At 70.0% G+C, this 115,343-nt stretch carries 94 protein-coding genes, 1 tRNA gene and 6 pseudogenes (1 of these 101 running past the window's edge); 49 read left to right on the top strand and 52 right to left on the bottom strand.

Annotated features, from left to right (window positions below; genetic code table 11):
* A partial coding sequence (locus RB614_RS15370; protein WP_308713169.1) for a helix-turn-helix domain-containing protein occupies positions 1-277 on the bottom strand: 277 nt, incomplete at its 3' end.
* Positions 278-654: 377 nt separating this feature from the next.
* Here RB614_RS15370 and metF point away from each other — a divergent pair.
* Both metF and RB614_RS15380 read left to right on the top strand, forming a co-directional pair.
* Positions 655-1,575: a methylenetetrahydrofolate reductase [NAD(P)H] gene (gene metF, locus RB614_RS15375; protein ID WP_308713170.1), complete on the top strand. Its 921-nt coding sequence runs from the start codon at positions 655-657 to the stop codon at positions 1,573-1,575.
* Positions 1,576-1,602: 27 nt separating this feature from the next.
* On the top strand, positions 1,603-2,271 hold the full coding sequence (locus RB614_RS15380) for a CDP-alcohol phosphatidyltransferase family protein (protein ID WP_308713171.1): 669 nt from the start codon (positions 1,603-1,605) through the stop codon (positions 2,269-2,271).
* 38 nt (positions 2,272-2,309) lie between these two features.
* Here the strand turns inward: RB614_RS15380 and RB614_RS15385 are convergent, their stop codons facing one another.
* The 7 genes from RB614_RS15385 to RB614_RS15415 all read right to left on the bottom strand — a co-directional run bounded on the left by RB614_RS15385 (position 2,310) and on the right by RB614_RS15415 (position 8,403).
* Positions 2,310-3,737, bottom strand: coding sequence for a phytoene desaturase family protein (locus tag RB614_RS15385; protein ID WP_308713172.1), 1,428 nt, complete (start codon positions 3,735-3,737; stop codon positions 2,310-2,312).
* A 67-nt stretch (positions 3,738-3,804) separates the two neighbouring features.
* A complete protein-coding gene (locus RB614_RS15390) occupies positions 3,805-4,863 on the bottom strand; it encodes a glycosyltransferase family 2 protein (protein ID WP_308713173.1) in 1,059 nt (352 codons plus the stop codon).
* Positions 4,860-5,582: a carotenoid biosynthesis protein gene (locus tag RB614_RS15395; RefSeq protein WP_308713342.1), complete on the bottom strand. Its 723-nt coding sequence runs from the start codon at positions 5,580-5,582 to the stop codon at positions 4,860-4,862. Before RB614_RS15395 ends, RB614_RS15390 begins: the two co-directional genes overlap by 4 nt.
* A gap of 77 nt (positions 5,583-5,659) precedes the next feature.
* The gene (locus RB614_RS15400) at positions 5,660-6,202 is read right to left on the bottom strand and encodes a GNAT family N-acetyltransferase (RefSeq protein ID WP_308713174.1); all 543 of its coding nucleotides are present in this window, start codon (positions 6,200-6,202) and stop codon (positions 5,660-5,662) included.
* Positions 6,199-6,903 carry a monooxygenase gene (locus RB614_RS15405; protein ID WP_308713175.1) on the bottom strand — a complete coding sequence of 235 codons (705 nt, stop codon included), beginning with the start codon at positions 6,901-6,903 and terminating at the stop codon, positions 6,199-6,201. Before RB614_RS15405 ends, RB614_RS15400 begins: the two co-directional genes overlap by 4 nt.
* Positions 6,904-6,907: 4 nt before the next feature.
* A complete protein-coding gene (locus RB614_RS15410; RefSeq protein WP_428983013.1) occupies positions 6,908-7,417 on the bottom strand; it encodes a YbaK/EbsC family protein in 510 nt (169 codons plus the stop codon).
* A gap of 17 nt (positions 7,418-7,434) precedes the next feature.
* The gene (locus tag RB614_RS15415) at positions 7,435-8,403 is read right to left on the bottom strand and encodes an EamA family transporter (protein ID WP_308713176.1); all 969 of its coding nucleotides are present in this window, start codon (positions 8,401-8,403) and stop codon (positions 7,435-7,437) included.
* Positions 8,404-8,759: 356 nt separating this feature from the next.
* On the opposite strand from RB614_RS15415, the gene RB614_RS15420 reads away from it, so the two are divergent.
* Together RB614_RS15420 and RB614_RS15425 are read left to right on the top strand one after the other, a co-directional pair.
* Complete coding sequence (locus RB614_RS15420; protein WP_308713177.1) at positions 8,760-9,212, top strand: SAV_6107 family HEPN domain-containing protein; 453 nt, start codon at positions 8,760-8,762, stop codon at positions 9,210-9,212.
* A 54-nt stretch (positions 9,213-9,266) separates the two neighbouring features.
* On the top strand, positions 9,267-10,016 hold the full coding sequence (locus RB614_RS15425; RefSeq protein ID WP_308713178.1) for a hypothetical protein: 750 nt from the start codon (positions 9,267-9,269) through the stop codon (positions 10,014-10,016).
* 137 nt (positions 10,017-10,153) lie between these two features.
* Here the strand turns inward: RB614_RS15425 and RB614_RS15430 are convergent, their stop codons facing one another.
* Positions 10,154-10,678, bottom strand: coding sequence for a DUF3800 domain-containing protein (locus tag RB614_RS15430; protein WP_308713179.1), 525 nt, complete (start codon positions 10,676-10,678; stop codon positions 10,154-10,156).
* Positions 10,679-10,809: 131 nt separating this feature from the next.
* Between RB614_RS15430 and RB614_RS15435 the strand changes: the two genes are divergently transcribed.
* The 3 genes from RB614_RS15435 to RB614_RS15445 all read left to right on the top strand — a co-directional run bounded on the left by RB614_RS15435 (position 10,810) and on the right by RB614_RS15445 (position 16,542).
* Complete coding sequence (locus RB614_RS15435) at positions 10,810-12,354, top strand: DNA polymerase Y family protein (RefSeq protein WP_308713180.1); 1,545 nt, start codon at positions 10,810-10,812, stop codon at positions 12,352-12,354.
* 107 nt (positions 12,355-12,461) lie between these two features.
* Positions 12,462-15,791, top strand: coding sequence for an error-prone DNA polymerase (locus tag RB614_RS15440; RefSeq protein ID WP_308713181.1), 3,330 nt, complete (start codon positions 12,462-12,464; stop codon positions 15,789-15,791).
* A 70-nt stretch (positions 15,792-15,861) separates the two neighbouring features.
* Positions 15,862-16,542, top strand: a complete 681-nt coding sequence (locus tag RB614_RS15445; RefSeq protein WP_308713182.1) for a hypothetical protein — start codon at positions 15,862-15,864, stop codon at positions 16,540-16,542.
* A gap of 16 nt (positions 16,543-16,558) precedes the next feature.
* Here the strand turns inward: RB614_RS15445 and RB614_RS15450 are convergent, their stop codons facing one another.
* Positions 16,559-18,679: an MMPL family transporter gene (locus tag RB614_RS15450; RefSeq protein WP_308713183.1), complete on the bottom strand. Its 2,121-nt coding sequence runs from the start codon at positions 18,677-18,679 to the stop codon at positions 16,559-16,561.
* 153 nt (positions 18,680-18,832) lie between these two features.
* Positions 18,833-19,255 (bottom strand): hypothetical protein, encoded by a 423-nt coding sequence (locus tag RB614_RS15455; protein WP_308713184.1) that lies wholly within the window; start codon positions 19,253-19,255, stop codon positions 18,833-18,835.
* Positions 19,256-19,298: 43 nt separating this feature from the next.
* Here RB614_RS15455 and RB614_RS15460 point away from each other — a divergent pair, with 43 nt between their 5' ends.
* The 5 genes from RB614_RS15460 (at position 19,299) to RB614_RS15480 (ending at position 24,731) form a co-directional block, all read left to right on the top strand.
* The gene (locus RB614_RS15460) at positions 19,299-20,486 is read left to right on the top strand and encodes a hypothetical protein (RefSeq protein ID WP_308713185.1); all 1,188 of its coding nucleotides are present in this window, start codon (positions 19,299-19,301) and stop codon (positions 20,484-20,486) included.
* Between the two features lie 353 nt (positions 20,487-20,839).
* A complete protein-coding gene (locus RB614_RS15465) occupies positions 20,840-21,580 on the top strand; it encodes a methyltransferase domain-containing protein (RefSeq protein WP_308713186.1) in 741 nt (246 codons plus the stop codon).
* On the top strand, positions 21,577-22,725 hold the full coding sequence (locus RB614_RS15470) for an alkaline phosphatase family protein (protein ID WP_308713187.1): 1,149 nt from the start codon (positions 21,577-21,579) through the stop codon (positions 22,723-22,725). The genes RB614_RS15465 and RB614_RS15470 overlap by 4 nt, the downstream gene beginning before the upstream one ends.
* A gap of 9 nt (positions 22,726-22,734) precedes the next feature.
* Positions 22,735-24,153 carry a DNA polymerase IV gene (dinB, locus tag RB614_RS15475; RefSeq protein ID WP_308713188.1) on the top strand — a complete coding sequence of 473 codons (1,419 nt, stop codon included), beginning with the start codon at positions 22,735-22,737 and terminating at the stop codon, positions 24,151-24,153.
* Positions 24,154-24,347: 194 nt separating this feature from the next.
* The gene (locus RB614_RS15480; RefSeq protein WP_308713189.1) at positions 24,348-24,731 is read left to right on the top strand and encodes a DUF3040 domain-containing protein; all 384 of its coding nucleotides are present in this window, start codon (positions 24,348-24,350) and stop codon (positions 24,729-24,731) included.
* A gap of 629 nt (positions 24,732-25,360) precedes the next feature.
* Here the strand turns inward: RB614_RS15480 and RB614_RS15485 are convergent.
* From RB614_RS15485 to RB614_RS15495, 3 genes are read right to left on the bottom strand one after another with little or no spacing between them, the layout of a single operon-like run.
* Positions 25,361-27,820, bottom strand: coding sequence for a transglutaminase TgpA family protein (locus RB614_RS15485; protein WP_308713190.1), 2,460 nt, complete (start codon positions 27,818-27,820; stop codon positions 25,361-25,363).
* A gap of 2 nt (positions 27,821-27,822) precedes the next feature.
* The gene (locus RB614_RS15490; RefSeq protein ID WP_308713191.1) at positions 27,823-29,160 is read right to left on the bottom strand and encodes a DUF58 domain-containing protein; all 1,338 of its coding nucleotides are present in this window, start codon (positions 29,158-29,160) and stop codon (positions 27,823-27,825) included.
* A gap of 3 nt (positions 29,161-29,163) precedes the next feature.
* The gene (locus RB614_RS15495; protein WP_308713192.1) at positions 29,164-30,216 is read right to left on the bottom strand and encodes an AAA family ATPase; all 1,053 of its coding nucleotides are present in this window, start codon (positions 30,214-30,216) and stop codon (positions 29,164-29,166) included.
* Between the two features lie 314 nt (positions 30,217-30,530).
* On the opposite strand from RB614_RS15495, the gene leuS reads away from it, so the two are divergent.
* Complete coding sequence (gene leuS / locus RB614_RS15500) at positions 30,531-33,362, top strand: leucine--tRNA ligase (RefSeq protein WP_308713193.1); 2,832 nt, start codon at positions 30,531-30,533, stop codon at positions 33,360-33,362.
* A 112-nt stretch (positions 33,363-33,474) separates the two neighbouring features.
* Positions 33,475-33,681 carry a heavy-metal-associated domain-containing protein gene (locus tag RB614_RS15505; RefSeq protein ID WP_308713194.1) on the top strand — a complete coding sequence of 69 codons (207 nt, stop codon included), beginning with the start codon at positions 33,475-33,477 and terminating at the stop codon, positions 33,679-33,681.
* 82 nt (positions 33,682-33,763) lie between these two features.
* On the opposite strand, the gene RB614_RS15510 is transcribed toward RB614_RS15505, so the two are convergent.
* Positions 33,764-35,314, bottom strand: coding sequence for an MFS transporter (locus RB614_RS15510; protein WP_308713195.1), 1,551 nt, complete (start codon positions 35,312-35,314; stop codon positions 33,764-33,766).
* 104 nt (positions 35,315-35,418) lie between these two features.
* Between RB614_RS15510 and dinB (RB614_RS15515) the strand changes: the two genes are divergently transcribed.
* Positions 35,419-36,612 (top strand): DNA polymerase IV, encoded by a 1,194-nt coding sequence (gene dinB, locus RB614_RS15515; protein WP_308713196.1) that lies wholly within the window; start codon positions 35,419-35,421, stop codon positions 36,610-36,612.
* 6 nt (positions 36,613-36,618) lie between these two features.
* On the opposite strand, the gene RB614_RS15520 is transcribed toward dinB (RB614_RS15515), so the two are convergent.
* Complete coding sequence (locus tag RB614_RS15520) at positions 36,619-37,566, bottom strand: zinc-binding dehydrogenase (protein ID WP_308713197.1); 948 nt, start codon at positions 37,564-37,566, stop codon at positions 36,619-36,621.
* Positions 37,567-37,627: 61 nt separating this feature from the next.
* On the opposite strand from RB614_RS15520, the pseudogene RB614_RS44300 reads away from it, so the two are divergent.
* From RB614_RS44300 to RB614_RS15535, 4 genes and pseudogenes are all read left to right on the top strand, one after another.
* Positions 37,628-37,954 (top strand): annotated as a pseudogene (locus tag RB614_RS44300) (hypothetical protein); the annotation flags it as partial.
* A 47-nt stretch (positions 37,955-38,001) separates the two neighbouring features.
* On the top strand, positions 38,002-38,931 hold the full coding sequence (locus RB614_RS15525; RefSeq protein WP_308713198.1) for an AfsR/SARP family transcriptional regulator: 930 nt from the start codon (positions 38,002-38,004) through the stop codon (positions 38,929-38,931).
* 389 nt (positions 38,932-39,320) lie between these two features.
* On the top strand, positions 39,321-39,698 hold the full coding sequence (locus RB614_RS15530) for a hypothetical protein (protein ID WP_308713199.1): 378 nt from the start codon (positions 39,321-39,323) through the stop codon (positions 39,696-39,698).
* The gene (locus RB614_RS15535; RefSeq protein ID WP_308713200.1) at positions 39,695-40,588 is read left to right on the top strand and encodes a DUF2637 domain-containing protein; all 894 of its coding nucleotides are present in this window, start codon (positions 39,695-39,697) and stop codon (positions 40,586-40,588) included. The genes RB614_RS15530 and RB614_RS15535 overlap by 4 nt, the downstream gene beginning before the upstream one ends.
* 534 nt (positions 40,589-41,122) lie before the next feature.
* Here RB614_RS15535 and RB614_RS15540 read toward each other — a convergent pair.
* From RB614_RS15540 to RB614_RS15570, 7 genes and pseudogenes are all read right to left on the bottom strand, one after another.
* Positions 41,123-42,559 carry a tetratricopeptide repeat protein gene (locus tag RB614_RS15540; RefSeq protein ID WP_308713201.1) on the bottom strand — a complete coding sequence of 479 codons (1,437 nt, stop codon included), beginning with the start codon at positions 42,557-42,559 and terminating at the stop codon, positions 41,123-41,125.
* Positions 42,560-42,701: 142 nt separating this feature from the next.
* Positions 42,702-42,902, bottom strand: a pseudogene (locus tag RB614_RS15545) (tetratricopeptide repeat protein); the annotation flags it as partial.
* Positions 42,903-43,139: 237 nt separating this feature from the next.
* On the bottom strand, positions 43,140-43,538 hold the full coding sequence (locus RB614_RS15550) for a hypothetical protein (protein WP_308713202.1): 399 nt from the start codon (positions 43,536-43,538) through the stop codon (positions 43,140-43,142).
* A 153-nt stretch (positions 43,539-43,691) separates the two neighbouring features.
* Positions 43,692-45,092: a recombinase family protein gene (locus RB614_RS15555; RefSeq protein WP_308713203.1), complete on the bottom strand. Its 1,401-nt coding sequence runs from the start codon at positions 45,090-45,092 to the stop codon at positions 43,692-43,694.
* Between the two features lie 2 nt (positions 45,093-45,094).
* The gene (locus tag RB614_RS15560) at positions 45,095-46,081 is read right to left on the bottom strand and encodes a recombinase family protein (RefSeq protein ID WP_308713204.1); all 987 of its coding nucleotides are present in this window, start codon (positions 46,079-46,081) and stop codon (positions 45,095-45,097) included.
* 665 nt (positions 46,082-46,746) lie between these two features.
* A complete protein-coding gene (locus tag RB614_RS15565; protein ID WP_308713205.1) occupies positions 46,747-47,463 on the bottom strand; it encodes a hypothetical protein in 717 nt (238 codons plus the stop codon).
* A 37-nt stretch (positions 47,464-47,500) separates the two neighbouring features.
* A pseudogene (locus RB614_RS15570) lies at positions 47,501-47,959 on the bottom strand (transposase); the annotation flags it as partial.
* 155 nt (positions 47,960-48,114) lie between these two features.
* Here RB614_RS15570 and RB614_RS15575 point away from each other — a divergent pair.
* The 4 genes and pseudogenes from RB614_RS15575 (at position 48,115) to RB614_RS15590 (ending at position 51,306) form a co-directional block, all read left to right on the top strand.
* Positions 48,115-49,341 carry a tyrosine-type recombinase/integrase gene (locus RB614_RS15575; protein ID WP_308713206.1) on the top strand — a complete coding sequence of 409 codons (1,227 nt, stop codon included), beginning with the start codon at positions 48,115-48,117 and terminating at the stop codon, positions 49,339-49,341.
* Positions 49,325-50,251 (top strand): tyrosine-type recombinase/integrase, encoded by a 927-nt coding sequence (locus RB614_RS15580; RefSeq protein ID WP_308713207.1) that lies wholly within the window; start codon positions 49,325-49,327, stop codon positions 50,249-50,251. Before RB614_RS15575 ends, RB614_RS15580 begins: the two co-directional genes overlap by 17 nt.
* 113 nt (positions 50,252-50,364) lie before the next feature.
* Positions 50,365-50,589: pseudogene (locus RB614_RS15585) on the top strand (site-specific integrase); the annotation flags it as partial.
* Positions 50,590-50,628: 39 nt separating this feature from the next.
* On the top strand, positions 50,629-51,306 hold the full coding sequence (locus RB614_RS15590; protein WP_346434201.1) for a tyrosine-type recombinase/integrase: 678 nt from the start codon (positions 50,629-50,631) through the stop codon (positions 51,304-51,306).
* 84 nt (positions 51,307-51,390) lie between these two features.
* On the opposite strand, the pseudogene RB614_RS15595 reads toward RB614_RS15590, so the two are convergent.
* A pseudogene (locus RB614_RS15595) lies at positions 51,391-51,771 on the bottom strand (IS5 family transposase); the annotation flags it as partial.
* A 114-nt stretch (positions 51,772-51,885) separates the two neighbouring features.
* On the opposite strand from RB614_RS15595, the pseudogene RB614_RS15600 reads away from it, so the two are divergent.
* A pseudogene (locus RB614_RS15600) lies at positions 51,886-53,079 on the top strand (IS3 family transposase).
* 88 nt (positions 53,080-53,167) lie between these two features.
* Here RB614_RS15600 and RB614_RS15605 read toward each other — a convergent pair.
* The 16 genes from RB614_RS15605 to RB614_RS15680 all read right to left on the bottom strand — a co-directional run bounded on the left by RB614_RS15605 (position 53,168) and on the right by RB614_RS15680 (position 74,967).
* Positions 53,168-54,745 (bottom strand): recombinase family protein, encoded by a 1,578-nt coding sequence (locus RB614_RS15605; protein ID WP_308713208.1) that lies wholly within the window; start codon positions 54,743-54,745, stop codon positions 53,168-53,170.
* Positions 54,746-56,004: 1,259 nt separating this feature from the next.
* Complete coding sequence (locus RB614_RS15610) at positions 56,005-57,837, bottom strand: carbamoyltransferase family protein (protein ID WP_308713209.1); 1,833 nt, start codon at positions 57,835-57,837, stop codon at positions 56,005-56,007.
* A 168-nt stretch (positions 57,838-58,005) separates the two neighbouring features.
* Positions 58,006-59,034 (bottom strand): SGNH/GDSL hydrolase family protein, encoded by a 1,029-nt coding sequence (locus RB614_RS15615; RefSeq protein ID WP_308713210.1) that lies wholly within the window; start codon positions 59,032-59,034, stop codon positions 58,006-58,008.
* A gap of 136 nt (positions 59,035-59,170) precedes the next feature.
* Entirely contained in the window at positions 59,171-60,043 is an 873-nt protein-coding gene (locus tag RB614_RS15620) for a glycosyltransferase domain-containing protein (RefSeq protein ID WP_308713211.1), read from the bottom strand.
* Positions 60,040-60,696 (bottom strand): class I SAM-dependent methyltransferase, encoded by a 657-nt coding sequence (locus RB614_RS15625; protein ID WP_308713212.1) that lies wholly within the window; start codon positions 60,694-60,696, stop codon positions 60,040-60,042. The genes RB614_RS15620 and RB614_RS15625 overlap by 4 nt, the downstream gene beginning before the upstream one ends.
* Before the next feature lie 25 nt (positions 60,697-60,721).
* Complete coding sequence (gene fabG / locus RB614_RS15630) at positions 60,722-61,426, bottom strand: 3-oxoacyl-ACP reductase FabG (RefSeq protein WP_308713345.1); 705 nt, start codon at positions 61,424-61,426, stop codon at positions 60,722-60,724.
* Positions 61,427-61,452: 26 nt separating this feature from the next.
* Positions 61,453-62,697, bottom strand: coding sequence for a cytochrome P450 (locus RB614_RS15635; protein WP_308713346.1), 1,245 nt, complete (start codon positions 62,695-62,697; stop codon positions 61,453-61,455).
* Between the two features lie 54 nt (positions 62,698-62,751).
* Positions 62,752-64,737, bottom strand: coding sequence for a carbamoyltransferase family protein (locus RB614_RS15640; RefSeq protein ID WP_308713213.1), 1,986 nt, complete (start codon positions 64,735-64,737; stop codon positions 62,752-62,754).
* 28 nt (positions 64,738-64,765) lie between these two features.
* Complete coding sequence (locus RB614_RS15645; RefSeq protein WP_308713214.1) at positions 64,766-65,830, bottom strand: LLM class F420-dependent oxidoreductase; 1,065 nt, start codon at positions 65,828-65,830, stop codon at positions 64,766-64,768.
* Positions 65,827-67,215, bottom strand: a complete 1,389-nt coding sequence (locus tag RB614_RS15650) for a condensation domain-containing protein (RefSeq protein WP_308713215.1) — start codon at positions 67,213-67,215, stop codon at positions 65,827-65,829. Before RB614_RS15650 ends, RB614_RS15645 begins: the two co-directional genes overlap by 4 nt.
* Positions 67,212-68,435 carry a cytochrome P450 gene (locus RB614_RS15655; protein WP_308713216.1) on the bottom strand — a complete coding sequence of 408 codons (1,224 nt, stop codon included), beginning with the start codon at positions 68,433-68,435 and terminating at the stop codon, positions 67,212-67,214. Before RB614_RS15655 ends, RB614_RS15650 begins: the two co-directional genes overlap by 4 nt.
* The gene (locus tag RB614_RS15660; RefSeq protein WP_308713217.1) at positions 68,435-68,710 is read right to left on the bottom strand and encodes an acyl carrier protein; all 276 of its coding nucleotides are present in this window, start codon (positions 68,708-68,710) and stop codon (positions 68,435-68,437) included. Before RB614_RS15660 ends, RB614_RS15655 begins: the two co-directional genes overlap by 1 nt.
* Positions 68,641-70,452, bottom strand: a complete 1,812-nt coding sequence (locus RB614_RS15665; protein WP_308713218.1) for an acyl-CoA dehydrogenase family protein — start codon at positions 70,450-70,452, stop codon at positions 68,641-68,643. Before RB614_RS15665 ends, RB614_RS15660 begins: the two co-directional genes overlap by 70 nt.
* Entirely contained in the window at positions 70,449-72,137 is a 1,689-nt protein-coding gene (locus RB614_RS15670; RefSeq protein WP_308713219.1) for an acyl-CoA dehydrogenase family protein, read from the bottom strand. The genes RB614_RS15665 and RB614_RS15670 overlap by 4 nt, the downstream gene beginning before the upstream one ends.
* Entirely contained in the window at positions 72,137-73,906 is a 1,770-nt protein-coding gene (locus RB614_RS15675; RefSeq protein ID WP_308713220.1) for a fatty acyl-AMP ligase, read from the bottom strand. The genes RB614_RS15670 and RB614_RS15675 overlap by 1 nt, the downstream gene beginning before the upstream one ends.
* Positions 73,907-73,923: 17 nt before the next feature.
* The gene (locus RB614_RS15680; protein WP_308713221.1) at positions 73,924-74,967 is read right to left on the bottom strand and encodes a glycosyltransferase family 2 protein; all 1,044 of its coding nucleotides are present in this window, start codon (positions 74,965-74,967) and stop codon (positions 73,924-73,926) included.
* A gap of 647 nt (positions 74,968-75,614) precedes the next feature.
* On the opposite strand from RB614_RS15680, the gene RB614_RS15685 reads away from it, so the two are divergent.
* On the top strand, positions 75,615-76,922 hold the full coding sequence (locus tag RB614_RS15685; RefSeq protein ID WP_308713222.1) for an MFS transporter: 1,308 nt from the start codon (positions 75,615-75,617) through the stop codon (positions 76,920-76,922).
* A 602-nt stretch (positions 76,923-77,524) separates the two neighbouring features.
* Here RB614_RS15685 and RB614_RS15690 read toward each other — a convergent pair.
* Entirely contained in the window at positions 77,525-78,301 is a 777-nt protein-coding gene (locus RB614_RS15690; protein WP_308713223.1) for an SDR family oxidoreductase, read from the bottom strand.
* 271 nt (positions 78,302-78,572) lie between these two features.
* Here RB614_RS15690 and RB614_RS15695 point away from each other — a divergent pair, with 271 nt between their 5' ends.
* A complete protein-coding gene (locus RB614_RS15695) occupies positions 78,573-78,953 on the top strand; it encodes an NUDIX domain-containing protein (protein WP_308713224.1) in 381 nt (126 codons plus the stop codon).
* A 762-nt stretch (positions 78,954-79,715) separates the two neighbouring features.
* On the opposite strand, the gene ybiA is transcribed toward RB614_RS15695, so the two are convergent.
* Both ybiA and RB614_RS15705 read right to left on the bottom strand, forming a co-directional pair.
* The gene (ybiA, locus tag RB614_RS15700; protein ID WP_308713225.1) at positions 79,716-80,141 is read right to left on the bottom strand and encodes a riboflavin biosynthesis intermediates N-glycosidase; all 426 of its coding nucleotides are present in this window, start codon (positions 80,139-80,141) and stop codon (positions 79,716-79,718) included.
* 3 nt (positions 80,142-80,144) lie between these two features.
* Positions 80,145-81,650, bottom strand: a complete 1,506-nt coding sequence (locus RB614_RS15705; RefSeq protein ID WP_308713226.1) for a helix-turn-helix domain-containing protein — start codon at positions 81,648-81,650, stop codon at positions 80,145-80,147.
* A 201-nt stretch (positions 81,651-81,851) separates the two neighbouring features.
* Between RB614_RS15705 and RB614_RS15710 the strand changes: the two genes are divergently transcribed.
* From RB614_RS15710 to RB614_RS15790, 17 genes are all read left to right on the top strand, one after another.
* A complete protein-coding gene (locus RB614_RS15710; RefSeq protein WP_308713227.1) occupies positions 81,852-82,658 on the top strand; it encodes an SAM-dependent methyltransferase in 807 nt (268 codons plus the stop codon).
* A gap of 1,010 nt (positions 82,659-83,668) precedes the next feature.
* Entirely contained in the window at positions 83,669-84,742 is a 1,074-nt protein-coding gene (locus tag RB614_RS15715; RefSeq protein WP_308713228.1) for an ABC transporter substrate-binding protein, read from the top strand.
* Positions 84,739-85,518, top strand: a complete 780-nt coding sequence (locus RB614_RS15720; protein WP_308713229.1) for an ABC transporter permease — start codon at positions 84,739-84,741, stop codon at positions 85,516-85,518. Before RB614_RS15715 ends, RB614_RS15720 begins: the two co-directional genes overlap by 4 nt.
* Positions 85,519-85,562: 44 nt before the next feature.
* On the top strand, positions 85,563-86,366 hold the full coding sequence (locus RB614_RS15725; RefSeq protein ID WP_308713230.1) for a class I SAM-dependent methyltransferase: 804 nt from the start codon (positions 85,563-85,565) through the stop codon (positions 86,364-86,366).
* A gap of 102 nt (positions 86,367-86,468) precedes the next feature.
* Positions 86,469-87,224: a hypothetical protein gene (locus RB614_RS15730; protein ID WP_308713231.1), complete on the top strand. Its 756-nt coding sequence runs from the start codon at positions 86,469-86,471 to the stop codon at positions 87,222-87,224.
* Between the two features lie 59 nt (positions 87,225-87,283).
* Positions 87,284-87,625, top strand: a complete 342-nt coding sequence (locus RB614_RS15735) for a hypothetical protein (protein WP_308713232.1) — start codon at positions 87,284-87,286, stop codon at positions 87,623-87,625.
* Between the two features lie 201 nt (positions 87,626-87,826).
* Positions 87,827-88,675 (top strand): GNAT family N-acetyltransferase, encoded by an 849-nt coding sequence (locus RB614_RS15740; protein WP_308713233.1) that lies wholly within the window; start codon positions 87,827-87,829, stop codon positions 88,673-88,675.
* Positions 88,676-88,755: 80 nt separating this feature from the next.
* Complete coding sequence (locus RB614_RS15745; RefSeq protein WP_308713234.1) at positions 88,756-89,712, top strand: helix-turn-helix domain-containing protein; 957 nt, start codon at positions 88,756-88,758, stop codon at positions 89,710-89,712.
* Between the two features lie 107 nt (positions 89,713-89,819).
* Positions 89,820-89,987 carry a hypothetical protein gene (locus tag RB614_RS15750; protein WP_308713235.1) on the top strand — a complete coding sequence of 56 codons (168 nt, stop codon included), beginning with the start codon at positions 89,820-89,822 and terminating at the stop codon, positions 89,985-89,987.
* A 37-nt stretch (positions 89,988-90,024) separates the two neighbouring features.
* On the top strand, positions 90,025-90,195 hold the full coding sequence (locus RB614_RS15755) for a hypothetical protein (RefSeq protein ID WP_308713236.1): 171 nt from the start codon (positions 90,025-90,027) through the stop codon (positions 90,193-90,195).
* 19 nt (positions 90,196-90,214) lie between these two features.
* Positions 90,215-90,307, top strand: a tRNA-OTHER gene (locus tag RB614_RS15760).
* Between the two features lie 761 nt (positions 90,308-91,068).
* A complete protein-coding gene (locus RB614_RS15765) occupies positions 91,069-92,076 on the top strand; it encodes a radical SAM protein (RefSeq protein ID WP_308713237.1) in 1,008 nt (335 codons plus the stop codon).
* Entirely contained in the window at positions 92,069-92,827 is a 759-nt protein-coding gene (locus RB614_RS15770) for a hypothetical protein (protein ID WP_308713238.1), read from the top strand. Before RB614_RS15765 ends, RB614_RS15770 begins: the two co-directional genes overlap by 8 nt.
* A gap of 89 nt (positions 92,828-92,916) precedes the next feature.
* Positions 92,917-93,705, top strand: coding sequence for a hypothetical protein (locus RB614_RS15775; protein ID WP_308713239.1), 789 nt, complete (start codon positions 92,917-92,919; stop codon positions 93,703-93,705).
* Positions 93,702-94,313 carry an AAA family ATPase gene (locus RB614_RS15780; RefSeq protein ID WP_308713240.1) on the top strand — a complete coding sequence of 204 codons (612 nt, stop codon included), beginning with the start codon at positions 93,702-93,704 and terminating at the stop codon, positions 94,311-94,313. Before RB614_RS15775 ends, RB614_RS15780 begins: the two co-directional genes overlap by 4 nt.
* A gap of 9 nt (positions 94,314-94,322) precedes the next feature.
* Positions 94,323-94,772, top strand: coding sequence for an NUDIX hydrolase (locus tag RB614_RS15785; RefSeq protein WP_308713241.1), 450 nt, complete (start codon positions 94,323-94,325; stop codon positions 94,770-94,772).
* A gap of 198 nt (positions 94,773-94,970) precedes the next feature.
* A complete protein-coding gene (locus RB614_RS15790) occupies positions 94,971-95,552 on the top strand; it encodes a hypothetical protein (protein WP_308713242.1) in 582 nt (193 codons plus the stop codon).
* Here RB614_RS15790 and RB614_RS15795 read toward each other — a convergent pair.
* Complete coding sequence (locus tag RB614_RS15795) at positions 95,549-96,475, bottom strand: hypothetical protein (RefSeq protein ID WP_308713243.1); 927 nt, start codon at positions 96,473-96,475, stop codon at positions 95,549-95,551. The genes RB614_RS15790 and RB614_RS15795 overlap by 4 nt on opposite strands.
* A gap of 626 nt (positions 96,476-97,101) precedes the next feature.
* On the opposite strand from RB614_RS15795, the gene RB614_RS15800 reads away from it, so the two are divergent.
* From RB614_RS15800 to RB614_RS15810, 3 genes are all read left to right on the top strand, one after another.
* Complete coding sequence (locus RB614_RS15800; RefSeq protein WP_308713244.1) at positions 97,102-98,490, top strand: hypothetical protein; 1,389 nt, start codon at positions 97,102-97,104, stop codon at positions 98,488-98,490.
* Complete coding sequence (locus tag RB614_RS15805) at positions 98,487-100,076, top strand: type IV secretory system conjugative DNA transfer family protein (RefSeq protein WP_308713245.1); 1,590 nt, start codon at positions 98,487-98,489, stop codon at positions 100,074-100,076. The genes RB614_RS15800 and RB614_RS15805 overlap by 4 nt, the downstream gene beginning before the upstream one ends.
* A gap of 303 nt (positions 100,077-100,379) precedes the next feature.
* Positions 100,380-101,219 (top strand): replication-relaxation family protein, encoded by an 840-nt coding sequence (locus RB614_RS15810; RefSeq protein WP_308713246.1) that lies wholly within the window; start codon positions 100,380-100,382, stop codon positions 101,217-101,219.
* A gap of 211 nt (positions 101,220-101,430) precedes the next feature.
* On the opposite strand, the gene RB614_RS15815 is transcribed toward RB614_RS15810, so the two are convergent.
* The 3 genes from RB614_RS15815 to RB614_RS15825 all read right to left on the bottom strand — a co-directional run bounded on the left by RB614_RS15815 (position 101,431) and on the right by RB614_RS15825 (position 104,504).
* On the bottom strand, positions 101,431-102,906 hold the full coding sequence (locus RB614_RS15815; RefSeq protein ID WP_308713247.1) for a relaxase/mobilization nuclease domain-containing protein: 1,476 nt from the start codon (positions 102,904-102,906) through the stop codon (positions 101,431-101,433).
* Between the two features lie 43 nt (positions 102,907-102,949).
* A complete protein-coding gene (locus RB614_RS15820; protein WP_308713248.1) occupies positions 102,950-103,429 on the bottom strand; it encodes a hypothetical protein in 480 nt (159 codons plus the stop codon).
* Between the two features lie 157 nt (positions 103,430-103,586).
* Positions 103,587-104,504: a hypothetical protein gene (locus tag RB614_RS15825; protein WP_308713249.1), complete on the bottom strand. Its 918-nt coding sequence runs from the start codon at positions 104,502-104,504 to the stop codon at positions 103,587-103,589.
* Positions 104,505-105,282: 778 nt separating this feature from the next.
* Here RB614_RS15825 and RB614_RS15830 point away from each other — a divergent pair.
* Positions 105,283-105,528 (top strand): hypothetical protein, encoded by a 246-nt coding sequence (locus RB614_RS15830; protein WP_308713250.1) that lies wholly within the window; start codon positions 105,283-105,285, stop codon positions 105,526-105,528.
* A gap of 111 nt (positions 105,529-105,639) precedes the next feature.
* Here RB614_RS15830 and RB614_RS15835 read toward each other — a convergent pair whose 3' ends face one another.
* The 4 genes from RB614_RS15835 to RB614_RS15850 form a co-directional block, all read right to left on the bottom strand.
* The gene (locus RB614_RS15835) at positions 105,640-106,563 is read right to left on the bottom strand and encodes a DUF3825 domain-containing protein (RefSeq protein WP_308713251.1); all 924 of its coding nucleotides are present in this window, start codon (positions 106,561-106,563) and stop codon (positions 105,640-105,642) included.
* 199 nt (positions 106,564-106,762) lie between these two features.
* A complete protein-coding gene (locus RB614_RS15840; RefSeq protein WP_308713252.1) occupies positions 106,763-108,028 on the bottom strand; it encodes a DNA sulfur modification protein DndB in 1,266 nt (421 codons plus the stop codon).
* 391 nt (positions 108,029-108,419) lie between these two features.
* Positions 108,420-108,794: a hypothetical protein gene (locus RB614_RS15845; protein WP_308713253.1), complete on the bottom strand. Its 375-nt coding sequence runs from the start codon at positions 108,792-108,794 to the stop codon at positions 108,420-108,422.
* A 97-nt stretch (positions 108,795-108,891) separates the two neighbouring features.
* Positions 108,892-110,529, bottom strand: a complete 1,638-nt coding sequence (locus RB614_RS15850) for a recombinase family protein (RefSeq protein WP_308713254.1) — start codon at positions 110,527-110,529, stop codon at positions 108,892-108,894.
* A gap of 54 nt (positions 110,530-110,583) precedes the next feature.
* Here RB614_RS15850 and RB614_RS15855 point away from each other — a divergent pair, with 54 nt between their 5' ends.
* Positions 110,584-112,635 carry an ATP-binding protein gene (locus RB614_RS15855; protein WP_308713255.1) on the top strand — a complete coding sequence of 684 codons (2,052 nt, stop codon included), beginning with the start codon at positions 110,584-110,586 and terminating at the stop codon, positions 112,633-112,635.
* An 81-nt stretch (positions 112,636-112,716) separates the two neighbouring features.
* On the opposite strand, the gene RB614_RS15860 is transcribed toward RB614_RS15855, so the two are convergent.
* Positions 112,717-113,376: a hypothetical protein gene (locus RB614_RS15860; protein WP_308713256.1), complete on the bottom strand. Its 660-nt coding sequence runs from the start codon at positions 113,374-113,376 to the stop codon at positions 112,717-112,719.
* Between the two features lie 891 nt (positions 113,377-114,267).
* Here RB614_RS15860 and RB614_RS15865 point away from each other — a divergent pair.
* Positions 114,268-115,343, top strand: partial view of a helix-turn-helix transcriptional regulator gene (locus RB614_RS15865; protein ID WP_308713257.1) — the start only. It continues 1,750 nt past the right edge of the window; 1,076 of the gene's 2,826 nt are visible here — the first part of the coding sequence; it begins with the start codon at positions 114,268-114,270; its stop codon lies beyond the right edge, outside the window.

Below are 115,343 nucleotides of genomic sequence, written 5' to 3' on the forward strand. Positions count from 1 at the left end.
GGCGCAGCAGGTCGGCCTGGCCCTCGACGGATGCCGGTGCGGGTGCGGCCCGGCGGCCGGGGCGCCGGCGGGCGGCCTCGGCGGCCACCGACAGCTCGCCGCCCGGCACGTCGAGCACGACCGCGAGCCAGCTCAGCCAGAAGTCGCCGGGGACCCGCTCGCCGCGCTCCCAGCGGCTGACCTCGTGCCGGCTCACGGTGTGCAGGCCGGCGGCCGCGGTGAGCTGCTCGGCCACGCGCAGCTGCGACCAGCCACGCCCCAGCCGGAGCGCGGCCAACAGGGCGCCCAGTGAAGCGGGCGCGGTGGATGACGATGGCGTTCCGCCCGGATCCTGGGCGGTGCGTCCCTCAGACACGGCGTATCTGAGCCCCCTCGAGTGTCACGACCTCCTAAACGAACCGTGCCGACCCCTCGGCCGTCCGGCAGCACCCGACCCCCGGGCGCCGCCGGACGCCCCCGTTACCCCCTCGGGCGCCGCTCCCGGCCAATGACTCTCGCGAGGCGGGAGCGGCCACCCGTCCCAAGCGACCCCCTTTCTACCGCCCACGTACGACGTTTTCCGCCCGCAAGATCCACGTCCCGTCCCGCCGCAGGTCACCGCCACGCTCTGAGACGGCCCGACTGCGGACCGGCCGATACCGATACAGTCACTGGGTGGCACTCGGTCTCCCCTCCGTCCTTCCCGGTGGCTCCCAGCCGTCGGTCGGTGACCTTGTCGCCGGCCCCACGCCGACGTTCTCGTTCGAGTTCTTCCCGCCCAAGACGGCCGAGGGGCAGCCGCTGCTCTGGCAGGCCATCCGCGAGCTGGAGCCGCTGCGGCCCTCGTTCGTCTCGATCACCTACGGGGCGGGCGGCACCACCCGCGACACCACCGTCGCCGTGACCGAGCGGGTCGCCACCGAGACCACGCTGCTGCCCATGGCCCACCTCACCGCGGTCAACCACTCGGTCGCCGAGCTGCGCCACGTGATCGGCCGGCTGGCCGGCGCCGGCGTGCGTAACGTGCTGGCCGTCCGCGGCGACCCGCCGGGCGACCCGATGGGCGAGTGGGTGCGGCACCCCGACGGCGTCATGTACGCGGCCGACCTGGTCCGGCTCGTCAAGGAGTCCGGCGACTTCTGCGTGGGCGTGGCCGCGTTCCCCTACAAGCACCCCCGCTCGTCCGACATCGCCGCCGACACCGCCCGGTTCGTGGAAAAGTGCCGGGCCGGCGCCGACTTCGCGATCACCCAGATGTTCTTCGACGCCGACGACTACCTGCGCCTGCGCGACCGGGTGGCCGCCGCCGGCTGCGACACCCCGATCGTGCCCGGCGTCATGCCGGTCACCCGGATGGCCACGATCGAGCGGTCCGAGCAGCTCTCCGGCGCGCCTTTCCCGCCCGCGCTGCTGGAGCGCTTCGAGCGGATCGCCGGCGACGCCGAGGCGGTGCGGCGGCTCGGCGTCGAGCAGTGCAGCGAGATGTGCGCGCGGCTGCTCGACGAGGGCGTGCCGGGCATCCACTTCATCACGCTCAACCGCTCGACCGCGACCCGCGAGGTCTGGCAAAACCTTCCGGTCGGCGCCCGCGTCTGATCGGCCCGCGGGGCGGTTGATCCGAAGGTGGGACAGGGCCGGCTGGGCTGGGACGAGTACGCGACCGGGTGGGCCCGGCTGCACGGCGGCTTCGACCCGCGCAAGGCCGGCCGGCTGGTGCGCGGGTGGCTGCGCGTGTCGTACGTGATCGGCCGCGGCCTGGCCCGGGTCCGCATCCCGCCGGCCGCCGTCACGTTCGCCGGCCTGCTGCTGTGTGTCTCGGTGCCGCTGCTGGCCGACCGCCCCGCCCTGGCCGCCGTGTTCGTGCTGCTCGCCGCGATGGCCGACAGCGCCGACGGCGCCACCGCCGTGGTCTCCGGCCGGGCCACCCGGCTCGGCTACCTCTACGACTCGCTCGCCGACCGCCTGGGCGAGGCGGCCTGGCTGGTCGCGTTCTGGCTGGTGGGGGCGCCGGGCATGCTGGTGGTGGCGGCCGCCGGCCTGTCCTGGCTGCACGAGTACGTCCGCGCCCGGGTGGTCGCCGCCGGCATGCGCGACATCGGCGCGGTCACGGTCGGTGAGCGCCCCACGCGGGTCGCGGTGGCCTTCCTGGGCCTGCTGCTGGCCGGCGCGGCCGAGGCGGTACAGACCGACCTGCCCGCCGGCACGATCACGGTGGTGGCGGCGGTCTGGGTGCTGCTGGCCCTGGTCGGCCTCCTCCAACTGCTGGCCGCCGTCCACCGCGTGCTCCGCTGACCGGAGCGGTCCCCGTACGCGGCCCCCGCGGGCACGGGTCAACCGCGCGAGAGGAGCGCCGAAGCGACGATCTCGGCGCCGAGCGCGACCAGCGGGAGGCCGCCGCCCGGGTGGACCGAGCCGCCGACCAGGTACATGCCCTCGACCGGCCCGCGGTTGGCCGGGCGCCGCAGCGAGCCGGCCGTACCGTAGATCGGGTCGCCGGGGAGCAGCACCTCGCGAAACACCAGCCGGTCGCGGACCGGTACGCCCCGGCTCTCCAGCACGTCCAGGATCCGGTCCGCGTACGCCTCGGCGAGCCCCGGCCGGCGCCAGTCCACCGCGTCCGGGGCGGTGCCCTGGCGGGCGGCGTTGACCAGCACGAACCACGCCTCGTGCCCGGCCGGCCGGACCAGCGGGTCGGCGGCCACCGTCACGTACACGGTCGGGTCGGGGGCCGGGCGGGCCCGCACACCCCGGCCCGGATCGCCGAAGACGGCGTCGAACTCGGCGTCGTAGTCCTCGGGGAAGTACACGTTGTGGTGCGCGAGACCCGAATCCCCGCGTACCCCCAGCAGCAGCACGAAGCCGGCGAGGCTGCGGTCAGCCAGCCGGGCCAGGCGGCGTGGCGTCGGGAGCAGGTCGCGGTAGACGTCGCCGGCGTCGATGTCGGTCACGACCGCGTCGGCGGGGATCCGCTCGCGCCCGGCCCGTACCCCGTGGACCCGCCCGCCCGCCGCGTCGACGGCGGTGACCGCGGTGCCGAACTGGACCACCACGCCCAGGTCCAGGCAGCGGGAGAGCAGCGCGCCGGCGAGCGTGGCGAGGCCGCCGGGCAGGTACCAGCCGCCGAAGGCCAGCTCCGCGTACGCCGCGGCGAGCAGCGCCGCGGGCGCCCGGCGGGGGTCGGCGCCGGCGTACGTCGCGTACCGTTCCACGAACATCCGCAGCCGCGGGTCGCGCACCCCCACGCCGCGCAGCGACTGGCCGGGGCGGATCGCCCAGAGGTCGCGCAGCCGCCAGGCCTGCCGCGCCGGCGAGAGCGGGGTGCGCAGCACGTGCCGCCACGAGGTGTCCCAGATCCGCCCGGCGCGCCGCCACAGCACCGCCCACTCCGCGGCCGCGGCCGGGCCGAGCGCCGCGCCGACCCGGGCGGCGAATGCGTCCGGATCGCGGCCGGAGTCGAGCACCGTGCCGTCCGCGAAGCGGTGCCGCACGATCGGATCCAGCGGCACCGGCTCGACCGTCTTCCAGCCCTTCTCGCCGGGTCGCGAGCGGAAGGGGCCAAGTAGCAGGTCGCCGAATACCTCCGGCAGCGTCAGCAGGCTGGGGCCGGTGTCGAAGACGAAGCCGTCCCGCGCGTACCGGCCCAGCTTGCCGCCCACCGCCTCGGACCGCTCCAGCACCGTCACCGCGTGCCCGGCGGCGGCCAGCCGCGCCGCGACCGCGAGCCCGCCGACGCCCGCGCCCACCACGACCACGTTCACGGCCGTCCTCGCTTCGCCGCGGGCGGCCGCGAGACGCCGCGTTCGACGGTTCGCTCGCAACGCTCGCTCACGGCACCCTCCGGCCGCGCCAGACCAGCCGGCCCCTGCGCCGCTCGCGGTGCGACCGCAGCACCAGCCAGGCGAACACCACGATCGAAACCGGGTGGGCCGCCGCGTCCGGCCAGGCCCGACCCCCGGTCGCCCGGGCCGCCACCACCCGACCCGAAACCCCCATCAGGTACGCGCACAGACCGGCCGCCGGCATGACCGTGACCAGCAGCGGGGGCAGCGTGTACAGGGCGAGCAGGAGCAGCGCGACCGGCCAGCCGACGGCGGCCCACAGCGACTTCGTGTAGCCGTCCGCCAGCTCCCGCCACCCCGTGTACATCCGGCAGGTGGCCAGCGCGGACCCGTCGGCGAGCGCGATCCGCCCGCCGGACCGCTTGACCGCGCGGGCCAGCGCCACGTCCTCCAGCACCTGGTCGCGCACGGCCGCGTGGCCGCCCGCCCGTTCGTACCCGGCCCGGTCCGCGACCAGGAACTGCCCGCCCGCCGCAGCCAGCGCGGGGCGCGGCGAGCGTTCCATCGCGCGCAGCGGCAGGAACGTGAGCCACGACCACTGCAGCAGCGGCTGCACCAGCCGCTCGCCGGCCGTGGCGGCCACGATCCTCGGGTACGGGGTGAGCAGGTCCACCCGGGCGGCCCGGAGCTCGCCGACGGCGGCGGCCACGGCGTGCGGGGCGAGCACCACGTCGGCGTCCACGAAGACGAGCGCGGTGGCCCGCGGCGCGAGCGCGGCGAGCTGGTGGCAGGCGTACGGCTTGCCGAGCCAGCCCGGCGGCAGGGGAGCGCCCGGCTCGACCCGGAGGCCGTGCGCGCGTACCAGGTCGGCGGTGCCGTCCGTGGAGCCGTCGTCCAGCACGATCACCTCCAGCCGCGGCACGCCCTGCTGTGCCTTCAGCGCCCGCAGGCACGGCTCGACCCGGGCGGCCTCGTCCCGTACCGGCAGCAGGACGGCGACATGTTCGTCCACTGTGGATACCATCGCGGGTCGGCGCAGCAGCCGCGCGTTGACCACGGTGTGAACGGTGAGTGCGGCCACGACCGCGACCAGGAGCCAGGTCATCGGCGCCATGCCACCGCCAGCGGGACGGCCAGCACGCCCATGCCCAGCGCGCCCCACAGCGCCGAGCCGGGCAGGTCCAGGAAGACCGCGTGGGCCAGGACGCTGGCGGCGTACGTCCACAGGTAGAGCGCGTACATCGGCGCGTCGTCCGGCCCCGGACCGGCGGCGGTGGACCGGACGAGGACGGCCATCACCAGCGCCACCGCGAGCCAGCCGAGGTAGTTGCCGGCCGGTACGCCGGGGACGCCGGGCAGGGCGGGGTGCGGGTCGTCCCAGGTCCAGTACCCCGCGGCGACCATCTGCGGGTCGAGGAAGAGGTCCCAGGCGGCGAGCCCGAGCCCGGCGAGCGCCACCCGGCCCGGCCCGGAGCGGGTGACCCGTACCGCGGCGAGCCAGGCCGGCCAGGCCATCCAGGTCCAGGCCAGCGGCACGACCCAGGGCACGCCGGCCACGCGGGGGCCGAGGTCGCCGGAGTAGGCGTACGCGCCGAACGGGAACCCGGTCGCCACGCCGAGCGCCTCGACCGCGAAGCCGCCGCCGGTGGTCACCACCACGAGCCGGGCGGCCGCCCGGGGTCCGCGGGTGAGCAGCGCGTGCCCGACCGAGGCGGCGTACCCGAGCAGCACCGCCGCCACGGTGACGGCGGCCCGGGCGGTGCCGCCGGTGAGCGGGTAGCCGACCTGTACGAGGACGAGCCCGCCCAGCGGCACCCAGGGCAGATGCCTACCTAGGGCCTCGTCGTCGAACCGCCGCTCCGCTTCGCTACGCCGGCGGTCCGACGCGCGATCACACCGTCTCACGAGGGGAGGGGGAGCTGCCGTCCTAGCACCGCGAACGCCCGCTCGTCGCCGGGGAAGCGGAAGTCGCGCAGCACGTCGACGAACTCGAAGCGCCGGTACAGCCGCCAGGCCCGGGACGCCGACTCGTCGGCCTCGGGGGTGGACAGCAGCGTGGTGGCGCCGGTGGCCATGCGCAGCAGCGCGCGCAGCTGGCGGGCACCCACGCCGTGCCCCTGCGCCGGCGGGCGGACGTGCAGCTCGACCACCTCGAAGCAGTCGGTCAGCCAGCTCTTGCGCGCCTCCTCGGTCAGCGCGCCGCGCACCTGGTCGTGCCACCACTGCCCGCTGGCGGACGTGTACCCGTACCCGAAGCCGACCAGGTGGCCGTCGCGGGTGAGCGTGGCGACCGCCCGGAAGCCGGGCCGCCGCGCGTGGGTGGCGATGTATCCGCGCCGCGCCTCCAGCAGCTCGGCGCGGTAGCCCATCGCCTCGCCGTACACCGCGACGACGTCGTCCAGCCGCCTGGTGAGGTCGTCCGGCATCCACGGCACCAACCTCATGCGCGCCCGCGCTCCCCTCCGTCGTTCCAGCCCACGACCCTACGGTCGCCCATGACGTCCAGTACGGCGAACCGGGCGAACAGGTCCTCCGCATACCACCCTTCGGCCGGTGTGCGGAGGATCGCCGCCCGGTGCTCCGGGTGACGGTACGCGAACTCGCGGAGGTCTGCGGTGTTCCGCCACACGCTGACCGTGCCCTGCCAGCCGATCGGCGCCTCGCCGATGCCGAAGCGGGCGAGCAGCCCGGGCGCGGTGGCCACCGCGGCGGCGACCGGCGGTACCGCGCGCCAGAACGTGACCGCCCGGCGCGGCCGGAGCCGGGCGCGGGTGAGCGCGAGCACGGTCCCCTCGGCGGTGCCCCGGGGCGTGCCGAACGGCTCCGCCGCCGACCACCGTCCCCGGCTGGCGAGCGGGCGCAGGTCGATCCGCACCTGGCCGGTGGCGAGGCGGGCCCAGGCGCGGGCCACCGGCGAGCCGGCGAAACCGCCGGCCGAGCCGGCGTCGGCCCACACCACCAGAGCGGCGTATCGGGTCAGGTCGGCGTCCGTGGGGCCGAAACCCTCGCCGGTACCGGTGCCGAGGAGCTTGGCGAAGCGGACGCCGGGCAGGGCGCGGAGCCGGCGGCGGTCGAGGGCGATGCGGGCCAGCGCGCGCGGCACCACACGGCGGGGGACCCGCCACGCGTGCAGCGTCACGAACACCGCTCTACTCGACCTCGGCCGGGCTCCCCGCGGTGATCCGGACCAGCTCGGCGTACGTGGTGGGGAAGACCGCCTGGGGTACGCCGCCGGCGGCCCAGATCTCCCCGTACCGCTCCAGGGCGGTGTCGACGAGCGTGCGCAGCGGCTTGGGGTGGCCGAGCGGCGCGACCCCGCCGATGACCTGGCCGGTGTGCGTACGGACGAAGTCGGGCGTGGCCCGCTTGAGCTTGCCCACGCCGAGGTCGGCGGCGACCTTGGCGGTGTCCACCCGGTGCGCGCCGGAGGTGAGTACCAGCAGCGGCTCGCCGTCGGCGTCGAAGACCAGCGAGTTGGCGATCTGGCCCACCTCGATGCCGAGCGCGGCCGCGGCCGCCGCAGCGGTGTGTACGGCCTCGGGCAGCAACCGGACCTCGCTGGGTCGGCCGGAGCCGTCGCGGGCGTCGGCGCCGAGCAGGGCGTCTTGTACAGCCTGCACGTTGGGGTGTACAGGCCGCACATTCGGGTGTGTGGACATGCCGACCATCTTGCTGCCTACCCGGCCGGAACGGCGACGGCTTTCTCCCCGGCGGCGGCCGTCTCGGGTGCTCGCGGCGTGACCCGGGCGGTCTCGGCCAGGGCCACGCCGGCCAGGACGAGCGCGCCGCCGGCGAGCTGCGCCGCGCTGAGCGCCTCGCTGCCACCGAGCGTGATCCATGCCACAGCCGAGGCGAACACCGGCTCGACCATGCCGATGATGCCGACGCTGGTCGCCGGCAGGTGCCGGAGCGCGGCGGCAATCAGCATGTACGGCACGATCGAGCCGAGCACCACCACGTACCCGAGCAGGAGCGCGACCGGAACCCCGCCGGAGGTGGCCTCCGCGAGCGGCGCCCAGCCACCGTTCGCCGGTGCGACGGCCTGCGTGAGCAGGCCGGCGACGGCCGCGGAGCCGAACGCCCAGGTGGTGAGCGACAGCGTGTCCCGGCGCGCCACACCACGCGCGCCGAGCAGGTAGTAGAGCGCGAGGAGCACGGCCGCGCCGAGGCCGGCGAGCACGCCCAGCCCGTCGAGGCGAAGGTCGCCCCACACCTCGGCGACGCAGGCGAGCCCGGCGAGGCTGAGCGCGAACCCGCCCCACAGCCGCGGCCGCACGGGCTGGCGCTGGCCGAAGCGCACCCAGAGCGCGACGAAGAGCGGCGCGGTGAACTCGAACAGCAGTCCGATGCCCACCGGCAGCCGGGAGATCGCCACGAAGTAGAGCATCGGGACGAGGAAGAAGCCGGCCAGCCCGTACCCGACCAGGAGCGGCAGGTCGTGACGGGTGACCGCGAGGCGGCGGCCGTGGCCGAGCAGCAGCGTGATCGCCAGCAGCCCGAGGAAGGCGCCGGCGGCCCGGAGAAAGGCCAGCTGGGCAGGCTCGATGCCGGCGCGCAGCACCAGCTTGGAGACGGTCCCGTTGATCGCGAACAGCGTGCCGGAGGCGACCACCAGGGCCACTCCCAGCGCGGGCTTCCTCGTCACCCGTGTCAGGGTACTGGGCGCCATCGGTCGTTACATCGCGATACCGCCCGGCGGCGCGCCCGCCGAGCGTTGCGTTTTTGTCGTAGCCGAGGTGTACTGTCTTGGTAGTTCGAACGATTGTTCGAACGACTCGGGTGGAGCGGTTCGCGACGCGCCATCCGAGGGCGGTTCGCGGAGACCGCGTGCGGGTCCCGGACATTCGCGGGTCCGGGCCCTCAGGCAGGACCGTCGTTCGCCACCCCCGACCCCCGGGCGGCGAGCGACGGCCTCGCCGGCCGAGCCGGTCGGGTGTGAGGAGGGGAAGCGTTCACGCCCGGCCGGCGCCGTCGACAGGACATTGCCGAGGAGAGACTCCCATGCCGACCAGTACCGCTCCGGCACCCACCGTGCCCGCCGGCGTGCTGCCGCACCGCACTCCCGCCGAGCTGCTCGTTCTCGCCCGGCGCGGGCTGGAGGAGGCGGCGCAGACCCGCCCCGACGGCCTGCGATACGCGGCCGCCCACCTGTCCGCCCTGCGCGCCGCGGCCGCCATGCTCGCCGCCCGCGCGCAGCCGGCGCCCACCCGGCGCAACCGGGTCACCAGCGTCTGGACGCTCCTGCTGATGGTGGCGCCCGAGCTGCGCGAGTGGGCCACCTACTTCGCCGCCGGCGCCAGCAAGCGCGCCGCGGCACAGGCCGGCATCCCGCGCGTGGTCACCAGCCGCGAGGCCGACGACCTGCTGCGCGCCGCCGAGCAGTTCGTGGCGGTGGTCGAGGTCGCGCTCGGCCTGGCCCACCAGCCCGCCCTGGACGGGCTGGCCGCGGCCTGACCGTCCGTCGCACACCGTTCGTCTCGTCAGCGCACCAGGAAAGCGAGTCAGGCCATGGCGGGCCAGGCGACTCTCCGGTCCGCCACCGTGGCCGGGCTGGTCCGGCCGGCCAGCGACCCGGACGTCACGGGGCGGCACCGCGTACTGCCGGTGGTGCCCCCGCTCGGCGTGCTCCTGCCCGGCGGCGGCCTGCGCCGGGGCACCACCGTCGCGGCCGGCGCCCTCCCCGAGGGCGGGCAGCCGGCCGGCGTCCCGCTCGGCGGCACCTCCGCCCTGGTGCTCGCGCTGATCGCGGAGGCCTCCCGGACCGGTTCGTGGTGCGCGCTGGTCGGCATCCCCACGTTCGGCGCGGTCGCCGCCGCCGACGCCGGCATCGCGCTCGACCGCCTGGCCCTGGTGCCCAACCCGGGTCCGGAGTGGGCCGCGGTGGTCGCCGCCCTGATCGACGGCATCGACGTGGTGGTCACCGCCGTGCCCGGTGGCGTGTCCGCCACCATCACCAGCCGCCTGGCCGCCCGCGCGCGGCAGCGGGGCAGCGTCCTGGTGCCGTACGGCCGGTGGGACGGCGCCGACGTGACACTCCAGGTGGTCCGCAGCGACTGGGAAGGCCTGGGCGAGGGACGCGGCCGCCTCCGCCAGCGCCGCGTGACGATCCTCGCCCGCGGCCGCGGCGCGGCCGCCCGTCCCAAGGAGATCACCGTCTGGATGCCCGGCACCGGCGGCCGCCCGGTGGTAGCCGTAGTCGACGTGGAGCCGGCGACAGCCACCACCGGCCGCCGCGCCACCCTCACCCTGATCCGCTGACGGCTTTCTGGCCACTGGAATCGACACAAGGGGTGGAGTACTCTGAGAGAGGCTCCCGGCAATAGCTGGGGGAAGTGGACCCGGCTCCCGACCGGACGATCGGTGGGCCGGGTTACGCGTATCCAGACCTTGTCGGTCTAGGGCTCGACTCGCTGGACACCGTCGACGACCGGTGAGATGCGCCGGCGCCAGTCACCACCCGCCCCGTATGCCCAGGCGATGATGTCGGCGATCTGGAGCCCCGGGTGCTCCCATGACGGGGCGTGCAGATAGCGCACATCCGACTTGGTAAGTGTCGCCTGAAGCGTGGTCCGGTCCCGCCGGTTCTGATTCTCCTCGCCACGGTCCAGGACCAGCCGTCCCACACCCATCCGTAAGGCGTCGTCGGCCAGTGTGGACAGGCAGGTGGGGCGGGCTCGGGACACCGGCCTCGGGGCGGTGTAGACAAGTCCTCGGACGACGCTCAGGCCGACGATCGTGCTGATCACCTCCCGGCGGCGCGAGTCGCGTTCGTCGACCATGTGAATCCGGCGCTGGCGGGGCAGCCGGAGCGAGCGGACGGTGCGATCGACATCCGCCCTCGCCTGGCTGGGGATGAGTGCCAAGGCGAGGATGAAGGAGGCGCCGCGGATGGACTCGTCGGCGTACCCGTCGATCGTCAACCGTCCCTCCGCGATGTCGTTTGACGGTGGGTGACCGGCGAGACGCTACCGGTTGATCTGAGTTGGTGAGGTCCCGCCAGTCGGGTTGCCGATTACGATGAGTTGTTCGAACATTTGTTCTATGATCGGGCGTGCGCACGTTGCTGGTCTGGTGTCCCGACTGGCCGGTGGTCGCCCTGGACCTCGTGGAGGGGATCCCGGCGACCGGGCCGGTCGCCGTGGTCCGGGCCAACCGTGTGATCGCCTGCTCCGAGGCGGCCCGGGCGGAGGGAGTGAAGCGCGGCCTGCGCAAGCGGGAGGCGCAGGGGCGCTGCCCGCGGCTGACCGTGGTCGAGCACGATCCGGATCGGGACGCGCGGGCGTTCGAGCCGGTGGTGGCGGCGGTCGAGGAGCTGGTGGTCGGGGTCGAGGTGGTGCGGCCGGGGTCGTGCGCGATGGCGGCCAAGGGGCCGGCGCGTTACTTCGGCGGCGAGGAGCGTACCGCCGAGGCGATCGTCGAGCGGATCGCCGAGGCGTGCGGGGTGGAGAGCCAGGTGGGGATCGCGGACGGGGTGTTCGCGGCGGGGCTGGCGGCGCGCACCGGGCGGATCGTGCCGCGGGGGGAGACCCGGGAGTTCCTGGCCGGGCTCCCCGTCGAGGCGCTCGACCGTCCACAGTTGACGGACCTGCTGCGGCGGCTCGGCGCGCGTACCCTCGGTGATTTCGCGGCCCTGCCCGCCGCGGACGTCCTGTCCCGGTTCGGGTTCGACGCGGCGCTGGCGCACCGGCTGGCGGCGGGGCGTGACCACCGGCCGCTCGCGGTCCGCCGCGTGCCGCCCGACCTCGACGTCACCGACCGGTACGACGACGAGCCGCTCGACCGGGTCGACGTGGCGGCGTTCGCGGCGCGGTCGCTGGCCGAGCGGCTGCACGAAAGGCTCGCCGGCCACGGGCTGGCCTGTACCCGGGTGGCGATCGAAGCGGTGACCGTCGACGGCCAGGAGCTGCACCGGGTGTGGCGGCACGACGGTCTGCTCACCGCGGCGGCCATCGCCGACCGGGTGCGGTGGCAGCTCGACGGGTGGATCTCCGGGCGCCGGGAGCGGCCGGTGTCCGGGATCGTACGGCTGCGGCTGGTCCCCGAAGGGGTGCTCACCCACGTGGGGCTCCAGCCGGGGCTGTGGGGCGAGACCGGCGAGGAGCGCGACCGGGCGCACCGGGCGCTGCACCGGGTGCAGGGCATCCTCGGGCCGGAGGCGGTGCTCACGGCGGTGCTCGGCGGCGGGCGTTCGCCGGACGACCAGGTGCGGTGGGTCCCGTGGGGCGACGAGCGGACGCCGGCCCGCCCCGGGCAGCCGCCCTGGCCGGGGCGCATCCCGGCCCCCGCGCCGGCGCAGGTGCTGGCGGCGCCGGCGCGGGTGATGGTGTACGACGCGGCCGGCGCACCGGTCGAGGTGAGTGGCCGGCTGGAGGTCAGCGGGCCGCCGGCCCGCGTCGTGTTCGGCCCGGAACGGCGGGGGCGGGAGCGGGCGGTCGAGGTGATCGGCTGGGTCGGGCCGTGGCCGGTGGACGAGCGCTGGTGGGCGGCGGAGGAGTCGCGGCGCCGGGCCCGCTTCCAGGTCGCCCTCCCCGGCGGTTGGGGGCTGCTGCTCTCCCTCGCCGGCGGCGTCTGGTCCGTGGAGGCGATCTATGACTGAGCCGCGATGCCGCCTGGCGCCCGGCGCGGCCGTCACCGTGCGGTGCCGCTCGGCGCGGGGCGCGGCCACCGAGCCGCGGTGCCGCCGGTGGCGGGAGGGAGGCGACCATGGGGTTCAGTAACCCGCCCCGCCCCTGGGCGGAGATGGAGCGGGTGCTCTCCGGAAGGCACGTCGTGGATCCGCTGGCGGTGGACGCCGACGGCGGCGACTCGCCGGCCTGGAGCCGCAAGCGGCCGCCGTACGAGGGGCCCGCGCTGGTCCGCGCCGAGGGGGCCGTGCCGTACGCGGAGCTGCACTGCCACACCAACTTCAGCTTCCTCGACGGGGCGAGCCACCCCGAGGAGCTGGCCCGGGAGGCGGCCCGGCTGGGGCTGACCGCGCTCGCGGTGACCGACCACGACGGCTTCTACGGCGTGGTGCGCTTCGCCGAGGCGGCCCGCGCGCACCAGTTGCCCACGATCTTCGGCGCGGAGCTCTCGCTCGGCCTGCCCGGCCCGCAAAACGGCGAACCCGACCCGGTCGGGCGGCACCTGGTGGTGCTGGCCCGGGGCCCCGCCGGGTACGCGCAGATCGCCCGCACCGTCAGCCAGGCGCAGCTGGCCGGCAAGGAGAAGGGCCGCCCGGTCTATCCCGCGATCGAGGAGCTGGGAAAGGCATTGAAAGACGTCGTCGTGCTGACCGGGTGCCGCAAGGGCACCGTACCGGCGGCGTTGCGGATCGGCGGGATGGCCGCGGCGGCCGCGGAGCTGGACCGGCTGGTGGCCGCGTTCGACCCCGGGCGCGTGCTGGTGGAGCTGACCGACCACGGTGACCCGGCCGACGGCGACCGCAACGACGCCCTCGCCGAGCTGGCCGCCGCGGCGGGACTGTCCACTGTGGCTACCAACAACGTGCACTACGCCACGCCCAAGCGGCGGCGGCTGGCCACCGCCCTCGCGGCGGTACGGGCCCGGCGCAGCCTCGACGAGATCGACGGCTGGCTGCCCGCCGCGGCCACCGCCCACCTGCGCGGCGGCGAGGAGATGGCGGCCCGGTTCGCGGGCTACCCGGGCGCGGTGGCCCGGGCCGCGGAGCTGGGCCGCGAGCTCGCCTTCGACCTCCAGCTCGTCGCCCCCAACCTGCCCGCCTGGGAGGTGCCGGAGGGCCACGACGAGATGACCTGGCTGCGCCACCTGACCATGGCGGGGGCGCTGCGCCGGTACGGCCCGAGGGAGGCGAACCCGGAGGCGTACGCGCAGCTGGAGCGGGAGCTGGGGACGATCGAGGAGCTGGGCTTCCCCGGCTATTTCCTGATCGTCCACGACATCGTGACGTTCTGCATCGACAACAGGATCTTCTGCCAGGGGCGGGGATCGGCGGCCAACTCGGCGGTCTGCTACGCGCTGGGCATCACCAACGTCGACGCGGTACAGCACGGGCTGCTCTTCGAGCGTTTCCTCGCCCGCGAGCGGGACGGGCCGCCCGACATCGACGTCGACATCGAGTCCGACGAGCGCGAAAAGGTCATCCAGTACGTCTACGACAAGTACGGCCGCACGCACACCGCCCAGGTCGCCAACGTGATCTCGTACCGGCCGCGGTCGGCGGTGCGTGACATCGCCAAGGCGTTCGGCTTCTCGCCCGGCCAGCAGGACGCGTGGAGCAAGCAGATCGACCGGTGGGGGAGCATCGCCAAGGTCGACGTGGACGACATCCCGGGAGATGTCGTCGACTTCGCCAACGAGCTGCAGACGTTTCCACGGCACCTGGGCATCCACTCCGGCGGCATGGTGATCTGCGACCGGCCGGTGATCGACGTGTGCCCGGTGGAGTGGGCCCGGATGGAAAACCGCACCGTCCTGCAGTGGGACAAGGACGACTGCGCGATCGCCGGGCTCGTCAAGTTCGACCTGCTGGGGCTCGGCATGCTGTCGGCGCTCCGGTACGCGCACGACATGATCCAGGACGACCTCGACCTGAGCGCGATGGACCTCACCGATCCCGAAATTTACGACATGTTGTGCCGCGCAGACTCAGTTGGCGTCTTCCAGGTCGAGTCCCGGGCGCAGATGGCTACCCTGCCACGGCTCCAGCCGCGCAAGTTCTATGACCTGGTCGTGGAGGTGGCACTGATCCGCCCCGGGCCGATCCAGGGCGGGTCGGTACATCCTTATATTCGTCGCAAAAAGGGCATCGAGGAAGCCGTGCCTCCACATCCAAAAATGGCCAACGCGCTCGCCAAGACCCTCGGCGTGCCGCTCTTCCAGGAGCAGCTCATGCAGCTCGCCATCGACGTGGCCGGCTTCGACGGCACCGAGGCCGACCAGCTGCGCCGGGCCATGGGCTCGAAGCGCTCGGACGAACGGATGGCCGCGCTCCGGGAGCGGCTCTACACCGGCATGGCCGAGCGGGGCATCACCGGCCCGGTGGCCGACGACGTGTACCTGAAGCTCTCCTCGTTCGCCAGCTTCGGCTTTCCGGAGAGCCACGCGATCAGCTTCGCCTACCTCGTGTACGCCAGCTCGTGGCTCAAGCGCTACCACCCGGGACCGTTTCTGGCCGCGCTGCTCAACGCCCAGCCGATGGGCTTCTACTCGCCGCAGACGCTGGTCGACGACGCGCGGCGGCACGGCGTCGAGGTGCGCCGGCCGGACATCAACCTGAGCGGGGCGAAGGCCAAGCTCGAGTACACATCGGACACCCGGTGGCGGAGCGAGCCGCTCGAACCGCCGCACCAGTGGGGGATGGGCGGTCCGGCCGTCCGGCTGGGCCTGTCCTACGTACGCACGATCGGCGACGACCTGGCGAAGCGGATCGAGGAGGAGCGGGAGGGCGCCGGGCCGTACCGGGACATGGCCGACCTGGCCCGCCGGGTCGGCCTGAGCACCGCGCACATGGAGGCGCTGGCCACCGCGGACGCGTTCGCCGGCTTCGGGCTGGCCCGCCGCGAGGCGCTGTGGGCGGCCGGCGCCGCGGCCCAGGAACGGCCGGACCGTCTCCCCGGCACCGGCAACAGCCCCAACCCGCCACCCACGCTGCCCGGCATGGACGCGGTCGAGCGCCTCGTCGCGGACGTGTGGGCCACCGGCCTGTCGGCGGAGAGCCACCCGGCCCGCTTCATCCGCGCCCAGCTCGACGAGGCCGGCGCGGTGCCGATCGCGCGGCTCGGCCTGATCGACGGCGGCACCCGGGTGCGCGTCGGCGGCCTCGTCACCCACCGGCAGCGGCCGGCGACCGCGGGCGGCATCACGTTCATAAACCTCGAAGACGAGACCGGCATGCTCAACGTCACCTGCTCGCCGGGGCTGTGGCAGCGGTACCGGAAGGTGGCCCGCACCAGTGCCGCGCTGATCGTGCGGGGGCGGCTGGAAAAGCACGACGGTGTGATCAATCTGACCGCCGACCGGCTCGACCCGATCACGCCACCGGTGAGTCCGGCGTCACGCGATTTCCGGTGATACACATCGGACGGTATTCCGACAATGGTTGCCGGCGCGCCACTTCGCTGTGCCAACCTGGCACCGGCCCGTGGCGAAGGCGGATTGCGAGATCACAGAAATTCCGGTGGCGATGCGTGACAGGACCCTTCTCCTGGTCGGTGCCAAGTTCCTCTTCTGGCTGTTTTTCCTTATCGTTTACCTGCCCCGCTTCGCGGCCGGACACGCGCGCATCACGTTCGGCGTGACCAGCGCGGACGCCGACTACACCCGGGCGCAGTGCGAGGCGCTCTCGTCCTGCGGCGACAACCACGACGCGTTCGAGTGGGCGCAGATGACGCTGATGAGGACGGTGGCCGGCGAGATCTGGGTCACCACGATCGCGCTGCTCCTGCTCGAATCGATATTTCTCGTCATGATGGTCATCCACCTCATGGGCCGCGGTACGACGGCGCGCACCGCCATGCGGTGGTGGCGCCTCCAGTTGGTCGTCGTCGTACTGTCGCTCGCCGTTTACCTTTCACTGCTCGGCATCGGCGCCGTGGCATTGCACCGCATTCCGGAAAACGCGCGTCTCGGGCCATATCAGGCCGCGTTCTCGTCGCCGTTCACCGATGTCGCGATGCTCTATTACGCCAGCGTCTTCATCGCCGTCAACACCCTCTCACTGGTCCACAACCGCGCACTGGCCCGCCGCGCCGGACCCTCCAGCCGTGTTGATCAGGGAGCTGGTGGGCGTGTCGACCGGCGCGTCACTCCACCAAGTCCCTGATCAACGGCAAAGGGGGTCACGGGGCTGAGCGCACCGCGGGCTCGGGCGCCGGCGCCGCGGTGGCCGGGAGCGCGTCGGGCACCTTCGCCAGCTTGCTCGGGTGCCACATGTGCCGGCCGAGGTCGAGGTTGAGCGCGGTCACCAGCACTGCCCGCACCACGATCGTGTCGAGCAGGACGCCGAACGCCACCGCAAACCCGATCTCCGCGAACGCCGTCAACGGCAGCGTGGCCAGCACCGCGAACGTGCCGGCGAGCACCACGCCCGCCGACGTGATCACGCCGCCGGTGGCCGCCAGGCCGATCAGCGCGGCCCTCCTCGTGCCGTGGCGCGCGGCCTCCTCGCGTACCCGGGTCATCAGGAAGATGTTGTAGTCGATGCCGAGCGCGACCAGGAACACGAAGACGAACAGCGGCAGCGAGCTGTCGGCGCCGCCGAACCCGAACACGTGCCGGAAGACCAGCGCGCTCACGCCCAGCGCCGCGCCGAACGAGAGCACCACGGTCGCGACCAGCACCAGCGGCGCGACGATCGCCCGCAGCAGCAGGCCCAGGATCACCAGCACCACGAGCAGCACGATCGGGATGATCAGGTTGCGGTCGTGCCGGGCCGCGCGCTGGAGGTCGAGGTTGATCGCGGTCTGGCCGCCGACCTGGGCGTTCGCGCCGGGCAGCGCGTGCACGCGGTCGCGTACCCGATCGACCGTGTCGTACGCCGCCGGGCTGTCCGGGGGCGCGGTGAGCGTGCCCTCCAGGTAGGCCACCCCGCCGCGGACCACGGGCTCGCGGACGGACGACGGCTCGATGCCCGGGGTACCGGCGAAGGCGGTGCGCACCTCGCCGGCCCGCGCCGCGTCGCTGACCACCGCGACCGGGCTGCCCACGCCGGCCGGGAAGTGCCGGGCCAGCACCTCCTCGCCCACGATCGAGTCCGGGTTGCCGCGGAACGACTCCTTGTTGGTCAGGCCGGTCGCGTTCAGCTGGACCAGGCCGATCGCCATGACGGCGAGCACCACGCTGGTGCCGACCCACGTGGTGCGGGGGCGGTGGGCGATCCGGGCGCCGACCTTGGCCCAGAGGCCGTTCGTGCTCGGCTCGGCCGTGCCCTCCTTCGGGCGTACCGGCCAGAAGATCCACCGGCCGACCGTGACCAGCAGCGCCGGGAGCAGCGTGAGCATGGCCGCGAGGCCGACCACGATGCCGATCGCGGCGACCGGGCCGAGGCCGCGGGTGGAGTTGGTCTCGGCGAAGAGCAGGCAGATCATGCCGATCGCCACGGTGGCCGCGCTCGCGATGATCGCCGGGCCGGCCCGGTGCAGGGCGACCGCCATCGCCTCGTGCCGGTCGTGGTGGCGGCGCAGCTCCTCCCGATATCGGGCGACCAGCAGCAGCGCGTAGTCGGTGCCCGCGCCGAACACCAGCACCGTCAGGATGCCCGCGCTCTGCGCGTTGACGGTGAGGCCGGCGTGCTTGGCGAGCAGGTAGATCACGGCCTGGGAGGCGGTCAGCGCCACGCCGGCGGAGATGACCGGGAGCAGCCAGAGCACCGGACTCCGGTACGTGAACAGCAGGATCACGATGACCACCGAGGCCGCCGCGTACAGCAGCGTGCTGTCGATGCCCTCGAACGCCTCGGCCGAGTCGGCGGCGCTGCCGGCGGGGCCGGTGATGTGCACGTCGAGCCCGTTGGCGCCCTCCTCCGCGGTCGCCTTCATCGAGTCGACGATCGAGCCGGCCCGGTCCCAGCCCTCGGGGCCGAGGTTGAGCGGCACGTAGATCTGGGCCGCCTTCTGGTCCTGCGCGAACGCCGGGCCCTGCACCGGGCCGTCGAGGTCGCCGAGCTGCCCGAACCGCTGGGCGTCGCCGGCCACCTTCGTCTTGTCGGCGTCGGTCAGCCCGGACTGGCGCTCGTAGACGACCACGGCCGGGAGCATGTCCGGCGAGGAGAAGGCGGCCTGCTTGTCGAGCACCTGGGTCGACTCGGCACTGCCCGGCAGCCAGGACCGCGCCTGGTTGTCCTGCACGCTGGTCAGCTTGCCGGCGAGCGGCCCGGCCAGCGCGACCACGGCCAGCCAGAACACGATGATGAGATATTTCGTCCGCCGGCCGGTGAGCAGCCCGGCGAAGTTTCTGGTCATGAGTCCCCCCGTGGACACGCGCCTACGATCCGGCTACATGTTGCGCCGGTTCGCGCCGGTCGCACATCGTCGATACGCACCGGCTTCCGCGCCTGATACCCCTAGGGGACGCCGGACGTACATGTCCGTTTCCGAAAACGCCCCGGACACCTTCTATTCGCTGCTCAGGACCCGTTCGAGGAGGGTGGCGAGGGGGACCGACTCGCCGTCCTTGCCGCCCCGGCCGACCACGAGCGGCGGGTCGTCACCCGGGAGGGTGATCCCGGTCAGCCGCGCGCGCAGGCTGGCCGGCACGGTGAGCAGGTGGAAGGTGCCGTCCTCGGCGACGGCCATCGACCGGTCGGCTTTCAGGTACCAGCCGCGCAGGCCGGTCCGGTACCGCCCTCGGCCGCTGTACGCGCGCGCCACCAACGGCTGCGTCGGCAGATCACGCGCCCGGGCCCGGCGCACGAAGTCGGCCACCAGCGCCCGGGCCTGCGAGATCTCCACCGCTCTCCGGCGCTCCTCCGCGGCGGCGTGTACGGTGACCGCGTGGCGCCGACGCCTGTGCCAACCGGCTTGGTCGTCGGTGGTCATGACCCGACCCTACGATTCCCCCGTCGAGGAAGGGAGCGGCACCGTGCAAGAGGGACGCTGCCATGGCGGCCCACTGGACGGTCAACTGCGGACCATCCGCAACCCCGGCGGTTTCCTCCTGGGTGACAAGCCCTCCGGGCGGGCGTGGTTCTACGACCGGCGCGACGACGCCTTCCACGTCCGCGACCCGCAGGCACAGCCGCTCGCCGACGACCTGGCGGTGAGCCTCGCCCTGGGTGAGGAGTACGACGTGCTCGCCCTGCCCGAGCCGGCCGTCGTCGCGGCGGCCGCCGCCGAGGCCGATGTGGACACCGACGAGTACACGATCCTGGCCAGCAACCCCAATCCGGCTCGCATCTCCGCCGCGATCTGGCGACTGTGGACGGACTTCGACCGCATCGAGCCGTCCGCCCTGCTCGGCGGCGTGTACGCGGCGAAGCCCGGGTACCACAACTATCGCAACGCGCTGTCGTCGTCCGACTACTCGGTGGGTGACGTCACCGCCGACCGCCGGGGTTCCGGAGTGATGGCGTCGGCGATCGACCTGAGCCTGTCGGACGCCGCGATGCGCCGGTACACGGGGCGGCTGGACAGCGCCGCACGGTCCCGCGACCCGCGCCTGTACAGCCCGCGCGGGCCGGTGCTGCGCGAGTTCATCGGCACGAAGGACAACCACGGCGTCTACTGCTACGTGCTCACCGGCGGGCGGCCGCTCGGGGTGGGCGCCGACGCGGGACCCGACCCGGGTCGCGACGAGAGCCACCTGTGGCACATCCACCTTTCGATCATCAGGCAGTTCTGTGAGGACTGGTCCGCACTCGACGGCGTCCTGTCCGTGCTGCGCGGGGAGTCCCTCGCGGCCTGGCAGGCCAGATCGGAGTACAACGAGATGACCCCCCAGCAGGCGCAGCAGCTCCGCGACGCGCACTACACCACGTCGGTGGCGATCCCCAACCCCACCGGCGAGGGTCGGGTGCCGCTGCACGTCTGGGCCAACTGGATGACCGGCGCGGTCAAGGCCCTCGCCACCGCGGTCGGCAGCGTCGACGAGGCCACCAAGGCGCAGCTCCAGCAGGATCTGACCAGCCTGCAGGCCAGCATCGACGCGGTGCCCGACCAGGTCGCGCAGCCCTTCGGTTCGACCGACGACCCCGAGGACATCGCGCTGCGGCTGCGCGCCATGCTGGGCGACAAGGCCACCGCGGTCGGCCAGATCCTCGCCCGCGGCTGACGCTCGCTCCCCGCGCCCGACCTGTGCTCCGCCGTTCGGTCGTGCGGCAAACGCGTTCACCGCGATTACAGTTGACAGCCTGGTGGCGGAGGCCGTGGGGCTCCGCCACCTGTGGTGCGGACCCCTGGCATAGGCTGCGGCCATGACCGGGAGTGCGGGCCCCGGCGGAAACGCGGAGCGGCGCGAAGCGCAGGGCAGCGTTTTCGTTGGGTGCGGTTGCGAGGCTTCGGACCTCGACCACGGCGGTGGACGCGCGCCGAGCGACGGAGCGGGGTAGGCATGAGCGGGAGTCGCGAGGCTTCGGACCTCGACCACGGCGGTGGACGCGCGCCGAGCGACGGAGCGGGGTAGGCATGGAGTTGACTCGCGCACAGCGCGGCGGACCACGCACCGCCGTCGTCTGGGCGGCGCTGCGCCGCGAGATCGAGCGGCAGGGCGGTCGCCCGCTCACCGTGCTCGACGTCGGCGGCGGCACCGGCGGCTTCGCCGTGCCGCTCGCGGAGGACGGCCACCGGGTCACGGTGGTCGACGCCAGCCCGGACGCGCTCGCCGCGCTGACCCGCCGGGCCGCGGAGGCCGGGGTCGCCGATCGGGTCCGCGCGGTGCAGGGCGACGGTGACGCGCTCGCCGGCCTCGTCGAGCCGGGCGCCGCCGACCTGGTGCTGTGCCACGCCGTGCTGGAGGTCGTCGACGACCCGGCGGGCGTGGTGGGTGCGGTCACCGCGGCGCTGCGGCCGGGCGGGGCGGCCAGCGTGCTCGTCGCCGGCAAGGCCGCCGCGGTGCTCAGCCGGGCGGTCAACGGCCATCTCGCCGGCGCCGCCGCGCTCCTCGCCGACCGGCACGGATGCGCCGGGCCCAAGGACACGCTGCGGCGGCGCTACGACGCGGAGACCGCCGCCGCGCTGCTGCGCGCCGCCGGGCTTGAGGTTTCCGAGATCCACGGGGTACGGGTCCTCGCCGACCTCCTGCCCGCGGCGGTTGCCGACGCCGACCCGCAGGCGGTGGTCGAGCTGGAGATGGCGGCTGCCGCCTACCCGCCGTACCGGGACATCGCCGCCCAGCTCCACCTCTTCGCCCGCCGCCCGTCGTCATGACCCAGCCGCTGGAGTTCGTACGGCCGGCCTACGGGCGGGCCAGCCTCGCCGAGCTGCTGCCCAGCGTGCTCGCCGTCCTCGGGGTCCCGGAGGCGCCGGATCCGCTCGGCCTCACCGCCCGGCTCGACGGCGTGCGGCGGATCGCCCTGCTCGTCGTCGACGGCCTCGGGTCGTACCAGATCCCGCTGGCGACCCCCCACGCGCCGACGCTGGCCGACGTGGCGCCCGCCGCCACGGAGCTGACCTCGGTCTTTCCCTCGACGACGCCGGCGGGTCTCGCGTCGATCGGCGCGGGAGCCGTGCCCGGCGCGCACGGGTTGCTGGCCTTCACCGTCAACGTGCCCGGCACCGACAGGGTGCTCAACCACACCCAGTGGTGGAACGACCCCGACCCGTCCGCGTGGCAGCCGGTGCCGAGCCGGCTCGCGGTGGCCCGGGCGGCCGGCGTCGCGGTGACCATGGTGAGCCGCCCCGAGTACGCGGGCAGCGGCCTCACCCTCGCCGCCTGGCGGGGCGGTGACTACCGCGCGGCGCCCGACCCGGACACGCTGGTCACCGGCATGCTCGACGGGCTCGCGGTGGGCGGGCGGTCGCTGGTCGTGGGCTACCACCCGACGGTCGACTCGGCGGGACACCGGTTCGGCGTCGACTCGCCGGAGTGGCGGGCCGCGGTCGCCGAGCTCGACGGGGTGCTCGCCCGCCTGGTCGAAGGGCTGCCGGCCGACGCGGCGCTGCTGGTCACGGCCGACCACGGCCAGCTCGACGTGCCCGACGAGGGGCGGTACGACCTCGACGCCGACCCGCGCCTCAGCGCCGGCCTCCGCCTGGTCGCCGGCGAGCCGCGGGTGCGGTACCTCCACACGCTCCCCGGCGCCCGCGACGACGTGGTGGCCGCGTGGCGCGAGGTGCTCGGCGAGGACGCCTGGGTGGCACCCCGCGAGGAGGTGGTCGAGGCGGGCCTGTTCGGGCCGGTGCCCAGCGCGCACCTCGGCCGCATCGGTGACGTCGTGGTGGCCAGCCACGGGCTCTGCGCGGTGCTCGCGACCGCCCACGAGCCGGAGACGGTGGCAAAGCTGGTCGCCTACCACGGCTCGTACACGGCGGCCGAGATGATGGTCCCGCTGATTGTCGTACGGGCGGTCTAGCCTGCGCGTATGGGTCGTAGCCAGGCGGTGCCGCGCGGCGATTCGCGGTTCGGGCCGGAGGGTGACGACACCGGCAGCCCCATCCTCCACGTCGACATGGACGCGTTCTACGCGTCGGTCGAGGTGCACCGCGACCCCACGCTGAAGGGCAGGCCCGTCGTGGTCGGCGGGATCGGCCCGCGCGGCGTGGTCAGCTCCGCCAGCTACGAGGCCCGGGAGTACGGGGTACGCAGCGCGATGCCCACGTCCCGCGCCCGGGCCCTGTGCCCCCGAGCGGTGTTCATCCCGCCCGACTTCACCGCCTACACGGCCGCCTCCCGCGCGGTGATGGGCATCTTCCGCGACGTCACCCCGCTGGTCGAGCCGCTGTCGCTGGACGAGGCGTTCCTCGACGTGGCCGGCGCGCGGCGGCTGCTCGGCCCGCCCGCCGGCATCGCCCGCCTCATCCGCTCGCGGGTCCGGGGTGAGCTGGGGCTGACCTGCTCGGTGGGGGTGGCGCCGACCAAGTTCGTGGCCAAGCTCGGCTCGACCCGGGCCAAGCCCGACGGGCTGATCGTGGTGCCGGCCGACCAGGTGCTGGAGTTCCTCCACCCGCTGCCGGTGGCCGCGCTGTGGGGCGTGGGGGAGCGGGCCGCCGAGACGCTGGGCCGCCTTGGCCTGCGCACCGTCGGCGATGTCGCCCGCGCACCGGTCGGCATGCTGCGCAGCGCGCTCGGCGAGGCGGCCTCCGCCCACCTGCACGAGCTGTCCTGGGGGCGCGACCCGCGCCGGGTGACGCCGGATCAGGTCGACAAGTCGATCGGGGCGGAAGTGACGTTCGACACAGATGTGGCCGATCCCGCCGTGATCCGCCGCGCGCTGCTCTCCCTGGCCGAAAAGACCGGCGCCCGGCTGCGCCGCTCCGGCCAGGTGGGGCGCACGGTCTCGATCAAGGTGCGGATGGCCGACTTCCGCACGATCAGCCGTTCCCGCACGCTGCCCGGCCCGACCGACGTGGCCCGCGAGGTCTTCGACACGGCCTGGGCGCTGTGGGAGGCGCTTCAGTCGGAGGCCGGCAGCCGCCGGCCGTCCGGTGCTGGTGCTCGTCCGGCGTCGGGTGGTGGCGCTCGTCCGGCGTCGGGTGCCGGCGAGGCCCGCCGGGGTTCCGGCGCGGGCGGAGCGGGTCCGGCGTCGGGCGCCGCTGCGCGTGGCGTCGACCCGATCCGCCTGATCGGGGTGCGGGTCGAAGGGCTGGCCGGGGCCGGTGCCACCCCGAGGCAGCCCGCACTGGGCGAGCCCGAGCACGGCTGGCGCGACGCCGAGGCCGCCGCCGACGCGGCCGCGGCCAAGTTCGGCCGAGCGGTGATCCGCCCGGCGAGCCTCCTCCGCCCGGCTTGTCCGCTTTCCGACTCTCCCCGCGCCGATCCTGGTAATTCAGACGGCCGGTGACCGGCTTTCTGCGTGTCGGTGACCTGCGCTCTGCGCCCCGGTGACCTGCGGTGGACCGAAAATCACTCAGGCCGTGGGTCGTCCCGCTTTCCGAGCCGCGAAGCCCCTCGTAGACTGGCGGGTAAGCAGTCGGTTGTGGCTGCCACGGTCTGTCGGTCCGCCCGGGCCGGCCTACGTGACCGGGGAGGAGTGCCGTGCCGCTCTCTGAGCATGAGCAGCGGCTGTTCGAGCAGATCGAGCAGTCGCTGGCCGAGGATCCGAAGTTTGCCTCGGCCGTGCGCGCCAGTGACCCGCGCTTCCATGCGCGCCGTCGTCTGCTGCTCGCTGTCGGCGTGATCGCGGTCGGTCTCGCGTTGGTTGTCTACGGCACGGTTACAGAGCTGACCCTGCTCGGCGTGGCGGGGTTCGTGGTCATGCTCGGCGCCGCGGCGTTCGCGATGCGTTCGCACCGCAAGGCACAGTCGCCCGACCTTCGCGTCGTGGGAGGCAGCACATCCCGCCGCACCCGCGGCCGCCGGATGTCGTTCGTCGACCGGCTGGAGGAGAGGTGGCGTCAGCGGCCGGAAGGCCATCGCTGACCTCCTCCCGCGAGACGGTCCACCGCCGCTGAATCCTGCCCCGGTTTCCGATCTTCCTCCGCGCCCTCGCCGTGCCCTCCTTGGCACCGGCGAGGCATCTGCCTTTTCCACGGCCTGAGGTCCGCCTCCTGACGCGCTTCCCGGCAGGCCGGCCCACGCCGCCCTCCCGCAGGCGGCAGCGGCCGCCGGCCGGCGCGAGCAGTGGCGGGGAATCGCCGGCTGAACCGATCCCGCGGGGCCATGGCGGCCCCAGCGCGAGCGTCGGCCGGGGCGCCGCGGCCGCAGCCGGCGTCACGGTGCCAGCTACGACATCAGATCGTGGTACGTCGGTGCCCCTCCAGAGGCAGCTACGTACCACGATCTACCCCCTCCGGGCCCGCCGCACTCGCGCGGCTGGCCCGAAGGGTCCGGGGACGCGGAGGGTGCGGCCGCGGGAACGCACCCCAAGAAAACGCTCCGCTGCGCTCCACGTTCCCCGGGGCCCCGCGCAACGGTCCGGACGACCGCAGACGTCGCGGGTAGCCCGGAATCGCTAGTGCGCTGGCCACTAACCTTTGCCGGCTTCGCCGGCCCGGGTGACCAGCGGCCGAAGGCCGCCGGTCACCCGGTGAACGTTGGTGGCCAGCGCACTAGCGGGACGGGCGGGTCAGCAGGCGGCGCGGGCTCCACCGCAGCAGCCCGTCGCGCATGCGACCGGAGGTCAGGACGGTACGGATCGAACTCTCCACGATCGCCTGCCGCCACCGCAGCAGTACCGACGGCGGCAGCAGCCGCGCGGCCAGGCGGGTGCGGCGGTTGGCCCGGCTGGCCAGCGCCTTTCGCACCGCCCGCAGGCCCTCACCCAGCCGTCCGGCCTGCAACGGGTCGCGGGCGTACCGGGCGCGCTCCTCGGCCCGCCCCAGCAGCCGCGCCGCCTCGGCCGACGAGCCGTCCACCAGCCCGCCCCGGACCAGGCGGTCGGCGGTGGCGCGGGGAGTCTCGGTCAGGTCGATCGGCACCCGGTAGTCGACCATCGTGTCGAGCAGCTCGGCCCAGGCTGCGTGCGCGTCCTCCCGGGCGCGCCCGGCCGCCGCCACGTCGGTGACCACGATGCGCGGCCCGTCACCCGGGCCGCCGCCCGCACCCGCCGCGGCCGCGGGCGCACCGCCGCCGGCGGACTGGCGCTGCCGGCGTAGCAGGCTGCGCCGCAAGGCCGGTACGGCCAGGAGGGCGAGCAGCAGGATCACCGCGCCGATCGTGAACCACGGCCACCTGGGCGTGGTCGGCGTGGTCGAGCCGACGCCGGCGCCGAGGTCGGCCGAGTCGTTGGTGTCGTCCTGCGGGCCGACGGTGCCGCCGGGCACGTTCGGCGCCGGTCCCGCGCTCGTGCTGGTGCTCGGCTCGACCTCCGGGGTGGCGTCGACGTCCGGCGCGTAGTCGGAGCGGATCGAGCCCGCGACGGACGCGGCGGGCGTGGCGTCGAAGGGCACCCAGCCGAACCTCGGGCCGAAGTACACCTCGGTCCAGGCGTGCAGGTTCTTGTTGGTCAGCGTGAACGAGTCGCCGTCGCGGCGGTTGCTGCCGCTGCTGAAGCCGAACGCCACCCGCGCCGGGATGCCGGCCGCCCGTACCATCCAGGCCATCGCGGCCGCGTACTGCTGGCAGAAGCCCCGCCGGTTGGTCAGGAAGTCGACGATCGCGTTGCCGCCGGTACCGCCCTCGGTCTGCAGGCTGTACGAGAAGCCGTTCTTCACCGAGAAGAAGTCGTATATCGCCCGCACCCGCTCGTACGGCGTGCTCTTGCCCTGGACCAGCTCGTCGACCCGCTCCTGTACCTGCTGGTTCCTCGGCATCGCGGTGTACTGCTCGACCATCGGGTCCTGCTGCGGCACCGGGTCGGCCTGCCGGAGCGCGCTCGCGGTGTACGACGCCCGGATGTACTCCACTGTGTACTTCTGCTTCCGGGCCGACGACCGGCTGGCGAAGACGACCTGCTGGTTGGGGTCGTAGAACCAGGTGCCCTTGAAGTTTTCGATCGCGACCGGCGTGGCGTAGATGGGGAGCAGCCCCATGTCGAAGTCCTCGGTGACCTCGAGCGTCGCCCGGAACCGGCCGGTGTTCACACCCGCGCCCGGGTCCTGGAACGGCGGCAGGCCGTCCTTGAGCGGGCTGCTGGCGGCGCGCCGGCCGCTGCGGAAGCCGTCGTTGGTCAGCTCGTCGGCGACGCCGAAGCGGATGTACTGGGGCCGGTCGTCGTTGGTGGTGACCTTGACCATCTCGCGGTCGTCGGTCTGCTTCAGCTCGCCGCTCAGGTTGGCGAAGAGGTCGACCCGCCCGCCGGTGCCGCGCCCGTTGCCGCCCGGGCCCGAGCCGCCCGCGCCGAAGTTGGCGAGCAGGCCGCTGGTCATGCCGGGGACCGCGAGGGGCAGCAGCACGGCGAGCGCGACGCCCACCACCGCCAGCCGGCGGCCGGCCGCGGCCAGTGGCGACGGCTCCCACACGTCGACGTCGCGCCCGTCGCCGGTGAACCGCCGGCCGAAGCGCCGTACCCGGTCGACGTTGTCGGCGACCAGCAGCCACAGGAAGCCGACCGCGCCGATGACGAAGGGGAGCGGGTGGACGCTGTCGGTGTACACGGCGACCGGCACCGAGTAGATCGCCAGCATCGGCAGGCCGGCCAGCGCGGGGCGGCGCAGGGCGACGGTGAGCAGGTCGACCAGGATGGCCACCGAGCCGACCCCGAGCACGGTGAGGAACTGCAGGCCGACCCGGTCGGGTACGGGCACGCCGTACGAGCGCATGTCGTCGACCGCGAAGTTCATCAGCTGGCCGAAGTGGGCGAACGTACCGGGCATGGGGATGATCGCCAGCAGCTCCTCGCCGCTGGAGAACATCAGCGTCAGCACCAGGGTCAGCGTCGCCACCATGCCGAGCAGCTGGGCCCAGAGCGGCGCGCGCAGCGAGCGGGCCAGCGTGGCGGCGCCGGCGACGAGCGCCACCGCCACCGCGCACTGGATCAGCCAGGTCCACCGCTCGAAGATCGTCGACAGTGGAGCCGCCGCGAGCAGTGTGGCCGCCGCGGCGACGAAGCCCAAATGCCGATCACGCACAGCTACCTAACCCTCCCGGGCCCGCGGGCTCCGTTCGTGCCGTGGCCCCCGGGGCCGATACCCACTGTCTCCGCCATCGCCGCGCGCCACGCGAAGCCCTGCGACCCGCGGGCCGCCTGCGGCCAGAGCGCGGGCAGCTTCGCGCCGTGGGACACGCCCACCACGCGCCACCCGCTCCGCATCAGGCCGAGCGCGGCCGCGCCGTGTGCCCGGCTCGCCTCGGCGCGGCTCTCCGGCGGCAGGCTGAGCCACGTGGACGAGTCGATCAGGAACGCCAGGCAGGTCGCGTTGTTGCTCCGCAGTCCCGCCAGCAGCTCGGCCTCTGCGCTGGTCAGCGCCCCGAGCAGCGCGATCACCAGGCCGCCGTCGGAGCGCCTCCGCACCGCCTCGACGAGCTGGGCCACGTCACCGCGCTTCTCCAGCCGTACGTCGGCGAGGTGGTCCAGCAGGATCCCCTCGCCCTCCTCGGCCGCCTCGGCGTCGATGCCGGTGTCGGTGACCAGGCGCAGCTTGTATCCGGCCTGCCGCAGGTGGACCGCGACGCTGGCCGCCGCCGACACCGCCCACTCGAAGCTGGCCGTGGGCCCCTCGCCCCGATGGGCGTACTGCCGGGTGTCGAGCACGACCGTGGCCCGGCTCTCCCAGGGCTGCTCCTCCCGGCGGACCATGAGCTCGCCGGTGCGGGCGGTCGACTTCCAGTGCACGCGCCGCAGGTCGTCGCCGCGCCGGTACTCCCGGGTCGCCGCGTCGTCTTCGCCGTGCACGGCCACCGAACGGGCCCGGCTGTCCCCGGCGCCCGCGTACTCGCCGGCGAGCCGGACGGTGGGCAGCGCGTGCACCTGCGGGATCACGGTGAGCCGGTCGACGCTCGGGAACGAGCGGCTCAGCTCGCAGAGCCCGAACGGGTCGGTCAGCCGCACCACCAGGGGACCGACCTCGTACTTGCCGCGCACGTCGGCCCGCACCGTGTACGCCACGGAGCTGGCCTGGCGGGCGCCGAGCCGTTCGAGGACGACCCGCGGGCGGCTGCCCAGCGCGTACGGCAGGCGGTCCTCCAGCAGCAGCGTGCCGGTGGGCAGGCGGGACATGTTTTGTAGGCGAAGGACCACGCGGGCGCTGGCGCCGACCGGCGCGCGGTGCGGCTCCAGCGAGCGGCTGCAGGCGAGCCGGTAGCGGCTGCGCCCGACGTACGCGGCGGCCAGCAGCGGCAGGATCGCCAGCAGGATCGCGACCCGCAGCAGGTCCTTCTCCCCGAGGATGATCGCCGAGACTGCGGCGGCCGCGGCGGCCGCCAGGAACGACCGGCCGCGCGTCGTCAGCCCGCGCAGTGCCTCACGCACTGGTCAGCCCCTCCGGGGGTCGTACTGGGCCCGCCCGTCGCCCGCCGGCGGCCGGTTGTCGTAGGGCGAGCGCTGGCGCTCGTGGGGGAGCGGGAGCCGGTGCACGATGTCCGCGATGATCGCGTCGGTGGTGCGCCGGGCCAGCTGCGCGTCCGCGGTGGGGATGATGCGGTGCGCCATCACCGGCACGGCCAGCGTCTGCAGGTCGTCGGGGAGCACGTAGTCGCGCCCTTCGAGCGCGGCGACCGCGCGGGCGGTGCGCAGCAGCTGGAGCGTGGACCGGGGGGACGCGCCGAGCCGGAGGTCGGGGGCCTCGCGGGTGGCGGTCACCAGGTTCACCGCGTACTGCTTGACGGCGTCGGCGACGTGCACCTCACGTACGGTCGCGATGAGCCGACGGACGGTAGAGGCGTCGGAGACCGGCTTGAGCGCCACGATCGGGTCGCTGGTGCCGTGCACGTCGAGCATCGCGAGCTCGGCACCCGGGTCGGGGTAGCCCATCGCGATCCGCGCGGTGAACCGGTCGCGCTGCGCCTCGGGGAGGGGATAGGTGCCCTCCATCTCGATCGGGTTTTGCGTCGCGATCACCATGAACGGCGTCTGCAGTTCGTACGTCGTGCCGTCGACGGTGACCTGCCGCTCCTCCATGCTCTCCAGGAGCGCGGACTGCGTCTTCGGCGAGGCCCGGTTGATCTCGTCGCCGACTACCAGGTTGGCGAACACCGCACCCGGCTTGAATTCGAAGTCGTGGGTTTCCTGGTTGTAGACACTGACGCCGGTCACGTCGCTGGGCAGCAGGTCGGGGGTGAACTGGATCCGCCGCACCGAACAGTCGATCGACCGGGCCATCGCCTTGGCGAGCTTCGTCTTGCCGACGCCGGGGACATCCTCGATCAGGAGGTGACCCTCGGCCAGCAGGACGGCCAACGCGAGGCGCACCGTAGCGGTCTTGCCCTCGATGACCTGCTCGATGTTGGCCACGATGGCGTCACTGGCGGCACGGAACTCCGTGCCGGACAGGGGGCCGCCAAGCTGGTCCCAGGATGGTTGTGTCACGGGCCTCCTCCTCGTTTACCACGGCTTCCCATATAGATACGCAAGGGTGGCCGTATGGTTCGCGGGAGTGCAGGCCGGGTTGTGACGGACCACCCGCATGTGCACAGGCTAGCCCTGTCGGTGGAATTCGCCGAGTCGGTCTTGACGGCCGCGTAGTACACTGCCGTCATGGCCAGGGCCTTCCTGCTTCTTACCTAGCCGCGCCATCGACGCCCCCGTCGACAGCGCGGCAGCCCCTCCTGTGTGAGGGGCTTTTTCATGCCCCTGCGCAGGTTCGGCTTTGCCCTGACGAGAATGGCCCTGGAGGTAGAAAAATGAGCGAAGAGGCTGCGGCGGACATCCCGCCCTACCGATACACGGCCGCCCTGGCCGGCGAGATAGAGACGCGCTGGCAGGACTATTGGGAGGCGCACGGCACGTTCGACGCGCCCAACCCGACCGGCGGCCTGGCCGACCCCGGCCACCCGCGCGCCGGCGCGCCGAAGCTGCACGTGCAGGACATGTTCCCGTACCCGTCCGGCGCCGGCCTGCACGTCGGCCACCCGCTGGGCTACATCGGCACCGACTCGTACACCCGGTACAAGCGGATGGCCGGCTACAACGTGCTGCACCCGATGGGGTTCGACGCGTTCGGCCTGCCCGCCGAGCAGTACGCGGTGCAGACCGGCACGCACCCGCGGATCACCACCGAGGCGAACGTCGAGCGGTACCGCGCGCAGCTGCGCCGGCTGGGCCTGGGGTACGACAGCCGGCGCTGGGTGGCGACGACCGACGTCGAGTACTACCGGTGGACGCAGTGGATCTTCCTGCAGATCTTCAACTCCTGGTACGACACGGACCAGCGCAGGGCCCGCCCGATCGCCGATCTGATCTCCGCGTTCGAGGCCGGCGAGCGCCCCACGCCGGACGGCCGCCCCTGGGGTGAGCTGTCCCCGGTCGAGCGCCGCGAGGTCGTCGACGGCTACCGCCTGGCCTATATATCGGAGGCGCCGGTCAACTGGTGCCCCGGCCTGGGCACCGTGCTGGCCAACGAGGAGGTCACGCCGGACGGGCGCAGCGAGCGCGGCAACTTCCCGGTCTTCCAGCGCAGCCTGAAGCAGTGGATGATGCGGATCACCGCGTACGGTGACCGCTTGGTCGACGACCTGGACACGCTGGACTGGCCGGAGCCGGTCAAGCTGATGCAGCGCAACTGGATCGGCCGCTCCACCGGCGCGCACATCGAGTTCCCGACGGGCGTCGCCCCGATCCGGGTCTTCACCACCCGGCCCGACACGGTCTTCGGCGCGACGTACATGGTGCTGGCGCCGGAGCACGGGCTGGTCGACCGGCTGGTCCCGGAGTCGTGGCCGGCCGGCACCAAGGCGGCCTGGACCGGTGGGCACGCGACCCCGGCCGAGGCGGTGGCCGCCTACCGGGCCGCCATCGCGGGGGAGACGGAGGCGGAGCGGACCGCGGAGAGCCGCAAGAAGACCGGCGTCTTCACCGGGGCGTACGCGACGAACCCGGTCAACGAGGAGCGGATCCCGGTCTTCATCGCCGACTACGTGCTGGCCGGGTACGGCACCGGCGCGATCATGGCGGTGCCCGGGCAGGACGAGCGCGACTGGGAGTTCGCCGAGGTCTTCGAGCTGCCGATCATCCGCACGGTGCGGCCGCCGGCCGACTTCGACGGCAAGGCGTACACCGGGGAAGGCCCCGCGACAAACAGTGGCTTCCTGGACGGCCTGGGCATCGCGGACGCCAAGGCCCGGATCGTCGAGTGGCTGGAGGAGCGCGGCGTCGGCCAGGGCGCGGTGACGTACCGGCTGCGCGACTGGCTGTTCAGCCGCCAGCGCTACTGGGGCGAGCCGTTCCCGATCGTGTACGACGAGACCGGCCTGCCGATCGCGCTGCCCGACTCGATGCTGCCGGTCGAACTGCCCGAAGTGGACAACTTCTCGCCGCGCACCTTCGACCCGGACGACGCCGGCAGCGAGCCGGAGACGCCGCTGTCCCGGGCCAAGGAGTGGGTCGAGGTCGAGCTGGACCTGGGCGACGGGCCGAAGCAGTACATCCGGGAGACCAACACGATGCCGCAGTGGGCCGGCTCGTGCTGGTACGAGCTGCGCTACCTGGACCCGTGCAACGACAAGGCGCTGGTCGACCCGGAGATCGAGCGGTACTGGCTGGGCCCTGAAAACACCGGAGACCGCGACAAACCCGATTGTGGGGGAGTCGACCTGTACATCGGCGGGATGGAGCACGCGGTGCTGCACCTGCTGTACGCGCGCTTCTGGCACAAGGTGCTGTTCGACCTGGGGCACGTCTCGTCGTTCGAGCCGTTCCGGCGGCTGTTCAACCAGGGCTACATCCAGGCGTACGCGTACCGTGACGCCCGGGGTGTCGTGGTGCCGGCCGAAGAGGTCGAGGAGCGCGACGGCAAGTACTTCTACGAGGGCCTGGAGGTCTTCCGCGAGTACGGCAAGATGGGCAAGTCGCTGAAGAACGTGGTGACCCCGGACGAGATGTGCGAGGCGTACGGGGCCGACACGTTCCGGGTGTACGAGATGGCGATGGGCCCGCTGGACGTCTCCCGCCCGTGGGAGACGCGGGCGGTGGTCGGCTCGCAGCGGTTCCTGCAGCGGGTGTGGCGGCTGGTGGTCGACGAGCAGAGCGGCGCGACGCGGGTGGTCGACGAGCCCGCTTCCGCGCAGACCCGCCGGGTGCTGCACAAGGTGATCGACGGCGTGCGCAACGACATGGACGAGCTGCGCTTCAACACTGCGATCGCCAAGCTGATCGAGCTGACCAACGCGGTGACCCCGCTGCCCGCCACGCCGCGCGAGGTGGCCGAGCCGCTGGTGCTGATGCTGTCGCCGTTCGCCCCGCACATCGCCGAGGAGCTGTGGCAGCGGCTGGGCCACTCGGGCTCGCTGGCGTACGCCGACTTCCCGGTCGCCGACCCGGCGCTGCTGGTGGCCGACTCGGTCACGTACCCGGTGCAGGTCAACGGCAAGGTGCGCGGCCGGGTGGAGGTCGCCGCGGGCGCCGAGGAGGCGTCGGTGCGGGAGGCCGCGCTGGCCGCGGTCGGTGACCACCTGGCCGGCCGCGACCCGCGCAAGGTGATCGTGGTCCCCGGCCGGATGGTCAGCATCGTGCTGTAACCCGTGATCGAAGCTCCCTTCACGTCGCTAGAACGGCATGGAGGGAGCTTCGATCACAGTGTGAGCGGCGTCGCTCTTTGTACCCCCTGGGGGTAGGGGTATGGTGTCCGGTATGGAGACCAAGACCTACTCCGTCAGCGGCATGACCTGTGCTCACTGCGTCGGTTCGGTGAGCAGCGAGGTCGGCCAGATCCCCGGCGTCACCGGCGTGGCGGTCGACCTCGCCAGCGGCGCCGTGACCGTGACCAGCGACCGCCCGGTCGACGACGCGGCGGTCCGCGCGGCGGTCGACGAGGCGGGCTACGAGCTGGTCAGCTAGCGCGTGATCAAGGCTCCCCTCAAGCCGCTGGAACGACTTGAGGGGAGCTTCGATCACAGCCGTGGGGAAGGCGGAGCTTCGATCACGCGGCCGGCACGGCCTCCTTGGCCGGGGCGGCGACGGCCGGTGAGCCCACCGTCGGCACGTGGCGCAAGAGCACCAGCGCCGCCACCGCCACGCCGACCACCAGCACCGCACTCACCGCGGCCACCGCGTGCAGCCCGCTGGTGAAGCCGGCCCGCGCCGACGCCAGCACCGCCTCGCCGAGCGGTCCGGGCAGCTGCGGCACCGCGGCGGCGGCACCGGCGAGCGTGTCCCGGGCGGCGGCCGGCGCGCCGGCGGGCAGGGTGCCCGCGACGTCCGACCGGTAGACGGCGGCGGCCAGGCTGCCCATCGTCGCGATCCCCAGCGCGAAGCCGAACTCGTTGCTCACCTGCGAGATCGACGCCGCCGACCCGGCCTTCTCCGGCGGCACGGCGCCGATGACGATGTTGGTGCCGAGCGTGATCAGCGGCCCGGTGCCAAAGTTGATCAGCGCGAACCCGGCGACCAGCCCCACCGCCGTACCCGACTGCGTGACCACCACGAGCCCGGTGGCCGCGACCGCCATGCCGGCCGCGATCAGGTGCGCCGGACGGATCCTCCGGGCCAGCAGGGGCGCCACCTGCACGCTGACGATTCCGGCGAGCGCGGCGGGCACCAGCGCGAGCCCCGCGTCCAGCGGCGAGAGCCCCTCGACCAGCTGCAGGAACTGGGTGAGCAGCACCATCGTGGCCCCGGGCAGCATCGTGTTGACGAGCATGCTCACCAGTGCCGTCGTGAACGCCCGGCTGGCGAACAGCCGCAGGTCCAGCAGCGGGTCGGCCAGCCGCCGCTGCCGCCGGACGAAGACCACGCCCATCGCCACGCCGAACCCGAGCGCGGCCAGCGGCACGACCTCCCAGCCGTTGCGGGCCAGCTCCTTGAGGCCGTAGATCCCGGGCAGGATCGCCGCGAGCGAGATGCCGACGCTGGCCAGGTCGAGGCGCCCGCCGTGCCGCCCGTCGCCGCCGCCCGGCGGCAGCAGGATCGGGCCGAGCACGAGCAGCAGCACCATCGCCGGTACGCCGAGCAGGAAGACCGAGCCCCACCAGAAGTGCTCCAGCATCACGCCGCCGACCACCGGCCCGAGCGCGATGCCGCCCATCATGCAGACCATCCAGACGCCGATGGCGGTGGTCCGCTGGCGCGGGTCCTGAAACATGGCGCCGATCAGTCCCAGCATCGTCGGCCCCAGCGCCGCGCCGGCGATGCCGAGCAGCGCGCGGGCGGCGACGAGCATCTCGGGGCTGGTCGAGTAGGCGGCGAGCACCGACGCGGCCACGAACCCGACCGCCCCGATCAGCATCAGCCGCCGCTTTCCGATCCGGTCGCCGAGCGTACCCATCGTGATCATGAAGCCGGCCAGCAGGAAGCCGTACACGTCGAGGATCCAGAGCTGCTCGTTGTTGGTCGGCGCGAGGTCCGCGCTGAGGTGGGGGAGCGCGAGCAGCAGCACGAAGAGGTCGATCGCGACGAGCAGGCTCGGCAGCGCGAGCACCGCCAGGCCGATCCACTCCCGGGTGCCGGCCTTCGGCGGGGTCGTCTCGTTCATCGGAGGTCCTTCGGTCGCGGCGCCCTCCTGGCGCCTCTCGACAGGTGGTCGGCGCCGCGCCGGCGTTCTCGACACGCTTCTGGAATTAGAACGTGTGTGCGAACATGGTCCGCGTGGGCGCCAGCATCCTGCACGCCGACCTCGACGCCTTCTACGCCTCGGTCGAGCAGCGGGACGACCCGAGGCTCCGCGGCCGCCCGGTCATCGTGGGTGGCGGCGTCGTGCTGGCCTGCAGCTACGAGGCGAAGGCGCGCGGTGTGCGCACGGCCATGGGGGGACGCCAGGCCCGCCGGCTCTGTCCCGACGCCGTCGTGGTCCAGCCCCGGATGGCCGCCTACAGCGCGGCCAGCAAGGCCGTCTTCCGGGTCTTCCGTGACACGACCCCATCGGTCGAAGGGATCTCCATCGACGAGGCCTTCCTCGACGTGGGCGGCCTCCGCAAGATTTCTGGTACGCCCAGCGAGATCGCCCTCCGCCTCCGTGAGCGGGTCCGGCGCGAGGTCGGCCTGCCGATCACCGTCGGGGTGGCGAAGACCAAGTTCCTGGCCAAGGTGGCCAGCGGCGTGGCCAAGCCCGACGGTCTGCTGGTCGTGCCGGTCGGCGGCGAGCTCGCGTTCCTGCACCCGCTGCCGGTGGAGCGGCTGTGGGGCGTCGGCCCGGTGACCTCGGCCAAGCTGCGCGACCGCGGCCTGCGCACCGTCGGCGCCGTCGCCCGGATCGGCGAGGCGGCGCTGGTCTCGATGCTCGGCGTCGCGGCCGGCCGCCACCTGCACGCGCTGGCGCACAACCACGACCCCCGTACCATCCAGACCGGCCGCCGGAGGGGCTCGATCGGCGCGCAGCGCGCGTTGGGGCGCAGCCCGCGCACCCCGCGCGACCTCGACGCCGTGCTCTGCGGCCTGGTCGACCGGGTGGCCCGGCGGATGCGCGCGGCCGGCCGGGTGGGCCGCACCGTGATGCTGCGCCTGCGCTTCGACGACTTCTCCCGCGCGGCCCGCTCGCACACCCTGCCCCGGGCGACGTCCAATACGGGCACGATCCTCGAAGCCCTCCGCGGCCTGCTCTCGGCGGCCATGCCGATGATCGACGAGCGCGGCGTGACGCTGGTCGGCGTCGCGGTGGGCAACCTCGACGACGGCAAGGCCGTCCAGCTGATGCTCCCCTTCGACCCGGGCAGCGGTGCCGAGCTCGACGTCGCCGTCGACGCGGTCCGCGACCGTTTCGGCTCGTCCGCGGTCACCCGGGCGGTGCTGCTCGGCCGCGACCCCGGCCTGGCCATGCCCATGCTCCCCGACTGAGCCGGGTCAGGGGCGCACCTCCAGCAGGGTCTTGCCGACCGTGGCGCGGGACTCGATCGCGGCGTGCGCGTCCGCCGCGCGTTCCAGGGGAAAGCGCTGCCCGATCACCGGCCGCAGCCGGCCGGCGGCGCCCTCGGCGAGCGCGCTCTCCACGTAGCCGCGCAGCTCCGGCGGGGTCGGGCGGGGGCGGATCAGGGTGACGCCGCGGGCTTCCGCGGCCTCCGGCGGGATCGCCGCCCACTCGCCGCTGGCCAGGCCGTAGCTCAGCATGCGGCCACCCGGGCCGAGCAGCTCGAAGGCCGCCCGGGCCACGTCGCCGCCCACGCCGTCCAGCACGACGTCGACGGCGCCGACGCCACCGGCCCAGCCGGACTGGCGGTAGTCCACAGTGGTGTCCGCGCCCAGCTCGCGCGCGAGGGCCAGCTTGCGTTCGCCGCCGGCGGCCGCCACGACCTCGGCGCCGGCCGCCTTGGCCAGCTGGACCGCCAGGCCGCCCACACCGCCGGCGGCGGCCTCGACCAGCACGCGTTCGCCCGGGGCGAGGGCGGCCGCGCGGACGAGCATCGTCGCCGTACGGCCGTCGGCCAGCAGCGCCACCGCGTCGTCCAGGGCCAGCCCTTCCGGCACCTCGAACGGGGCTACAGCGTCGACCGCCACCCGCGAGGCGTACCCGCCGGTGCCGGTGAGGCTGGTGACCACGCGGCGCCCCACCAGGCCGGCGTCCGCCCCGGGGCCGACCGCGGCGACCACGCCACCCACGCCGTTGCCGGGGATGAACGGCGGCCGGGCGTTGAACGGGCCGTCGCCGGTCGCCCGGAACTGGGTCTCGACGAACGTGATGTTCGCGTACGCCACGTCGATCAGCACCTGCCCCGGGCCGGGCACCGGATCCGGGGCGTCGCCGGGGACCAGCACCGAAGGGTCACCAAACCTGGTCAGCCACACCGCTCGCACAGCTGCGAGTCTGCAACCTCAACCGGGCTTGAGGTCAAGACCTCGTCACGTCGGGGTAACCGGCGTGGCGGACGTGCTCTTCGGCAAGCGCCCGTTCACCGGCCGCCTGCCGATGACCTGGCCGGCCAGCGAGGCGCAGGTGCCGATCGACGTCGGTGACGCCGACTGGCGTCCCCCGCTGACCGTCGCCGGACAACGATCAGGGCGCCCCGATCCCCGGGGCGCCCTGACTCGGTCTGCCGGCACGGGGTTCCCGCGGTCCCCCAGCTTCGCGTCGCCTACCTGCTCCAGCCCCGGGTCGCACTCCCCCGAGGTACGTGACCGAGGGTGGGCAGGGGCACGCGCGCGGGAACCCCGTGGGCGCTTTCTAGCCTCGCAGGGGCCGTGATACAAACGCACATACACGTGGCACACACAGCTCATACACAGTTCACGGTGCTGGGACCGGTCACCGTGGCAGTCCGTGGCAGCCGACACCGGATACCCCGCGCGCAGACCCGTGGCCTGCTCGCGCTCATGCTCATCAACCTCGGCCGGCGGATCTCCCGCGAGGCCGTGATCGAGGCGATGTGGGGCGGTACGCCGCCGTCCACCGCCCGTTCCCAGGTGCACAACGCGGTCACCGTGATCCGTGCCCACCTCGCCGAGGTCGGCGCGCCGGAGGTGCTCGACAGCGGCCCCTCCGGGTACGAGCTGCTGGTCGAGCCGGACCAGGTCGACGCCGCCCGCTTCGACGACGGGGTGCGGCTGGCCCGGGACGCGGCCGCGCGGGGCAACCACCAGGAGGCCGTACGGCTGGTGCGCGCCGCCCTCGACCGGTGGACCGGCGAGCCGCTCTCCGACGCCACCGGCGCGTTCGTCGAGGCGGCCCGGGCCCGGCTGGCCGAACGCCGGCTGACCGCCGTCGAAGACCTCGCCGACCTGGAGCTCGAGCTCGGCCGCGCCGAGGTGGTCGCCGCCGAGATCGCCCCGCTGGTCGACGCGCACCCGATGCGGGAGCGGCTGCGGGTGCGGCAGATGACCGCGCTGTACCGCACCGGGCGGCAGGTCGAGGCGCTGCAGAGCTACCGGACGTACCGCAACCTGCTCGCCGAGTACGAGGGGCTCGACCCGGGGCGGGAGATCGCCGAGCTGGAGCGGATGATCCTGCGCGCCGACCCGGTACCCGCGGCTCTGTCCTCCACCGCCGAGCCGGCGCCGGCCGTGCCGGCGCTCCTGCCCCCGGACATCCCGGATTTCACCGGCCGGGACGGGCCGGTCGGCGAGCTGCGCCACCTGCTGACGGAGGGGCGCCCGTCGAGCGCGCTCGCCGTCGCCGGCGTCGCGGGGATGGGTGGCGTGGGCAAGCCGAACCCGGAAAACTAACCCACAAACTTCCGCTCGGATCGAACCAGTTTGATCCGATAAGCGGCACCCGGTCGACCCGCACGGCGGGCACCGACACCTACTTCGCCCGGTCCGTTGGCGCGTATCCAGCGTACGGCACCGGGGCCGATCGACACCCGCGCATTGGCGACCGACCAGGCCGCGCCGTGACCCCAACCGGCGCCCCGGGCGGTCCGCGCGCACCCCACACCGGCGCGGCGCCATCGACCGCTCGCCGGTCTTCTCGCCCCCTTGACCTTTCCTGGCCCGCCGTGCGGGCCGGGCCGATGGGGCATGCCTCACGCCGCCAAGCGCCCCAACCCCCAATGCGGCGCCCGGCGCCCCGGTGGGCGACCTCTGAACCCCTTGCCAGCAAAGGACTTCACGTCATGACAGGCACCCACGCACACACCGACCCTCAACCACAACCGACCCGAACCGCTCGCGCCGACCGGCACCCGCCGTGGTGCGACCGGTCCCGGTGCACCGCTGATGCGGCCAGCCAAGCAAACGGCTACCGGTCCGGCGGGGGCGAGCACCGGTCCGCCCCGGTCCCGCTGAACCTGGCCACGGGACAGTGGCTGCCCGTCCAGGACGGGACCGCATGGCTCACGGAGGCGTGCGCCCCGTGGCTGTGTGAGCCCTACCTGCGGGTGCGGGTGGGCGACATGCACCTGTCCATGCCCGCCGACAACGCCCGGCGGGTGCTCGATGCCCTGTCGGCGCTGCTCGCGTCGGCCATGAGCGCCTCGGAGGTGATCCCATGACCAAGACTCGAACCGACAAGACCTTGTTGGTCGTTACCGCGGTGTTCGTCGCCGGGTTGGCCGTCGTCGCGGGCGCGATCAGTTTCTCCCACATGCGCGAGCTGGCGCACGATCATGACCAGTTGGGTTGGAAGTCGCTGGCGTTCCCGATCAGCGTGGACGGGCTGGAAATCGTGGCCAGCCTCTACCTGGTGGCGCAGCGCCGCGCCGGGCGCCCCACCGGGTGGATTCCGTGGGTGGCGCTCATCGTCGGCACCGCCGCGAGCCTCGCCGCGAACGTCGCGGTGGGCGGCGCCGACCCGATCGGCAAGGCCCTGGCCGGCTGGCCAGCGGTGTCCATGCTGATCTCGATCAAGCTGCTGTTCTCCATGATCGACCACACCAACGTTGATCAGCGGACGACCGTCCGGGACGATCAGCGGACGTCCGCGACCGTCCCGGACGTCCCCGGGACCGTCCAGCGGACCGGACGGGACGATGGGGCACCGTCCGGGACCGTCCACGCCGAGCAGACGGTCCACGCCGGCCCGTCCGCGACCGGCCCGTCCGATCCGTCCGGACACGCGGCGGGCACCCGGGGCGGCGTGGCCCGCCCCGCGCTAGGGCGTACCGGCAACCCGGGCCACCGGAGCGCGCCGGTCGACATCCGCGCCGTGGCCCACCTGATTCCGGCGGCGCGGGCTGGCCGCGCCGTGCTACACCGCGACGGCCGCTCTCTGTCGCGGGACGCGTTGGCCATCGCGATGCGGGACGATGGGTACGGCGTGTCTAATGCTCGTGCGGGCGTCCTGGTGAGAGTCCTTCGAGCGGAAGAGGGTGTGACACCAATGGCCCCGTCGTCAGTCGCAGTGGCTAGTGAGCCGGACGATCGACCGCCCTTGGCCGCGTAGGCTAAGCCGGTTACTGGCCAGGAGGAATCAAGATCTCCGATGGCCGGAGCGCTGGCATCGAGGCGACCGTTGACCTCCCGAAGCCTGCCTATGGCGTACGGGCAAGCGGCCCGTAGACGGGGAAAGGCTCCGACCGAACCCCGGTCCCCAGGTGGGGACCGGGGTTCTTCACGTTAGCCACGCCGCCCTGTCAGCGTTTGACTCCGAGTCCAGGTGGCGCCAGAACTGAGCGACGGCCCGCAAGATTTCCCTGCTCTATCTCGTCACGCTGCTGCGAGAGCATGGCCAGGTCCTCAAGGGCGGCCTGTCTGCGCTGATCAGAACACTGGTTAGGCCTACGGGCCCACGGCGGCCCAAAGCGCCCGATCCTCTCGGGAGGCCCAGCGCAAGGCGGACCATCGCCTCCGGAGTGCTCGGCTCTGTCGTCGCTGCCACACGGCTCTGACCAGCAAGAACAGCCTACCATTTAGGTAGGGACGATGGAGCTTCGGTACGTATTCGGCACTGCGATCTGTGGGAGACCGCGGGTCTGCTTCAGGTCGCCTCGGTTCCTCGTGCTTCTGAGTCAACTTGCCCCCGCCAGTAGGCGAGGTTGTGGCGGGTGGTCAGCGTGTTCGGGTGGTCCGGGCCGAGCACCCGCAGCCGGTCGGGGAGCAGCTCCTCGAACGCCTGGGCGGCACCGGTTGCGTCCCCGGCCTGCCCCCGCCAGGAGGCGAGGTTGTGGCGGGTGGTCAGCGTGTTCGGGTGGTCCGGGCCGAGCCCCCGCAGGACGTCGGGGAGCAGCTCCTCGAACGCCTGGGCGGCACCGGTTGCGTCCCCGGCCTGCCCCCGCCAGGAGGCGAGGTTGTGGCGGGTGGTCAGCGTGTTCGGGTGGTCCGGGCCGAGCCCCCGCAGGACGTCGGGGAGCAGCTCCTCGAACGCCTGGGCGGCACCGGTTGCGTCCCCGGCCTGCCCCCGCCAGGAGGCGAGGTTGTGGCGGGTGGTCAGCGTGTTCGGGTGGTCCGGGCCGAGCCCCCGCAGGACGTCGGCGAGCAGCTCCTCGAACGCCCGGGCGGCACCGGCCGCGTCCCCAGCCTGCCCCCGCCAGGAGGCGAGGTTGTGGCGGGTGGTCAACGTGTCGGGGTGGTCTGGGCCGAGGGTCTGTAGGGCGGTGGCGAGCAGGCGTTGGAAGTGGTCGCGGGCGGCGGCGACCAGCCCGATCTCACCCAGACTCCGGCCCGCGAGAAAGAGCAGCGGGTGGGCGTCGGGTTCACCGTCGCGGGTGTGCCAGAGGTGCTCGCCCGCGGCGGCGGTCAAGGTGGTGGTGTTGGTGCGTAGCAGTTGCCCGAGCCGGGCGGCGTGGCTGTCGCGTTCGATGTAGGGCCACAGCTGTATCAGTGCGTCGGCGGCGGTGTGAGCCAGGCCGCGCTGCTGCCCGTGGGGGGTGGCTTCGGCGACGACGCGTTGGACCAGTGCATGTACTCGTACGAGAGTCAGGTCAGTGTCGGGATCGCTGACGGTGTCTGCCAGACCGAGCCGGTAGAGGGCTCGGGTGGCGTCGGCGGCGTCGTCGCTGTCGACGTCCCGGTCGAGGGTCTGCCGGTAGTGGGTGAGGGCGGCGGTGGTGGTGAACAGGTCGGCGGGGATGCCGTTGGCGTCCAGCAGCGCGGCCAGCCGCAGCACCTGGGTGGCCAGCTGGTCAGTGTCGGCGTCGGCTTGGGTGATGGACAGTGCCCAGGTTTCGGTGACGGCTTGTTGTTGTTCGTCGGGCAGGGTGTCGGGGTGGAGCCGGTCCAGGCGGCGTTGGTGGAGTCGGGTGCGGTAGGTGGCGCAGGTCAGGTTCCGGTCCAGGATGTAGGTGGCGGCCTGCGCCAAAGCGATTGGTAGGTGGCCGAGGTCGGCGGCCAGTTCGGCGGCTTGGTCGAGACGCTGTGCGGTGTCGCCGAGTTTCCCGGCCAGGTAGGCGTGCGCTTCCTCGGGGGGTGAACACACCCACGTCGATCGGCTGGCGACCAGCTAGCAGGGCGGTGTCGCGGCGGCGGGTGGTGGCGGTGTCCGGCGGCCACAGCCCGGCCAGATCCTTCGGGTGGGTGATGTCGTCCAGTACGATCAGCCACCGCCGGTCGGTGGTGGCCAGCCAGGCCAGGAACCGTTCGGCGGCGTGCTGCGGGTCCATGCCGTCAACACCGGTCAGATCGACGGCGGCCCGCAAGTAGGTGTCAAGGACGGTGGCGCGGCTGCTGGCCGAGACCCACACCAACAGGTCGAGCTGCCCGGTCGCCCACAACTGGGCGGCCAGGTTCGCGGCCAACTGGGTTTTGCCAACCCCACCCATACCGGCCAACACCTGACACACCACCGTCGTGCCCCCACCACCGACCGCCGCGGCCAACAGTCCATCGGCGGGACGTGGCTGCCGGCCGGGGTAGCGCCCCAACCCGGTGCGGCAATGCCACCCCTGTCCGGCCACTGCCACCGACGTTGACGTTGACGGGTGCGTGGAAATTGCCGACTGGCCCTGTCACTTGGCCGAGTTCCGGCCAGGGGTTGGGGGTTCCGGCAGCCGTGACCGCTAGTCGGCTGCCGGCGGCGTCGGGGGGAGCGGCGCCTGGGTGCGTTGGTCGAACGAGACCGGCGCATAAAACTCGCCGACCGCGCCGTGCACCGTGCCGCTGATGTTGAACGTCGCCGCCGCCTTCGGGTTAGCCAACGCCAGCAACTCGCGGGCAACGGTCAGGATCTGCTCATCCTCGGCCGCGCCGCTGGTACGCAGGTCGTCACCAATCCGGGTCTGCCACACCCCCGGCTCGGTCTCCTCCGCCTCCAACGCCTCCCGCGCCGTGTCCCGCCCAGCGAACCGGCGCTTGATCAACTGTTTGAGCAGCCCATACGTGTCAGTGATCGCCTGCGTCGCGGCACCGGACACTCCGGTGGTAGCGCCGGCCGCCAACGCCGCCACGATCAACTCCACACCCATCCTGCCGCCCTTCCCGACCGCCAAAGTTGATCACTGTCCAGGGTGGACGTACCACGCAGGGTAGCAGCGACCGGTCGCCGGCGGCTGCCCACGTCGCCCCGGGCAGGTCACCCATTCGGGGTACGACGGCGGGTGGGTAGCCGCTGGTCAGCCGGCTGGGCCATGGGGCGAGGGTCGGATTGATGACAAAGGGTGCCGAAGGCTTCCCGTCGCGCGGGCTTTGCCCAATCGGGCCGGGTACCGGGTGGCAAACACGCTCCTCGGACACGAACCTTCGTACATGATCGCCGGTGGCTTCGCCTCGGCGATCAATTTGTTTTGGCCGGGCTGGTAGGTCAGTCGGAGCCCTACCTCGCTGTAGATCTTGGCTTTGTCGGCTGGGTCGGCGTGGCGGAGGACGTCGAGGATCGAGCCGAGTGCCGTGACGAGGGTACGGATCTCGTCTGGGGTTATGCGTGCGGGTTTGCCGCCGGTGGCGGTGCGGAGTTGGGCTTGGGCGGCGACGCGGGTGGTGTTGACGTCGGCGGTCCAGCGGGTGATGAGGGCAGGGTCCGTGCCGGCTTCGAGGGCCGCGCGGTAGCGGGCCAGGCGCTGGTCGCAGTCAGCGATGATCCGCTTGGCCTCGGTGACACGCGCGAGTGCATCCTCGTCGTGATCTTCGTTCTGGGCGTCGGCGAGGGCCTGGATGGTGTCAGGGAGTGCGGCTGGGGAGAAGGCGCGCAGCAGCCAGCGGTCGAGCGTCGGCACGATGAGTTCCTCGCGCACGTACACGCTGCGCGGGTGTTCGGTGTGGTTGGCCAGCCCGTACTCAGTGGGATAGACGCAGCGGTAGTGGGGTTTGTCGTTGTTCCAGCTGCCTTGCATGCGGCGGTGGCAGAGGCCGCAGAACAGCAGCCCGCGCAGTTGGTAGGGGTGGCGAGTGCGCTTGATGGTCGTGACCGCAGCCTGCCGGTGGCGCCTGCCAGCGAGTTGCGCCTGCACCTTGCGGAAGTCGTCGTCGCTGACCAAGGGCTCGTGCACGACCTGCGCGGACCAGATCCAGGACTCGGGATTGTTCCAGCGCATTTTGGTCTCGTGGCCGAGGGCCACGTCGTCGACGTCGATGAGGACCTCGTCCTTGCGCTGCCTGTTCCAGACCTGCCGCCCCGTGTAGCGGGGGTTGGTCAGGATGACTCGGACGGCGGTCTTGGACCAAGCGATGGTGGTGCGGTGCGGGTTGCGGGCGCGGTCCTGGGCGGATGGGCTGAGGATGCCGTCGGCGGTGAGGGCCTCGGCGATGGCGAACAGGCCGCGGCCGGCCAAGTAGTCGCGGTAGATCCGCTTGACCACGAGCGAGGTGACGGGGTCGGGTTCGAGCTTGTGCAGCCGCCGGCCGTCGAGGGCCTTGGTCGGGTTAGGGTGCGGCCCAGCGTCGGCAAGTCGGTAACCGTATGGTGGCCGGCCGCCGAGGTAGCGCCCATCGGTGGCGGCTTGGGCGGCCATCGCCGAGCGGACGCGGATCTTGATGCGGTTGCGTTCGCCCTTGCTCATGCCGCCGTACAACGCCATGACTAGGTCATGGGCGTCGCTGCCGGGGTCGATGGCGCCACCGACCTCCGGCGCCCAAAGTGCGACGCCGTAGTGCTCGAAAGCGGGAACGTGAGCCCGAACTGGTTGCCGTAGAAAGCGCGCTGCGGTTCGCCGATCACGACGGCCTCAAAGCCCCGGTTCGGGTCACGCAGCGCGGCTAGGAGGCGGGCAGCCTGGGGTCGGCGTTTCCAGGGCAGCGAGCGGGACAGGCCGATGTCGAAGAACTCGGCGACAATCTGGCCGCCGGCCGGTTCGATCAAGGCCCGGGATCGGGATAGCTGCCAGGCCCGTGACGCTTCCGGGTCTTGCTGGTCCTCGGTCGATACACGACCGTAGAAGGCGAACTTCATATTTCGTCCTCGATGTCTGGCCGATGCGGAGGCGGGAGTTCGGCCGCGGGAGGATACGGCGACTCGCCGTCTTCGCACAGCCCTTGCCGGACCCGCCCGTCCGGCTCGTGGAAACGGCTGCTCGTGCAGGATGTGCACGTCGTCGATCCAGGACGACAGCTCGGCGGTCCTCGCCGCGGCCACGGCGGTCTCGGCTGCGGGCCCGAGTAGCGGTGGAGGAACCGTCCGCCAGAACAGCTCCATCATGATCCTGTCGTGTCCGGCGTTGTTTGAGGCGACGGGTCCGTCGATCTCCGGCAACCACAGCTGGACGCCGTGCCGGGTGCACAGCGACAGGACCAGGTCGTACTGATAGGGACTGAACGCGCTTCGCGTGTCGCTGACGACGACGGCGTCGAAGCCGCGCCCCGGGTCCGTGAATGCGGCCAACAGTCGCGCCGCCTGCCGGCGGTGCCGCCACGCCCGATGACGATCGGGGTAGATGTCGAAGAACTCGCGGACGATGTGTCCGCCGAGGGACGCGACGCGCGCGGTGGCGTCCGCGACTTGCCGGGCCTGGATGGTGCGAGCCTGCTGGCGGTCCGTGGTGACTGCTTGTCCGTAGAAGGCGAAGTTCATTGCTGTTCCTCCGATGGAGTTGGTGATGTGGTGTCGCTGAGTACTCCAAGGCCGCGAGAGCGTGCAGCGGCGAGCAAGATCCGCAGAAGGGCTGCGGCTGCCACAGGCGTGATGGCCGGCGGGTCGGTCGGCGCGACGACCGTCACCGCGCCGTGGACATCGGCGATGGGGTCCGCGCCACCGGACCCCGGCCGATCGTCGTCACGCCCAGGGCCGACGTCAGCGTCATGACCGGGTGGGGGCGTCGAGGCGATGTGCGGCTCGCCGCCCATGTTGGGTGTGTCCACGCCAACCCATGGCCCACTGACTGGGCCTATGTAGCGCTTCGGGCCGCGCGGCGACCCAACTGGCACCCAACTGGGGATGAAAGCCCAGATCAGACGGCTGCCTGCCCGACAGGCCAACCGACCCAACGGACCCAACTGGCAGCGACGCACCACCTACCTGAGGCGGCCCCGCCCACCCAACTGGCAGCCACCACGGGCGCCTTGTGAGCCGCCCTGGATCTTCCGGAGAGAGAACCAACTAAGAACGTGTTTGAGAAGTGGGTGGGCAAGCGGTGCTCGATCGAGAGGCGCCGCGTGGAGTGTGCAATTTGTATGTCTGTGGCCTGTATGGATGAGGTTCTTCCTGACGCTCGTCCAGCGGTTTGGTGTCCGGGGGCCTCACCGTTTGCGCCGGGCGGGGCGTCCGGGTCCGAGCAGGTCGGAGATGTCTACGGGCGAGTGCGGGACAATCTGTTCGGCCCAGTATCCGACTGCTTGGGGGAAGGTACCGCCGAAGCCAATGACGATGTGGTCGCGTTCGCGCTCAGGCTTGTCGTAGGCGAGGGCTTCGAGTTCCGTGTCGCCGGTGACCCGTGCAAGGATCAGCGCCTGTACCAGGCCGGCTGGAGCGCCGGACCACGGGCTGGCCGTAATGCCGTTGTTCTCCCACGTACCCGAGTTGCCGTTGCCGGCCAGCAAGAGTCTGCCCAGTTCCTGTCGGTCTTTGAGGAACCACAGCATGGAAGCGGCGAAACGACGGACGTCGTCGATCAGTCGCTGATCCACGGGGCCGTCGCCGATGGGCCAGTCGTATCCGCTGTCGTAGCGCTGGGTGAGGCGGCCATCTCGGATCACCGGTTCTCGGGGAAGGGTGTAGCGGGTAGCGAAGTCGGCTGTTCCGGGCCGACCCAGGTCCGGGACCTTGACGTCGACCTGCCACCTGAGCAGTCCTGGTTGCCGGTCTGGATAGACCAACAGTTGTCTGTGCAGCCCCGAATCGGTGTAGACCAGCGCGGTCTGCTTGTTGGACTTGTGGATGGTTCCGGAGGACGGTAGATCGCACCGGGACACAAGCTCGGCGAGAGTCCGTTCTTTCGTCCACCGTCGGGGCGCCATCATCGACTCCTGATACGAAAACGCGTTGAGAACAACCCTACGATGACCATTCGAAGGTGCGGCGGGCTTGGCGGGTGGCAGGACGACCGCGGGCCAGCCGCCGGACCATGCCGTTGATGGCCGCCCAGCGGATCATGGCCTCGGAGTAGGCCGGGTCACGTTCGTAGTCACGGGCCAGCCGGCGGTGCGCAGTCAGCCAAGCCAAGGTGCGTTCCACCGCCCACCGTCGAGGGATGACCGCGAAGCCCTTCTGCTCTTTGGGTTTGCGCACGATCTCGATTGTGGTGGCCAGGATCCGGGTGGCCCAGCCGACGAGCTGGCCGGCGAAGCCGCCGTCGGCGAACACGAACCGCACCGGGCCGGCGAAGTACATCCCGAGCAGGGCTCGCTTGGCTCCGTCACGGTCCTGCACGCTGGCCGCGCACACCATCACCACGATCAGCAGCCCCAACGTGTCGGTGACGATGAACCGCTTACGGCCGTTCACCTTCTTGCCGTTATGACGGCGCCGTCATAACGGCAATTATCCGGGGCTGGATGTTATGGCGGGCGGGGCGAATCTGGGCTGGTCTTCGGTGACACGGTTGGGTGATCTGGCGGCATAACTGCCGGCATGTGGCATCTCCTTCGCGAAGTCGTTGAGGAGGTGGTGTGGTGGTGGACGCTCGATATCCGCTGCGGCCGTCGGGGCCGTTGGCGGAATTGGTGCATCCGTTCCGGGAAGAGTTGATCCGTCAGGGTTTCACGGCGCGGACGGCGCAGGACCACGCCTATGTGCTGGCGCATCTGAGTGGCTGGCTGGGGCGGGAGGGCCTGGGTCCGGCGGAGTTGGGCGGCAAGAAGATCGCGGCGTTCGCCGCGGCGCGTCGGGCTCGCGGGTATCGGCGGTGGCGGACCGCCGGTTCGCTGAGGCCGATGCTGGAGTACCTGCGTGGGGTCGGGGTCATCCCGGCCGAGGCGCGGCGTCCTGCGGGTCCGGTTGATGCGGTGCTGGGGCGGTATCGTCGCTGGCTCCAGCGCGAGCGGCGGCTCGCCGAGCAGACGGTGGAGATGCGCCTGCACTGGGCTGCCCGGTTCCTCATTGCTCAGGTCGGCGGCGGGCGGCTGGAGTTGGACCGGATCGGCCCGGAGGCGGTCACGGCGTTCGTGTTGGACATGTCGTCGCTATACGCGGTCAGCTCGATGAAGAGGCTGACGTCGGGCCTGCGGTCGCTGCTGCGGTTCCTGTTCGTCTGCGGCGACCTCGACCGTGACCTGTCGCCGATGGTGCCGTCGGTGGCCGGCTGGCAGTTGAGCGGGATCCCGCGCGGCGTGGACGATGAGGCGGCGACCGCGCTGCTGGGCTCCTGCGATCGCAGCACTGCGGTCGGGCGGCGAGACTTCGCGGTCCTGCTGCTGATGGCCCGGCTGGGAATGCGGGCGGTGGAAATCGCGCGGCTGCGCCTGGAAGACATCGACTGGCGTGCTGGGCAGCTGACGGTCCGGGGCAAGGGCGGACGCATCGACCGGATGCCGCTTCCCTGCGACGTCGGCGCGGCGCTGGCCGACTGGCTGCGACATGGCCGCAGGGCCTCGGCGTTGCGGGAGGTGTTCGTGCGCACAATCGGCCCGGACGCGCCTATGAAACGGCAGTCGATCGTGATGGTGCCGCGTTGCGCCTCAGCGCGGGCGGGCATCCCTGTCGTCGGGGCGCACCGGCTGCGGCACCGGGTCGCCTGCCGGGTACTGTCCGGCGGCGGATCGCTGGCCGAGGTCGCCGAACTGCTGCGGCACAACGACCACGCGAGCTCGGCGATCTATGCGAAGGTCGACCTGCCGGCGCTGGCGACGGTGGTGCAGCCCTGGCCGATGGGGGCCGGCGATGACCGCGTTGCGTGAGGCCGCCGACCGCTACCTGGCAGTCCGACGCGGCCTGGGCTACAAACTGACAATCGAAGGCCGGATGCTCGGCCAGTTCGTCGCCTTCTGCGACGCCCTCGGACGCGATCACATCACGGTCGCCATGGCGGTCGAGTGGGCTACGGCTCCGGCCGGGGCGGATACCTCCTGGTGGGCGGCACGGCTGACGGTGGTCCGCCAGTTCGCCCGGTTCCAGGCCGCGTTCGATGAGCGCACCGAGATCCCGCCGACGGACCTGCTACCACGCACCGCGGACCGCATCCAGCCTTATCTGTATTCGCCCGAGCAGATCACCGCACTGCTGCAGGCGGCCCGGTGCTTCGCGAACCCGCTGCGCGCCGCCACCACCGAGGCGTTCATCGGCTTGATGGCCGCCACCGGCATCCGCACCGGGGAGGCGATGGGCCTGGACCGCGACGACGTGGACTTGGGCCGCGCCGTCCTGTTGATCCGGGACAGCAAGTTCGGCAAGTCCCGCATGGTCCCGCTGCACACCACCACGGTTGAACACCTCACGGCCTACCAGACGCGGCGCGACCGGCTGTTTCCGTGCCCGTCCACGCCAGCGTTCTTCGTCTCCAGCTACGGCACCCGCCTGAACCACACCAGCGCCAGCAAGGCCTTCGCCCGCGTGGTGAAGACCGCGGCGATCACCGTCCCGGCCCAGGCCGCCTCGCCACGGCTCTACGACCTGCGACATACCTTCGCGGTGACCACCATGGCGGCTTGGTACGCCGCCGGCGCCGACGTCGCGCACCTGCTGCCAACCCTGTCCACCTATCTCGGCCACATCAGCCCAGCCACGACCTACTGGTATCTGCACGCCTGCCCACAGCTGATGACCGAGGCAGCACGGCGTCTGGAAGCGTCCTGGCAGGAGCCGAAGTGACCAGCCTGGCCCCGATCATGCAACAGTTCTTCACTGTCGTCGCTCACGGAATTACGTGAGCGTCAGACCGCTACAGGTGGGGAATTACGTGAGCGCCGACATTCACCGACCGGCTCACCGACCGCCGCGCCAGCCAACACACCGTCGCCGCCTACCGGGACACGTTCCGCCTGCTACTGCACCACGCCCAAGCCGAACTCGGCCGACGGCCCGCCGCCCTGGACCTGGCCGACATCGACGCCGACTTCGTCGGCGGGTTCTTGGACCACCTGGAGACCAACCGCAGCAACAGCATCGCCACCCGCAACGCCCGACTGGCCGCGATCCACTCCCTGTTCAACTACGCCGCGCTGCGTTGCCCCGAGCACGCCCTGCTCATCCAGCGCGTCCTGGCCATTCCGTCCAAACGCCGCGACGTCACCGACGTATGCTTCCTGACCCGCACCGAGACCGACGCGCTGCTGGCCGCACCAGACCAGTCCACCCCGCTGGGCCGTCGCGACCACCTGCTGCTGCTTGTCGCCACGCAGACCGGGCTCCGGGTCTCCGAACTGACCTCGCTGACCTGCGCCGACGCCGAGCTCGGAACCGGAGCCCACCTACGCTGCACCGGCAAAGGCCGCAAACAGCGCGCCACCCCACTCACCCGGCCCACCGCCCGCCTGCTCCAACGCTGGATCACCGACCGCCACGCCACCCCGGCCGACCCACTGTTCCCCAGCCGCGCCGGCGGACATCTCAGCCGCGACGCTGTCGCCGACCTGCTGGACAAACACCTTTCCATCGCCGTCCGCAGCTGCCCGACCCTGGCGTCCAAGAACGTCACCCCACACACGCTCCGACACACCGCCGCGATGGCGCTGCTGCACGCCGGCGTCGACACCTCCACCATCGCGCTCTGGCTCGGCCACACCAGCACCAAGGCCACCGACGTCTACATGCACGCCGACCTAGCCACCAAAGAGAAAGCCCTGGCCCGCACCGCACCCCCAAACGTCGGCGCCCACCGCTACCGTCCCCGCGACGCCCTGCTCACCTTCCTGGAGAACCTGTAACTATCCCCGGCTACCAGGCCATCCGACCATCGCTGACCAGCCCAAATCCGCCCGGCCCGCCATAACATCCAGCCCCGGATAATTCCCGGCGTCATAGCCACGCGTTTGGCGGCCGACCGTGTCGGCACCCTTGACCGACTGGGAGTCGATAATCCCCGCCGACGGCTGCTCGCCGCGACCCTGCGCCGCACGCACCTGTTTGCGCAGCTGGTCCATGATCTGGTCGGTGACCCGCTGCTCCTCCCAGCGCACGAAATACCAGTACACGGTCTGCCACGGCGGAAAGTCCACCGGCAACTGCCGCCACGAGCAGCCCGTGCGCACCACATACAAGATCGCGTCCACAATGGCCCGACGCGGATGCTTCTCCGGCCGCCCACCCCGCCTCGGCGCCGGTAACAGCGGCTCGATCAACACCCACTGCGCGTCGGTCAGGTCCGATGGGTAGCGGCGGTTACGAGACACCGCCACACCATCACGCCAGCGACCGCAGCGATCACGCCGCCACGCCGGCCACCGACCAACTTCTCAAACACGTTCTAAGATCGTTTTCTCTTCTGGAGGTAAAGGGGAATGGTGATGGCGAGGCAGCGTAGGTCGTTCACGCCGGAGTACAAGGAACAGATTGCCCGGATGGTGGTCGAGGAGTCTCGGGCGATTCCGTCGACGGCGCGGGAGATCGGTGTGAACGAGCAGACGTTGCGTAACTGGGTGAATGCGTACCGGCAGGCGCACGCCGGTGAGGAGCCGCCGTTGACGATTTCCGAGCGGGCCCGGCTGCGGGAGTTGGAGAAGGAGAACCGGGAGCTCAAGCTTGAGCGTGAGTTCCTGGGAAAAGCCGCGGCGTTCTTCGCCAGCGAGTATCGGTAGAAGCTCGGTACGAGCTGATCGACGCGGAGAAACGCATCGTTGGGCCGGGCGGCCGGCCCAGGTACACCGTCGTGCAAATGTGTAAGTGGTTGGGGGTTTCCAGTTCTGGATACTACGAGTGGCGGCGTCGGCCGCAATCGGCGACTGCGGCACGCCGGGAGAAACTGAAACAGCTGATCGTGGAGGTTTTCGAGCTGTCGGACGAGACGTACGGCTACCGGCGGATCCACGCCGCGCTGCTGCGATCCGCTCACCCCTGCTCCCTGGAGCTGGTCCGTGCCCTGGTGGGCGAGCTGGGCCTGGTGCCGTGCCAGCCGCGGCCCTGGCGGCACAGCCTGACCGACCAGGACCCAGCGGCCGGGCCGATCCCGGATCTGCTGCACCGGGACTTCACCGCCTCCGCGCCCGGCGAGAGGATGGTCGGTGATATCACGTACATTCCGACCTGGGAGGCTGGGTATTCCTCGCCACCGTCATCGACTGCTACACGAAAGCGGTGATCGGCTGGGCGATGTCCGACAACTACAGAACTCCGCTGATCAGCGCCGCGATCTGCATGGCCGTCCGTAATCACGAGATCAAGGAAGGCGCGATATTCCACTCCGACCGCGGTAGCAACTACACGTCCGCCGAATTCGGAAAGGTCCTCCGCAGGCACGGGATCCGGCAATCCGTCGGGCGCACCGGAACCTGCTACGACAACGCGATGGCCGAGTCGTTCTTCGCGGCGCTCAAGAACGAGCGGGTGAACCGCACGCAGTACCGACCCGGAAACGCGCCATGGAAGATGTTGCACGATACATAGAAGTCCGATACAATTCCCAACGTCTCCACTCGGGTCTCGGCTACAAGACTCCCAACGAGGTCTACAACGAGTACCTGAACGGGCAGCTTGCGGCGTAATTTCGACCACTAAACGTTTGTCCGGAATTTTCGGGGCGGATCATTGATCTTGGTTCGCGGCCATCGGTTCGAGTCCCCGGCGGCCCACCTATTTTCCACTTGTGAACGCCTGTTGAGCTGCGGCTACTCGGCTTGGCGGAAGGCAGCGAACGTGTCGCCGATGGCTGCGGTGTTCGCTCGGAAGACGGGGGTGGGCCGTACGGGCGGAGACATTCAGTCGGAGTTGGTGGATCGCTGCTTCGCACAGGGATCTGCGTGCGGCGGTGGTGCCGCTGGCGATGACCTCGTCGATGCCGTTGCGCAGTGCCTCGAGATCGAGGTCGGCGAGATTCTGCGACTCGTCGTCGAGTCGCAGACGCAGCTCGTCGCGATGACGGGAAAGGTCCCGCAGTTCACGCCCGAGCTTCTCGAGACGGGATTCAAGGACGGTTTTGTCGATCTTGCCGGCTTCGTAGTCGGCGAAGTGCCGGTCGACCGCGATCTCCTTCTGGGCTATCGAGCTGCTGACGGCGCGAAGTTCGGCCTCAACCGCGTGCCTGGTCGCGCGGTATGCGTCCCGCCCCGAGGCGATCGCGTCGGTGATGAGGTCTGTTCGCGTCCGGTAGAAGTCGCACAGGGCTGCCAGGACGTGGTCGTCGAAAGAGTCGGCGTCGATCCGGGGCGCGTCGCACTGCGCGCTGCCGAACCGGTTACGTGTGTGGCAGGTGTAGTAGCGGTAGGCCCGGTTGCGTCCGGTGGCCGCGGTACCCAGGTAAGCCTGTCTGCACCGCGGGCAGATGATCTTTCCGGTGAGATGGTAGTCAGAGGCGAGGCTGGCGGCCTTGGCGCGGTTGGCGCCGCGTTCGGTGAGGAGCGTGCCGGCCCGCGCGAACGTCTTGGGGTCGATGATCGCCGGGTGGGCATCGTCGACCCGCACGTCGCGGAAGGCGACGGTTCCGATGTAGGCGGGGTTGCGCAGGGTGTCGGTGACGGTCTTGAAGCTCCAGCGCCGGCCGCTGCGACGGCGGTAGCCGCGCTGGGTGAGTTCGTTCGCGACGGCCCGGGTGCCCATCCCGCGCCCGGTGTACAGCTCGAAGATCACACTCATCACGGGGCTTTCCTCCGGAACCGGGCGCAGGTGCCCCGTGGCGGGATCGACCGCGTAGCCGTAGGGCGGGATACCGAGCGTCCATTGACCTTTGGACGCTTTCTTCTCCATGCCGCTGACCACCCGGTCGATGATCACGTCGCGTTCGAACTCGGCGAACACCCCCAGCATGTGCACGAGCATCCGCCCGACGGGCGCGGCAGTGTCGAACGGCTCGGTGGCCGAGCGGAACACCACCCCGCTGGCGTCGAGCTCGTCAAGCAGCATGACCAAGTCGCAGATGCGTCGGCTGAACCTGTCGACCCGGTACACCAGCAGGACGTCGAACTCGCCGGCGCGTGCCGCAGCCAGGGCCAAGCCGAGACCACGACGGTCGATCTTCGCGCCGGAGACGTCGTCGGAGTATCGCGCGACGATCGCCCAGCCGTCCTGCGACGCGACATACGAGTCGAGCTTCGACTCCTGCACCTTGACGGTGAACGGCTGGTTCTCCTCGTCCGTTGACCGGCGAGTGTAGATCGCGACCCGAACGTGGCCTCTACTCGCAGTGCGCTTGGCAAAACCTGATGTGGTTGGCATGGTCGATCACCCTTCGGGTGATCGGGGCCAACCCGGCCCACCGCCCCTGCGGCTTCGGCTCAGCGACGGCGGGCTGGTAGCTCCGTCGACTGCCACGAGTCACTCACCAGGCAGGAGCGTTCTCGCCTGCCCTGTGCGCTGCCTCCCCGAGCGCAGCGTGCGACGGTGGCTAGATATCGACGTCCCGGCCGCACACGCAGTGCCCGAGAGTCCCGAACGCGCGTTATACGACTTGTGGGAGTGGAGCAGAACTGGCGTCAACCGACGGCAGCGACACCCGGCAAGCCGGAAGCCGACGGGCGAACGTCAGCGGTTCGGCGCGCGCCGAGCCGTCGTGCGTTACGGCCGGCGTTGACCGAGCCGGAGGTGGTACCCATGACGCCGGAGCAGCACGAGCAAGCGGTCGCCGCGCTAGCGACGATGATTAGTGACTGGATGCGGGCCCGGCCTGCGGCCCGCCGTGCCGGTCTACGAGGCGGTTAGCGGCGCAAGCCGATCCGGCTCGGGTGGAAACTATTCGGACACGAATGAATGGTCAGCGGCTGGCCGCCCATTCCGGATACGGCGGTCCTACGCTGTGCAGCAGGTAGTGGCGCAGCCAATCAAGGACATCCTGCGGCAGGGTAGCCGGATCGGTGAGCAGGCGCCATCGGTCCGACCCCATGCCTGAAAGACCTGGAAAGATCGGAAAACGGCAGCGATCAACCCCAGCGGCGACACGCCGCAGGCGGTCCCATCACTGGCAACCGGGTGGTTCCATGCTCGTGGCAGGCGACACCCATGACGCCGCGCAGTCGCAGACCCGACTGACGTTAAACGATCCCGCTCGCATCGCGCGATGGTACGCCTGTCGGCAAGCGAGTTCGCCGAGGCAGGGGAGAGGGGCATCGACCGATGCTCGCCGCGCGCATTTGCGAGCGGACATGCAGCGCGGCCGGCAACGCTCCACGAGTTCCCATAGGCCGCGAGCACATCAGCGACGATCACGTGGGCGTCGGTGCAGCCGCGCTGCTGGGCTCAGGGTGTGGTGCGAGCAGCCTCTCCCAAGTCCCGACTGGGCGTTGAGCCTTGGCGCTCCGATGGGTCGGCGAGGTAGATCATGTACGTTGACGCGCGCGGATTCCAGCCACGCCGAAGCGGGTCGTGGACGATCCGGCTCACCAGGCCCACCGGTGTGACCAAGAGGTAGTACGCCAGGGCGAGTAGCGCGGTACGCATGAGGCGCCTTCCGGTGTGGTCGGGTGGCCGGCCAACGGCCGCTAGTCCATTGGGATCCGCGCGCGCCAGGCGTCGTCCTGCCACGGAGGTTGCGACGTCTTCTCCAGCAGATGGTTACCGAGCGCGAGCAGGTCAATCTTGGTACGCATGAAGCAGGTATACGCGTCGTCAGGGGTGCAGACGATGGGTTCGCCACGGACATTGAACGATGTGTTCACCAGGACCGAGCACCCGGTCGCAGCCTTGAATGCGGTCAACAGCCGGTGATACAAGGGGTTGTCCTCGGCGTGGACGGTTTGGACTCGGGCGGAGAAGTCCACATGGGTCACCGCGGGGATGGTGGAACGCGGGATCCGAAGCAGCTCAAGTCCGGTGGCGCGGTTCGTGGACTCTGTGTACAACCGCCGTGCTGCGGATACCTTCGCGACCAGGAGCATGTATCGGCTGTCCTGAGTCAGGTCGAAGTTGTCCTTGGCGTCCTCGGCGAGCACCGATGGTGCGAAAGGCCGGAACGACTCGCGGAACTTGATCTTAAGGTTCATCGTGGACTGCATGGTCGGATCTCGCGGGTCGCCGAGGATCGAGCGTGCGCCGAGCGCGCGCGGTCCGAACTCCATCCGCCCCTGGAACCATCCCACCACTTTGCCCGCGGCGAGCGCGGCGACAACTTCGTCGATCAGTGTCGCCTGGTCCAGTGTCTGGTACACAGCCCCCCGGCGGTCGAGGCTGGCCCGGATCTCCGCGTCGTCATAGGCCGGTCCCAGCAGCGCCCCGGACATCGCATCCCTGCCGGTGCCGACCTGTGCCCGGCGTGCGCCACGGGCCATGGCGACGGTGAGGGCCGCGCCCAAGGAGCCGCCGGCGTCACCGGCCGCAGGTTGGATCCAGGCTTCGTCGAGGTTACCCTCCTCGACCAACCTGCCGTTCGCCACGCAGTTAAGGGCGACCCCGCCGGCCAGGCACAGCCGGCGCTCACCGGTCAGCCGACGCGCGGTGCGCGCCAGCCGAAGCACCACCTGCTCTGTGACCTGTTGCACCGATGCGGCCAGGTCGAACTCGCGCTCGGTGAGTGGCGCTTCGGGGGTGCGGCGCGCTCCGCCGAAGAGCTGCTCGAAGCCGCGACCGGTCATCACCTGACCACGCAGGAACTCGAACCAGCGCAGGTTGAGCCGGAATGATCCGTCCGGCTTTATGTCGATCAGTCTCTCCCGGATGAGACTCGCATACCTTGGCGTGCCGTACGGCGCCAGCCCCATCAGCTTGTACTCGCCCGAGTCGACCTTGAACCCACAGAAGTAGGTGAACGCCGAGTACAGCAGGCCCAGCGAGTGCGGGAAACGCAGCTCGGCGAGCTGGCTGAGCCGATTGCCCACGCCGTGCCACACCGTCGTCGTGGCCCACTCGCCGACGCCGTCGATCGACAGCACTGCGGCGGACTCGTACGGGCTCGGAAAGAACGCCGAAGCGGCATGCGATTCGTGGTGCCGGCGGGTGACGATCTGCGGAGGATCGCCCAAACGCAGCCCGGCGAGGCGGCGGCGGATATCTCGGGACATGGCGAGCTTCCAGGACAGCCAGGGCGGCAGCGTATCGCGGAATACCCGGAAGGCCCGGGGTGCCGCACCCACGTAGGTGGCCAGCACTCGCCGGAACTTCAGCGCCGAGTCCTCGTAGAAGGCCACAGTGGAGACATCTGACAGCGTCGCTCCCGCCTCGCCGAGACAGTAGCGGATGGCGTGGGCCGGGAAAGCCGGGTCATGCCGGCGTCGGCTGAAGCGCTCCTCCTGGGCCGCGGCGATCGGGACGCCGTCAGCCAGCAGAGTCGCCGCGCTGTCGTGGTAGTAGGCGGACAGCCCGAGGACGAGATCAGACATTGCGGCCTCGCCGAGGAATCCGTTCAGAACATCGGGTAAATGGATTGGTCATCGTCCGGGCGACGCCTGCCGCGTTTGCGTTTGCGCCTAAACAGCCAGTCGAGGAGGTACCGTAGACGAGCCAAGGCATCGCCCTTCCTCTCTGTTGGGCCTGGGGTTTAGCACCCGTTAACGCAGATCGAGCTGGCGGGCGATCAGGGAGGCGACGGCGTCGTATCCCCGATCCGTCATATGGGCGCGGTCGACGAAGATCCAGTCGTCAGGCGCGACGGTCTCTGCGAGGAGGGGACTGAGCTCCACGAAGGGTACGCCTAGCTTTTCGCACCCGGCTCGCAACGCAGTCGCGTAGTTTCGGCCCACCTCCGGCGGGGTTATGTCGCCATACGCCTGACTGAAGCTGAACAACTCGTCCAGCTCGGCGAACAGGAGCTGTTCTGTCGGGGCTGGGCGATCCCGGACCCAGGTGGCAAGTGGTTGTAGTGCGAATGACAGGGTCGCGCCCAGCGAGTCGGCGAGCAGGCGCCAGCCGCCAAGGTGCCGGAGGGTCAGATGGGCTGCGATCTCGACCTGCTCGGCGGCGGGAGGCGGCGGCGGCAAATCGTTTCTCGTCGCGGGTCCGCTTCGCTCCCGGCGTAGGAGTTGCGACAGTGCGTACGGTCGAGGCGGCCGGTTTACTTCGTACATGATGTCATTGAACTCGGAGCAGTTGTAGAAGGCGCCATGCTCGCCGCGGATCTGCGCTGGCAGCCGCGCTAGGCTAAGATTGTTGAGACCGGAGAAGAGCACGATGTGCCGGATCTCGGGCAACAGATGCCGGTGCAACAGAAAGTTGATCAGCTCCTGGGCCGAATTGTGGGCGCGCCCGCCGAAGTTGACCCATGCATGTGCCGTGGCGTATGTGGACCACAGGTGGGAGGAGACTGTCCCGGCGTCCGTCGTGGCGCCGACACCGAACGTTGCGGAGCCGCCGACGAGCACATTCACGGGATCGCCCTGCCATGGGCCGGCGACCGAGGCCTGATCGGAGCCATTGCGGGAGACACGGAAGCCCAGCCGGTCGGTGTTGGCAACCGTGGAGCGGTGGTGTGCCGGATGGAAATACATCACGTACGGCAGCCAGCGCAATTTACCATTCTCATACAACTGCTCTGTGTAGTGGAGCATCTGCGGTGTAAGCGTGGCGATGTGCGATGTCATCCCAGGATACTCCTCGATGGTCAATAACAAACCGACCCGCAAAAATCGCTGGGCCGCATCAGCGATTCGGTGTCGTCGTCACATGGTTATCGACAACGACGATCGTACATGTGTTGCCCAAGCGCGTCAACACTCATCAGAAGTCGATCCGCTCCACATGGGAATGTGCGTCGCCGACTCCCGCGCGTTCGCCGAATTTGCCCAGCCAGGCGGGAAGCATGCCTTCGTCGAGCAGGTCCAGGGCCACTTCCTTGGTGATCGGGCTGGCGAAGTGGACCTGGGCGGCCGTGCTTGGAGAGTGCAGCCGCTGGAGCAGCCTCGCCCGCTCTTGCCCATAGCTGGGCGAGTCTCGGCCGCGATCGCGGAAGTCGGCCATTCTGAGCACCTTCTGAGGATTCCACACGTCGACATACTGTGGCCCGAGGTACTCGAAGAGGGTGGCGCAGTAGTCGACTCCGATCGTCTCGGCTTCAAGGAGGCGGACCAGCGTCCAGTAGTACTGATCACTGGGGCCGAACAGCTCGTCCGGCTCGTAATCGTGTTGGCGCAGTTGCGCCAAGAGCGGGAATTGGTCGCTCGGGGGGGTGGGATACTTCGCGCAGAGCGCGAGGAGCTCGGATGGGGGTCCGATGAAGCCACCGCTGTTGAGGTAGGGATACGGACGGGTAGGCGGACTCTGTTGTAGGAGGAAGCCTATCGCGCCGAGCGGCCAGCTGTTCAGTTCACCGCTGAACACCACGCTGTGCGGAAAAGCCGCGTACGCCTCGCGGATATACGGTTCTCCACGAAGGAAAAGGGTGTCGTATGCGTCGGTGAACAGCACCAGGTCATCACGGACGGCGGGCCGGGCGAGGTATTCCGTCAGGATCATCCGCTTGTCGCAAAGCCGAAACCCGGGTTTGCTCGGGTGCAGAATGACCAGGTCGAGCCCAACGGTCGCGCAGGACGGAATAAGCATCCGCCTCAGGAAGGGGTGGTCGAGATCGGTTGCAATCGTGATGACCTTCATTGTCGGGCTCCTTCATTTTGATTCTTCCGCGCCCAGCCCCACCAGCCATCATCCCGAAAATCCGTGTAGGACGGGTGCCGGCGGACCAGTAGCTCGTACACCTTTCCTATCTGTGGCGTTTCACGCTCCTCAGCGGGCATGGCGCGCACCATTTCGGTTTGACTGAGAACTTGGCTCCGGCCGAAGGTCCAGGCGAGATCGTCAAAGAGCACCCAGCCACCCGGTTTGAGCAACCGATCGACGAGGAAAAACGCGAAGCCGTCACGCAACCAACTGTGCGCGCCATCGATGAACGCGAAGTCGAACGCCCACTGACCGACCGGCGTCCGCTCGATCATGCGCTTGAGTTCCCAGGTGTAACAGATCGGCGTGTAGATCGGCCGCACCCAGCCCTGCAAATCGGTCACCTTGAGCATCGTCTCGATGTTCGGGTCCAGCTCCCGTGCGGCATCCCGATCTATCGTCGTGAGCGCGCCCGCGCCGTTGGCCTTCAGCGCGGCGCCGATATAGCACGAAGACACCCCGTGCGCGAAGCCGAGCTCCAGGACGGACGTGCACTTCGTCTCACGGACGAATTCATAGATCTCTCGCCCTCTTTCCGGGTTCATATAATGGACGCCTGCTACGAGGGACGTCACCTGATCAAAATCCATCAGTCCATCCTCAAGGTTGGTTAAATCAGTGGCCCATGCCCAAGCCCCCGTCAATGGGGACCACGGCGCCGGTGACATAGGCGGCGTCCGGTCCAGCGAGGAAGGCCACCACCCCCGCGACCTCATCAGCGTCCGCGATCCTGCCGAGCGGCACCGCCCCGAGTATCGCGGCCTTACGCTCCTCCGAAAGCCCGGCGGCCATATCGGTGTCGACCAGCCCCGGTGCGACCACGTTGGAGGTGATCCCCATCGGGCCGAGCTCACGCGCGAGCGACCTGGCGAGCCCTACTAGCCCCGCCTTCGACGCGGCGTAGTTGGCCTGACCCGCCCACCCATACAGTCCCACGATCGACGAAATGAAGATAATCTTTCCCCGACGCAATTTCATCATGCCCCGGACGGCGCGCTTCGCAACCCGATATGCGCCCGTCAGGTTCGTATCGACCACGTCCGTGAACGCCTCCTCCTTCAGGAGGGCGATTAGCTGATCCGACGTGATTCCGGCATTGGCAACCAGCACCTCGACCGGTCCCTGCTCACTTTCCACGGCCTTGAACGCGGCCTCCACCGAGGCCGTGTCCCGCACGTCGCACTGCGCCACGGACAGACCCTTGACTGGTTCACCCGACCGGGAGGTTACGGTGACGCTGTCGCCGCCGTCGGCAAGCCGCCGCGCTATCGCCAGCCCTATCCCCCGATTGCCTCCCGTAATCAATACAGAACGCCCCACGTTCCGATCCTCCTTTTCGACTCTCATCAGTAGGCGAGCAGACCATGTGGCGTGCGTGCGCGAGCGGTGATAGGCAGAGCCGCCCACCCGGATATCGTGTGCGAGTGCAGCCGCACCCCTGGACCGGCCGGGGCGAGATCGGTAAAACGGCTGAACAGCTCGGCAAAGAACAGTTTCAGGGTTTCCCGGACGATGTTGTGCCCTACGCAGTAGTGCGGTCCGATGCCGAAGGCCAGGTGCTTGTTCGGCGACCGCCGGACATCGAAGGTGGCCGGTTCCGAGAAAACATCCTCGTCCCGATTGGCGGAAGCAAGCCATACGACAACCGCGTCGCCGGCGTTGACGCACTGGCCCCCTAGTTCCACGTCCTGGACGGCGTACCGCATGAAGTGCGTGTTAGGGGTGGCCCATCGCAGGGCCTCCTCCACGCCACCGGCCAGCAGCGACGGGTCGGCAGCCCATCGATCGAGCGTCGTCGTTCCCATTAGCTCGGCCAGTGTGGTCGCGGGGACCTGAGACATCGTCACGCTTCCGCCGAGCAGCAGGCTGTAGCAGTTCGACACCACCTCGGCCTGGTTCAGCAGTCGACCATCCCATCTGGTGCCGATGAGCAGGCTGACAAGGTCGCTACCAGGGTGCGCGCGCCGGAGACGCACGACATCGTGAAAGTAGGTCAAGAGTTCGCGGTGGTTGTCCTCAAGCACGGATTGACCCGCACCCGGCCGCCCGAAAACCGGATCCTCGGGCGCAACAGAGGCGATGCTGAGGTCGGCTAGGCGGGGCCAGTCCTGGGCAGGAAGGTCCAGAAGGGTACCCATCACCGCCACGGCCAGGTGCCGCAAGCGTTCGGCCAGGTCGCACAAGGCGCCGTCGGCGAGTGGTGCGAGCGTGTCGCAGACGGGTTCGCGAAGACGCTCGCGCATTGCCGCCACGGGCTTAGCCGCGAGCACCCGCTGGATTGGCGTGCGCAGCACGGTGTGCCGTGGTGGATCGGTCGCCACCAATTGTCTGCCGGCCGCTGGGTCGTCTCGGCCGAGCAGATACAGCAGGGTTCCGCGCTCTGATGTGAAGGTCGTGGTGTCACGGAGCACCTCGCTGGCGCCACGGTACGAGGTCACGGACCAAAACGCGCGTCCGTCGGGCAGGACCTGCCGCAGCACGGGTGCGTCACGGCGCAGATCGGCCCAGATGGCGTGCGGTGTGCCTTGACCGTAAAGAGCGTGGTCAACGAGCGTGGCGGCGACGGGGCACCGCGCGCGGAGTGCGTCCATGTCGCCCAACGATGTCTCCCTGAGGTCTCGGTGTGTTGAGGGGGCTGTCCCGCATCACGCAGGCCGAAGCGTGATGAAGCGCAGCTGCCAAAGGGTGTACAGCTCGTGCCTGGTGGCCTGGCTGATGCCGCCGGAGCCAGCGAAAGAGCTCAGCGGCCGCACCCCGTCAGCGGGTTCCAGAAGGTCGAAAAGGTCGGTGGATATCTCCATGGTCGAACCTTTCGCGTGGTCCAGGGATATCTCGCAGCGGACCTCGCGGCGGTCCGCCGCAGTGTGCCTCACTCGCTTGACGAGTCGGGTAACGGGCCGAAATCGGGGTACCAGATTGTCGAGTGCAAACAAGTCGCCCGCGTTCCTGCGGACCACAAAATCATCGATTACGAGGAAGTCGAGCCCGGTGGTGAGGAAGCAGGTGACGGCATCCTGTGTCGTCTGCACGATGGGCTCGACGTTGTTGTTGAACGATGTGTTGAGCAATACCGGCGTGCCGGTTAGCTCGCCGAACCTCCGGACAAGATCGTAGAATCGCTTATTCGAGGCCGGGTCCACTATCTGAATTCGGGCACTGCCGTCAACGTGCGTGACGGCTCCCAGCTCGGGCCGCCGATCCTCGCACACCTTCACCACAAACGACATGAAGTCGTAGTTGGCCCGGGTATCCGGCATGTCGAAATAATCACCGGCCGCCTCGGGCGTCACGACCGGAGCGAACGGTCGATAAGCTTCGCGCTTCTTGATCATCGCGTTGATGCGGTGCTTGTTGTCGCCGGGCCGGGCATCGGCGAGAATGCTGCGGTTGCCGAGTGCACGCGGTCCGTACTCGGACCGGCCCTGCGCCCAGCCGAGAACCGCGCCGCCGGCCAGCAGTTGCGCGGCGGCTTCCACGACGTCGGGTGGCTGCTCGAATTCGATGAGGTCGCCCCACGAGGCGAGTTCCTTCCCGACCTCGGCCGTGCTGCCGAGGGCGGGCCCCACGCTCGCGCTACGCATGCGGGGCTGACCGAAGATTGGTACCCCCAGATGAAGGGCCGCGGTCAAGGCGGCGCCCTCGGCGGCGCCGGCGTCATGCGAGACGGGGTGGACGAACACTTCCCGGAATTTCCCGGACTCGATAATCCGGCCGTTCAGGGTGCTGTTGTGCGCAACGCCGCCCACGAAGCATAGGTCCTTCAGACCTGTCTTGTCGGACCAGTGGCACAGGACGTGCATGGCTATGTTCTCCAGGGCCTCCTGAAGGGCTGCGGCGAAATCCTTGTGCGCCTGAGTGAACTCCTCACCCGTGCGGCGGGGCGGGCGGATATCGGGAGCGAACCCCCGAAGCGTGAACTCGCCGTCGTCCCTCAGCTCGTACAGGGAGCCGAACGCCTCGCGGTAGGCCTCGGCGTTTCCGTAGGGCGCGAGGCCCATGACCTTGTACTCATCGCCGATTCCGTACCCCAGCAAGCGGGTGTTGGCCAGGTAGAGGCCACCGAGCGACTTCCCGAGACCATAGGTGGCGAGGCTCTCCAAATTCCCGTTCGTTCCGTGGAAGATGGTTATCGAGTGTTTCTCGCCGCGCCCATCCATGACTACTATCAGCGCGTCCCGCATCCCCGAGCGGATGTATGAGGACATGCCATGGGCGACGTGGTGCTGGGTGAACAGTAGCCTTTCATCTGGCACCTCCACCCCGAGCGCCTCCCGCAGATGGCCCGTCACCAGCTCGCGTGAACTGCGGACGGGAAGTTGCGGCTGGCTCGAGTAGATCACGTTGAGCGATTGATCAAGCAGGTCCTCCGTGAAGAAGTGCCCGACGGCCGCGATTTGGGACGGTGACACGCCGGCGGTGTCAAGGCAGGCGCGGACCGCATTGATGGGGAACTTCGTCGTCTTTTTTATCCGGTTGAATCGCTCTTCCTCCACAGCGGCCAAGAGTTCGCCGTCCCTGATCAGGCAGGCGGCCGCGTCATGGAAGGCATCCTGGAAGAGTCCCCCGCCCACATCCGGCGCCAAGTCCTCGTCTTCGCTCGAGAAGTGTCCGCTCAGGCCAAGCACGAGCATGCCGCAACCTCGCTTCTCATAGTCGATATCAAGCGCACACATCCCGGAGCCCGGCCAGATCCCTCGCCTGCATGGCGGAATCGAGCATCGCCATGCGTTCAGTGATGCTTCCGCCAAAGGGAGAAACCGTGAGTGTCGTTACGCCCGCAGCAGCGAAGTCGCGCATTCGGGACGCAATCCGTGAGACTGGCCCCAGCAGGGAGGTAGCATCTATGTACTCGATTGGCACGGCGGCCGCCGCTCCGCCAAGATCTCGGGCTAGATAGCGTTCCTGCACTTCAGCGCACTGCTTGGCGTAACCCATCCGGCAAGCGAGCTGGTTGTAGTAGTTGTTGTCCTTGCCTCCCATACCCCCCAGGTACAGCGCCGTGTACCAGCGCACGGCGTCGGCGCAGGCATGGACGTCGTCCCCGACCGCAATGGGGGTCATCGACACCACGTCGAAGCCGCTGAGGGTCCTATCCCCGGCGGTCGAGGATCGGCCGGTCCGGATGTCGCCGAACAGCTCGGGCGCGAACTCGGGGGCGAAGAACGAAGCCAACCAGCCGTCCGCGATCTCGCCGGTCAGCCGCAGATTTTTGGGTCCAATCGCGGCCAGGTAGATCGGAATCCTGGGCTGAACGGGTCGGATGCTGAGCACCAGAGGTCGCCCCGGACCGTCCGGCATCGGCAGCGTCCAGTGCACACCGGCGTGGGTGAGCGGTTCCTGCCGCAGTGCCTTGCGCACGATCTCCACGTACTCCCGGGTGCGGCCCAGCGGATCGGCGAACCTGACGCCGTGCCAGCCTTCGGATACCTGCGGCCCGGAAACGCCCAGGCCTAGCCGGAACCGCCCAGCGGACAGGGTGTCGAGGGTGGCCGCCGTCATCGCGGTCATCGCGGGGGTCCGGGCAGGAATCTGGAAGACCGAGGATCCCACGGCGATCCGCCGAGTGCGGGAGGCGACCCAGGAGATGACGGTCGCCGCGTCAGAGCCGAACGCCTCCGCGACCCAGCACACGTCGTAGCCCAAGCGGTCCGCCTCGCAGGCCAGTTCCAGGCCGTTCGCGGCGTAGCCCGCGCCCATGTAGCCGATATTCACGCCGAGCCTCATGGTCGCTCCGCTTCGGCGGCCGGGGCTGTGTTGGCTGCCGCTAGAACGTCCTGCATGCGCCCCATGAGCAGGAAGATGCCGTCCCTGTCCAGGATGTTCGTCTCGATCACAAACGCCGACGCCCGCGAGCCCGCGAGGAGCTCGACGCTGAACTTGAGCATCGGCTCGTCGGCGTGCGACTCAAAGGGCTGGTTCTCGATGATGACCGGCTTGTCTGGGTCGGCAGCCGTTGCTTCGATACCCGCGGACAGGGCTGGGTCGGCCGGCCCGGTCACGGGTACGACCGATCGCTTGTCGTTGAACTGGATGAAGGGTGCTTCGTCCGGTGACATGCCAAGTCGCGCCAGGAACTGCAGCCCAGGTGACTGGGCATGGCGATACGCCGTGAGTGAGCCGCGGAAGCCCGCACGCATCGCAGACTGGACGTCAGCGCCACCGGGCGAGTAGGCGTAGATCACCATGCTCTTGAGCCGCGAAATCGAGGCGCGGCGCTCCAGGTCGGCTCTGTTGGAGCAGTGCAGGTAGCACCCGATGGCGTCCAGGCCGAGAGTCTTCGTGGTGGCCAGCAGGAAGGCGGTGAGGACGACTCCCGACGAGCTGGTCGCCGATCTCCGCGCGATTTCGTCGGCGGCGGTCACGACCGATTCGGCGGACCACAAGACGGACCGCATAGTCCCTCCATCGACAACTGCGGGTCGGGGCAGTGCCCGGATCACGTTCAGCTGTTCTCGCCAGTAGTCCAACGCTTCCCGCTCGGCGCGAAGCCCGTCCGCCGAGGCCTCCCAATCGACCTGGTCGAGTTGCTGGAAGACCGATACCGGCTGCGCCGCGACGCCGCTCGCGACCGCTGCGAGCTCCGCCGCAAACGACAGGATGACGTTGTCACCCCCGCCCGCATCCGCGATGATCCGCGAGACGGCGAAGGCCGCGTGTGTCACCACGCCGGCTGTCGCTACGAATCCCGCGCGAAACGGAGAACCGTGTTCGACGTCGAGCATCTCGCCACCGACCCGGTCGCGCAGGAGTTCGTCCGTCGGCATGTGGCCGGCGCGAGCCCGGTATCGGGTTACGTCCACATTGCCACTCCCGACAGTCCATTGGCGCACGAGCCGGCCGTCCACGCATTCGAATCGCGTGCGGAGCGCCTCGTGACGGCGCACCATGCGAGCGATGGCCGTGAGGAAGTCGGTGACTGTCGTGCCTGCGGGCACGCTCACGCTGAAGCAAAGGTCGTAGTTCGGGTTGCGGCCTTCGGTCACTCCTCTGCTGATCCAGCTCCATGCCTCCTCCTGCGCCCAGCCGATGCCTCCGGAGCGCTGTGAGCAGCCTTGGAACGGGACCGGGCAGGGCTCGGCCGTGAACGCCACGGAAAGCTCGTCGGTCATCGCAGGGTGACCGGTAGTGCGTCTAGGCCGAAGGTCAGGGAGCCGGTGCGGTAGCGCACGCCTGAGCGTGGGGCGATCTCGGCTTCTGGAAAGGACTCGAAGAACGCCGGAAGGACGGTGCGCATCTCCAGGCGGGCCAACGGGGCACCGAGGCAATAGTGGATGCCATGGCCGAAGGCCAGGTGCGGACCCGCCGCACGCGACGGTTGGAACTCGTCGGGGCCTGGATACCGGCTCGCGTCGCGGTTGGCGACCGGGAATGAGCACAGGATGCGGTCGCCGGCCGCGATCGGTGTGCCGGCGACGACTGTCGCCCGCTGCGCGGTCCTGGGCAACGAGAAGTGGAAGACAGTCAGATAGCGCAGCAGTTCTTCCACACCGCTGGCGACAGACGCCTCGTCGCGCAGCATCGTCTCGCGGTGCTCCGGGAAGTCGAGCAGGAGCAGCAGGCTCTGGGCTATGAGGCTGGTCGTCGTCTCGTGGCCGGCGAGCAGCAGCAGGTTTCCGGTGGCGATGAGTTCGGCGTCGGTCATACGTGAGCCGTCGCCAGCGATCAGGGCGCCGAGAAGCCCGTCATGTAGCCCGTCACCCGGATCGCGCCGCAGCCGCCCGATGAGCTCGCTCATGTAGGCCTCCATCTCGGCGCGGTTGTCGGCCCTGGTCAGTGCGGGCAGGCGGGTGTCGATAGCGATCGCGCTGCGCGCGCAGAACGCCTCGCGGTCCGCCAACGGCAGGCCGAGCAGCTCGGCGATGACCACGGCGGGAATCGGCCGGGCGAATGAGGTGACGAGGTCGGCCCGGTCCTGGCCGTGGAGGTAAGACAGCGCGTCCCGCGTCGCGGCCGCCACCGCCGCCTGAAGACCCGCGACCCGGCGCGGGCTGAACTCGGCGGACAGCAGCCTGCGCAGCCTGGTGTGCTGCGGGGGATCCAGCCCGAGTAGTGAACCCGGACCGGTGGGCGAGGCGTCACCTCCCGGTCCGCCAGCGGGCAGGTGCAGGACGTTGCTAAACAGCGCGGGGTCCCCGAGGACCAGGCGAATGTCCTGCGCGCGGGTGATCAGCCAGGTTCGCCCCGGTCCGGGCGTGGCCATCGGCATCGAGACTTCCACGATGCCGCCGGCCTCGTCGAGCGCCAGCAGGTCGGCCGACGGATGCAGTGGTCGATCAGGATCGCGCCGCATTGCCAGCGGCGACCGGCTGCCCGCTTCCGACACTTTCATCACTCGGTAGCGACCTGGTCGGCTGCGACCTGGGTGGCCAGGGCCGACGCCAGCCCGGCCACGGTCGGGTGGTCCCACATTATCGTCGCGTCGACCGAGATGTTGAGATAGTCCTCGATGTCGGCGACTATCGCCAATGCGTACAGCGAGTCCAGGCCGTAGTCGGCCAGCGGGGCGTTCACATCGATGTCGGACGCTTCCCGCTTCAGGTGCGTGGCAAGGCGCTCGATGAGCCAAGACTGGAACTTGGCCTCGTCGAAGTCGGTGGACGCCATGGTGTCTCCCCATCGGAACGGAATCGGTGCGTATCAAACGGAAGCAGGCCGAGGCACAGGCCCCGCCGCGAGGTCAGCCGATGGGCGGCCTCCTCGACGAGGAAGTCCGCCAGTTCGGGGGGCAGGCTCCGCGGCCGGTTCCCAGCCGCGGCGCGCAATCTGTGCAGGACGGCCGCGAGCCAGCGCTGATCTTTCGTGAACGTCGTGTGGTCGGTGGCGGTGGCGCGCCGCCAGGTCTCGAAGCACGCGCTCGCCACCAGGACGCGGACATACCTGGTCACCAGGCCGTAGGCCCGGGGATCCGCCGAGATTCCCAGCGCGGCGACGTCGAGGTCCCGGCAGCTCTCGGTCAGCAGCTGATGATCAGCCGCGAAGTGCTCTGCGATCTCGGCGACGTCCGGGCGGAGCAGGCCAGGCCGACACGCCGCGATCCCCGACGTCAATGCGCCGGAGAGTCCTTCGCGGCCGGCGGCGCTGACCACGAGGTCGCCGAATGCCAGCGGCGGCAGGGCCATGCCGGCGACGAACAGCTCGTCGGGGACGATGCCGGGTTCCGGCCAGCTTCGCCGGGCCAGCAACGGAAGCTGGGACAGCAGCGAAACCTGGCATGCGGCCCGCGCGGCGTGCCCGAAGCCGGCGGGCTGGATGTCCCGCAGAAGCTTCTGGAAAATGGCGGCCTCGCCGTCACGCACGTAGAAATGCGCGCCGAGGACCTCCGACAGCTCATCCATGGCCCGGATGAGGATCTTCGATACGAAGAACTTCACCGCCTGGGCGTAGATGGCTGTCTCGCCCGGCAGCACATGCAGCGCGCGGGTGGCCACGGACGCGAAGCAGTCGGCGGCGAGCAGATCGGCATATGCACCGGCGATCACCGATCGCACGTGCGGCATGTCGACGACCGGACCGCCGTAAAGCCGCCGTCCCGTCGAGTGCCGCAGCGCGACTCGCAAGCCGGTGTCCAAGACCCCGCAGAACATCGACACCAGCGTCGTTCTGGTGATCTGGAACGAGCGCAGTGCCGTCTCCAGCCCGTACCCCGGCCGCCCCATCAGCGACGACTCCGGGACGCGGCAGTCCCGGAATTCGATCCCGCCGAGCTGGACGCCGCGCATACCCATGGTGCGGAACCGGGGCAGGTATCCGAAGCGGCTGCGGTCCAGCGCCGCCTTGTCGATCAGCAGCTGCGCGTGGCTTCGGGCGCCGGGCTGCGCGGCGGTGCGCGCGAAGAGTACGAACGCCTCGCTGCGCTGTATGTTCGTGACCACCTCCTTGCGGCCGTTGAGAGTGATCCGCCCGGGCTCGATGCCGGCCCGGCACTCGGTCTCCGCCATGTCGTTGCCGTGGGCCAGTTCGTGATACGCGACGGCGATCCGGCGGCCCGAGCAGAGCAGGTCGGCGGCGAATCGCTGCTGCTGCGGGCTTCCCGCCAGCCAGATGTTCACGCCGGCGATGAACGAACTCGCGCCGTAGCCGAGCCCGAGACACGGGTCGCGCCGGTAGACCGATCGCATGATCTCGACCAGGTCGTCGAGACGGTCAAGCCGCCCGCCTAGCCGCGACGGTACGAACTCCGCGTTGAGACCGAATTCCGCTAGCGCCTGCTCACCGCGGCCGAACATGGCCTCCGCCTCGTCCGCGGCGAGGATCCGGTTGAAGCCGAGCGGGTTGTCGGGCTCGAACGGGTCGCCGAACTCGCGCTCGAGGCGGGCGAGTCGCCGCAGGCCGGGGGTCGGGTTCATAGCGGTGCCATCCCGGCTCCGAAGAGAGTCGGCACCGGTCCGCCGGCCGCCGCGAGCAGACGGTCGCCCAGCGCCTCAAAGGCATCACTATGCGCGGCCCCGGCCCTACACGGCAGCTTCTCCTCAATGACTGCGAGTGCACCTGCGAGCCACAGGCCCTCACCCGGGTCGGCCTGGCCGTGTGTCCACAGATGGCAGGCGGCCGCCGCGGCGAAGCAGAGCTCGAAGTCACGGGCGATATCGAACACATGCTGGGGGACTCTGTGCAGCCCCCAGCTCTGCTCCGCCATGCGAGCCCTTGTGACGTGCAGCGACTCCAGAGCGGCGAATGCCAATGCTGGGACCCAATCGGGCAGGTCACCGGCCGCTGCCCGGCGCGCGATAACGCCGCCGTCGGCGCCGAGCCTGTCCACAAGGGAGCACCGACGAGACAGCACAGTCAGGCGGCCCACATTTGATGGCCGAGTTGGCATCGTGAGGAGGCTGTCGCCTCCGCCCGCGTCCGGAGCCGCTCTGGCGAGTAAGGGGAAGTGCTCTATGAGCTGGCTTCGACATACCGCTGTGCTGCCGTCGAAGATTGCAACGACGCGATGATCCCGGTCCAGTTTCTGGAACGTCCGGTACGGCTCGTCCGCGGACAGGAAGCCACGTAGCCCGAGCACCTCGCCTATCGCGGATATCGCGCCCTGGCAGAGCTCGGGGACGAGCGCCTTAGTGATAGCCGAGACGACGGCCATCTCGGCGGTCGCGGTTAGCGCAAGCCGCGTGGCGGCGAAGACGATCGCCTCGGCGGCGTACCGCGTGGCCACCGCCCGTCCCAGTTCATAGCGAATGTTCGGGATGTCCGCCAACCGCTTGCCGTACAGGGTTCGGCGGCGTACGTAATCCGAGCCCAGTGCGATCGCCTGGTCCAATGCGCCGAGGGACAGGCCGCAGCACATGGTCCTGGTCAGCTGAAGGGCTTTCAGTGTTGTCTCTAGGCCGGTTCCTGGAGCGCCGATCAGAGCTTCGGGAGCGACAGGGGTTGCGGCGAACGCGATTCCGCTGATATCCGCTCCGCGGATGCCGTGTGTAGGCACCTTGGGTAGCGTGCGCCACGTGCGCGGATCGGCCTTGCGCTTGTCGAACAGGAACAGGCTGAATCCGCGCGGACCGCCCTGGGGCCGGGTCCGGGCCAGCACGCAGATCAGGTGCCCGCGAGTGGCGTTATTGATCAGCCACTTCTCGCCGGTCAGGTTCCAGCCGGCCGATGCCGGCTCGGCGCGGACGCGGCACGCCAGCAGATCCCCGCCGTGGCCGCGCTCGGTGAGTCCCCAGGAGACGACGGCGCCGTCAAGGATCTCCGCGGCCAGTCGCTCGCGCTGGTCGATGTCGCCGGCCACCCACACACTGACCGCGCCCAGGAATGTCTTGGCGTGTCCGACGGCAATCGTAAGATCCCGGCGGGCGAGGAGCCGCACGAGCAAGGTCAGATCGAATAGTCCGCCGAGCACGCCGCCGGTGCCGCCGTCGACGTAGAGGCGCGCGGCCCCCACCTCGTCGAGGAGCCTCGCCGCGTCGGTCGGGAAGGCCTGCCGTTCATCGAGGGTGAGCAGCTCGTCCGGCGATAACGGGCCACCGGGGGCGCTTGCCGCAGCCAAGGCTTCCTCGACCGTGGCCAACCTTCCCTTGATGCCCGCCGTCATCAGGCTTCGATCTTCCGCTCGACGAGCTGGATCGATGGTTCGATCGACGACCACAGGGCGGCGGTCTGTCCACTAAGGAACGCGTTGCGCACCGCCACCCGCTGTACCTTCCCGCTCGTCGTCCGCTGTACCGTCCCGCGACGAACCAGCTGCAGCCCGCTCACGGACACGCCGACCTCCCGCGCCACGGTTTGCTTGATGTCGGCTCCGACGCGGTCGAGGCGGCCCGCCTTCACGCTGGCCCGGATTTCGTGGACCAACACCACCAGTTCGGCGCCGTCGACCCCCCGCACGCCGAAGGCCGCGCCGAACAGGCCGCACAGATCGGGAATCTCTTCGCGGGCGACGTGCTCGATGTCCTGTGGATAGATGTTCCGCCCGCGCACGATTATCAGTTCGCTGATACGACCGGTGACGAACAGCTCACCGCCGTCGAGCGCGGCGAGGTCACCGGTCCGCAGGTAGCCCGACCGGCCGTCCGCACTCGTACCGTTGAAGACCCGCTCGGTCTCCGCGGCGTTGCGCCAGTAGCCGATTGCGACACTCGTGCCGCGCAGCCACAGCTCGCCGACCTGCCCGTCTGGGCGCACTTCGCGGGATTCGGGATCGACGACCACAGCCTCCAGGCCTCGCACGGTTCCGCAGCTGACCAGATCGCGGGTGGCTGGCGTCGGCTCGGTGCCGTCTGCGTCGCACAGCGTTCCCTCGGCCAGCGCCGCCTCGGCGACGCGGCGGACCACCGGGGCGCGGCGGCCGGTTCCCGAGACGAACACCGTGGCCTCTGCCAGCCCGTAGCACGGGTTGAGTGTCTCGCGGCGCAGTCCGGCCGGCGCAAACCGGTCCGCGAAGGCGGCGAGGGTGTTCGCCCGCACCGGCTCGGACCCGTTGGCCGCGTGGCGCCAGCGTGACAGGTCGAGGCCGGCAAGCTGCTCCTCGGTTACCGTTCGCGTGCACAGGTCGTAGGCGAAATTGGGGCCAGCCGACCAGGCGAGGTCGTGCTTGTCCACCAGTTCCAGCCACCGCACCGGACGTTTGAGGAACGCCGTCGGGCTCATGACGGTCACCGAACTCCCCGCGTACCACGCCGGCATCATGAGACCGGTCAGGCCCATGTCGTGATAGTGCGGAATCCAGGAACCGAACTTGGTCATCGCGGTCATGCCGAACGTCGACACCAGGCTGTCCGCGTTCTCGACGATGTTGCCGTGGGTCAGCATCACGCCCTTAGGACTGCCGGTCGAACCCGAGGTGTACTGCAGCAGTGCCAGGGAGGCCCGGCCCGAGGGGCGCGGCGCGTCAACGGGTGCTTCGTCGGCGAGCGGCATGACCAACAGCGGGATCCGGCCCTGGCCCGAGTTTCCGATAAAGGTCTCCACCTCCTCCAGCACCGCCGCGGTGGTAATGATGGCGTTCGGCTCGGCGTCCTGTGCGATCCCGGAAACCCGCCGCTGCTGGTGTTTATAGCTGCCAGGCAACGGCGACGGGACGGCCACCGCGCCGGCGTACAGGCAGCCCAGGAACGCCGCGGCGAAGTCCAGGCCCTCAGGGAAGAGCAACAGGGCCCGGTCCCCGGGCGCGCAGACCCGGCAGAGCGCGGCCGCCACCCGCCGCGCCATGAGGTCAAGCTCGCGATAGGACAATTCGGTGGTGCCCGTCCGCGTCCCGGGCTCGGTGACGTGAGCGACGGCCAAGGCGTCCGGCCGGTCGGCCGCATGCCCCCGTACCGCGTCGGCGAAACAAGCGATCGCTTGGATTCGCGCCGATGGCATCGAGGAAGCCGAGGAAGTCATGCGCAGACCGCGAACCCGCGTAGCAAGTCGGCGGCGTTGTGATCACCGGTATAGTCCATCGTCTGGGCAAGGCGTTCGTAGAACTTGCGCATCACGGGCCCCGCCTGGTCGGGCGACAAGGTGCCCCGACTGAGCGCGATCCGCATGGCCGTCGAGAAGCCGTCCAGATCGACCTGGCTTTTCATCATGTAGTACGCGTCGCCGAACCGAGTGAAGATCGAACCACCGCCGGAGGATTTCCGCATGCGATACTTCGAGAACTTGAAATCACTTCTGGCGAACGCACTGCCCGCCGCGGACATGCGATAGAACGTGTGGCAGTCCTGCGAGACGGGAGCCGCCGGAAACATGCACTGGGCGGCCAACGGCGCGCGCACCGCTACGGTCGAGGTCAATGTCACGAACCCCGTCTCGGTCCCGATCGTGATCCAGGCGTTTGGGCCTTCGACCGGCTCGCCACGCAGCGCTTTGATGCATTCGAGGTACAGCGGTGTGATGGCGTCATCCGGCATGGGATTGCCATCCTCGTCGATGGGGTCGAAGGCCGAGTAGACGAAGTCGACCTCCTTCCGGCGCGAGAACACAGCGATCGTCTCGGCCACCCGCTCCGGGTGTGGCATGTCGTCGGCGTCCTGAAAGAAGATGAAATCGGCACCGGCGTCGAGGCACCACCGGGTGGCCAGATTGCGGCACGGGCCGGGGCCGATCCGCCTCGGCATTTCGAAAAGCGTGAACCTGCCGTCCCGCCGCAGGCGGTCGGCGAGCTCGTCGGAAAGCCTGGATTCCGGGCCGTCGACCACGACGGCCGCCCGCCAGCCCGGCACGGTCTGGGCGGTGAGGCAGTCGACCAGCTCAGCGAGAAATCGCTCGTGAAGCTCGGTCGCCCGAAAATATGGGATGACGAAACCTGCATCTGACTGGAACGCCACAAGTCCTCCTCGCCAGCTCATTCCGTTCTTGAGTGCAACGATCAGCCTTATCCAATAGGCCCCCTCGGCGCCTGCCGCAATCATGTCGGTCGGATTCGATGCCGCCGACATTCGCTCTCGGTGCCCATCCATCACAGCGAAAGGAACAGCGCGTGCGCTCGCGCCGCCGAAAATTGTATGTGTCGCTGCTGTAGGTGATCAGGCAACCCATCTCCGGATACTTGTAGGGCCGCGTTGTCTGTCGGGCGATGTGACCGCCAGCGCATGAACGCGAGCATCGCGTTGGAATCTCTAGCTACGCCACAACAGCGCCATCCGAACTGCGGCGTGTCATGGCCAGAACAATCGAAGTGACGTCGTCCCGACGGACGTGATTACCCTAGCTGATTTCCAACAATGCCACACACATGTGCTCCAAGATAGGTCCGCAGGCGTGGTCTCCGACTGAGATACAGGCGGGCGACTAGTGGCCGCATCGCAGTGCGATCGTCCACTGTAAGTAGCGCCCGCCGATCGTAACATCCCTCATCCTTCGGATCAAGGCCTTTCGTAATCACCGGAATCGCTGGGATAGACCACGCACTCACCGCACCGCGCGGCGAGAAGCTATTTCCCCAGCTCGCCGGCCGCATCCGCGACCGATACCGGCTCACGAGCGACGCCGGCCGACTTGGTCGCTTGACACGATAAGACACGCAAGTTAACATTGGCGCCAGTCTCTGGCCGCCAGCTTTGCGACGCGCAATGCGCAATGTGGAGTGTTTCTAAAGATCTTGTATAAGACAACAGAAGAATCCATCTCAACGTCCCGACCACGGCCACTGGGTGGCCTGCTGCGGACGCGGAATTTCGCTCTGCTGTGGATCGGGATGTCCGCCAGCATGATCGGTTCATCGATCACGACGGTGGCGCTGCCACTGGTGGCCGTCTCGACCCTGCACGCCCCTGCGGCCATGGTCGCCCTGCTTACGGCCGCCACCTGGCTGCCGAGGCTGCTGATTGGGCTGCCAGCCGGCGTCTGGGTCGACCGGTGGCCGCGTCGACGCGTACTACTGACCGCCGACCTGGCCTCCGCGGCCGTGCTCGCCGTCATACCTATCGCGGCCTGGACCGGCGTTCTCACGATGGCGTTCTTGCTCGTGCTGGCGCTGCTCGCCGGGACGGCCAGCTGCTTTTTCAACCTGGCATTCAACGCCTTCCTGCCCCAGCTTCTCTCCGGGGACGATCTCTTGGAGGGCAACTCCAAGCTCCAGGCCAGCGCGTCGGTCGCGTTGGTTGTCGGACCGGGTCTCGGCGGGCTGCTGGCCGCGGCGGCCGGCCCGGTCAACGGGATCCTGGTGAACTGCTTCACCTTCCTCGTGTCAGCGGCCTGCCTGTTCGGCCTGCAGCTCGGGCAACAGTCGCGCCCTTTCGCCAGCCACCGCCCAGGCATGCTGCACGAGATGGTCGAAGGGATCCGTTTCATCATGAGCGGCCGCATATTGCCGGTCATGTTGGTGGTGGCGGCGACGACCAGCTTCACGGTGCAGGGCATCACGGCACTGCGGGTCGTTTTCCTGGTGCGCAGCGCGGAGGCCACGGCGGAAACCGTCGGCCTCGTCATCAGCGTGGCCAGTCTCGGCGGCATCCTCGGAGCTGTCGTCGTCTCGCGTGTCTCCCGGCGCTTCGGCAACGCCCGTACCTATGTCCTGGCGAACATTGTGGCCGCGCCCTTCGTTCTCCTGCTACCGCTCGCCGGGCACGATTGGCGCCTCACTCTGTTCGCGGCGGGGTCCTTCATGGTCCTGACCGGAACCACGATGTCGAACGTGATAACCATGACGTTCCGCGGCAACTTCGTTCCCCCGCACCTGCTCGGCCGGGTCACCGCAGCATCGCAGCTATTCGTGTTCGGCACCGTCCCGCTCGGCGCGGCGACCGGCGGCCTGCTGGCCTCGGCGCTCGGGATCCGGCCCGCCATGTGGGCGTTGGCGATCCTCTTCGTCATCACGCCACTGCCCCTACTCGCCACATCGATCCGCACACTGCGCGAATTCCCCAAGCAAGGTTCGACTGGACTGGCGTAACAGGCGAGAAGGGTACCTCGTTATGTCGCACCTTTTGGTCCTGCGCGTATCCGACCGCAACACGGGTTACGAACTCGGCGAGCCGTTTCACGGACGCAGGACAGCTTCACGGTCGAGCTGATCCAGCCGACCTGCGGGGAACCCCTACACGAGATCGACGACCCTGAGACTCGCTTACTGGCGGTCTTGCAAGGCAGAACGTCCGGGCAGCTGACCGTGCTGCGCGATCCCGCGGGCTTCCGGCATGCCTACTACTGCGACTTCCCCACAGACTTCACCCTCAGTAGCGACGTGCGCTGGCTACTCGCTGAGCGTCGAAGCGAGGCCGGCCCCCGTCCCCTGAGTTCGAAGGCGCTCGCTCTCTACATCAGCCTGCAGTACGTGCCCGCACCACACACCGTTCACCGGCGTATGCCCACTCGCTTCGGGCGAGGTGCTCACCGGCAGGGCGGGTTCGCGCAGATGCAGTTTGGGCCCCGTGTCCGTAGCGGGCATCATCACCGAGCACCAAACCGGCGTACACGATCACAGCGCCCGCTGTGGGGGCTGCTGTTTCTGGAGTTGTGGTACACCGAATGGGCCGCGGCTTGAGGGGGCCGGCGTCACATCTTCTCGATCTTGCGCTGCAGCTGGTTCATTCCGGCTATCCAGCGACCGGTATCCGCGGCTCTGGCCCGGTAGTAGTCGACTATCTCCGGATGGGGCAGGATCAGGAACGGGTCGTCAGCGAAGGCCGCGACGACGGTCTCGGCGACCTGCTCCGGGCTGATGGCCGTCGGCTCCACAAGGGACCGCACACCCTGCCCCGCCTCGGTAAGCATGCTGGTGCGCACGCCCTGCGGGCAAAGCGCCTGCACGGTGATACCGCGGTGCCGGTAGGCGATGGACAGCCATTCGGCGAAGGCCAGCGCGCCGTGTTTGGTGACAGCGTAAGGGGCCGAACCGAGCATGCTCAGCATCCCCGCCGAGGAGACCGTGGCGAGGAACCGGCCGCGACACCGCTCCAGCCAGGACGGCAGCAGCAGTTCGGCGGCGCGGACGTGCGCCATCACGTTGACGTCCCACGCCTGAGCCCAGGATGCCTCGGCCGCCTCCGGGCCACCCTCCGGTGCGACGCCAGCGTTGGCGCAGTACAGGTCGACGACGCCGAACTCATCGACAGCCGTCGCGATCAACCGCCTGACGCCGGCCTCGCTCGCCGCGTCTCCGGGGACCGCGACGCCTCCGGTCTCCTTGGCCACCGCGGTTACCGCGTCGGCGTCAAGGTCGGCGACCACAACCCTCGCCCCGGCGGCGGCGAAGCGCCGCGCCATCGCGGATCCGATGCCCCCGCCGCCGCCGGTGATGACCACGTTCGCGCCGTCCAGGTCGAATCCCATACCCGCATCATTTCACGGAAACGATTGGACGGGCCCGTCCCACTCCCGCAAAGGAGGCGTCGTGGATCTTGTCAACAACCCGGTCAACGAGGTTGTGGCTACTCAGCCCCCGGCAGAACTGCAGCTTGCACCGACAACGCCCGCCTGGCCATCTCTATACGCGGGAGCTTCCCGGGCAGAATTGATCGGGTTCATATCTGCATGGTCGACCAAATCCCGCCGAATGGAATCACATACCGTACCCCAGGCGCCAACAGGGAAGTAGCTCAACTTGCGCGATGACCGACCGGACATTTCGCACGCAAACTGCCGGTCTATACTCGGCGGCCTGTGCGAGGATGGCGAAACGGCGAGTGACGCGCTGCGCCGGGAGCTGTTCGAAGAGGCTGCTGTCACGCTGGATGACGCGACTCCGCTGTGCAGTCTGATCGATCGCGGCGCGCGCCGGCACCTGCTCGCCGTCTTTGTCGTCGAGACCCACCACGACCGCCAGGAAATGAAGCTGGCCGAGGGGCAGTGGTTCGATATGAGCCCTTGGAGATGGCTACGTCACATGAGAACGCCGATTACATGCGGATCCGCTCGCCCTCGCACACGAAATGACTGGAGGACCCCGGCAGCCTTGACATGCAATCAAGTGATCGACGATTGAGCCTTCCGTCGCCACGCAGCTACGGAGCGTCCCGCCAGGTGGAGCATGTAAGCGGTCTGGGCATGCTTCGCCATCGCGGCCCGCAGCTCCTCCGGCAGCACTCCCTCGGGCTCGACCTGACCTTAGAACTGGTCCAGGAACGCCTTCGTGCCCGCAGCGGTTCGCGCGGCACGGTTCGCCATCCTTGCCAGGACGCGTTGGCGACGATACACGTCACCCGTACGGGGATCAGCGTGGAGAGGCTGTCCAGATAGGATGGTCTCAGAAGAGACAACCGGTGTCCCGGCATCGGCCGGCTGGCACTACGGCAGTGCCAATTCCTGGCGTATGACGATCATGTAGGCAGGGTCTAGCTCGGGCCACCGTTTGCCACCCGGTACCCGGTCTGATTGCCTCCGGCGCGCGGCGGGGAGGCTTCCCAGAGCGCCCGCCGGAGGCACGGTCTTCGGCCGGCCGCAGGCCGCCCCCGACAGGGCCGCCGGAGGCACGCCCCTTTCCGGCCAAGCGGCGCCAGGCGCCTTGTCGAAGCCGGCATGTGCTTCGATCGACGATACGCCCCTACGTAGCGAAGCCCCGACTGCTCCGGACTCCCGGAGCGGTCGGGGCTTTCGTGTATTCGGCGCAGGTCGCGCGTCCCGCTGTCGGGCCGCGCCGTGCGCTTGCGCTAAGGCGCGGACGACCGACCAAGCAGGTCACGCACGCGGGCCGCAGGCCCGCCTTGAACCCCGTACAGAAAGTTCTCACCCGCAGGATATCGGCCCTCTACATCTCGTCACGTATCCTCATCCAGAGTCTGCCGAGCATGTTTTGGCCGGAGCCGTCTGCGCCTTCGCCCCAGAAGTAGTCAGTCGGTGAATCTTCGATAATGTCTTCGTGTCCACTCTTTTGCAGAGCTTCTTGAGCCTCCGTGTGCTGTGCCAACTTGGCTCGCAGAATCTCTTCCAGAACGGCCACTTTCTTGCTTCCCCAGTCGGGGTCTTTTGCGGCCCTATACGTTCCGTTGGCTAGCAGTTTGGCTTGGAGTGGACTGCGGGCGTTGCGAATCTCCTCTTGGCCGGCAGGATCTGTGCACTTTGTGGCCTGATAGGCATGCTCGGAGGTTGGGTAGAGTTTTCCTTTGAACTCGACGGCGTGCGGGGAGAAATTGTTGAGGACGTAGAACTCGGGCGTGTAGAACCTGATTGGCATTGGCTAGGCGTCCTCCCTGCGTAGATCGTCCAGCAGAGCTGCGACGGGTTGCATGGGTCGATGCGGCGTCAGTTGAGCGCTCACGCCCTTGATTTCCTCAAAGATGCGTTTTGCTCCGCTGCTTCTTGCGACTGGCAGGGCCGCGTGCGCTGTGCTGGCCGCTTGGTCTATTTGACCGTCTGCAAGGTAGGCCATCGCGAGGCGGCTTAGCGCGGCCGCGCGGTTTCGTTGGTAGACCGGCGGCAGTGTTCGAAGGGCGTCTTCGTACAGCCTGATCGCCTTCTTCGGTTTGCCGGTCGTCAGCCAGCAGCTTGCGCGCTGGATTTCGATGTGTCCTGGTGTGCAGTACGAGCCATGTCCCTCGTGTGCATCGCCTATGGTGTCGCTGGCTGCCCATGTGTGCGCCTCGTCAAGTAGCCGTTGTGAGGCTTGCTCGTCGCCGTCGAGCGCGTGTCCGTAGGCTTCTTGGACGCGGATCGCTGCCCGCGTCGGCGTCGCTAGTCGTTCTTCATTGCGTCGTGCGGCTTGGGCTAGCCCGATGGCGTGCGCGGCGTCAGGTGTGGCAGCGGCCTGTTGGGAGCGACGAAAGAATGTCCAGGCCAACATGCGCTCGTCGTCGCCCTCGTATGCCCACTCCATCGCGCGGCTTGTCCAGTACCGTGCCTGGGCCATGTTGCCGGCGTCCTCGTATAACCAGGCGGCGGATTCGGCGTACTGCGCGCCGAGCCGCACGGCCTCAAGTCGCTGTCCGTCACGCAGAACCGACCGCAGTGCCTCCACTACGGACACTTGGTTGAGCACCCCCGCCAGCGCGAACCGAGGGCCGAGCAGGTTGTCGGTCTTGACTAGCGCATGCCATTGCTCGCGCAGGTGAATCAGGATCTGCTCAAGGTGTGCAGGCGAGGTGATCGTTAGGCGTTCTGTCAGGCGGGGCTGTTGTGCAAGATCATGAAGCATGTCGAACTGCTGGCCGAGCGCGAACGCCTCCATGAACGAACCGACGCCGGCTTGCAGCAGGAGACGACGGCTGAGCGGCACCACAACGTCCCTGCTGTCGAGCCGCAAGCGCAGGACGACCGTATCCGGCCCCGGTTCAGGTGGTGTGCCATCCAGCGAGAGCGTTAATGCTGGTATCGGCTCAACGGGACCAGTCGTAGCCTCGATTTCCGGTGCGCCGTCTGCGGCGATCGCTTCGGCATCCGGGTCAATGGACGACTGGTCAGGTTCGTCGTCTGTTTCTGCGGTCGTGAGCAGGCCGGCGAGTTGGTCTATTGAGACGCCGAGGGCTTGGGCGAGTTTCGGGCGGGTCCAGGGTTGGGGTTCGGATTCGCCGTTTTCCCATCGGCCGACGGTCGTTCGGTCGATGCGCAGGTGTTCGGCTAGCCGTTCTTGGCTGAAGCCGACCGCTTTGCGGCGCTGTGCTAGACGGTCCCGCCTGCCCGCCATCGCTTGGTAGTCACCCTTCCTGCTGTCGCCGGTCGATCCCTGGCCTTCATCGCCGCAGGTCACAGTGCTCGATGCGGCGAGGATGCCTCAGTTGTACGTCGCTGCTGCCGTGGCTGGCCCAGGTGTTCCGGGGTGAGGCTGGGTTTCATGCAACACCGGGGCGATGCAACCAGTATCCCTGCTGCGGACATGTCCGCGCATCCATCTTGGTCAGCGGCGGCCGCAACGTCACCGCAGGGTCCCCCGTGGCCGGGGGATAAGCCGATGCCGGCGCGTGTGTATGACCGGCTGGCGGGTGGGTCGCACTCGTTCGCGGTGGATCGGGAGATGGCTGCTCAGTTGTTGGCGGTGGAGCCTGATGCGGAGTTTTGGGCGCGTCAGAACCGGGAGTTTCTGCGGCGGGCGCTGCGCTGGTCGGTCGATACCGCCGGGGTGGGCCAGGTGTTGGACATCGGGTGCGGGATGCCGGAAACGGTGGGTTCGGCGCATCAGGTGACGGCCGGCTGCCGGCCGATGGTGCGGGTGCTGTATGTGGACAACGATCCGGTCGCGGTGGCCAGCGCACGGATCGTCGCCCGGGAACGCGCCGAGGTCGGGGACGTGGCCGGGATCGCCGGTGATCTGCGTGATCCGGTGCAGATCATGACGCATCCGGAGCTGACCGGGTTCCTGCATCTGGACGCCCCGGTCGTGGTCTTGCTGGGTGCGGTGCTGCATTTCGTGTCCGACAGCGACGGCCCGGCGGGGATCATCGCGACGCTGCGGGACCATGTGGCGCCCGGGTCGGTGCTGGTGATCTCGCACGCGACCGTCCCGCAGGGGATGACGCCGGAGCAGGTGCGGATCACCCGCGAGTACAGCGCGTTGACCGCGCATCTGACCTTCCGCACCCGGGATCAGGTGGCCGAGCTGCTTGCGGTGTTCGGTGACGTGGTGGATCCGGGCGTGTGCAAGGTGGCGGATTGGCGCCCCGAGCCGCAGGAGCAGCGTCTGAGCGGGCCGGAGCGGGCGCGGCGGGACCGGATTCCTGGCTGGGTTGGTGTGGCGGTGAAGGTCGGGGGTGCGTGGTGAGTGCTGAATCGAACGCGCGGCGAGCGCAGCAACGTTTGCGGCCGGAGGAGGTGGCTGTGCTGCGTGCGGTGTTGCGGCGGGAGAGTCCGGACAGGTCTGTCTGGGTTCGGGCGTACGACACGCTCGCTGCGGCGGGTGAGGTGATGGGAGACGACTCGTGGAACGACGAAGCGGACAAGACGCGGTTGCCGGGGGACCTGCCGCAGCAGTTTCGGTCGCGGCCGGTGACGTCATTGAGGTCGGGTCGGGGGATTACAAGTATGGGCGGGGGTCGCTGACGTTGCGGGTGACGAGGGTCGGTGGTGTGGTGGCGGCCGGTGACGGGGACTGGTTGGAGTTGGAGGGTACCCAGATTTTCCTGAATCGCTGTGAGAGGCCGGGACAGGGGCTGATGGTGCGGGTCGGTGCACTACCGCGGGCCCGCCGGGCGGGTGTGGCGCGGATGCGGTTGTTGGAGGCGCGGCGGTGACCGGCACGTATCTGAGCGGGGCCGGGCAGGAGCTGGTCGCTGCCGCGCAGGCGCAGTTGGAGTTGCATATGCGCGGCGACCCGGTCGGTTGGTGTCGGTTGTGTCGGGCGTTGATGCCGTGTCCTGGTCGGGAGCGGGCGCATCGCATGTTCGACCGGTACGGCGTGCTGCCCAGTCGCCGGCCTGGCGCGACCCAACCGCACCCCTGGACGAGGCGCGCCGAGGTTTCGGGGCAGGGGTCGTCCCCCGGCACCTGCCCCGAATACGCCCCCTCCGTCGTATGGCACGCCCCGGGCGGTGGAGGGGGCACCCAAGGGTTCCCTGGTCGGGTGAGGACCTGACGCCTGGTCCGGCCAGGTTGAAATCCGGCACCCCCGTCCGGGCATGTTCCCGGTCCGAGCCCGGCGATCGACCCCGGGCGGGGGTGCCGGCCCCCGAAAGACAGCACTCCCCATCGCACAGCGGGCGGGTCCGTCCTACCTGGACGGTCCCGGGGTTGCTGGTGCGCGGAATTCCCCTCACAGGTTTGGAGAAGCTTGGTATGGACTCCGCGGTTTTGACGCGTCGGACGCTGCTGTCCGGCGGTGCCGGGCTTGCCGCTGGCGGGTTGTTGGCCGGCTGCGGCGACGATCCGCATCTAGGCAGGCCGGAGCCGGCGCCGGGTAAGGCGTGGGATGGCCCGGTGGAGCAGGTGTCGGTGTTGACCGGGGTCGGGTTCCAGGGGCGGGAGGCACCGATCGCGGTCGCTGTCGCGAAGGGTTTCTTCGCTTCGGCGGGGTTGGAGGTCAAGACCCTGGCGGGTAGGGGGACTACTGGGAATCTTCAGTTGTTGAAGGGTGGGTCGGCGACGTTCGCGACGTTGGACGTGTCCGGGGCGATTATGGAGATGTCGCGGCCGGACGGGATCAACGGGTTTTGGCTGACCAGCCTGTTGCACCGCCGTAATCTGGCCTGTTTCATGGCCCGGCAGGGCAGCGGGATCAAAACGGCGCGGGATCTGGCCGGCCGGACGGTCACGTTCGTGCCCGGCGGGATCAACTACCTGCTGTTCGCCACCTACGCCACCTTGTCCGGCTTCGATGCGAAAAGTGTGCGGTGGCGGCCAGCCGGCCAGCCCGAGCACGCCAAACTCCTCGCGGCGGGGAGGGTGGACGCGATCAGCCAGTTCGTGCCCGGCCGGGTCGCGGTCGAAGCGGTCGCCGGCCCGGTCACCGTGCTGCCGTTCACCGACGTGTTGGCCGACATCCACGGCTCGGCGGTCGCGGTCACCGACCAGACCGCGACCGGCAAACCCGCCATGGTGCGCCGCTTCAACCAGGCTTTGTTGCGCGGGCTGAAGTACACGTTGGACCATCCGGACGAGGCGGCCGCGATCTATCTGGCGCAGCCGGAGGCCAAGACGCAGAAGCTTCCCGCGGTGCTGGGGGAGATCGAGAGCCTGCGCGGTTATGTGCATCTGACCACCCCGTCGCCGCAGACCGTGCCGCTGGGCCATTTCGACCCCGCCAGGCTGATGCAAAACATTTCCATCCTGCAAGGCGCCAAACAGATCCCCGAGGGGCTGACCCCGGACCGGGTGGCCAAGTTCGACCTGGCCGGAGACCCGGTCACATGAGCCGCCACACCACCCGGGCCGGCATGGCCGTCTTGCTGCGGATCCTGCCCGGCCTGGCCGGCATGGTCGGCCTGGTCGCCGCCTGGTGGGCGCTGGTCGCCGTGTTCGACGTGGCGTCGTTTCTGGTGCCGACGCCGCCGCAGGTTGCGGGCGCGGTGCGGGCCTGGCCGGGGCATTTGGCCTGGCACGCGTGGGTGACGGTGCGGGAGGCCGGGCTCGGGTTCGCCCTGGCCGTGGCGACCGGTTTGCCGGTCGGGGCGGTCCTGGCCACCTCGCGGCATGTGGCGGCCGGGTTGATGCCGTCCCTGCTCACCCTCGCGGCGGTCCCGAAACCCGCGCTGGCGCCGGTTTTGCTGGTCACGCTCGGGTTCGGGCTGGCACCGAAGATCGTCATGGTGTGGGCGATGTGCCTGTTCCCGATCACCCTGGCCACCCACGCCGGGCTGACCCAGACCCCGGCCGACCTGGCCGAGCTGGCCCGCGCGTTGTGCGCCTCCCGGCTGCGCACCCTGTGGGCCATACGTCTGCCGGCGGCGGTGCCGCACCTGTTCGTCGGCGTGAAACAGGCCCTGCCGTTGGCGGTGATCGGCGCGGTCGTGGCCGAACTGTTCGGCGGTGTCGAGGGGCTCGGCTACGTGATCCACACCGCTGGCACCGACGCCCCCCTCGCCTTCGCCGCGATCGCCCTGCTCGCCGCGATGACCATCACCCTGCACAGCGCCGCCCAACACGCCCAGATGCTGTGTGCGCCGTGGATCCGGCACACCACCAGCTAACCCCCACCCACCCCCGCAAGAGAGCAAGGGAGCAAGGGAGACCGATGTCCAGCCCCGGCTACGTCTTCGCCGACACCCCCGACTCCGACAGCCACGCGGTCAAGCAGGTGATGATGTCAGCCCTGGCGCACATGTATGACCCGTTCAGCGTCGACCGGCTCACCGGCCTCCACGTTCCGGACAACGCCCGCTGCCTGGTGCTCGGTGTCGGAGCGAGCCGGGTCGCCGGCCGGCTGGCCGACCTCGCCCCCCACGGTCAGGTGATCGCGACCGACACCGACCACAGCCACACCATCGCCCATCCGCGGGTGCGGCAGGTGACCGGCGACCTGCTCACCGACCCGCTACCGGCAGGCCGGTGGGATGTCATCCACGCCCGGCTGCTCCTGGGCCACCTAGATTCACGTGACGACCTGCTCGCCGACCTGACCGGCACCCTCACCGCCAACGGGGTCATCGTGGTCGAGGAGTTTGCCGGCACCTGGTCCACCAGCGTCCTGGACGCCCCCGACTGGGATGAAGCCAACCGGCTGTTCACCGCCTACCACCACGCCTTCCGGGAAATCCTGGCCGGCCAAGGCGTGGACCTGACCTGGGCCCGCCGGGTCCACGGCGTCATGCGCCGGCTGGGCCTGAGGGTCGAAACCCGCGCCCACGCCGCCACCTGGGCCGGGAACAGTCCCGGCACCCGGCTGGCGTGGGCCAGCGCCGGCCTGCTGCGCGACAAACTGGCCGCGCACGGCATGCCACCAGCCGACATCGACGCATTCCGAACCCTGCTCCAACACCCGGACCTGCGGGTGCTGGGCAACCTCGCCCTGTCCACGATCGGCCGCCGCGACCACTGACCGACCCGGGCGCTGTTTCTTACCGAGTTTGGAGGCGACCGAACATTGACACCGACGCCCACGGCCGGTCGCGGGTATCGCCGCGAATGGCCCGATGAGCTTGTGACCGGCCTCGTCGCCCGCCGCAGGGCAGGCGCGTCGTTGGGTCAGCTCACCGCCCAGACGGGGATTCCGTCGACAACCCTGCTGCGCAAGTTCGTTGAGCTTGGTGTGCACCCGCCCGGGGCTGGGGAACCACGGCTGCCCGGTGGGCTGACGCCGGACCAGATCACCGATATCGCCCGCCGATACACCGGCGGTGCCAGTGAGCGGACGGTGGCCGCCCAGACGGGGCTGTCTCGCACGGTCGTGCGGGCGGCGTTGGATGCGACCGGGATGCAGCGGCGACGATCTCCCCGGTCTGGTCGACGGTGGACGGCCGGCCTGACCTGGCAGATCGTCGTGCGTCGCCTCGCCGGCCAGATGGTTGCTCAAATCGCCACGGCCACCGGGATGTCTGATTTCGCCGTCGCTGTGCGTCTGGCGGACCTGAAGATCGACAAGGGTGGGCCGTGCCCGCCAGCGTGGAGGGGACGAGTGGAAGCTCACCAGCATCGGCTGACCGAGGACCTGGCCGACCGCGTGCACGAGGCGTGGATGGCGGCGTGGCGGGCACTTGGCCAGACCTCGATGCGGTCCCGGCATCACACCGGCGAGTTGATGATCCCCTACGCCGATCTGGCCGAGGTGGACAAGGACGACGACCGCCGCCTCGTGGCAGCCGTCCTGGCCGGCCTGGCCGCCCTGCCCGAACACGACGTGCTGCTCCTGCTGGCCGGCCACCAAACCGGCCACCCGCAGCCGGCACCACAGCCCTGACCCGCAGCCGACTGCCGCGCACACCCGCGAACACCACCGCCAAGAAAGGGGGACCAGGTATGGGATCCGACGACGGCGACGAGCTGATCCGCCGCGTGGTACACGCCAACCACCCGGCACACCCGGTGCCGCCGGCGCAGGCCACCGCCGCCGAGCTACGCGCCCGAGCCGACCGGTCTGACTCCGATGGCACAGCAGCGCAGGCGTGCGGCCCGGCAGCGGACGAGGACGTTCGCGTGCCGTTGCTTGACCTGACCAGCCTGCGGCTGCCCGAGGTGCTCGACTCGGACGACACCGTGCTCGCGGACTGTCTGCGGCGGCTGCTGCGGGACCTGGCCGAGCCCGGCGAAATCTACGCCGCGCACGGCAGCACTCCCGCTTTCCGAAGCCCGGACCTGTAACCCCCGTTGTCGCGTCCGGCCCGCCCTTCGGGCCGGACCTGTTGGTCGGGCGCCCGCCCGTTCCCCCCAGGCCCGCGGGCGCCCGACCAACCCCCAAGAGCTCTCGATCCCTTGTTCTGATTGGTGTCTGGACCTGTGACGATGACCCCAACCCCCCACCCAGCCGGCGTCGAAATCGATGACCGTGGGCCGGATCCGGTGGTGCTGGCCGCGCTGATGCGCGACGCGCTCGCCGACTGCCCGGTCGGGGCGTGGCTGATCGCCGACCCCGCCACCCGCCGGGAGATCTTCGGCCGGTACCTCGGTGAGCTGGCCGCCCTGGCGGTCGCCGACCCGGCGACCATCGTGGACGTCACCGTCGACCAGTGCGGGTACGCACTCTGGTACGACACCGGCGAGCACAGTGCGTACCTGGAACGCGATGCGCTGCTGACGCGTACGTGCGGGCGGTACGCGGACCGGTTCCGGCTGCTGGACACCGTCACCCGCTACGCCCTGACCCGGGCTGGCTTCCACACCGGGTGGCTGCTGGCCGGGATCGGGGTCCACCCCTTGCGCCGCCGTACCGGTATCGCAACCGTGCTGCTCACCCGCCGGCTACGCCACCTGGACAGCACCGGTCGGCCACTGTGGAGCATCGCGGTGTCCGAGGCGCACCGGCTGCTGTTGGAACGGCACGGCTACACCACCCTCCAACCGGCCACGTTCCTACCCGACAGCGGACCCCCGATCTGGCCCATGCGCCTCGAACGCCGAGGAGCCGAACGGGACGGCAGCCTCAGCGTGCAGATCGACGTGGCCGGCTGGGGCGGCCCGCTGACCGCGTCCACACCCGTCGGTCGGCTCGCCGCACCGGTCGGTGACCGGCAAAGACTCGACACGATCGCCCACGGCCGACTCCACCTCGCCCCACCCCAACCGGCCCGCTCCGGGTCCACGAACCGCGACACCACACCCACCACGACGCTCGGCGCCGAAACCAGCGACCACCCCACCGAAACCCACGGCAGCCAACCGACCCCCGGACCACAGGAGCCCGGCCGTGGCTGACGAACGCATCGATCAGTAACACCATCCCATTTACGGAAAGGGCTCGTTCGCAGGTTATGGCCACTCCTAGGAAGATTTTCGTGCAGTCCGTGCGTGGGCTTTGGCTCGGGTACCGTCTGCGTCAGATTCGGGAGGATCTCGGTCTGACACTCAAAGAGGCTGCCGGCTATCTGGACTTCGATTTCTCGACCTTCGCGCGGTACGAACGCTGCGAGTTGCCGTTTCGGCCCGAATACGTGCTGGCGTTGCTGAACCTGTACGGCGTGCACGACGAGTACACCCGCACAGAGCTGCTTCAACTGGCCCAGGACACCGGCCGTCTGAACCTGTGGCGCGTGGACGCCACAGCCGCGCCGTCATCGATTGACACGGCGGTACCGCAGCCAGCCACGTCGAGCCTGGGTGCGGCCGGGCACACGAACGCGCCGGTACGGCTCCTGCAATGGCTGTATGGCCAGGCGACGAACATCGCTGTCTATTCCCCGAACATCATCCCGGACCTGCTGCAAACCCGCGCCTACGAAACGGCAGTGGCCGGACACATCGAATCACCGAACCACGGCCACCGGCACGAGTACCGCCGCCGCCGCGAGGCCCTGGCCCGGGTCCCGGTGACCGGCAGACTACCGGGCCCGTCGATCACCGCCGTGATCGACGGACACGTTCTGCACCGCCCGATCGGTGGCCGCAAGATCCTCGCCGAACAGGTAGAGCACCTGCACCAGCTCGCCGCGGAACAGAACCGGATCGCTATTCGCATCCTGCCGACCGACCGTGACTTCTGCTGCGCCAGCAACGGCGGGTTCACCGTGCTGCACCTGCACACCGGATTCCCGCCGATCGCATTAGTGGACCACCTGGGCGGGCAGATGGTCCTGGAAGGGCCCTGGGCAGGACGGTACGTCACCGAGTTCGACCGCCTCTGCGACATCGCGTTGATGCCCGCGGCCAGCCGCATCCAACTCGCCGAGCTGACCAAAGACCTCACCAACCAACCAGACCACCACCCCGAACCGGCAGAGCTCGTCCACGACTAACCACCACCCAAACGCATAACGGCCGTCCAGACCTGGCAAGCGACACCGCAAATAGAAGACCACGAAAGTAGTGACAGGAAAAAGGGGGGTTGTCTCCGATGCCGAGCGTGGGCGACAACGTCATCGTGTCGGTGACGACGATTCAACGGTCGAACGGTGCGGCGTGGAAAGGAGACCACGGAACAGTCATCGGTAAAACCGGCGACGGCTACAAGGTCCGCTTCGCCGACTTCATCGCGGACAACGTAAAAGACAACGAAATCACCAAAGCCTAACCGGCGACATCAGTCCCGAACAGGAAAGGGGAAAGGCGTGGCCAAGACGAGTAAGGACGACAACGGACGAGTGACCATGTCCGCCACCGACCGCTCCGGCAAGACGCACACCATGACCGGTGACGGCACGTCCGGACGGACACACACCAGCCGCGACGGGTCAGTCGTGCAAACAGACGGAGACCAGGTCTTCCGCAACGACCGGTAGACAAGGGTCGCAAAGGCTCGCCCCCGTCGTACCGGTAGGTACGCACCCGAAAAGCAAGTCCTCCTAAACCGGGGGTAGCTGGAAAGCGTGGGTTCGAATCCCACCGGGGGCACCGATCCCGCCCAGACACCGAGCAGCCGTCTGGGATGTGGGGACAGGATCGGTGTCGCTCCGGTACCGCTACCCGGGAGCGTAAACCGACGACCCACCTGGCCAGGCGTAAGCAGCCGAGCTATGGACGTTCGCCAGCCTCGAAACGCATGAATATTGACGATTCTGGTGGCCCCGGTCCCAGCGAGAACTAGCACGGGCCGAACCTCAACCACCGCGCGGGAGGTGAGGGCTGACTGACTACTGCCTGCACCCGTGCAGCGCTGCGGACCGCACGGGACGGCCGGCTGAAGGCACCGGACTGAATCCGCACGTCGTGCGGTGTTCTGCACGTTACGCACGAAGCTGTTGAGGGAAAGGGGCCGCGATGCGAGCGCCGCTCCCGAGCCTGCACGGCACCCTGACGCACGATTTCGCGGTGGTGCTGTACCGGGGCCGAGCCGTTGCGGCTGGTGTGCGGCGCTGTGGCGAGCGGGCGCAATGCCCCGTCCGGGGCTGCACGCGGCCTTGGTCGTCACGACGGCGGGCGAAGACCCGCGCTGGTACGACAGACGGCTATCGTCCAGCGCGTCTTCTGCTGATGCGCCACCCCCAGAAACCCGGCCTGAATGAAGCGGCTGGCGGGCGGCATGGTGCCGTATCGGGCAAGGGCGCCGCCAAGCCGAGCGAGGCCCTTGCGTACACACAGATTCAGTGCTCTGGCGTTCCTCTCGGCTGCCGTTCCACCCTTGTTCGGCCGACCTTCGCAAGGAGACATTGACCATGACCATGCTCGGAATGCCTGCGGTTCCGGCGGCGCCCACCCCACGTTCCGCCGGGCCGATAGCGTTCACTGCCGGACATCACTTCACCGTTACCAGTACCGCGACTGTTGATGAGCTGGCCGAGGCAGCGACGGTGCCGCTATCGGTCATCTTGCAGATCACCAAGCGGTGCAACTTCGACTGTTCGTTCTGCTCCGAGACGTTGCAGCTCCCGGACCCGACACTGGCCGAGTTGGACACCATCCGCGCCAACCTGACCGGTACTTCGCGGGTGTTCCTGTCTGGTGGGGAACCGTTGCTGCGTAAGGACTTCGGCGACATCGTAGGCATGTATGCCGGTCAGTTCATCGTGGGCATCCCGACCAACGCCACCCGGGGCCTAGAGCACGCAGGGGCAATGGTGGGCAAGGTCGCCTTCGTCAACGTCGGTCTGGAGGGGCCACGAGCGACCACGAACCGGGTTCGCGGGGACTACGACCAGGTGATAGCCGGCATCCGTGCGTTCCTGGACGCTGGGTTGCCGCTGTCGCTGTCGGCGGTGGTGTACCGGTCGACGTTGCACGCGCTGCCGTTCACCTACCAGATCGCGGACGTGATCGGCGCCGGCAAGTTGAAGCTGATCCTGCCGCTGCGTAAGGGCAACGCCCTGGACCTGGCCGAGCACGAGTTCATCAGCCTGGAGGAGGCCGGTCAGACCTTCGAACGGCTGACCGAGGCGCGGGCGGTCCATGACTGGCGGCCGGCACTGCGGATGACGACGTGGACAGAGCAGACCGAGGGGCACATGATCCTGGTGGAGGTAACCGGCAGAGCCAGCGCCTGGCCCGTGTACGACGCCCCGGACCTGCTCGAACCGTTGGGCAACCTGCTGACCGAGCCGATCACCGAGATTTGGAGGCGGTACCGGTTCAAGCGCAACCACTTCGCCAAGTACCTCGGCGCCAGCATCCGCACCGTCGGCAACGCCGACACCAGGGCAGGGCTGGGAGGGCACGCCCGTGCGTGACTACACGAACCTGCAATGGCCCGAGGCGCCGTTCGGGGCCGAGCAACGACCGTTCGGGCAGCACCACGACATGTTGGCCGCGTTCGCGGTCGACTGGACCAGCTTGGACGCCGGGCTTCTGCCGGTCGCAGCGGCCACCGTCTACCTGCGGGTACGCCGGCACGGCACCGCTGCCCAGGCCGGCGAACAGAGCCTGTCGATCGGGTTCCGGGCCACCGTCATCGAAGAGCCTGCCGAGGCGCCACACCTGTTGACGCTGACCGACCGGGCACTGACCCGCGCCCGCCGGCACGCGGTGATCCTGGCCGGACACCACCTCGACAACGACCTGACCTGCATGGGCGCGCTATCCACGACACCGCTACGCGGCGCGGCCGGTGTCCTCGCCGCGTGGGCCAACCGCACCGTGAAGGAACGCGGCGTCGCACTCATGATCGATACCGCGGCCGAGGCCCGCACCACCGGCGTCGAGCTGGACATGCCACTCGATCCCGTCCCCGAATCGGTGCCGGACTGTCCCGGATGCGCCGCGAGGTTGGCCAGGTGCGTACTCGCGCGGTGCCTGGCGGTCGGGTTGACAGCGGCCGTGCACGCCGGCCGCTACCGCTGGGAGGGCACCTTTCACGTCGGGGACGCGATCGACCGGGCCGCGTGGGACCTGCTGTCCGCCAACTTCGACGACGCCGGGCACCAGCACCGACACCAGACGACCCACCGTGCGGCTACCCCGCCGCGACGTAACCGCCGCTAACCTCGGTGGCCGTCGCCCAATGCTCATCGGGGTCGGGCGACGGCCACCACGGGCACGACAACAACGTGCCGGAGAAAGGGATCGAGTCCGTGCATGTGATCAGTGACCTCGGCGGGCCGGGCACCGTGCCGGACCGGCCGCCCGGCACGCGGCTGGTGGCATCGGTCGATGTGGAGTGGAGCAAGAACTACCGGGTCAAGAACGGCAACCGGGCATTCTGCTACTCCGTCGTGTGGCTGGCCGTACCGCTCGCAGAGGAACCGCCGGCCATCACGGCGGCGCTGCCGTTCTGGTCCACCAGCGTCTACCTCGACCGGGACGAGGAACGGCCGGAGCTGGTGGCGCTCGCCGCGGCCGACATCGGCGCCGCGTGCGAGGCCGCGGACCTGCTGGTCGGACACCAACTGTGCAGCGACCTCGCGGTCCTGGCCGCCAACGCTGGCCCGGGTGTACCGGCTGTGGTGACGGCGGCGCGGCAGGCGTGGCATGAACGGCGCGACGCCACAGCCGGTCAGCGGGTGATCGACACCCGGTTCGATGCCGGGCATGTGCTAGCCAACGCTTCCCGGCGGCTCGTTGACGTGTGCGACGAACTCGACCTGGACGTGACCCAACCAGAGCTGGCCCGCAAGTCGATGACCGCGCTGCACCGGGACTGGCTAGAACGGGCCGACGTAGAGGCGCGTGAGCGGATCACGGTGCTGAACCTGCGGCACAGCCTGTCCACCGCGTACGTGGCGCTGCGGGCGGCCGGGCACCTGACCTGGCCGGCACCGCTGAACCTGAACGCCAGCATCGCCGCGCACTGGGCCGGGCGGGTCCAATGGCTGAACACCCAGACCTTTCAAGCCTTGGCGAACCGAACCGAGTACCCATGAGCGTGCGCGGCTGCCTGCTGGTGGGCATCGAGGGCACCCACGCATCCGGCAAGACCACCCTCGTGCACGCGCTGACCGCGCACTACCGCGAGCGTGGCCTGCTGGTCGACTGCACCGGCGAGCCGGCTCGAACCAGTCCGTTCATCGAAGAGATCGTGATCCACGGCAAAGGTGTGTTCGACTTACCCACCGAGATCGACCTGTTCGCCATGCAGCTCGCGGCCACCCTGCGCGCGGCCCGACACCACCGGCTGTTGGTCTGCGACAAGACGGTGGTCAACGTGCTCGCCTACGCCCGGATGGTCCTGTCCGCCCCGCCGGGCAGCCACAACGCGCAGGTGCTTGCCGCGATGGCCGGGTTCTGCCGAGCGTGGGCACCGGACGCCTACGATGCCGTGTTCTACCTGCCGGACCACTACCAGCATCCGGCCGACCCGATGCGGGCCAAGGTCGCCCACCTGCAAGCCGAAACCGGCCAGGCGGTCAGCGACACCTGCGCCGACGTCGGGCTGCCGCTGATCGATGTACCCGGCGGGCTCGACACGGCTGGCCGGGTGGCCTGGATCGCTCGGCGGGTCGACCCGCTGCTGACCGAGGTGACCGGCTAGCCTGCGGTCGTGACCGCTGCCGCCTTGCACCCGGTTGACGTGCTGCTCCTGCTCACCGACGCAGACCACCTGCTGCTAGCGCTGCGGGAAGGGACCGGCTACGCAGATGGGCTGTGGAACCTGCCCTCCGGCAAGCTGGAGCTAGGCGAGGACGCCGTGAGCGCGGTCATTAGGGAAGCGCGGGAAGAAGTCGGGGTGCGGCTCCGCCCTAACGAACTGCGCATGGTCGCCACCGTGCACCACCGCAACACGGCCGGGCTCGCCCGCGTCGGGCTGGCGTTCGCCGTGGCCTTCGACCCGGCCCGCCACGGCGAGCCGGTCAATGCCGAGCCGCACAAGTGCGCCAAGATCGAATGGGTTCCGGCCGACATGCTGCCGTCGAACACCTACCCGTACACGGCCGCCTGCGTGCGCGCCTACCGCCAAGGCGAACCATTCGCGCTCAGCGGCTGGTCATAGCGCGGAGGCTCGCGCCGTGACGGCTCGCAGTGTCAAGCTGTGAGGGTGAACCGTGGCCGTGACCGTCGCTCGTGCGCGCGTAGCGTGCGGTGGCGGCGTGCGGCCCGGCGCGCGATCGAGGTAGACCTGTACTGGGCGGCGAAGCCACGCACGCGGCAGGCGTGGGCAAGCTGGGCCGATGATGTTTACAACCGGGGCTTGGACGCGGTGTTCGACCAGGAGTGGGACCGGCAAGCGCGCGGAGAGCCGTCCACGATGATCGTGTTGCCGATCCATGACGAGCGCCTGGACGGCCCGATACCGCAGGAGGATCTATCGCAGGTGCCGGCGGGTTCGGTCAAGCGGCGGGCGCTGGCGCAGCAGTTGCATGCGCAGTTGGCGGACCCGCCGTCGTGGACCGGGCCGGACCGGTTCGGCTGGTCGGTGTTGGATGTGCCGGTGGCGCGGTTGGACGGGGTGGCGCGGGCGTTGCGGGAGGCACCGGCAGCGGCGCATGACCCGCGGTCGGTGTTGATCACCAGCGGTAAGCGAAGCGGGCACGTGGTGCTGCGGTTGCATGGGGATACGTTCTCGGTGGTGTTCCACGTCTCGCCCGGTGACGGGCCGGTGTTGGTGGTGCTGGACGAGCTGCCCGGGTACGCAGTGCGGGTGGACACCGACCCGGACCGCAAGGCCGTCATGCAGGTGATGACGATGAAGTTCGAGGTGCTTCGGGCGGTGGACAAGGCGGAACGGTCCCGCCCGGCGGCGGGCCGGGCGCCGATGTCGCGGACCGCCTAGTCCTGGCCGGCGGCGCGGTCGGTCAGTGGGTCGATCATCCAGTGCGGGTGTTTGTTCTTCAGGTACCGGGATGCCAGCAGCGTGAACACGGCCCGTTTGACTCTGGGTAGCTTGGCGCGGGCCGCGTCGGCGGACACGCCGATCTCGTGGGCGGCCTCGCCGATGGTGCGGCCGAACAGGCTGCACAGCGCGACCAGGGCGGCGTCCTCGGCGGTGACCTTCGGGCGCCGGTCGCTGCGGCTGGGCTTGACGTGCGCGGTCGCGCCGACGAGCTCCCGCAGCACCGGGGGCAGCTCGTCATCGGCGGGCGGGCCGTCGTCGCTGTCGTCGACGGGCGGCTCCAGCTCGGGTTCGGGTTGTCCGGGTAGCGGCGGCCAGTCGACCTCGCGGTTTGCCCACCATGCTTGTTTGGCGCGGTAGACGGTCCGCCAGATGATCCGATCCCCGATGCGCTCGTCCTCCGGGCTGACCTTGAACAGTTCGGCCAGGAACCCCACGGCGAGGTGTTGCTGGACCTGTCGTTTGTTCTCGTAGTCGCCGTTCTTGCCGCCGGGCGTCAGGAAGTGCGCCTTCTCGATGAGCCGCAACGCGGCGACGCCGACCACGTAGGTGTACCACCGGCCGCGTTGCTCGATCGCGTTGGTGATCAGGTAGCGCCAGACCGCATCGCGGACCGGTAGGGGCACGGTCTGCTGGTCCAGCAACGCCCGAAGGGTGTCCATGGGCAGCAACACATCGGCCGGCTGCACGCCGAGCATCCGGCCGGGCACGCCGATGTCGGTCATCGCTTCGGCTTGCTCGCGGAGGTACTGCAACGGCAGCGGGGTGTAGAGCTGCCATCGGGCGCGGCGTGTCGTGCCGTTGTCTGTGGGTGTGAGGTCGTCGTCGTCCGGGGGCGCGAGGTCGTCGTCCGGTTGGTCCACGGCAGGGTGTCCTTCCAGCGGCGCGGGTGTACGCGTGGCTGTGGTGGACACGCCGGGTCCGCCGTTCGGCGGCTGGTGTGGTGGTCGGCGTTGACCGGGCACGGGTACCCGGCGTGCTGCGGACAAGCGCCGGGATCGCGTCGAACTAGTGTACGAGGATCGGTCCGGAGCGGCGACCGGGTTTGTCGGTACGCCGGAGGCCGTCGAGGTCCGCTCGGCCGGTGCGGCTGGCTGGTCGGGCGGCGGGGGGAAGCTGCGTCTCATGTCGCCACCGGGCGCATCGCCGATCGACGGGAGGGCAGGGACGGACACTGATGGCTGCTGGCGGTGACCGTCACGGCGTGCCCCCACATGCCCGTGCCCCTGCTTGGCTAGCTCAGCCGAGCCTACGTCGCACTCTGTCAAGATTTTTTAGATCACATTCGTGATCTTGTGATTTTCCCCCGTGCCCGGGTTCTGTTTAGAGGAAGGCACCAACTCGCCCGCACCTCTTGATTCCTCTCGCGCCGGCCCTGGACGGGTCGGCGTTTCGCTGTTCGCCGGTGTTCACCCGGAGGCGGCTGCGGGCTCTCATCCCATCCCTGGCCGGTCCGCACAAGGCGGGCCGGTCTCTGCCGAGGAGGCACATGCACATCATCCAGACGATCGCGGTAGCGATCATCATCGACGGTCCGCCCGATGGGGCGGGCTCCCTGCTGGACTGGCCGACCAGACTCGGCCAGTGGATCTCCAACCTTCCCTCCCACCTGGTGGCGCTGTGGCACGCGGCCGAACGGCTGTGGTGGCCGTGGGCGCCGCTGCTCATCCTCTCCATGGTGCTCGGCACTGTCGCGGTTCGGCTCGCGTTGGCCGCGTTGTGGCGGCGGGTTGCGGCCGGCGGGTACTGGGTGGAGATCACCCCGACCCGGACGGTCGACGTTGCCCGTTGGGGCCTGGTCTGGCGGCGCCTGGACGAGCTGGCCGAGGATGCAGGGGGCCGGTGGCGCCTGGTCCGCCCGCCCCTCGCCTTCGAGGTGTGGGCGGACGGGCGCGGTCTGCGGGCCGGGCTGTGGCTGCCCGGCTGGGTGAGCGAGCGCGTGGTGGCCGGGGAGGTCGCTCGCGCGTGGCCCGGCGCCGCCGTCAACCGCACCGAGCCGCCCGCCATGGACGGTGCGGTGGCGGGGGTGTGGCTGGCGGCCGACAGCTACCACCCGGAGACCGGGTGGCAGGTAGACGACCCGCGCCCGCGCACCGGCCTGCGCCGGGGCGTGGGCGCCGATCCGGACCTGGGCATGGTCCTGGCAGCCCTGGCCGACCCGGGCGTCGAGCAGGTGCAGCGGCTGCTGCTGCAAGTGCTCGTCCGGCCGGCCCCCGGCAGGCGGTTGGGCCGGTTGGCGGCGGCGGCCCGCCACCCGCTGGAACAGTCGCGGGGCGGTGTGGCGGCCGGGTTCGATGGCCTGCTGTGGCTGGTTCGCGGGCTGCTGAGGCTGGTCCTGGAGGTACTGGACATCTTCCTCACGTCCGGCCGCTCCAATCCGTCCCGGGCGTCCCACGCGCGTTCTGGTTCGGCGGGGCGGCGGGAGCCGCCGGACCCGCTCGACCGGGAGGCGATGGCCGAGGCCCGCGCCAAGCACCACGACGGGCCGCACCTGCTCGCCACGGTGCGGGTCGGCGCGGTCGGCGGCCGGCGCCGCAACGCCCGGCAGGCGGCCCAGTCGGTGGCGGCCGGGTACCGGGAGGCGTCGCGGTGGCTGCACCCGGTCCGTCTCGGCCGTGCCCGCTCGGCGCTTTCGCTGCGCCGGGCAAGCCCCGGGCAGTGGCTACTGCTGTCCGCCAACGAACTGGGCGTCCTGGCACATCTGCCGCCCGATCCCGCGCTGTACCGGTTCGACACGGCCGCACGGCACCGGGCACACCCCGGCGGAGCGCGCCGCGCCGACCCGGAGGCGGGCTGGACCCGACACGGCTGGACCCCCGACACCGAGCGCGGCGGCGATCCGGGCGACGACGACGAGTTTCCGGAGGAGGAGGTATGAGCAGACGACACCCATCACCCACCACGGCGGGCGCTGCGGCGCCCGCCGCACTACGAAGGGCGCCGGCCCGGCTCCGGCTGGTGCCGCCGGACTCGCCGCGTCGGCAGGCGGTCAAGGCGCTCGGCGTGGCGCCGATCGGCGAACCGGTCCTGATTGGACTGTCCCCTGCCGACGCACGGCACCATCTGCACGTGCCGGGGCCGACCGGCACCGGCAAGTCCACCCTGTTACTCAACCTCGCCCTCGCGGACGCGCGGGCCGGGCGCGGCTTGGCCGTGTTCGACCCCAAAGGCGACCTGGTACGAGACCTGCTCGACCGGTTGCCGCCCGGCGTCGCCGGGCGCCTGGTGCTCATCGACCCGGACGAGCGACAGGCGCCGCCCGCGCTGAACCTGTTCGACCTCGGCTCCGATCCGGAGACGGTGGCCGATCAGCTCGTCGGGGTGATGGCCAAGGTCTGGGCGCAGTACTGGGGGCCGCGCACGGACGACCTGGCCCGGCACGCGGTCCTCACCCTCGCCCACCAACCGGACGCCACCCTCGCCGATCTCCCGCTACTGCTCGCGGATGCGGCATACCGGCGGTGGGTCCTCGCTTGGGTACGCCGGCGGGCCGATCCCGTCGAGTATGGGGAGCTGGCTGCGTTCTGGGCCTGGTACGACGAACTGACCCCCGCGCAAGCCTCCGTCCAAGCCGGACCGCTGCTGTCCAAGCTGCGGGCGGTGCTGTCCCGCCGGTTCGCCGCGCAACTGTTCGGCGTGGGCGCCTCCACCTTCCGCCTGACGGAGGTGTTGGACGGCGGGGCGCTGCTCGTGCGGCTCCCACCCACGCTAGGGGAGGACACGGTGCGGCTGGTCGGGTCGCTGCTGCTGGCCGCGCTGCTGGGCGCCGCGAACGGGCGGGCCGACCTGCCCGAGGCGGACCGGCTCGACGCCAGTTTGGTCCTCGACGAGGCGCACACCTTCCTCCATTTGCCGGTCGGCGTGGACAACGCCCTGGCCACGGCGCGGGCGTTGCACGTGTCGTTGGTGCTGGCCCATCAACACCTCGGCCAGTTGTCGGCGAACATGTTCGCCGCGCTCGACGCGAACGCCCGCAACAAGGTGTTCTTCTCCCTCCCGCCCAAGGACGCGCGGGACCTGGCCCACCACATGGCGCCGTACTTCGAGCCGGAAGACCTGATGCGCCGCGACGCCTACGGCATCGTGTGCCGGCTGGTCATCGACGGAGCCGACAGCGAACCGTTCAGCCTGCACACCCGCCCCGCCCCACCGGTCGTGCCCGGCCGCGCCGACGTGTTGCGGGCGGCGGCCCGCGCACGCGGCCTGTCCACATCGGAGCGGGCGGCGCTCGCGCAGGCGCGGCGGCTCGGCCCCGCCGCACGCACCGGGCCAACCAACCCAACCGGCAACGGCAACGGCCCGGCTGTCAACCCAACGCAGGAACCAACGGACCCAACTGGCCCAACCGGCGGACGAGTCCCGCCCGCGGGGCCAACCAGCGGCCCCGCAGGTCCGGGGGTGCAACCACCCCCGGCGGCCCGGGTCCGGCCACCAACCCCACGCAAGAGGAGGAAACGACCATGACTCAGCTGACCTTCGACAACGCTCCCGAGAGCGCGGCCCGGACATCTCCGGTCAGACGCTGCGGGCCGGACCTGTCAGCTCCGGCCCGGTTTGACAGACAGCCGGTTGGGTTGCCGTTCGACTCGGAGCCTGTCTCGGGCGCTCTCCAGCGCCTCTCCGGAGATGAGCCCATAACTGAGGCTCCGACCGCCAACAGCCCAACAGCGCAGGCCAGGCGGCCTGCGCTGACCTGTCTACGAAAGGTGACTGGTCACTATGACCACCCCACACGGCCCTAACAGGCATCCCCCCGACCCCCGCAGGGTGTCCGGCACCAACGTGCCGGACGTGGCCAGCGAACTACGGCGGCTCATGCCCCGCGACCGCTGGCTGCTCGATCTGCTCCATGACCATCAGGTGTTCACCACCGAACAGGTCGCCGCGCTCGGCTTCGACCACGTGCACACCGCACGCAACCGGCTCAACCTGCTCCACGGGCGCGGGGTGCTGGCGAAGTTCCGGGACGCGGTACGGCCTGGCTCGCAGTCGTGGCGGTGGGCGCTCGGCTGGATCGGCGCGGCCTACATCGCGTACCGGGACGGGCGACCGTTCCCGCGACCGGGCACGATCGCCGATCGGGTCAACCGGCTCGCGGCCAGCCCGCGGCTGCCACACCTGCTCGGCGTCAACGCCTTCTTCGTGGACCTGGCCGCACACGCCCGCACCACCCCCGGCGCCCGCCTCGGCACCTGGTGGTCCGAACGGCGCTGCCGCGACATCTGCGGGGACCTGGCCCACCCGGACGGGCACGGCGTATGGACCGAAGACGGCTCCACAGTGTCGTTCTGGCTCGAGTACGACCGGGCCAGCGAACCCACCCGCCGCGTCCTCGAAAAACTCGACGGATACCAAGCCGTCCACCAGGCGGCCGGACTGAACCACGCGGTCCTGATCCGGATGCAAACCGCTCGGCAGGAAACCACCCTGCACCAACGGCTGCCCACCCACCCCGCCGTCACGGTCGGCGGCCTGCTGGTCGCCACCATGTCCGGCGACTACACCACCCACCCCGCCGGGCCGGTCTGGCTGCCGGTCGGCCACACCCACCGTGTCCGGCTCGCCCACCTCCCGAACCCACCCGCCGTCGAGCCCCGGGCCGCGTAGACACGCTCGGGGCTCGACCCGCACTCGAACGGAGCAACGCCATGCAGCACAACACGACACAGCACACCACCACCCGCGACGGCGCCCGACCCGTGCGGCGCACGCATCCAACCCGCGCCGCACGCAACCGGCCCCGGCGCAAGTCCACCCACACCATCCCCCCGGCGCGGCGGCTGCCGCGCCCGCAGCCCGGCTAACCGGGCGGGGCCGCTCAGCGTTGCCGGCCTCGCCGACCGGTCAGCGGGTCCGGCCCCGGCGGGCGCACGCCCGCTGTCGCCGGGCTGAGCGGCCCGGCCCCGGTCGGCGGCGAAGTCCAGGCGCGGAGCTGCCCGGCGGCGTGCCGGGCAGCCCGCGCCTGCGCCAACCGGTGCTGCGCCTCGCGCAGGTCCGCCAGACTCTCCGCCAACGCCGCGAGCGTCAACACGAGATGTAGGGCGGCCACGGTGTCCCGGTCCCGGGACAGGCTGCCCATCACCGCGATCAGCCGAGCCATCGACCGCAGGTGTCCCGCCCGCGAGACCCGGGCGGCCGGGACACGGCCGCGTAGCTCGTGGGCGGCGCGGTCGAACGCTTCAGCCGCGTCGGTCAGCGGTCCGCCCGCCTCGCCTTCCCACGCATGGGCGGTGACGGTCAACAGGTCGGCGGCGGCGTACCCGATCGCGGCGGCGACGGCGGGACTCGACGCGGCGCGCATCGCGGCCGTGGCGTCCCGGACCGTCTCGGCGGCGCGGCGGGACACCTCCGGCGGGACGCTGGCGGCAGCGGCCAACCGCGCCGCGTGCCCACCCGCCGTTCCCGGCGGCGGTGTCCCGGTGCTCCAGCGGGACCGCAGACGCGGCAACGTCAGATCAGGGCCGAGGCGACCTCCGCCGTACCACACGATGTCCCCGGCCGCGGTGCGGTGCTCGGGCAGGCCAACCGCGTACCCGCTCACCTGTCCCGGCGTGCGGGTGCTGTGCCGCAGTTTCAGCTCCACGCCCGCCTCGGCGAGGCGGGCGAAGAAATCGTGCTCGTCGGTCGCGATGGCGGCCACCTCGCGGACCCGGCGGCGCAGCTGTTCACGCGGCGCCACCCGGCGGCCCGCCCGCCGCGCACGCGCGGCCCGCTGACCCGGCCTCCCGGCGCTCGCGGCGGCGTCCAGGCGGGCGGCCTTGTTCAGCTCGGCCGGGCTCGGCCACCGACGTACCCCGCCCCCGGGCGGCGCCACCCGGTACAACCCGTAGCGTTCCTCCAGGTCTCGGCAGGCGGCCTGGGTCTTGCGTTTGTCCTGCCACGGCCACACCGTGCGTCCGTCCTGTCTGACGAGGGTGGCCACCACGTGCACGTGATCGTCGTTGTGGCGTACCGCCACCCACCGCACCGCGTCCACATCGCCGTGCGGGGCGAGTCCGGCGGCGGCGATCACCTCGGCGGCGACGCGCCCCCACTGCGGGTCGGACAGGATGCGGTCGGTGGGGTGGGTGCGGATCGAGCAGTGCCACACCGGCTTGGCCGGCGGCCGAACCCCGGCGCGCACCGGCTGTTCCAAGTACGCCGTCAACCCGCGTACGTCATACCGGCCGCCGGAAAGCTGCGGCGGTTGCAGCGCGGACAGCGGTCCGGCGCCTTCCCACGCGGCGACCACACGCGGGCGTACGTGCTCCTCCCGTTTGCCGGGACCGAACAGGTACCGGAGAAGTCCGCCCACGTGGGCGCCGCGTGGGTGCACGGCAGGGATCACAGCCGGCGACTCACGCCAGCCGGCGGTGGAGCTGGGCGACCACCGTGTCCACCTCGGCCACCGCGCGCGTCACGCGGTCGACCGCGTGTTCCAGCCACACCGGCGGCTGCCCGGTCGCGTTGAGCGCCGCTACCGCCTGGTTGAGGTTAACGCCGGTCCGGTTGACCGCGGTGCGGGCAGCGAACAACTCCCGCGCAAGCGCGGCCAGCTCCTCCACCCCGGCGGGCGCCTCGCTCGTCCCGCTGGGCTCGCCCGGCTGGCGCCGCGCCACGGCGAGCGCGGCGAGCGCGCAGAAGCCGGTCAACGTCATCCGGGCCGCGTCGGCGGCGGCCTTGATCTCCGACAGCTCCGCGTCGGTGAACCTCGGCGTGAGCCGCTGGTCCCGCACGGCCTGTCCGCGCGGCCGGTACCGGCGACCCGGCGTGGGGCCGGTGTTGCTCGCCTCGATCGGCGCGCCCTTGCTGGTGTTGGTGTAAGTGGTGTTGTCCATGCCTCGCACGGTGACCGGCACCCGTTGGCGGCAGGGTTAGCGGCGACCCGTAGCACTCCTCGCGCGGCGCGCGTTTCCACGGTGACCGCGCCCGGTCACAGCACTTTGTGTGCCGTAGGCACCAGCTTGCTCTCGGTGATCATGGGGCACGGATGCGCTACGGGTCAGCGGGCGGCGGCGGCAGCGGGTCACCGGCGGCGGCGTTGTTCAGCGTCGCCGCCGGCCCTCCTGGGCGGGAAGTGTGGATCACGTACAGCGCGGCGGTTACAAGTTCGATGTAGTCGATCGCCTTCTCGACAGAGAGTCCGGTACCCGCGTCCTCGCGCCGGCTGAGATTCCTGAGGACTGCTAGCCCTTGGACGGTCTCGACCAACTGGTTCGTCACCAAACCCTGGAGTGCAGCGGCGTGGGCCAGTTCGAGAGCATCGCGGCCGTCGTGACTCGACTCTCCCAAGAGTGCTGTGAGGGCGTCAATTACGTGTCCGTAGGCGGCGACGACCGCCGCGCCTGGAGCCGTCGTGGCCATGTTCCGCAGCTCGGCGATGCCTTCGCCCAGGTCGACGTTGCTCGGTGGGTGCGACGAGGCTGACACGGCCGTAGCTACCGATGCTTGGGTTCGGTTGATCCTGACCTGCCATGACTCGCCTACCTGCACTGGGGTATGGAGATCGTCTCGCGCGTGGAATCGAACGACCGGCACCCTGTCCAGACCGTCGCGCGAGAGATCCAGCTCACCACGCAAGGCGCTGCGGAACGACACGAGCAGCCGGTCCACCGGCGCCGCGCCACCGCTCGCGAGGGCCTCGATGATCTCGCGAGCGAGCTTGATCTGGTCGGCGTTGCCGAACAGCACGACATCGGACAGGGCGTCCTCGAATGCTTCGGCCCGTTCGCTCGTCAGCTCACGGTGGGCAGAGTGCGCAAGAGTCCGGTAGGCCCGGACAAGGTAGTCGATCCGCTGACGACGGCGCTCGTTCTCCGCGTCTCGCCGCCGCGTAGCGAAGTGGACGATGAGGCCACCGATAACCGCGGCGAGCAAGGGGCCACCGACATACCGGATCACATCCAGAACCACCGCGTCACGTTACCAATCGCCGCACATGTGGAGCCCGTTCTGGAACGGGCCCGGCATAGTGGCGCGCCGGAGGGCCGGAACGGCGCGCTATTCCGCTTCCGCTTCCACCTCTTGCGGCGGAAGCGGAAGGAAGCAGGAAGCGGAAGCGGCGGCGTTGGTTGGTAACGCCGGGCCGATGCCGCTACCACAGCGGTGCTACCCATAGCCCTGCCGATAACCCCGTAACAGGTCCGTCAACATGTCCGCCAACCCCGTAGCGGTCGCTGCGACTGCCACCACCCCGGCCGTTCCGAGCACTGTCGCGCCCGTGCAAGGGCCAGCATGAACGTGCCAGCCCTTCCGGCCTCACATCCCGGCCCGTGCCGGGCCGTGCCGCTACGGGCTGACGCATCCGTTACCGGCGCTACGGGAGCTTTGCCGCCAACGCTGCCGCTAACGGTCACTCGAAAGTGTCGAGCCCAGAAGGAGGCGAACCACGTATGCACGCGACTTCCACCACGTCCACAAACATCCACAGTGGAGGAACATGGCCACGAGCCAGAATCCGAACCGCTCGCGCCGTCGCCGGCTAGGCGACAGGTCGGCGACCGGCGCGGCTACCCCGCCCGGCACCGACCCGACCCCCGACCACTCCAACGAGCACAGCTTGGGCCATTCCAACGCACGGGGGACGTTACCGATGGCCTGCCACCCTTCCACCCCAACCATGCACGCCACGGCCCGCGTGGAGCCTCGACGCGACCAACGTGCACCAGCCACCGCACCGACACCGGCGGGCATGTCGGAGGCGGACCGGGCGATCATGCGCGCCCGGCTCGCCGCGATGGCCGCACCCCGGGATACCGACAACGAGCAGATGGCGGCGCTGCGCGCGATTCTGCGCGACGAGGCGCTGATGGCGCACGTGACCGCGAACGTCGAGCGGTGGCCACCACTGTCCGACGAGCAACGCGAGACCCTAGGCGCGCTGCTCAACGGCGCGGCAAACCGGACGGCGAAACGCTCGCGGCGGCGGGCGGCGTGATGGCCTCGCACACGAACGGGGCGCCCCTGACGGCACCGGGCGCCCCGATGGCGCCCGGTGCCGCATCTGGCGCTGGCGCCACGATGCGCCCACGCCCGACCCGACTTGCTCTCATGCTGCATCGTGGGCCACTTCGTGAGTCGTGGCGACCGGCTTGAGCCAGTCACTGTCTGGCCGGGCGAGCAAGCGGGCGTTGCTGTAGGCCATCCCGATCGTGAGCGCAGTGTGGCCGCGGTAGTACTCGCCTTGGCGGGACACCACCAGGGCGAGGTCAACGCCTGCCGCGTCCAAGAGGGACAGTGGCAGCAAGAGCTGAACCTGCTTTTGGGCGGGGTACCAGAAGGGTACTGCTGCCTTGTAGTTCCGCCGCACGCGCTTCCTTGCTCGCTCCACGGCGGCCTCCAGACGCAACTCAGCGCCGTACGGATCGGCCTGCAGCGCCTCGGGAAAGCGAGCGAGGTTCTCTTCGGCGACGTGCCGAAAGTTCACTTTGAGCTCGCGCTGCCAGTCGTACATGTAGTCGGCGGGCTCTTTGGTGTAGATCGCGAAGTCCGGCAGGTCCGGGAAGTTGTCCAGGACGATGCGAGCGCTTTCCTCGAACCAGCCATGGAACTGACGCCCGGACATCCGGTGCTTGAACACCCCGTAGATAGTCTCCTGTCGCGGGGTTGACAGGCCCGTGTTGAACGCGCTGTACGCGTCGCCAGGGCTAGCCCGAACCTCACCCTGTTGCTGAACGCGCTCGAACGTTAGCTGTATGTAGCTTCGCAGGATCTGCTTTTCGCCCGGGAAGGTGGCGTCGAGGCCGTCCCAGTCTTCGGCCTCGGCTACCTCCGCCAGCCGGTCGAGGTAGTCCGGATCACCGTCACCAAGACGACGCTCGTCGGCGGTGCGCACGTGGCCCAGATAGGCGTACTCAAGCAATGCCGGCTTAGCGCGGCGTGCTGGCGGTACTGGGCCGCTACCGTCCCCGAGCGGCTGCTTAAGGCGCGCAAGATCTGCTGGGGTTGCTATACGGGAACGGTGCTCGGTCATCGCGGTTCCTCTTGGTCTCTCCAGGGCTGCGGCGCGGTCTTCCCTAAGGCTCTGTCACCCGGGCCGGATAGTTGATCTTCAGGGTGGGTCTGGCCACTGCCTGCTGTTGGGTGCCGGCTTGAACGTCTTGTCAGCAGCCGGCGAGCGGACGAAGGGTCCCAACCCGGTTTGCGGGACGGGTGCCCTTCGTCGCGATGGGCTACAGGGAAGCGGGGGCCTTCTTGTACCAGCCGGTGATCACGCCCACCAGGTGGACGATGTTCTGGGTGCGCATGATCGGTGCGGCGGCGTTGGGCTCGAAGTCGCTGTTCGCCTCGGTGGTGCGCCAGATGCTGGTCTCGGTGACCGGCGCGGCCATGTGTGGGTCGAGGCGCTTGAAGAACGCGGTGATGTCGTCGAGTTCCGCCGGGTTGTCGCCTGCGCGCAGCTCGCGGAATACGCCACCGAGGACGCGCAGCATGCCCACCGAGCCGAGCAGCGAGGTGCGGCGCAGCTTCTGTGACATGGTCAGCTCGTCGGGCTTGCGCTCCGCCTCGGAGTCCTCCTCGGTCACGGCGGCGAGGTCCGTGAAGGCGTTGGAGATGACGTCCAGGAAGTCCTTGACCTGCTCGATGACCTCGCCGTCGGTCAGGGTCTGCTCGGCCTTTTTGCTGATCCGGCCACCGGCACCGGCGATGACGGCGCGGGTGATGTCGGCGACGTGCTTGGCGCCCATGAGGTTGGGGTTCTTGAGCGTCATGCGGTCCTGCTCGGCGTCGACCCGCCCCTTGAGTAGCGGGTGGTCGATGACGTCGGACAGGGTGCGGTTGGCGACCTTGTAGCTGTCGAAGCGGGCGCGGACGGCGCTGCTGATGCCCTTGGCGTTGTCCGCGACGTCAACGAACATCTGCTGGGCCTTGATCGGGTCCGGCTCCACGTAGATGTCCAGCCCGACGTACTCGGCCTTGAGCCGGTTCATCTGACCGACGAGCTTCTCGCGCTCGGCCTGAAGCTTCGCGGCCTTGTCCGGGCTGACCTTGCGGGCCATCTCACGGTCGACGGCGGAGATGGCGTCGGTGATGCGCTGCTTCTCGATGGAGACGCCGAGCACGCGGTGCTGGCCGTCGATAGTGCGCAGGGAGGAGATGCCACCGATCGCCCACGGGACAGTGAGGTACCCGACCGCTCCGTGTTCGTCCACCTTCTCGAAGGTGCAGCCGCCGCCGTCGCGGGCCAGGAGCGCCGGGGCGACCCAGTCCATCTTGGTGTCGAGGTACTCGCCGAAGTGCTTGGCGTGGAGGCGGTCGACCTTGCGGTTGTCCTTGTCGGGTTCTCCCGGGTTGGGGACGGGCAGGATCGTCGGCAGGTCGAGCAGAGGCACGCGCGTGCTGTAGACGGCGCGTCCTCCCTGCATGGTCTTGATCGCCAGGTAGGTGCTGGAGTCCTGCGGCTTCGACAGACGCAGCGGGTCGACGTTGATGCTCACTTTTACCTCCTGGATGGCACCTCCAACTGCTTGTCGGAGGTCGGCTGGCGGCAACTATAGCGCATAGCTAGCAGGGCACAAAAATAAGATCTTAACTGCCGCGATAGAATCTAAATGTGAGCGTTTTGTGCTTGCAGCCGGCGATCCGTCCCGTTGTGCCGGGTGCCGGTTCACATCGGGCAGGTCCGCTAGCCAGGCCGCACCGCCGGGCTGGCTTGGTGGGGCGCCGCGGTTGTGGCGCCGAGGCTCGCGGCGACGCTAGCCAGGCCGCCCGACCCCCGACCCGACCGACGCCGTATCCGTCCCGCCGCTCAGCATGTCTGTGTGGCTCCAGCCGCCGCGAGTGTCAGATGTTTGTCGCGTCGAACTGGTGGTGGACGGCGGTTCGTGGCTACTCGGTCGGCGGTCCTACAAGCTGCCGGATCTTGTCAAGCGTTTCCTGTGCGTTCTTGTCCGCGAGTTGTCGCAGGACCTTGGCCGTGCTCACGCTTGGGTTGAGGACCGCGTTGACGACTGCGGCGATCGCGCCGGACGCGAGATAGACGATGACTTCTTGCTCCTGGTACTGGGGCAGGTCGGCGGGCAAGTGACGCAGGCCGTGCGCCTGGAGCTTCTGGCTGATCTCTGCCCGCACGGTCGAGCCCAGCCGTCCGGCACCTTCGATGTCGCGCAGCACTTGGGCCGTGGTGCCGAGTACGCCGCCGTCCTCCGTCACCTGCTTACGGAGTTCTTCGTAGGTCCTCGGGTTCTTGCCTAGGGTCGCCATAGGTCATCTCCAGGAGCGGGCAGATGAGATATCCTCACTCTAGGGGATAAGATAAATCTACACAACGAGATAAATCCTCGAATGGCGGCTCTTTCGATCACGCCACGGCGGTGGTCAGTGCCTCGGCGGGAAGGCTGCCCGAGCCGAGCGTGTGCTTAGGGGCGATGTCTACCGTGGTCGGGTCGAAGCCACGGCCACGCCGTCCGGACGGCAGGATCGTCACCGTGCACAGCCGGTCGATGAACAGCCGCTGGTCGGCCAACCCGAGATCGGCCCACGCCTGTACCGGGTCCGAGGCGTTGACCACAGTGGCGAGCGGATCGGACGTCGCGGTGGCGTTCAACAGCTCGTCGATCTCGGTGATGCGGGCGTTGCCGCGTTTGGTAGCGGCGATCACCTGGGCGCGGGTCTTCAACCCGAGCACCTCGTCCTCGGCCATCAGCTCCAGCCGCTGGCGGATCGCCGTCCGTTCGGCCCGCAACCCTTCCGCGTCGACCTCCGGCGGCGGGGCGGCCAGTAGCTCGTAGGCGCGGGGGTGGGTCAACGCGTACAGCACGTGCCCGAACACCAGCCGGTCCACCTTCGCCACGTTGCGGGTCAGGTGGCTGTGGTCCTTGCACTTGTACCTCGGCTCCCGCCCACCCAACGTGACCTGACAGGTCACCGGCTTGACCCCATCGGCGTCGGTGTCGGTGCCCAGCGGAGTGCAGATCCCGCACCGATAGATGGTGGTGCCGTGCCAGCGCGGCGCCGCGCCCGGCCCGGTCCGCCGGGACGGGTCAGTCAGCAGATCCCGTACCGCGTAGAACACCTCTGGGGACACGATCGGCTTCCAGGGCGCCTTGACTCCTTCGATGATCTGCTTCTTGTGGACCATGAAGCCGGCGTTGCGGGGGCGCAGCAGGATGTCCCGCAACGTCTGGGCCGACCAGTCCGCCCCGGTCACCGTCGGCACCTCCTGCCGCTCGCGCAGCTCGGCGGCCAGCGCGCGCAGGCTGATCCCCTGCAACAGCCGGTGCGAGCTGTCGGCGATCACGTCGATCTCGTAGTCGATGGTGGTGATCCCGGACTTGCAGTCCCGTCCGCCATGCCATGCACAGACGAGGTCTTCGGGCATGGCGTTGTCCGGGACGTCAGGTGCGCCGAGGCAGAACCCGAACGGACGGCGGCCGCCGCCGAACTTGCCGTTACGGGCCTGCCGCTCCCGCCACATCGACACCCGCCGCGCCGTGTCCCTCGACGCCTTGTTCGCCACCAACACCCGGATCTCGGCGTCGAAGTTGTCCTTGCCCTTCTCCATATGCAACGAGTCGGTACACGACTCCACCACGATGCTGTGTGGGGCGTGCTCCACCACGTCGATCAGGTCCTGCAAGTCCTTCGGGTCGCGGAAGGCCCGGTCCAGGTCCAGACACAGCAGCGCGTTCGCCCGCCCGGCCCACAGGTCGCCGAGGGCTTCGCGCAGGTCCGGGCGGAACACCCGGTACTCCCGGCGCCCGTCCGGCAGCGTGATCTTCCGGCGCTTGTACGCGGACAGCCGCGGGTTCTTGATCACCTTGTAGACCGCCCAACCCAGCAGCGCGGCCCGGTCCCGCATCCGCTGGATCTGATCCTCCAACGACTGCGGAATGCCCTCGTCCGTCAGGTCCACGTCTTCACGCTTGTCCGACAGGCGGGCCAACAGGATCGCCTTGCACTGGTCGGGGATGCCGAGCGGGGAAGCGGTTGCGGTCATGCATCCATTATGTGCTAGAATCGGATATGCGGGAAGACCACGCTCGCGGTACACGTGGCGCACCTCGCCGCCCCCGCGTACCCGGACGGCCAGCTCTACGCCAACCTGCGCGGCGCCGAGGCGGTCGCCCTCGACCCGGCCGACGTGCTGGCCCGCTTCCTGCGCGCGCTCGGCGTCGACGCGCGGGCGATCTCGAACGACCCGGTCGAGCGCGCCGAGATGTACCGCACCCGCCTGGCCGGCCGCCGGATCCTGGTGGTGCTCGACAACGCCGCCTCCGAGGAGCAGGTACGCCCGCTGCTGCCCGGCGCGGCCAGCTGCGCGGTGCTGGTCACCAGCCGGGCCCGGCTCACCGGTGTCGAGGGCGCCCGCTGGATCGATTTAGACGTCTTCGCCCGCGCGGAGGCGGTCCGGCTGCTCGGCCGGGTCGGCGGGGAGGAGCGGGTGGCCGCCGAGCCCGGCGAGGCGGCCGAGATCGTCCGGCTCTGCGGCGGGCTTCCGCTCGCGGTACGGGTGGCCGGCGCCCGGCTCACCGCCCGCCCCACCTGGCGGCTGGCGCACCTGTCCCGGACGCTCCGCGACGAGCGGCGGCGGCTGGACCGGCTGGCCACCGGCGACCTGGAGGTACGCGCCTCGCTGGCGCTCAGCTACGAAGGGCTGAAGGGGGAGGCGAAGCGGCTGTTCCGGCGGCTGGGCCGCTTCGACACCCCGGACTTCCCGGCCTGGCTCGCCGGCGCGGTGCTGGAGGAGTCGGCGGACGCCGCCGGGCTCCTGGAGTCCCTTGTGGACGCCCAGCTGATCGCGGTGTCCGGCGCGGACGCCGCCGGCCAGATCCGGTACCGCTTCCACGACCTGGTCCGCCTCTACGCCCGGGAGCGCGCCGACCTGGAAGACCCGCCCGGCGAACGCCTCGACGTGCTCGGCGCCGGCTTCGGCGGCTGGCTGGCGATCGCCGAGCGGATGGCCGCCCGGGTGCCCGGCCCCTGCTACGCGGCGATCAGCGGCTCGGCGCACCGGCCCCGGGTCGAGTGGCCGCCGGCGGAGGTGGAGCCGCTGGACTGGTTCGACGCCGAGCGGGCCGCGCTGCTCTCCGTGGTCCGGCAGGCGTGCGCGCTCGACCTGGACGAGCTCGCCTTCGACCTGGCCGGCTGCCTGGAGAAGTACTTCGACATCCGCGGCATGTACGGCGACTGGAGCGCCACCAACCGCCTGGTGCTGGCCGCCTGCCGCCGCCGCGGCAACCGGCTCGGCGAGGCGGTGATGCTGCGCGGCCTGATCGACGTGGTCACCTGGAACTCCACACCGGACGAGGGGGACGCGACCAGCCGCTTCCACGCGGACGCGTTCCGGCTGCTGGAGATGTTCACCGAGCTGGGTGAGCGGCGCGGCATGTCGGACGCCGCGGTGATGTGCTCGTGGGCGCTGACCGCGCGCGGCGGGCAGGCGGAGGCGCTGGCCTACGGCGAGCGGGCGCTGGCCCTGGCCGAGGAGACCGGCCACGTCGGCGGCCAGGCCCGCGCGCACGTCGCGCTGGCGGTCGCCCGGGCGGAGACCCGCGACGTCGCGCGGGCGATCGGCCACCTGGACGCGGCGCTGGCCGCCGCGCGGGCACTGGGCAATCCGCGGTACGAGACGGCGGTGCTGCAGTTCCTCGGCATCGCGTACCGGGAGGCCGGCGACCTGGAGACCGGCGCCCGGATGCTGGACGAGTCCCTGGCGATCTCCCGCCGCTACCGGGACGTCTACACCGAGGTGCTGACGATGGTCGCGCTGGCCCGCCTGTACCTGCGGCAGGGCGACCCGCGGGCCCGCGAGGCGGCGGAGGCGTCGCTGGCGCTCGGCCGGGAGTTCAACATGAGCCACCACGTGGCCGACGCGCTGGGCGCGCTGGGGGAGATCGAGCTCGCCGCGGGGCGGCCCGAGCGGGCGGTGTCCTACCTGGAGCAGTCGGTGGCGATGTGGCGCACCCGCGGCTGGCTCTCCTTCCTCGCCGCCGCGCTGCACGTGCTCGGCCAGGCGTACGAGGCCAACGGCGACCTGCCGGCGGCGGCCCGGGCCCGCGGGGAGGCGGGAGAGATCCTGGCCACCCTGTCCGCCGGCCGCTGACGCCCCCCGCCTTCGGCGGTGGTCTCGGCGCGTTGCTGTCCGCCCCCCTTGGGGCGGTGGCCTTGGCGTGCCGCTGTCCGCTCAGCTTTGGGTGGTGGTCTCGGCGCGCACCTCGTCCGCCGCCTTGCGCCCGATCGAGACGCGCACGAGGGCGGAGGCGAAGCGGGGCACCTCGTCCCGCCCGACCAGCCCGGTCAGCTCCTCGGCCGAGGCCGGCAGATCCAGCTTCTTCGCCCCGGCGAGCACCTTGCGGTCCACGTACGGCGCTATATCGGTCCAGACCGCCTGCACCTCGCGGAGGTAGATGTCGGCGCCGGTCGGCCCGATCCCGGGAAACTCGGTGAGCAGGCGGCGCAGCGCCCGTACATCCCGCCCCGCCTCGCGGCGCAGCCCGCGCAGGTCGCCGTGCCACCGGGTCAGGCACAGCTCGGCGCTTTCGCCCAGCATCGTGGAGGTCCGCTCGTCGTACCGCCGGTAGTGCGCGCGACCGAGCGCGTCGACCCGGTCCTGCCAGCTCGCGTCGCGCATGGCCTGCGGCGTGCGGTAGCCGGCCGCGAAGAGCTCCCGGGCCGCCGCCACCGCGATGGTGGCCGAGATCCGCGTGCTGAGGAGAGTGGTCAGCACCAGCAGTTGGTACAGAGGTGGCGGCCGGTCGGCGAGCCGGATGCCGGCCTCCTCCGCATAGGTCCGCCCGAACCGCTTCACCGCCACTCGGGCGGTCTCCCGTCGACGATCAGCCATGTCCGTTGCATACCCGTCCCACAAGGCGGTACGCCCCCCGCCAAGCGTGTGGGCGGGGGACGTACCAAGCCGTGGGGTGGAGCCGGTCCAACCGGGAGCCCCGTCCCGCCGATCGGTGATCGTGGAGGTTGAATCTCCGTTGGACGTTGATCCTGCTCAGGATTGGGGGGCCGGAAGGGGCGACGATGTCGACGGCGCCGCCCCGATGTGACACCAGCTGTCGGGTCCGTTGGTTTGGTGCAAGGTCCCCTGCGCAGATGCTAGGTGCAACTTGCAGATTGGTGACCGTGAAACCTTCCCAACGGGGCTCCGAAGGGGCATCATTACTTCTCGTTGAGGTACTTGCTCTGATGCCAAAGCTTCGGAGGAGGGGTTAGGAACCAGGACGGTGATGGCCACCCGGGTCACGGGTAGACACGAATAGCCATCGCGACCGTGGCACCGGCCGCTGATGCTGCTACGAGTGCGCTAAAGGCCATCACCGAAATGGTGACGGCTGTACGTCTGATTTTGATTCGCATTGCGGCACGCTCCTGCCAAGCGTAACGGACACCAATAGCGATGACGCCAGCGTCACCGCTCGGTGGCCGTTGCCTCCAATTACACCCGGCCAGGTAATAGATACATACGGTCATATGGCTGGGGAAACAGAAGGTAAACAACAGTGAAACGCATGCCCAACGCTAGGCAGCGCTCCACTGTCGATAATTCATGCTTAGAGTGGGATGCCGCGATACTGCTGACGTTAGGTAATGAGGGTCCCGGAGAGCCGGGACTTCACCGCGACTAACTGTTGCAAGTTGCGGGAGTTGCAAAGGGGTGGACCGATTGGTGCAGGTATACAGCGGGTGAACGACGGGTTCGTGGCGGCGGACGAAGGGTGAGGTTCACATGATCGAGACGCGTTATGCCCCCTCCCTCATCGGGCGGCGGCGCCATCTCGATCGCACGCGTGAGTGGGTCACGGCATTGGCGGCCGGTCGGGGTCGCGCGGTGCTGGTGGAAGGCGAGCCGGGTATCGGCAAGTCATCTCTCATGCGTTCGGCCGCCGACGAGGCCAAGACGGCCGGCTGCCAGGTCTTCTGGGCCACCTGTGACGAGCTCAGCCAGGCTTTCCCGCTTCTCCCTCTCTTGGACGCCCTCGAGTCCGCACCGGTCGACCGCGGCCCCGCCGAGATCGCCGAGCTCCTGCGCACCGACTCCTCCCCGGGCAACGCCGTCGACCAGGTGGCCGCCGCGACCGAGCGCCTGCTCTCCCTGGTCGACGAGCTGTGCACCGGTGCGCCCGTGCTGCTGGTGGTAGACGACCTGCAGTGGGCCGACCCGGCGACCGTGCAGACCCTGGGGCGGCTGGTCCGCACCGTGCACCAGTTGCCGCTGCTCGTGGCCGGTGTGATGCGGCCGGTGCCGATACGCGAGGACCTCAAGGCGCTGAGCCGGTCGGTCAAGCCGGCCGACCGCCTGCGGTTGCACAGCCTCTCCGACGCCGAGGTCGCCCGGTTGGTCGAGACCGCCGCCGGAGGCCGCCCGGGTCCGCGGCTGCTCCAGCTCGCGGCCGGCGCGGCGGGCAACCCGCTGTACGTTACGGAGCTGGTGGACGCGCTCGCCCGCGGTGGTGCCCTGACCATCGAGGACGGCCAGGTCGAGGCCACGGGCACCCGTACTCCGGGCTCGCTGGCCGCCGCGATCGCCGACCGAGTCGAGTTCCTCTCCGCGCCTGGTCGTGGCCTGCTGCGCGCAGCCGCCCTGCTCGGCGTCGACTTCTCCGTCTCCGAGCTGGCCATGGTCTCCGGCCAGAGCGTGGGCGAGCTGATGCCGGTGCTGGACGAGGCGATCCTCGCCGGCGTCCTCCGGGAGAACGACTTCGCCTTGGCCTTCCGGCACCCCCTGATCCGCGCCGCTCTCTACGAGGAGATGCCCGCCGCCGTCCGCGCCGCCTGGCACCGCGACGCCGCCCGGGCACTGGC

The organism is Phytohabitans maris, from assembly GCF_031085175.1.
GTDB classification, from domain to species: Bacteria; Actinomycetota; Actinomycetes; order Mycobacteriales; family Micromonosporaceae; genus Phytohabitans; species Phytohabitans maris.

What these genes read in the sequence shown, in the direction of transcription:
- RB614_RS15390 (WP_308713173.1), bottom strand. Translation starts at nt 4,863, where the DNA reads ATGACCTGGCTCCTGGTCGCGGTCGTGGCCGCACTCACCGTTCACACC.
- RB614_RS15400 (WP_308713174.1), bottom strand. Translation starts at nt 6,202, where the DNA reads ATGAGGTTGGTGCCGTGGATGCCGGACGACCTCACCAGGCGGCTGGAC.
- RB614_RS15410 (WP_428983013.1), bottom strand. Translation starts at nt 7,417, where the DNA reads ATGTCCACACACCCGAATGTGCGGCCTGTACACCCCAACGTGCAGGCT.
- RB614_RS15420 (WP_308713177.1), top strand. Translation starts at nt 8,760, where the DNA reads ATGCCGACCAGTACCGCTCCGGCACCCACCGTGCCCGCCGGCGTGCTG.
- RB614_RS15425 (WP_308713178.1), top strand. Translation starts at nt 9,267, where the DNA reads ATGGCGGGCCAGGCGACTCTCCGGTCCGCCACCGTGGCCGGGCTGGTC.
- RB614_RS15440 (WP_308713181.1), top strand. Translation starts at nt 12,462, where the DNA reads ATGGGGTTCAGTAACCCGCCCCGCCCCTGGGCGGAGATGGAGCGGGTG.
- RB614_RS15450 (WP_308713183.1), bottom strand. Translation starts at nt 18,679, where the DNA reads ATGACCAGAAACTTCGCCGGGCTGCTCACCGGCCGGCGGACGAAATAT.
- RB614_RS15455 (WP_308713184.1), bottom strand. Translation starts at nt 19,255, where the DNA reads ATGACCACCGACGACCAAGCCGGTTGGCACAGGCGTCGGCGCCACGCG.
- RB614_RS15465 (WP_308713186.1), top strand. Translation starts at nt 20,840, where the DNA reads ATGGAGTTGACTCGCGCACAGCGCGGCGGACCACGCACCGCCGTCGTC.
- RB614_RS15470 (WP_308713187.1), top strand. Translation starts at nt 21,577, where the DNA reads ATGACCCAGCCGCTGGAGTTCGTACGGCCGGCCTACGGGCGGGCCAGC.
- dinB (WP_308713188.1), top strand. Translation starts at nt 22,735, where the DNA reads ATGGGTCGTAGCCAGGCGGTGCCGCGCGGCGATTCGCGGTTCGGGCCG.
- leuS (WP_308713193.1), top strand. Translation starts at nt 30,531, where the DNA reads ATGAGCGAAGAGGCTGCGGCGGACATCCCGCCCTACCGATACACGGCC.
- RB614_RS15505 (WP_308713194.1), top strand. Translation starts at nt 33,475, where the DNA reads ATGGAGACCAAGACCTACTCCGTCAGCGGCATGACCTGTGCTCACTGC.
- RB614_RS15510 (WP_308713195.1), bottom strand. Translation starts at nt 35,314, where the DNA reads ATGAACGAGACGACCCCGCCGAAGGCCGGCACCCGGGAGTGGATCGGC.
- dinB (WP_308713196.1), top strand. Translation starts at nt 35,419, where the DNA reads ATGGTCCGCGTGGGCGCCAGCATCCTGCACGCCGACCTCGACGCCTTC.
- RB614_RS15530 (WP_308713199.1), top strand. Translation starts at nt 39,321, where the DNA reads ATGACAGGCACCCACGCACACACCGACCCTCAACCACAACCGACCCGA.
- RB614_RS15535 (WP_308713200.1), top strand. Translation starts at nt 39,695, where the DNA reads ATGACCAAGACTCGAACCGACAAGACCTTGTTGGTCGTTACCGCGGTG.
- RB614_RS15555 (WP_308713203.1), bottom strand. Translation starts at nt 45,092, where the DNA reads ATGGCGTTGTACGGCGGCATGAGCAAGGGCGAACGCAACCGCATCAAG.
- RB614_RS15560 (WP_308713204.1), bottom strand. Translation starts at nt 46,081, where the DNA reads ATGAACTTCGCCTTCTACGGACAAGCAGTCACCACGGACCGCCAGCAG.
- RB614_RS15565 (WP_308713205.1), bottom strand. Translation starts at nt 47,463, where the DNA reads ATGGCGCCCCGACGGTGGACGAAAGAACGGACTCTCGCCGAGCTTGTG.
- RB614_RS15580 (WP_308713207.1), top strand. Translation starts at nt 49,325, where the DNA reads ATGACCGCGTTGCGTGAGGCCGCCGACCGCTACCTGGCAGTCCGACGC.
- RB614_RS15605 (WP_308713208.1), bottom strand. Translation starts at nt 54,745, where the DNA reads ATGCCAACCACATCAGGTTTTGCCAAGCGCACTGCGAGTAGAGGCCAC.
- RB614_RS15610 (WP_308713209.1), bottom strand. Translation starts at nt 57,837, where the DNA reads ATGTCTGATCTCGTCCTCGGGCTGTCCGCCTACTACCACGACAGCGCG.
- RB614_RS15615 (WP_308713210.1), bottom strand. Translation starts at nt 59,034, where the DNA reads ATGACATCGCACATCGCCACGCTTACACCGCAGATGCTCCACTACACA.
- RB614_RS15620 (WP_308713211.1), bottom strand. Translation starts at nt 60,043, where the DNA reads ATGAAGGTCATCACGATTGCAACCGATCTCGACCACCCCTTCCTGAGG.
- RB614_RS15625 (WP_308713212.1), bottom strand. Translation starts at nt 60,696, where the DNA reads ATGGATTTTGATCAGGTGACGTCCCTCGTAGCAGGCGTCCATTATATG.
- RB614_RS15635 (WP_308713346.1), bottom strand. Translation starts at nt 62,697, where the DNA reads ATGGACGCACTCCGCGCGCGGTGCCCCGTCGCCGCCACGCTCGTTGAC.
- RB614_RS15640 (WP_308713213.1), bottom strand. Translation starts at nt 64,737, where the DNA reads ATGCTCGTGCTTGGCCTGAGCGGACACTTCTCGAGCGAAGACGAGGAC.
- RB614_RS15645 (WP_308713214.1), bottom strand. Translation starts at nt 65,830, where the DNA reads ATGAGGCTCGGCGTGAATATCGGCTACATGGGCGCGGGCTACGCCGCG.
- RB614_RS15650 (WP_308713215.1), bottom strand. Translation starts at nt 67,215, where the DNA reads ATGACCGACGAGCTTTCCGTGGCGTTCACGGCCGAGCCCTGCCCGGTC.
- RB614_RS15655 (WP_308713216.1), bottom strand. Translation starts at nt 68,435, where the DNA reads ATGAAAGTGTCGGAAGCGGGCAGCCGGTCGCCGCTGGCAATGCGGCGC.
- RB614_RS15660 (WP_308713217.1), bottom strand. Translation starts at nt 68,710, where the DNA reads ATGGCGTCCACCGACTTCGACGAGGCCAAGTTCCAGTCTTGGCTCATC.
- RB614_RS15665 (WP_308713218.1), bottom strand. Translation starts at nt 70,452, where the DNA reads ATGAACCCGACCCCCGGCCTGCGGCGACTCGCCCGCCTCGAGCGCGAG.
- RB614_RS15670 (WP_308713219.1), bottom strand. Translation starts at nt 72,137, where the DNA reads ATGACGGCGGGCATCAAGGGAAGGTTGGCCACGGTCGAGGAAGCCTTG.
- RB614_RS15675 (WP_308713220.1), bottom strand. Translation starts at nt 73,906, where the DNA reads ATGCCATCGGCGCGAATCCAAGCGATCGCTTGTTTCGCCGACGCGGTA.
- RB614_RS15680 (WP_308713221.1), bottom strand. Translation starts at nt 74,967, where the DNA reads ATGTCGGCGGCATCGAATCCGACCGACATGATTGCGGCAGGCGCCGAG.
- RB614_RS15690 (WP_308713223.1), bottom strand. Translation starts at nt 78,301, where the DNA reads ATGGGATTCGACCTGGACGGCGCGAACGTGGTCATCACCGGCGGCGGC.
- ybiA (WP_308713225.1), bottom strand. Translation starts at nt 80,141, where the DNA reads ATGCCAATCAGGTTCTACACGCCCGAGTTCTACGTCCTCAACAATTTC.
- RB614_RS15710 (WP_308713227.1), top strand. Translation starts at nt 81,852, where the DNA reads ATGCCGGCGCGTGTGTATGACCGGCTGGCGGGTGGGTCGCACTCGTTC.
- RB614_RS15715 (WP_308713228.1), top strand. Translation starts at nt 83,669, where the DNA reads ATGGACTCCGCGGTTTTGACGCGTCGGACGCTGCTGTCCGGCGGTGCC.
- RB614_RS15720 (WP_308713229.1), top strand. Translation starts at nt 84,739, where the DNA reads ATGAGCCGCCACACCACCCGGGCCGGCATGGCCGTCTTGCTGCGGATC.
- RB614_RS15725 (WP_308713230.1), top strand. Translation starts at nt 85,563, where the DNA reads ATGTCCAGCCCCGGCTACGTCTTCGCCGACACCCCCGACTCCGACAGC.
- RB614_RS15735 (WP_308713232.1), top strand. Translation starts at nt 87,284, where the DNA reads ATGGGATCCGACGACGGCGACGAGCTGATCCGCCGCGTGGTACACGCC.
- RB614_RS15765 (WP_308713237.1), top strand. Translation starts at nt 91,069, where the DNA reads ATGACCATGCTCGGAATGCCTGCGGTTCCGGCGGCGCCCACCCCACGT.
- RB614_RS15780 (WP_308713240.1), top strand. Translation starts at nt 93,702, where the DNA reads ATGAGCGTGCGCGGCTGCCTGCTGGTGGGCATCGAGGGCACCCACGCA.
- RB614_RS15800 (WP_308713244.1), top strand. Translation starts at nt 97,102, where the DNA reads ATGCACATCATCCAGACGATCGCGGTAGCGATCATCATCGACGGTCCG.
- RB614_RS15805 (WP_308713245.1), top strand. Translation starts at nt 98,487, where the DNA reads ATGAGCAGACGACACCCATCACCCACCACGGCGGGCGCTGCGGCGCCC.
- RB614_RS15820 (WP_308713248.1), bottom strand. Translation starts at nt 103,429, where the DNA reads ATGGACAACACCACTTACACCAACACCAGCAAGGGCGCGCCGATCGAG.
- RB614_RS15830 (WP_308713250.1), top strand. Translation starts at nt 105,283, where the DNA reads ATGTCGGAGGCGGACCGGGCGATCATGCGCGCCCGGCTCGCCGCGATG.
- RB614_RS15835 (WP_308713251.1), bottom strand. Translation starts at nt 106,563, where the DNA reads ATGACCGAGCACCGTTCCCGTATAGCAACCCCAGCAGATCTTGCGCGC.
- RB614_RS15845 (WP_308713253.1), bottom strand. Translation starts at nt 108,794, where the DNA reads ATGGCGACCCTAGGCAAGAACCCGAGGACCTACGAAGAACTCCGTAAG.
- RB614_RS15850 (WP_308713254.1), bottom strand. Translation starts at nt 110,529, where the DNA reads ATGACCGCAACCGCTTCCCCGCTCGGCATCCCCGACCAGTGCAAGGCG.
- RB614_RS15860 (WP_308713256.1), bottom strand. Translation starts at nt 113,376, where the DNA reads ATGGCTGATCGTCGACGGGAGACCGCCCGAGTGGCGGTGAAGCGGTTC.